98 protein-coding genes, 1 tRNA gene and 1 pseudogene (1 of these 100 only partly in view) are annotated in these 114,898 nt (G+C 63.0%); 43 read left to right on the forward strand and 57 right to left on the reverse strand.

Features of this window, described 5'->3' with window-relative positions; translation table 11 throughout:
• The first annotated feature begins 143 nt into the window (after window positions 1-143).
• The 4 genes from EOC83_RS00300 to EOC83_RS00315 are packed head-to-tail and all read left to right on the forward strand — an operon-like array spanning window position 144 to window position 3,502.
• Complete coding sequence (locus tag EOC83_RS00300; RefSeq protein ID WP_063168967.1) at window positions 144-1,307, forward strand: glycosyltransferase 87 family protein; 1,164 nt, start codon at window positions 144-146, stop codon at window positions 1,305-1,307.
• The gene (locus EOC83_RS00305; RefSeq protein ID WP_063168966.1) at window positions 1,300-2,289 is read left to right on the forward strand and encodes a glycosyltransferase family 2 protein; all 990 of its coding nucleotides are present in this window, start codon (window positions 1,300-1,302) and stop codon (window positions 2,287-2,289) included. Before EOC83_RS00300 ends, EOC83_RS00305 begins: the two co-directional genes overlap by 8 nt.
• Complete coding sequence (locus EOC83_RS00310; protein ID WP_063168965.1) at window positions 2,286-3,095, forward strand: ChbG/HpnK family deacetylase; 810 nt, start codon at window positions 2,286-2,288, stop codon at window positions 3,093-3,095. Before EOC83_RS00305 ends, EOC83_RS00310 begins: the two co-directional genes overlap by 4 nt.
• The gene (locus tag EOC83_RS00315) at window positions 3,092-3,502 is read left to right on the forward strand and encodes a GtrA family protein (protein WP_013529676.1); all 411 of its coding nucleotides are present in this window, start codon (window positions 3,092-3,094) and stop codon (window positions 3,500-3,502) included. The genes EOC83_RS00310 and EOC83_RS00315 overlap by 4 nt, the downstream gene beginning before the upstream one ends.
• Before the next feature lie 64 nt (window positions 3,503-3,566).
• On the opposite strand, the gene EOC83_RS00320 is transcribed toward EOC83_RS00315, so the two are convergent.
• The 3 genes from EOC83_RS00320 to EOC83_RS00330 all read right to left on the reverse strand — a co-directional run bounded on the left by EOC83_RS00320 (window position 3,567) and on the right by EOC83_RS00330 (window position 8,876).
• Window positions 3,567-6,698 carry an efflux RND transporter permease subunit gene (locus tag EOC83_RS00320; protein ID WP_063168964.1) on the reverse strand — a complete coding sequence of 1,044 codons (3,132 nt, stop codon included), beginning with the start codon at window positions 6,696-6,698 and terminating at the stop codon, window positions 3,567-3,569.
• Complete coding sequence (locus EOC83_RS00325; RefSeq protein ID WP_063170332.1) at window positions 6,695-7,855, reverse strand: efflux RND transporter periplasmic adaptor subunit; 1,161 nt, start codon at window positions 7,853-7,855, stop codon at window positions 6,695-6,697. Before EOC83_RS00325 ends, EOC83_RS00320 begins: the two co-directional genes overlap by 4 nt.
• Window positions 7,856-8,048: 193 nt before the next feature.
• Window positions 8,049-8,876: a MurR/RpiR family transcriptional regulator gene (locus tag EOC83_RS00330; protein WP_063168963.1), complete on the reverse strand. Its 828-nt coding sequence runs from the start codon at window positions 8,874-8,876 to the stop codon at window positions 8,049-8,051.
• Window positions 8,877-9,020: 144 nt separating this feature from the next.
• On the opposite strand from EOC83_RS00330, the gene EOC83_RS00335 reads away from it, so the two are divergent.
• From EOC83_RS00335 to EOC83_RS00390, 12 genes are all read left to right on the forward strand, one after another.
• Window positions 9,021-9,839, forward strand: a complete 819-nt coding sequence (locus tag EOC83_RS00335) for an N-formylglutamate amidohydrolase (RefSeq protein WP_024502760.1) — start codon at window positions 9,021-9,023, stop codon at window positions 9,837-9,839.
• A gap of 44 nt (window positions 9,840-9,883) precedes the next feature.
• The gene (locus EOC83_RS00340; protein WP_013529681.1) at window positions 9,884-11,440 is read left to right on the forward strand and encodes an amino acid permease; all 1,557 of its coding nucleotides are present in this window, start codon (window positions 9,884-9,886) and stop codon (window positions 11,438-11,440) included.
• A gap of 87 nt (window positions 11,441-11,527) precedes the next feature.
• A complete protein-coding gene (locus tag EOC83_RS00345) occupies window positions 11,528-12,898 on the forward strand; it encodes a glutamine synthetase family protein (RefSeq protein WP_013529682.1) in 1,371 nt (456 codons plus the stop codon).
• A 127-nt stretch (window positions 12,899-13,025) separates the two neighbouring features.
• Entirely contained in the window at window positions 13,026-14,414 is a 1,389-nt protein-coding gene (locus EOC83_RS00350; protein ID WP_063168962.1) for an aldehyde dehydrogenase family protein, read from the forward strand.
• A 17-nt stretch (window positions 14,415-14,431) separates the two neighbouring features.
• Window positions 14,432-15,604: an iron-containing alcohol dehydrogenase gene (locus tag EOC83_RS00355; protein ID WP_063168961.1), complete on the forward strand. Its 1,173-nt coding sequence runs from the start codon at window positions 14,432-14,434 to the stop codon at window positions 15,602-15,604.
• A gap of 242 nt (window positions 15,605-15,846) precedes the next feature.
• Entirely contained in the window at window positions 15,847-16,953 is a 1,107-nt protein-coding gene (locus EOC83_RS00360) for an ABC transporter substrate-binding protein (RefSeq protein ID WP_013529685.1), read from the forward strand.
• Window positions 16,954-17,140: 187 nt separating this feature from the next.
• A complete protein-coding gene (locus EOC83_RS00365; protein WP_224621361.1) occupies window positions 17,141-17,935 on the forward strand; it encodes an ABC transporter permease subunit in 795 nt (264 codons plus the stop codon).
• Entirely contained in the window at window positions 17,932-18,723 is a 792-nt protein-coding gene (locus tag EOC83_RS00370; RefSeq protein WP_063168960.1) for an ABC transporter permease, read from the forward strand. Before EOC83_RS00365 ends, EOC83_RS00370 begins: the two co-directional genes overlap by 4 nt.
• 16 nt (window positions 18,724-18,739) lie before the next feature.
• Window positions 18,740-19,804 (forward strand): ABC transporter ATP-binding protein, encoded by a 1,065-nt coding sequence (locus EOC83_RS00375; protein ID WP_013529688.1) that lies wholly within the window; start codon window positions 18,740-18,742, stop codon window positions 19,802-19,804.
• A 262-nt stretch (window positions 19,805-20,066) separates the two neighbouring features.
• Window positions 20,067-21,617: a sodium:proton antiporter gene (locus EOC83_RS00380; RefSeq protein WP_027161381.1), complete on the forward strand. Its 1,551-nt coding sequence runs from the start codon at window positions 20,067-20,069 to the stop codon at window positions 21,615-21,617.
• A 166-nt stretch (window positions 21,618-21,783) separates the two neighbouring features.
• Complete coding sequence (locus EOC83_RS00385; protein WP_063168959.1) at window positions 21,784-22,686, forward strand: endonuclease/exonuclease/phosphatase family protein; 903 nt, start codon at window positions 21,784-21,786, stop codon at window positions 22,684-22,686.
• A complete protein-coding gene (locus EOC83_RS00390) occupies window positions 22,683-23,528 on the forward strand; it encodes an EamA family transporter (protein ID WP_013529691.1) in 846 nt (281 codons plus the stop codon). The genes EOC83_RS00385 and EOC83_RS00390 overlap by 4 nt, the downstream gene beginning before the upstream one ends.
• Window positions 23,529-23,536: 8 nt before the next feature.
• On the opposite strand, the gene EOC83_RS00395 is transcribed toward EOC83_RS00390, so the two are convergent.
• From EOC83_RS00395 to EOC83_RS00465, 14 genes are all read right to left on the reverse strand, one after another.
• Window positions 23,537-24,754 (reverse strand): MFS transporter, encoded by a 1,218-nt coding sequence (locus tag EOC83_RS00395; protein ID WP_024502755.1) that lies wholly within the window; start codon window positions 24,752-24,754, stop codon window positions 23,537-23,539.
• A 163-nt stretch (window positions 24,755-24,917) separates the two neighbouring features.
• Window positions 24,918-25,226, reverse strand: a complete 309-nt coding sequence (locus EOC83_RS00400; RefSeq protein WP_063168958.1) for a Dabb family protein — start codon at window positions 25,224-25,226, stop codon at window positions 24,918-24,920.
• 17 nt (window positions 25,227-25,243) lie between these two features.
• Window positions 25,244-26,872 carry a GMC family oxidoreductase N-terminal domain-containing protein gene (locus EOC83_RS00405; RefSeq protein WP_063170331.1) on the reverse strand — a complete coding sequence of 543 codons (1,629 nt, stop codon included), beginning with the start codon at window positions 26,870-26,872 and terminating at the stop codon, window positions 25,244-25,246.
• Between the two features lie 12 nt (window positions 26,873-26,884).
• On the reverse strand, window positions 26,885-27,643 hold the full coding sequence (locus tag EOC83_RS00410) for a 3-ketoacyl-ACP reductase (RefSeq protein ID WP_013529695.1): 759 nt from the start codon (window positions 27,641-27,643) through the stop codon (window positions 26,885-26,887).
• Entirely contained in the window at window positions 27,640-29,142 is a 1,503-nt protein-coding gene (locus tag EOC83_RS00415; RefSeq protein WP_063168957.1) for a GMC family oxidoreductase, read from the reverse strand. The genes EOC83_RS00410 and EOC83_RS00415 overlap by 4 nt, the downstream gene beginning before the upstream one ends.
• Before the next feature lie 88 nt (window positions 29,143-29,230).
• Complete coding sequence (locus EOC83_RS00425; RefSeq protein ID WP_013529698.1) at window positions 29,231-30,346, reverse strand: ABC transporter ATP-binding protein; 1,116 nt, start codon at window positions 30,344-30,346, stop codon at window positions 29,231-29,233.
• A 4-nt stretch (window positions 30,347-30,350) separates the two neighbouring features.
• On the reverse strand, window positions 30,351-31,295 hold the full coding sequence (locus EOC83_RS00430; protein ID WP_027161386.1) for a carbohydrate ABC transporter permease: 945 nt from the start codon (window positions 31,293-31,295) through the stop codon (window positions 30,351-30,353).
• The gene (locus tag EOC83_RS00435) at window positions 31,292-32,248 is read right to left on the reverse strand and encodes a sugar ABC transporter permease (RefSeq protein ID WP_063168956.1); all 957 of its coding nucleotides are present in this window, start codon (window positions 32,246-32,248) and stop codon (window positions 31,292-31,294) included. Before EOC83_RS00435 ends, EOC83_RS00430 begins: the two co-directional genes overlap by 4 nt.
• A gap of 104 nt (window positions 32,249-32,352) precedes the next feature.
• Complete coding sequence (locus EOC83_RS00440; protein WP_013529701.1) at window positions 32,353-33,606, reverse strand: ABC transporter substrate-binding protein; 1,254 nt, start codon at window positions 33,604-33,606, stop codon at window positions 32,353-32,355.
• A gap of 57 nt (window positions 33,607-33,663) precedes the next feature.
• Entirely contained in the window at window positions 33,664-35,175 is a 1,512-nt protein-coding gene (locus tag EOC83_RS00445) for an aldehyde dehydrogenase family protein (RefSeq protein ID WP_063168955.1), read from the reverse strand.
• 9 nt (window positions 35,176-35,184) lie between these two features.
• Window positions 35,185-35,961, reverse strand: coding sequence for an enoyl-CoA hydratase/isomerase family protein (locus EOC83_RS00450; RefSeq protein ID WP_013529703.1), 777 nt, complete (start codon window positions 35,959-35,961; stop codon window positions 35,185-35,187).
• A complete protein-coding gene (locus EOC83_RS00455) occupies window positions 35,954-37,555 on the reverse strand; it encodes an acyl CoA:acetate/3-ketoacid CoA transferase (RefSeq protein ID WP_063168954.1) in 1,602 nt (533 codons plus the stop codon). Before EOC83_RS00455 ends, EOC83_RS00450 begins: the two co-directional genes overlap by 8 nt.
• Window positions 37,552-37,731: a hypothetical protein gene (locus EOC83_RS00460; RefSeq protein ID WP_013529705.1), complete on the reverse strand. Its 180-nt coding sequence runs from the start codon at window positions 37,729-37,731 to the stop codon at window positions 37,552-37,554. The genes EOC83_RS00455 and EOC83_RS00460 overlap by 4 nt, the downstream gene beginning before the upstream one ends.
• A complete protein-coding gene (locus EOC83_RS00465; protein WP_013529706.1) occupies window positions 37,728-38,786 on the reverse strand; it encodes a LacI family DNA-binding transcriptional regulator in 1,059 nt (352 codons plus the stop codon). Before EOC83_RS00465 ends, EOC83_RS00460 begins: the two co-directional genes overlap by 4 nt.
• Before the next feature lie 239 nt (window positions 38,787-39,025).
• On the opposite strand from EOC83_RS00465, the gene EOC83_RS00470 reads away from it, so the two are divergent.
• Window positions 39,026-40,180, forward strand: a complete 1,155-nt coding sequence (locus EOC83_RS00470; RefSeq protein WP_063168953.1) for a dihydrodipicolinate synthase family protein — start codon at window positions 39,026-39,028, stop codon at window positions 40,178-40,180.
• Window positions 40,181-40,235: 55 nt separating this feature from the next.
• Here EOC83_RS00470 and EOC83_RS00475 read toward each other — a convergent pair whose 3' ends face one another.
• Window positions 40,236-42,404 (reverse strand): alginate lyase family protein, encoded by a 2,169-nt coding sequence (locus EOC83_RS00475; protein ID WP_244514234.1) that lies wholly within the window; start codon window positions 42,402-42,404, stop codon window positions 40,236-40,238.
• A gap of 228 nt (window positions 42,405-42,632) precedes the next feature.
• Window positions 42,633-42,923 carry a hypothetical protein gene (locus EOC83_RS00480; RefSeq protein ID WP_127219021.1) on the reverse strand — a complete coding sequence of 97 codons (291 nt, stop codon included), beginning with the start codon at window positions 42,921-42,923 and terminating at the stop codon, window positions 42,633-42,635.
• Between the two features lie 175 nt (window positions 42,924-43,098).
• Here EOC83_RS00480 and EOC83_RS00485 point away from each other — a divergent pair, with 175 nt between their 5' ends.
• From EOC83_RS00485 to EOC83_RS33130, 3 genes and pseudogenes are all read left to right on the forward strand, one after another.
• On the forward strand, window positions 43,099-43,458 hold the full coding sequence (locus tag EOC83_RS00485; RefSeq protein WP_024502741.1) for a lysozyme inhibitor LprI family protein: 360 nt from the start codon (window positions 43,099-43,101) through the stop codon (window positions 43,456-43,458).
• A 14-nt stretch (window positions 43,459-43,472) separates the two neighbouring features.
• Window positions 43,473-43,868, forward strand: coding sequence for a hypothetical protein (locus tag EOC83_RS00490; protein ID WP_013529710.1), 396 nt, complete (start codon window positions 43,473-43,475; stop codon window positions 43,866-43,868).
• A 9-nt stretch (window positions 43,869-43,877) separates the two neighbouring features.
• Window positions 43,878-43,984, forward strand: a pseudogene (locus EOC83_RS33130) (transposase); the annotation flags it as partial.
• Here the strand turns inward: EOC83_RS33130 and EOC83_RS32715 are convergent.
• Together EOC83_RS32715 and EOC83_RS00495 are read right to left on the reverse strand one after the other, a co-directional pair.
• The gene (locus EOC83_RS32715; RefSeq protein ID WP_158515803.1) at window positions 43,951-44,118 is read right to left on the reverse strand and encodes a hypothetical protein; all 168 of its coding nucleotides are present in this window, start codon (window positions 44,116-44,118) and stop codon (window positions 43,951-43,953) included. The pseudogene EOC83_RS33130 and the gene EOC83_RS32715 sit on opposite strands and share 34 nt — an antisense overlap.
• Window positions 44,119-44,320: 202 nt before the next feature.
• Window positions 44,321-45,088 (reverse strand): Stf0 family sulfotransferase, encoded by a 768-nt coding sequence (locus tag EOC83_RS00495; RefSeq protein WP_027161395.1) that lies wholly within the window; start codon window positions 45,086-45,088, stop codon window positions 44,321-44,323.
• Between the two features lie 403 nt (window positions 45,089-45,491).
• Between EOC83_RS00495 and EOC83_RS00500 the strand changes: the two genes are divergently transcribed.
• Window positions 45,492-45,698, forward strand: coding sequence for a hypothetical protein (locus tag EOC83_RS00500; protein WP_013529712.1), 207 nt, complete (start codon window positions 45,492-45,494; stop codon window positions 45,696-45,698).
• A gap of 274 nt (window positions 45,699-45,972) precedes the next feature.
• Here EOC83_RS00500 and EOC83_RS00505 read toward each other — a convergent pair.
• A tRNA-Val gene (locus EOC83_RS00505) sits at window positions 45,973-46,047 on the reverse strand.
• Between the two features lie 116 nt (window positions 46,048-46,163).
• A complete protein-coding gene (locus EOC83_RS00510; protein ID WP_006199474.1) occupies window positions 46,164-46,526 on the reverse strand; it encodes a response regulator in 363 nt (120 codons plus the stop codon).
• A gap of 163 nt (window positions 46,527-46,689) precedes the next feature.
• On the opposite strand from EOC83_RS00510, the gene EOC83_RS00515 reads away from it, so the two are divergent.
• Window positions 46,690-47,631 (forward strand): N-formylglutamate amidohydrolase, encoded by a 942-nt coding sequence (locus EOC83_RS00515; protein ID WP_013529713.1) that lies wholly within the window; start codon window positions 46,690-46,692, stop codon window positions 47,629-47,631.
• A gap of 301 nt (window positions 47,632-47,932) precedes the next feature.
• Window positions 47,933-48,706, forward strand: a complete 774-nt coding sequence (hisN, locus tag EOC83_RS00520) for a histidinol-phosphatase (protein ID WP_024502739.1) — start codon at window positions 47,933-47,935, stop codon at window positions 48,704-48,706.
• Between the two features lie 17 nt (window positions 48,707-48,723).
• Here hisN and EOC83_RS00525 read toward each other — a convergent pair whose 3' ends face one another.
• Window positions 48,724-49,701, reverse strand: a complete 978-nt coding sequence (locus EOC83_RS00525; RefSeq protein ID WP_063170330.1) for an alpha/beta hydrolase — start codon at window positions 49,699-49,701, stop codon at window positions 48,724-48,726.
• 481 nt (window positions 49,702-50,182) lie between these two features.
• Here EOC83_RS00525 and EOC83_RS00530 point away from each other — a divergent pair, with 481 nt between their 5' ends.
• Entirely contained in the window at window positions 50,183-50,650 is a 468-nt protein-coding gene (locus EOC83_RS00530) for an Hsp20 family protein (protein ID WP_013529716.1), read from the forward strand.
• 71 nt (window positions 50,651-50,721) lie between these two features.
• Here the strand turns inward: EOC83_RS00530 and EOC83_RS00535 are convergent, their stop codons facing one another.
• Window positions 50,722-51,771 carry a low specificity L-threonine aldolase gene (locus EOC83_RS00535; protein WP_013529717.1) on the reverse strand — a complete coding sequence of 350 codons (1,050 nt, stop codon included), beginning with the start codon at window positions 51,769-51,771 and terminating at the stop codon, window positions 50,722-50,724.
• Between the two features lie 491 nt (window positions 51,772-52,262).
• Between EOC83_RS00535 and gltB the strand changes: the two genes are divergently transcribed.
• Both gltB and EOC83_RS00545 read left to right on the forward strand, forming a co-directional pair.
• On the forward strand, window positions 52,263-56,999 hold the full coding sequence (gene gltB / locus EOC83_RS00540) for a glutamate synthase large subunit (protein ID WP_063168950.1): 4,737 nt from the start codon (window positions 52,263-52,265) through the stop codon (window positions 56,997-56,999).
• A 141-nt stretch (window positions 57,000-57,140) separates the two neighbouring features.
• Window positions 57,141-58,595 carry a glutamate synthase subunit beta gene (locus tag EOC83_RS00545; RefSeq protein WP_013529719.1) on the forward strand — a complete coding sequence of 485 codons (1,455 nt, stop codon included), beginning with the start codon at window positions 57,141-57,143 and terminating at the stop codon, window positions 58,593-58,595.
• Between the two features lie 27 nt (window positions 58,596-58,622).
• On the opposite strand, the gene EOC83_RS00550 is transcribed toward EOC83_RS00545, so the two are convergent.
• Together EOC83_RS00550 and EOC83_RS00555 are read right to left on the reverse strand one after the other, a co-directional pair.
• Complete coding sequence (locus EOC83_RS00550) at window positions 58,623-59,837, reverse strand: DUF459 domain-containing protein (RefSeq protein ID WP_063168949.1); 1,215 nt, start codon at window positions 59,835-59,837, stop codon at window positions 58,623-58,625.
• Between the two features lie 127 nt (window positions 59,838-59,964).
• Window positions 59,965-61,185, reverse strand: a complete 1,221-nt coding sequence (locus EOC83_RS00555) for a lytic murein transglycosylase (protein WP_013529721.1) — start codon at window positions 61,183-61,185, stop codon at window positions 59,965-59,967.
• Window positions 61,186-61,394: 209 nt separating this feature from the next.
• Here EOC83_RS00555 and galU point away from each other — a divergent pair, with 209 nt between their 5' ends.
• On the forward strand, window positions 61,395-62,300 hold the full coding sequence (gene galU, locus EOC83_RS00560; RefSeq protein ID WP_013529722.1) for a UTP--glucose-1-phosphate uridylyltransferase GalU: 906 nt from the start codon (window positions 61,395-61,397) through the stop codon (window positions 62,298-62,300).
• Window positions 62,301-62,339: 39 nt separating this feature from the next.
• Here the strand turns inward: galU and EOC83_RS00565 are convergent, their stop codons facing one another.
• A complete protein-coding gene (locus EOC83_RS00565; RefSeq protein WP_063168948.1) occupies window positions 62,340-64,130 on the reverse strand; it encodes an outer membrane beta-barrel protein in 1,791 nt (596 codons plus the stop codon).
• Between the two features lie 237 nt (window positions 64,131-64,367).
• Here EOC83_RS00565 and EOC83_RS00570 point away from each other — a divergent pair, with 237 nt between their 5' ends.
• The gene (locus tag EOC83_RS00570; RefSeq protein WP_024502733.1) at window positions 64,368-65,369 is read left to right on the forward strand and encodes a KpsF/GutQ family sugar-phosphate isomerase; all 1,002 of its coding nucleotides are present in this window, start codon (window positions 64,368-64,370) and stop codon (window positions 65,367-65,369) included.
• A gap of 4 nt (window positions 65,370-65,373) precedes the next feature.
• Here the strand turns inward: EOC83_RS00570 and EOC83_RS00575 are convergent, their stop codons facing one another.
• The 12 genes from EOC83_RS00575 to EOC83_RS00630 all read right to left on the reverse strand — a co-directional run bounded on the left by EOC83_RS00575 (window position 65,374) and on the right by EOC83_RS00630 (window position 79,754).
• Window positions 65,374-65,838 carry an NfeD family protein gene (locus tag EOC83_RS00575; RefSeq protein ID WP_013529725.1) on the reverse strand — a complete coding sequence of 155 codons (465 nt, stop codon included), beginning with the start codon at window positions 65,836-65,838 and terminating at the stop codon, window positions 65,374-65,376.
• Window positions 65,839-65,849: 11 nt separating this feature from the next.
• Window positions 65,850-66,800 carry an SPFH domain-containing protein gene (locus EOC83_RS00580; protein ID WP_013529726.1) on the reverse strand — a complete coding sequence of 317 codons (951 nt, stop codon included), beginning with the start codon at window positions 66,798-66,800 and terminating at the stop codon, window positions 65,850-65,852.
• A 119-nt stretch (window positions 66,801-66,919) separates the two neighbouring features.
• Window positions 66,920-68,131: an FAD-binding oxidoreductase gene (locus tag EOC83_RS00585; protein ID WP_063168947.1), complete on the reverse strand. Its 1,212-nt coding sequence runs from the start codon at window positions 68,129-68,131 to the stop codon at window positions 66,920-66,922.
• 155 nt (window positions 68,132-68,286) lie between these two features.
• Window positions 68,287-69,351 carry a ferrochelatase gene (gene hemH, locus EOC83_RS00590; RefSeq protein ID WP_013529728.1) on the reverse strand — a complete coding sequence of 355 codons (1,065 nt, stop codon included), beginning with the start codon at window positions 69,349-69,351 and terminating at the stop codon, window positions 68,287-68,289.
• A gap of 234 nt (window positions 69,352-69,585) precedes the next feature.
• Entirely contained in the window at window positions 69,586-71,616 is a 2,031-nt protein-coding gene (locus tag EOC83_RS00595) for a bifunctional UDP-sugar hydrolase/5'-nucleotidase (protein WP_063168946.1), read from the reverse strand.
• A gap of 187 nt (window positions 71,617-71,803) precedes the next feature.
• Window positions 71,804-72,181 (reverse strand): hypothetical protein, encoded by a 378-nt coding sequence (locus EOC83_RS00600; RefSeq protein WP_013529730.1) that lies wholly within the window; start codon window positions 72,179-72,181, stop codon window positions 71,804-71,806.
• A 184-nt stretch (window positions 72,182-72,365) separates the two neighbouring features.
• Complete coding sequence (locus EOC83_RS00605; RefSeq protein ID WP_013529731.1) at window positions 72,366-73,811, reverse strand: homospermidine synthase; 1,446 nt, start codon at window positions 73,809-73,811, stop codon at window positions 72,366-72,368.
• 130 nt (window positions 73,812-73,941) lie between these two features.
• Window positions 73,942-74,877: a DUF3445 domain-containing protein gene (locus tag EOC83_RS00610; protein WP_063168945.1), complete on the reverse strand. Its 936-nt coding sequence runs from the start codon at window positions 74,875-74,877 to the stop codon at window positions 73,942-73,944.
• Between the two features lie 3 nt (window positions 74,878-74,880).
• Window positions 74,881-75,543, reverse strand: a complete 663-nt coding sequence (locus EOC83_RS00615; RefSeq protein ID WP_063168944.1) for an aminotransferase class IV family protein — start codon at window positions 75,541-75,543, stop codon at window positions 74,881-74,883.
• The gene (locus EOC83_RS00620; protein WP_063168943.1) at window positions 75,492-76,637 is read right to left on the reverse strand and encodes an aminodeoxychorismate synthase component I; all 1,146 of its coding nucleotides are present in this window, start codon (window positions 76,635-76,637) and stop codon (window positions 75,492-75,494) included. The genes EOC83_RS00615 and EOC83_RS00620 overlap by 52 nt, the downstream gene beginning before the upstream one ends.
• Before the next feature lie 182 nt (window positions 76,638-76,819).
• The gene (locus tag EOC83_RS00625; RefSeq protein WP_063168942.1) at window positions 76,820-77,560 is read right to left on the reverse strand and encodes a hypothetical protein; all 741 of its coding nucleotides are present in this window, start codon (window positions 77,558-77,560) and stop codon (window positions 76,820-76,822) included.
• A 361-nt stretch (window positions 77,561-77,921) separates the two neighbouring features.
• Window positions 77,922-79,754 carry a M3 family oligoendopeptidase gene (locus EOC83_RS00630; protein WP_063168941.1) on the reverse strand — a complete coding sequence of 611 codons (1,833 nt, stop codon included), beginning with the start codon at window positions 79,752-79,754 and terminating at the stop codon, window positions 77,922-77,924.
• 175 nt (window positions 79,755-79,929) lie between these two features.
• On the opposite strand from EOC83_RS00630, the gene EOC83_RS00635 reads away from it, so the two are divergent.
• The 3 genes from EOC83_RS00635 (at window position 79,930) to EOC83_RS00645 (ending at window position 84,069) form a co-directional block, all read left to right on the forward strand.
• Window positions 79,930-81,465, forward strand: coding sequence for a sigma-54 dependent transcriptional regulator (locus EOC83_RS00635; RefSeq protein ID WP_063168940.1), 1,536 nt, complete (start codon window positions 79,930-79,932; stop codon window positions 81,463-81,465).
• A 409-nt stretch (window positions 81,466-81,874) separates the two neighbouring features.
• The gene (locus EOC83_RS00640; RefSeq protein WP_024502725.1) at window positions 81,875-83,701 is read left to right on the forward strand and encodes a DUF882 domain-containing protein; all 1,827 of its coding nucleotides are present in this window, start codon (window positions 81,875-81,877) and stop codon (window positions 83,699-83,701) included.
• Between the two features lie 176 nt (window positions 83,702-83,877).
• On the forward strand, window positions 83,878-84,069 hold the full coding sequence (locus EOC83_RS00645) for a hypothetical protein (protein ID WP_013529739.1): 192 nt from the start codon (window positions 83,878-83,880) through the stop codon (window positions 84,067-84,069).
• An 87-nt stretch (window positions 84,070-84,156) separates the two neighbouring features.
• Here the strand turns inward: EOC83_RS00645 and EOC83_RS00650 are convergent, their stop codons facing one another.
• Window positions 84,157-84,795, reverse strand: a complete 639-nt coding sequence (locus tag EOC83_RS00650) for a 2-dehydro-3-deoxy-phosphogluconate aldolase (RefSeq protein WP_027161408.1) — start codon at window positions 84,793-84,795, stop codon at window positions 84,157-84,159.
• Between the two features lie 311 nt (window positions 84,796-85,106).
• Between EOC83_RS00650 and EOC83_RS00655 the strand changes: the two genes are divergently transcribed.
• The 3 genes from EOC83_RS00655 to EOC83_RS00665 all read left to right on the forward strand — a co-directional run bounded on the left by EOC83_RS00655 (window position 85,107) and on the right by EOC83_RS00665 (window position 87,893).
• Window positions 85,107-86,027 carry a rhodanese-related sulfurtransferase gene (locus EOC83_RS00655; protein WP_013529741.1) on the forward strand — a complete coding sequence of 307 codons (921 nt, stop codon included), beginning with the start codon at window positions 85,107-85,109 and terminating at the stop codon, window positions 86,025-86,027.
• Between the two features lie 115 nt (window positions 86,028-86,142).
• Window positions 86,143-86,880: a tellurite resistance TerB family protein gene (locus EOC83_RS00660; RefSeq protein WP_024502721.1), complete on the forward strand. Its 738-nt coding sequence runs from the start codon at window positions 86,143-86,145 to the stop codon at window positions 86,878-86,880.
• A 257-nt stretch (window positions 86,881-87,137) separates the two neighbouring features.
• Entirely contained in the window at window positions 87,138-87,893 is a 756-nt protein-coding gene (locus tag EOC83_RS00665) for an SDR family oxidoreductase (RefSeq protein ID WP_063168939.1), read from the forward strand.
• Window positions 87,894-87,994: 101 nt separating this feature from the next.
• Here the strand turns inward: EOC83_RS00665 and EOC83_RS00670 are convergent, their stop codons facing one another.
• On the reverse strand, window positions 87,995-88,369 hold the full coding sequence (locus EOC83_RS00670; RefSeq protein WP_013529744.1) for a YciI family protein: 375 nt from the start codon (window positions 88,367-88,369) through the stop codon (window positions 87,995-87,997).
• A 152-nt stretch (window positions 88,370-88,521) separates the two neighbouring features.
• Window positions 88,522-89,706, reverse strand: a complete 1,185-nt coding sequence (locus EOC83_RS00675) for a pyridoxal phosphate-dependent aminotransferase (protein WP_024502719.1) — start codon at window positions 89,704-89,706, stop codon at window positions 88,522-88,524.
• 83 nt (window positions 89,707-89,789) lie between these two features.
• Here EOC83_RS00675 and EOC83_RS00680 point away from each other — a divergent pair, with 83 nt between their 5' ends.
• The 4 genes from EOC83_RS00680 (at window position 89,790) to denD (ending at window position 92,751) form a co-directional block, all read left to right on the forward strand.
• Window positions 89,790-90,476 carry a GNAT family protein gene (locus EOC83_RS00680; protein ID WP_063170329.1) on the forward strand — a complete coding sequence of 229 codons (687 nt, stop codon included), beginning with the start codon at window positions 89,790-89,792 and terminating at the stop codon, window positions 90,474-90,476.
• 10 nt (window positions 90,477-90,486) lie between these two features.
• Window positions 90,487-91,455, forward strand: coding sequence for a cation diffusion facilitator family transporter (locus tag EOC83_RS00685; RefSeq protein WP_063168938.1), 969 nt, complete (start codon window positions 90,487-90,489; stop codon window positions 91,453-91,455).
• A gap of 89 nt (window positions 91,456-91,544) precedes the next feature.
• Complete coding sequence (locus tag EOC83_RS00690) at window positions 91,545-91,757, forward strand: hypothetical protein (protein WP_013529748.1); 213 nt, start codon at window positions 91,545-91,547, stop codon at window positions 91,755-91,757.
• A gap of 16 nt (window positions 91,758-91,773) precedes the next feature.
• A complete protein-coding gene (gene denD, locus EOC83_RS00695) occupies window positions 91,774-92,751 on the forward strand; it encodes a D-erythronate dehydrogenase (RefSeq protein ID WP_024502716.1) in 978 nt (325 codons plus the stop codon).
• A 25-nt stretch (window positions 92,752-92,776) separates the two neighbouring features.
• Here the strand turns inward: denD and EOC83_RS00700 are convergent, their stop codons facing one another.
• The 4 genes from EOC83_RS00700 to EOC83_RS00715 all read right to left on the reverse strand — a co-directional run bounded on the left by EOC83_RS00700 (window position 92,777) and on the right by EOC83_RS00715 (window position 96,847).
• On the reverse strand, window positions 92,777-93,994 hold the full coding sequence (locus EOC83_RS00700) for a nickel/cobalt transporter (protein ID WP_013529750.1): 1,218 nt from the start codon (window positions 93,992-93,994) through the stop codon (window positions 92,777-92,779).
• A complete protein-coding gene (locus tag EOC83_RS00705; protein ID WP_027161413.1) occupies window positions 93,991-94,659 on the reverse strand; it encodes a DUF1007 family protein in 669 nt (222 codons plus the stop codon). The genes EOC83_RS00700 and EOC83_RS00705 overlap by 4 nt, the downstream gene beginning before the upstream one ends.
• 89 nt (window positions 94,660-94,748) lie before the next feature.
• Window positions 94,749-95,648, reverse strand: coding sequence for a LysR family transcriptional regulator (locus EOC83_RS00710; protein WP_063168937.1), 900 nt, complete (start codon window positions 95,646-95,648; stop codon window positions 94,749-94,751).
• A 2-nt stretch (window positions 95,649-95,650) separates the two neighbouring features.
• Window positions 95,651-96,847 (reverse strand): amidase, encoded by a 1,197-nt coding sequence (locus EOC83_RS00715; protein ID WP_063168936.1) that lies wholly within the window; start codon window positions 96,845-96,847, stop codon window positions 95,651-95,653.
• Between the two features lie 540 nt (window positions 96,848-97,387).
• Between EOC83_RS00715 and odc2 the strand changes: the two genes are divergently transcribed.
• Window positions 97,388-98,521, forward strand: a complete 1,134-nt coding sequence (odc2, locus tag EOC83_RS00720) for an ornithine/lysine decarboxylase (protein WP_024502712.1) — start codon at window positions 97,388-97,390, stop codon at window positions 98,519-98,521.
• Between the two features lie 153 nt (window positions 98,522-98,674).
• Window positions 98,675-99,244, forward strand: coding sequence for an N-acetyltransferase (locus tag EOC83_RS00725; protein WP_063168935.1), 570 nt, complete (start codon window positions 98,675-98,677; stop codon window positions 99,242-99,244).
• A gap of 95 nt (window positions 99,245-99,339) precedes the next feature.
• Here the strand turns inward: EOC83_RS00725 and EOC83_RS00730 are convergent, their stop codons facing one another.
• The 9 genes from EOC83_RS00730 to EOC83_RS00770 all read right to left on the reverse strand — a co-directional run bounded on the left by EOC83_RS00730 (window position 99,340) and on the right by EOC83_RS00770 (window position 111,411).
• Window positions 99,340-99,648, reverse strand: a complete 309-nt coding sequence (locus tag EOC83_RS00730) for an SCP2 sterol-binding domain-containing protein (RefSeq protein ID WP_128337429.1) — start codon at window positions 99,646-99,648, stop codon at window positions 99,340-99,342.
• A 173-nt stretch (window positions 99,649-99,821) separates the two neighbouring features.
• Window positions 99,822-100,337 (reverse strand): hypothetical protein, encoded by a 516-nt coding sequence (locus EOC83_RS00735; protein WP_013529757.1) that lies wholly within the window; start codon window positions 100,335-100,337, stop codon window positions 99,822-99,824.
• A gap of 97 nt (window positions 100,338-100,434) precedes the next feature.
• The gene (locus EOC83_RS00740; protein WP_013529758.1) at window positions 100,435-100,860 is read right to left on the reverse strand and encodes a hypothetical protein; all 426 of its coding nucleotides are present in this window, start codon (window positions 100,858-100,860) and stop codon (window positions 100,435-100,437) included.
• Between the two features lie 13 nt (window positions 100,861-100,873).
• On the reverse strand, window positions 100,874-101,446 hold the full coding sequence (locus EOC83_RS00745; RefSeq protein WP_024502710.1) for a rod-binding protein: 573 nt from the start codon (window positions 101,444-101,446) through the stop codon (window positions 100,874-100,876).
• A 138-nt stretch (window positions 101,447-101,584) separates the two neighbouring features.
• Window positions 101,585-102,478, reverse strand: coding sequence for a carbohydrate ABC transporter permease (locus EOC83_RS00750; RefSeq protein ID WP_013529760.1), 894 nt, complete (start codon window positions 102,476-102,478; stop codon window positions 101,585-101,587).
• Between the two features lies 1 nt (window position 102,479).
• Window positions 102,480-103,430: a sugar ABC transporter permease gene (locus EOC83_RS00755; protein ID WP_063168934.1), complete on the reverse strand. Its 951-nt coding sequence runs from the start codon at window positions 103,428-103,430 to the stop codon at window positions 102,480-102,482.
• A 94-nt stretch (window positions 103,431-103,524) separates the two neighbouring features.
• On the reverse strand, window positions 103,525-104,850 hold the full coding sequence (locus EOC83_RS00760; protein WP_013529762.1) for an ABC transporter substrate-binding protein: 1,326 nt from the start codon (window positions 104,848-104,850) through the stop codon (window positions 103,525-103,527).
• A 37-nt stretch (window positions 104,851-104,887) separates the two neighbouring features.
• Window positions 104,888-105,973, reverse strand: a complete 1,086-nt coding sequence (gene ugpC / locus EOC83_RS00765) for a sn-glycerol-3-phosphate ABC transporter ATP-binding protein UgpC (RefSeq protein WP_063168933.1) — start codon at window positions 105,971-105,973, stop codon at window positions 104,888-104,890.
• 422 nt (window positions 105,974-106,395) lie between these two features.
• Entirely contained in the window at window positions 106,396-111,411 is a 5,016-nt protein-coding gene (locus EOC83_RS00770; protein ID WP_164748027.1) for an autotransporter domain-containing protein, read from the reverse strand.
• A gap of 57 nt (window positions 111,412-111,468) precedes the next feature.
• Between EOC83_RS00770 and EOC83_RS32720 the strand changes: the two genes are divergently transcribed.
• The 3 genes from EOC83_RS32720 to EOC83_RS00780 all read left to right on the forward strand — a co-directional run bounded on the left by EOC83_RS32720 (window position 111,469) and on the right by EOC83_RS00780 (window position 114,651).
• Window positions 111,469-112,350 (forward strand): hypothetical protein, encoded by an 882-nt coding sequence (locus EOC83_RS32720; RefSeq protein WP_164762419.1) that lies wholly within the window; start codon window positions 111,469-111,471, stop codon window positions 112,348-112,350.
• 76 nt (window positions 112,351-112,426) lie between these two features.
• Window positions 112,427-113,959, forward strand: a complete 1,533-nt coding sequence (locus EOC83_RS00775) for a HAMP domain-containing sensor histidine kinase (protein ID WP_224621544.1) — start codon at window positions 112,427-112,429, stop codon at window positions 113,957-113,959.
• Window positions 113,956-114,651 (forward strand): response regulator transcription factor, encoded by a 696-nt coding sequence (locus EOC83_RS00780; protein ID WP_013529766.1) that lies wholly within the window; start codon window positions 113,956-113,958, stop codon window positions 114,649-114,651. Before EOC83_RS00775 ends, EOC83_RS00780 begins: the two co-directional genes overlap by 4 nt.
• Window positions 114,652-114,836: 185 nt before the next feature.
• Here the strand turns inward: EOC83_RS00780 and EOC83_RS00785 are convergent, their stop codons facing one another.
• A protein-coding gene (locus EOC83_RS00785) for a hypothetical protein (protein WP_063168930.1) crosses the window boundary here: on the reverse strand, window positions 114,837-114,898 show its 3' portion. 322 nt of this gene lie beyond the right edge of the window; the window shows 62 of its 384 coding nt (coding positions 323-384); the start codon falls outside the window, past its right edge; its stop codon occupies window positions 114,837-114,839.

Genomic DNA, 114,898 nt, shown 5'->3' on the forward strand with positions numbered 1-114,898 from the left:
AACGCATATTCGAGGCGAAGGAGGTGCGGCCCTGACGTTCGTCAGCCCCCTATGCCACGCCACTTCGTCCGTGATATGCCGCCGCCATCGAATGCCGGGACAGGCTGGACTGATCCAGTTCCGGGATTGTGTGGAGCGCCTTGATGACGATTTCCAAGCCGGTTTTCGACCGTTTGGGGTTTGGCCTGTGGATCGGAGCGTTCCTGGTCGTTCTTGCCCTGGTCCTGTGGTCACCGCACACGCGGACGGTATGGCAGGCCTATATCGACGGCAGCGTGGCGCTTCAGGCCGGTCTGCCGCTCTACGACACCCAGTCCGAGATGGGGTATCTCTACGCGCCGGCCTTTGCCGCGCTCTACACTCCAATAGTCAAGCTTGGTCCGCATCTGGGCGGCTTGGTTTGGCATTCCATTGGCTTTGCGGTGCTGACCTACGCCGCGATGCGGCAGGTGCGCAAGCTCGGCGGCGGCGAACTGACATGGCTGCTTTCTTTCGGTCTTTTCCTCGCTTTGCCGATGGCGGTGGGGGCGATCCGCAACGGCCAGGCGACGATCCTTTTGACCGGCGCTTGCTGGCTTCTCACCCTGTCGGCGCTGGAAGGGCGGCGGGCGGAGACGTTCTTCTGGGCTTCGCTTGCCATCATCGCCAAGCCGACCGCGATCATAATGCTGTTGTTGGTAGGAGCCCTTCGGCTCCGGCTGATACCGGTGCTGGTGCTGGCGCTGCTGTTCGTGCTGGCACTGCCTTACGCTTTTGCTCCCGCCGGCTATCTCAACGATCAGCATCGTGTCTTCATCCAGATGCTGACCTCCATGGCCGTCGACAACACCAGCCATTTCGTGCCCACCGATTTCACGGCACCGTTCACCACGATAGGACTGCCGATACCGGAATTCGGCGCAACGATCGTGCGCATGGTCATGGCCCTGTTTACGCTTTCTGCCGTCATCTGGTTCGACCGCAGGCTCGAACAGGGAAAGGCGGCGCTGGCGATCTTCCTGACAGCCACTTTCTACATGTGCGTCTTCAACCCGCGCGTCGAGCCAAACACCTTTGCCATGATCGCGGTACCAGCCGGTCTTGCCATCGCCCTGTTGTGGCGTGAAGAACGGGGCGGCGTCCTTGCCTCGGTGCTGTCGACGACGCTGTTCGTGACCGGGTTGAGCGGCGTCGAGCGCCATGTGCACGATTTCCTCTTCCCCTGGTTCCGGCCGGTCGCCGTCACTTTTATCGCCGGTTCGCTGATCTGGTGGTTCTGGGCCAAGGCACGGGAAAAGGTGGTGAATGCGGGAGTCGCCAATGGTTGAGTTGCGGCCGAGCCTCGATATCGTCGCACCGTTCTTCAACGAGGCGGCATCGGCATCGGCCTTCGCGCGCCTGCTGGGCGAGCTCGAAGTGGCCGTGGCACAACGCTTCGGCATGACCGTACACAAGATCCTGGTCGATGACGGCAGTCGTGACGATGGCGCCGTGCGGTTTTCGCAAGCGCTGACGGGGTCGTGGGAGATCGTGCGCCTCAGCCGCAATTTCGGCAAGGAAGTCGCGGTGCTCGCCGGCCTCGACCAGTCGCGCGGCGACATGGTGCTGATCATGGACGCCGACCTCCAGCATTCCCTGGACATCAGCCTGAAGCTGATCGCCGAGCTGGTGGACCATCCGGACATCGACGTCGTCTATGCGCAGAACGACCGCCGCGAGGCGAGCTGGCGGCGCAGCCAGCTTGCACGGCTTTTCTACAGCCTGATCAACTCGAGCCAGCGTTTCGATATTCCCGAAAATGCCGGCGACTTTCGCGTCATGCGCGGCGCCGTGGCGCGCGCGCTGACCAGCCTGCGCGACAAGCGGCGCTTCAACAAGGGCCTGTTTGCCTGGGCCGGCTTTCGCCAGAAGGCGTTGCCCTATTCGCCGGAAGGCCGCGCCAGCGGCACGTCGAAATGGAGCCGGCTCAACCTGATCGCCTTCTCGCTCGAAGGTTTTACTTCCTTTTCCGTCATTCCCTTGCGTCTCATCAGCCTCAGCGGGCTGCTCGCGGCGTTGGCCGGTGCGCTCTATGGCGCCAAGGTGCTCTTCGAGGTGATCTTCTACGGCATTGCCGTTCCGGGCTACCCCAGCCTGCTGGTTGCCGTCGTCCTGCTCGGCGGCCTCAACCTGACCTTGCTTGGCCTGATCGGCGAATACGTCTGGGTCACGCTCAGCGAGAGCAAGGATCGCCCGGTCTATCTCGTGCGCGACGTCGTGCGCAGCGTGGCCCCCGCCGATCGGCCGGAGCCAGGCACTTCGAACAGATGACGCGGCGCATCCGCCTGATCGCCGACGATTACGGCCTGGCGCCCGGCGTTTCCGCCGCGATTCTCGACCTGCTCGATCGCGGCCGCCTGACCGGCACCAGCTGCATGACCGGCTTTCCGGAATGGGAAGCGGAGGCAGCGCGCATAAAACCGCTGTGCGGCCGGGCCGCGGTCGGGCTGCATCTCACCTTGACCGACCAGTTGACCATTACCGGCCGGTCGAACCTGGCGCCGGAAGGCCGGCTGCCACCGCTCCGCGCACTGGCCTTGCCTGTTCTGCGCGGCCGCATCGACGAGCGCCATGTTCATGCCGAGCTTGACGCCCAGTACAGCCGCTTCGTCGAGGCGCTTGGCCGCCGCCCCGATTTCGTCGACGGGCATCAGCATGTGCATTTCCTTCCCGTCGTGCGCACATGGCTGCGCGCGCGGTTTCCAGAAGGCGCCGACAGGCCGGCCCTACGCGGCGGCCCGGCGCTGGCCGCAGGGTCGAAGGTCGCCGCGATTGCCGCGCTCGCTGCCGGGTTCAACCGTTCGATGCAGCGCGCCGGCTTCATCGTTTTCCAGCCGCTCGCCGGCATCTATGACTGGCGGCAGCCCGAAAAGTTCACTGCGGTTCTGCAGGCCGCCGTCGAAGGGTTGCCGGAACAAGGGCTGTTCATGTGCCATCCCGGCCATGTCGACGAGACGCTGCGCGCGCGCGACACGATGCAAGGTGTGCGCGAGGTCGAATTCGCGGCCCTGGCATCGGACGCGTTCGGAGCCAGCCTGGCCCGCGCCAATGTCGCAATCATGGATGGCAGGGGATGAACGACGCCGAGCGGCCCCCGCGTTCGACCGGCAACAAGATCGTCCGCTTTGCCATTGTCGGACTGGCGAACACGGCCATCGACCTTGCCAGCTTCTTCCTGCTGCTCAAGCTCGGTGCTTCGCCGCTGCCGGCCAACGTTGCTGCCTGGTTCATCGCCGTCACCTTTTCCTTCGCGGCGAACGGCTTCTGGTCGTTCGAGCGCAATCGAGCCATCCGGCTGCGTGACGCATTCCTTCGCTTCGCCTCGCTTGGAGGGCTGATTTCGCTCGGCGTCTCCAGCCTCTCCATCGCGCTGTTTGCCGGCATCGCCGGAGTGTGGCCGGCAAAGATCGCCGGTGTCGTGGTGGCGGCGGTGCTGAATTTCCTCGCCGCGCGCTGGTCGATCGAAGGCCGGTTCTTGAGATAGGCGGAACTATTTTTCTTACGAAATTCCGGACGGAAAACCGCTACACACTTTTCCCTGGATTTCTTTACTCCGCCGGTTCCACATTGGTGTAGGCGGCTTCCTCCAACTCGCGCTTCAGTCGCGCTTCCTCATGGGTCTTCGGCGTCACGAAGCGGCCAAGCAGGAGATAGGCGACCGGCGTCAGGAACAGCGTCGAGACGGTGGCCAACCCCAGGCCGCCGACGATAACCCAGCCGAGCGCGACGCGCGCCTCGGCACCGGCGCCGCTCGCCAGCACCAGCGGCAAGCCGCCGAGCACGGTGCAGATCATCGTCATCATCACCGGCCGCACGCGGATGATCGAGGCCTGCTCGATCGCTTCGCGCACGCCAAGCCCGCGATCGCGCAGCTGGTTGGCGAATTCGACGATCAGGATGCCGTTCTTGGCCATGACGCCAACCAAAAGCACCAGGCCGATCTGGCTGTAGGCGTTGAGACTGGTGCCCGAGAGCAGAAGCGCGAAAATCGCGCAGGCCAGTCCGAGCGGCACCGTCGCCATGATGATGACGGCACTGACGAAACTTTCGAACTGGGCGGCCAGCACCAAAAGGATGATGACCAGCGCGAAGCCGAAAATGGTGATCATGGCGCTGTTGGTTTCGCCCAGCGTCGCCGCCTCGGCCAGAGGCAGGATGCGGCTGCCCGCAGGCAGCAGCGGCGTGGCGATCTCCTCGGCGCGGGTGAGCGCGTCGCCAAGCGCGAAGTCGCCACTGAGGTTGGAGGTGATGGCCACCGAGGGCTGCTGCTGTTCGCGCGACAGCGATGGCGGTACGGCACGTTCGGTCAGCGTGGCGATGGTCGACATCGGCACGAAACGTCCGTCTGCCGTCTTCAGGAAGATGTTTTCCAGATCGGTCGGATCGTTGATCGGATTGGTGGTCGAGACCAGCTTCACGCCGTAGCTGCGGTCGGCAATGTAGACGTCGACGACATCGTTGCCGTCGAGCATGGCCTGCAAGGTGTTGGCCAGTCCCGATATGTCGATGCCGAGGTCGGAGGCGCGCTCGCGGTCGATGGCCACGGCGAGCTGCGGTTGCGTCGGGTCGATCGACAGGCGCGGTGTCTGGAAGCGCGCGTCCTTCTGCATCTCGGCGATGATCTTCACGGCTGCGTCGCCGAGCGCCTTGCGGTCGTTGCCGACCAGCGCGAACTGCAGGCCGTTGCCGGCGCCACGGATGCCGAGGCTGTTGGGCTGTACCGGGAAGATGCGCACGCTCGGCACCTGCCTGGTCAACTGGCTGATCTCGGCCATGATCTCCTGCTGGCTGCGGCTGCGCTCGTTCCACGGCGCCAACGTCATCACCATGAAGCCGGAATTGTAGGAGCCGTTCTGGCCGGCATTCTCGAAGGTCGAGCGGATCTCGCCGGAATCGCGCATCGGCTGGATCAGTCTCTCGATCTTCTGCATCTGCTGCGTCGTATAGTCGAGGCTGACGCCTTGCGGGGCGCTGATGCGCAGAAGCACGGCGGCGCGGTCCTCGGTCGGCGTCAGCTCCTGGCGGATGGTGCCGAACAGCGTGAAGGCGGTGCCGGCAAACAGCACCGCGACCAGAAGCACGATCCATGGCGCGTCGAGGCAGGCGTGTAGGCCGCGCTTGTAGGCCGTATTGAGCGCGCCGCCGATGCGGGCGCCGATGCCATGGCCCCCTTCGTGGTGGAGCGATGCGCTGGTCAGCATGCGCGAGGCGAGCATCGGGCACAGCGTCAGCGCCACAACGCAGGACAATAGCACCGACATGGCAAGCACGAAGCCGAATTCGCGGAACAGGCCGCCGGTCTGGCCGGGCAGGAACGAAATCGGCACGAAGACGGCGACCAGCGTCAAGGTGGTGGCAATGACGGCGAAAAACACTTCCTGCGCGCCAAGCACGGCGGCGGCGCGGGGCCCCATGCCTTCATTGCGTCGTCGCACGATGTTTTCGAGCACGACGATGGCGTCGTCGACGACCAGTCCCGTCGCCAGCACCAGAGCGAGCAGGGTCAGGATGTTGACCGAGAAGCCGGCCAGATAGATGGCAGCGATGGTGCCGATCATGGCGACCGGCATCGACAGGCCGGGGATCAGCGTCGCGCGCCAGTCGAGGAGAAACACATAGATGACGATCAGCACCATGGTCACGGACAGGCCGAGTGCGATCTCGACCTCGTGCACCGCGCCCTTGACGAAGACGGCGTCGTCGCTGGTGATCTTGATCGACATGCCCTTGGGCAGGTTTTCCTGCAGCTTGGCGACGGCGGACTGGACGCCGGTCGAGATGTCCAGCGTGTTCGATTCCGCCTGGCGGATGATGCCGATGCCGATGCCGGTCTTGCCATCCGAGCGCAGCGTGGTCTGGCCGACGTCGGGACCGAGCGTGACGGTGGCGACGTCGCGGATGCGCGTCGTGCCGCCGACAATGATGTTTTCGAACTCTTCCGGCGTGGTCACGTCGGCAGTCGTGCGGACGATCAGGTCCTGGTTGGTCGTGGTGATCGAACCGGCAGGGGAATCGAAAGCGACCGAGGCAAGGGCGGCCCTGAGATCGGCAACCGTGAAGCCGAGGCTGGCCAGCTTGTTCTGGTCGACATCGATGCGAAAGATCTTGTCGCGGTCGCCATAGACCTGGACGTCGGCAACGCCGGGCACGGCGGCAAGCTCGTCCTCGATCTGGTCCTGGACCACCACGGTCATGTCCTGGATCGACATGTTGTCCGAGGTCACCGCCAGTCGCATCACCGCGTCGGAATTGGCGTCGGCCTTGACGATGCGCGGCGGATCGGCGGTGTCGGGCATCTGATTGGCGACGCGGCCGACAGCATCACGCACGTCCGAGGCGGCGACATTCAGATCGACGCCGTCGTTGAACTCGATGGTGACGCGGCTCGAGCCGAACGAGGAAGACGACGAGATCGACTTGACGCCTGAGACGCGGGCGACGGCGCCCTCGATCGTGTCGGTCAGTTCGCGGTCGACGGTCTCGGCCGCCGCGCCCTCGAAGGTGGTGGAAACAGTGACGACCGCGCGGTCGACATCAGGCAGTTCGCGGATCTCGACGCCGTAGAAAGCGGCCAGGCCGGCGACCGCAATCAGTGTGTTGAGCACGAAGGCCATGACCGGCCTGCGGATGAACAGGGCGGTGAAGCCGGTCTCGCTGGCGGTGTTGATGGTTCCGGTCATGAGCCTGCGGCGGCGTCCGCGGCGCGCTGCTCTTCGCCGGCAAGGCGAACCGCGCCGCCCTCGCTGACGCTCTGGGTGCCTTCTGTGACCACCATGTCGCCATTGTCGATCTCGGCGTCGATCAGCACGGTCTCGGTGTTGCGCTGGATGATGCGCACCGGGACCCGCCTGGCCTTGCCATCCTCGATCTGCCAGACATAGGCGCCGTCCGACCCCCACAGGATCGCCAGCGGGCTGACGGCCGGATAGGTTTGCCCCGGAAATTTCATGGTGATGCCGAACGACATGCCGGCGCGCAGCGAATCGGCCGGGTTGGCGATCTTGGCCTTGACCAGCAGCGTGCGACTCTTTTCATCGATGTGGTTGTCGATGGCCGAAACGGTGCCGCTATAGGCGTTGCTGGGATTGGCGATCGGCGTCGCCGTCAATTGCGCACCGACCTTGACGGCGGCGGCGAAGCGCTCGGGTACCAGGAAATCGACCAGGATCGAGGACCGGTCGTCGAGCGTGGCGATGGCCGACTGGTTGGTGACGTAATTGCCGGCCGAGATCGGCAGGATGCCGACGGTGCCGGCGATCGGCGCCAGGATCGACCGGCGCTGCAGTGCAAGTTCCGCGTCCTGAAGCGCCAGCTTGGCGCCCGCCAGCACCACCTCGGCATCAGCCACGGCTACCGGGGTCGCGGCATTGGAGGCACGCAGCGACTTAACGCGGTCGAGCTTGGACTGAGCGTCCTGCAAGGCGAGCTTGGCACGGTCCTGAGAGATCACTTCGGTCTCGGAATCGAGGGTGGCGAGGATCTGTCCCTTCTCGACATGGCTGCCGGATTCGACCAGCAGTTCGGCGAGGCGGCCGGAGCTGTAAGGATTGACGGTCACCGAGGCGTTGGCACGGCCGGTGCCGATCGCCTGCAGGCGGTCGTTGATAACAGCCGAAGTGGCCGCCAAGGCGACCACGTTCACCCGCTGGTTGCCGTTGCGGCCGTTTGCCTGCCTCGCGTTGGCGGCACCGGTTTCAGCCGGGGGCGTTGCCGCGTAAGCCCAGTCGATGCCCCAACGTGCCAGCACGTCCGGTGCGCCGGGATAAAAGCGCAGCCAGGCGGCTGCCGCCACCACCAGCACCACGAGTGCAAAAAGTATCTGTTTCCAGGCGGCCATCAGCACTCCGGTTGGTAAAACAATCCTTCCGTCTACCGGTTTCCCGAAATGAAGCAGACGCAGCGAGGCTATTGTAAGGCAAAGAAGCCGTCTCGATATCGCGTCTTTATGACAATTCTCCGGGGGCTGCGCACATTAAATATATGTAACGTTTGAGAAAATATGCGTAACGCTTCGGATCATCGCATATGCACTAACGCAGACTTTCCATCTCGCGAATGCGTTTGGCGCCTTCTGCTTCCAGTTGCCTGGTGACGGCGCCGATCAGCGTTTCGGCGACGACGAAAAGGGCCGCCGATGAATCCCATGCCGACGGCACTGCGGTTCGTCCGGCGATGACATGGCGAGCAAGGCGGGCGATCGGCGACAGCCACTGGTCGGTGAACAGTACGATCTGCACGCCACGCTGATGCGCCTTCTCGGCGAAGCGGAGGAGGCTGTCCTGGTAGCGCCTGATGTCGAAGATGACCAGCACGTCGCGCTTGCCCATGTCGATCAGCCGGTCACGCCACATGCTTTCCTGCCCGGCGAGGTGAAAGACATCCGGCTGGATGATGGCGAGGTGGGCGGCCATGTAGCGCGCCAGCGGATCGGTGAAGCGGCCGCCGATCAGGAAGGTCTTGCCGCGCCGGTCCGCCAGCCGGGCGGCGATGTCGGCAAGCTGCTTGTCGGACAGGTGCCTGAATGTCTCGCGCATATTGTCGAGCGTCGCTTCCAGCATCGGCGACACGGTCCCGCCGCCGGGCGAGGGCGGATTGAGCGTCCTTGTCGCCGGCGATTGCAGTTGCGCCGCCAGTTCGTCCTGCAGGCTCGACTGGAACTCCGGATAGTTCTGAAAGCCCAACCGGGCGACGAAACGCAGGATTGTCGGCGAGGAAACGCCGGCTGCGGCCGAGAATTCAGCGACCGTTTTCAAGCCGATCATCGGGTAGAAGGCAATCAGTGTCTGGGCCGCGCGCCGTTCGCTGGCCGGCATCGTGCCGACGCGGTCGGCGATCAGTTCGGCAATGTTGGAAATCATCTTTTCCCCACCCTTGGCTCGGTCGATGGTCTTTTCCGAAATCGCATTTGACAAAGCCGGACAAACTGTATGAAATCATCCACAGGGACGCAATGAGGCAAAATACGTAACATACGATACAGCGCTCCCCGGGGACGGCAGAGTATGGAGAAAGCACGGCCCGCCAGCCTTGCATCGTCTGATACCGTAAGGGTGACGAACCCCGGCGGATCAAGCCCTTTCGTGCTGACCTGCGATCACGCCTCGAACTTCCTGCCCGCCGAATTCGGCACGCTCGGCCTTGCTGTCGAGGACCTGTCGCGCCACATCGCCTGGGATCCCGGCGCGCTGCCGGTTGCCCGCCGCATGGCGCAGGCGCTCGACGCGACGCTCGTCGAAACCCGCATTTCGCGCCTTGTCATCGACTGCAACCGGCCGCTTGACGCGCCCGACCTGGTGCCGCCGGTCAGTGAGACAACGGCCATACCGGGCAATGCCGGCCTGTCGGAAAGTGAGCGTGCCGCGCGTGTCGCGCTTTCGTGGCGCCCTTTCCACGATACGATTGCGGATATCATCAGCCACAGGCTGTCACACGGTCAGGAAACGCGGCTGGTTTCGGTCCATTCCTTCACGCCGGTATACAAGGGCCGCAACCGGCCCTGGCATATCGGCATCATCCATGACGAGGATCGCCGGCTGGCGGCGCCGCTGATATCGGCGCTGAAGCGGCTTTCCGGTGTCACCGTCGGGGTCAACGAGCCGTATTCACCTGATGACCGCGTCTATTTCACGCTGGAACGGCATGCGCGCTCGCGCGGACTGCCCTGCGCGATGATCGAAATCCGCAATGACGAAATCGCCGGCGAGACCGGGCAGCGGAAATGGGCGGATCTGCTCACGGGCATTTTTTCGGATCTGGAGCCAGAGGAGGCCGGACACACCAGATCGCATTCAGTCGGAAAGTCAGTTCAATCGGCTAGCTAGGGCGGGATCTCATCCCGACCCGAAAACCAACAGGGGACACTAAAATGGCAGCACCGGGTTATACTGAAGTTGACAAGGCGGAGGACGTAAAGCACCTCCACAGCATGGGCTATGCCCAGGAATTGGAGCGGCGCCTCAGTCGCTTTTCGAACTTCGCCGTTTCCTTCTCCATCATCTGCATCCTGTCGGGCGGCATCAATTCGCTGGCCCAGGCCACCTCCGGCGCCGGCGGCATCGGCATCGGCATCGGCTGGCTGGTCGGCTGCTTCGTTTCGCTGACCTTTGCGGTCGCCATGTCGCAGATCAGCTCGGCCTATCCGACGGCCGGCGGCCTCTATCACTGGGGTTCGATCCTCGGCAACCGCGGCACCGGCTGGGTCACCGCATGGCTCAATCTGCTCGGCCTGATCACCGTGCTCGGCGCCATCAATGTCGGCACCTGGACGTTTTTCATCGGCGCTTTCGGCCCGACGCTCGGAATCGAAGGCACGCTGACAAACCAGATGATCTTTCTGATCATCATCACCGGCGCGCAGGCGCTGATCAACCATCTCGGCATCAAGCTGACGGCGAAGCTGACCGATTTCTCGGGCTATCTCATCTTCTTCGGCTCGATCCTGATCGCCATCGTCTGCCTGGCTTCCGCTGAGACCTGGGATTTCAGCCGTCTCTTCACCTTCAAGAACTATTCCGGGGACGCAGGCGCCGGCGTGTGGCCATCCGTCTCGAATGCCTGGGTGTTCGCGCTCGGACTGTTGCTGCCGATCTACACGATCACCGGTTATGACGCTTCCGCGCACACCTCGGAGGAAACCATCAAGGCGGCTTCTTCCGTGCCGCGCGCCATGGTCATGTCGGTGATCTGGTCGGCCGTTTTCGGCTATCTGTTCCTGGCCGCCTTCGTGCTGATGATCCCGAACATGGACGATGCCGCCAAGCAGGGCTGGAACGTGTTCTTCTGGGCCTTCGACCAGCGTGTAAGCCCCGGCATCAAGGAGTTCGTCTACCTCGTCGTGTTCGTCGCGCAGCTGCTGTGCGGCCTTGCCACGGTGACGTCTGCCTCGCGCATGATCTTCGCCTTCTCGCGTGACGGCGGCCTGCCGGGTTCGGCGGCACTCGCCAAGGTCAGCCCGACCTACCGCACGCCGGTGGCGGCGATCTGGACGGCTTCGATCCTGTCGGTGCTGTTCGTCTGGGGTTCGACGCTGGTTTCGGTCGCAGGCACTTCGGCCTACACCATCGTGGTTTCCTGCACCGTCATCTTCCTGTTCCTCTCCTTCACCGTGCCGATCGTGCTCGGCATGCTCGCCTGGGGCACGCCGAAGTGGGACAAGATGGGTCCCTGGAACATGGGGCGCGGCGTGTTCATGCTGTTCGCCTTCCTGTCGATCGTCTCAATGATCCTGATCTTCATCATCGGCATCCAGCCGCCGAACGATTGGGCGCTCTACATCACCGTCGGCTTCTTCATCCTGACGGCAGTCGTCTGGTTCGGCTTCGAGAAGCGCCGCTTCCAGGGGCCGCCGCTCGGCGACATCATTGCGGCGCGTCAGGCGGCCATCAAGGCGGCCGAACAGGCAGTCGGCGAAACCGGCCACTGACCTCCACCATCATGGCCATGGCCGGCATCGTGCCGGCCATGGTTTCGTTCAACTCATTCAAAGCCCAAGCGCTGGAGTGCCAAAGGAATGGCCGGAAATTTCTCGTTCGATCAGTTGAAGAAAGCGGTCTCCAGCGGTGAGATCGACACCGTGCTGGCCTGCATCGTCGACATGCAGGGACGGCTGGCGGGAAAACGCTTCCTGGCGCAGTACTTCGTCGATTCCGCGCATGACGAAACGCATGGATGCAATTATCTGCTGGCCGCCGACATCGATATGGAGCCGGTGCCGGGTTACAAGGCGGCGAGTTGGTCGAAGGGCTATGGCGATTTCGTCATGAAGCCGGATCTCGCCACGCTGCGGCGCATTCCCTGGCTGGAAAAGACCGCGCTCGTGATCTGCGACGTGCTCGACCACCACACGCATGACGACCTGCCGCATTCGCCGCGCGCCATCTTGAAGAAGCAGGTCAAGCGGCTGAGCGAGCGCGGCTATATCGGCTATTTCGCATCCGAGCTCGAATTCTATCTGTTCAACGAGACCTACGATTCGGCCCGCAAGAAGCACTGGCAAGGTCTCGACACCGCATCGCCCTATATCGGCGACTACCAGATCGGCATCACCACCAAGGAAGAAGGCGTCATGCGCCGGCTTCGCAACGAAATGGAAGCGGCCGGCATTCCGATCGAGAATTCCAAGGGCGAGTGGGGTCCGGGCCAGGAAGAGATCAATGTGCGCTATGCCGAGGCGCTCGACATGGCCGACCGCCACGTCATCCTGAAGAACGGCGCCAAGGAAATCGCCGAGTCCGAGGGCAAGGCGATTTCGTTCATGTCCAAGTATAATTACGGGCTCGCCGGCAATTCCAGCCACATCCACAATTCGCTGTGGAGCGCCGACGGCAAGACACCGCTGTTCTTCGACAAAAAGGCCGACTGGACGCTGTCGACACTCGGCCAGCAATGGGCCGCCGGCCAGCTCAAATACGCCAAGGAATTCACCTGGTTCCTGGCGCCCTATATCAACTCCTACAAGCGCTTCCAGGCCGGCACCTTCGCGCCGACCAAGATCATGTGGAGCGAAGACAACCGCACCGCAGGCTTCCGCCTGTGCGGCGAGGGCACCAAGGGCATCCGCATGGAATGCCGCATCGGTGGCGCCGACCTCAACCCGTATCTTGCTTTCGCAGCCCTGATCGCCGCCGGCCTTGCCGGCATCGACGAAAAGCTGGAATTGCAGAAGCCGTTCGTCGGCGATGCCTATCAGGCATCTCGCCTGCCGGAGATTCCGAAGACGCTGCGCGATGCCACCGACACGCTGGCGAAGTCGAAGATGCTCAAGCAGGCGCTCGGCGAGGATGTGCTCGAACACTATGTCCACACCGCAAAGTGGGAGCAGTTCGAATACGACCGCCGGATTACGGATTGGGAACTGCACAGAGGTTTCGAGCGGTATTAGGTATCGGCGGTTCGTCGGCGCCACCCCTTCACTCTTAGCCTTTCCCCGTGGGGAGAGGCTGTCGGCAGGCAGATGAGGGGCAGCGCCAGGCCACACGATTTTGTTGTAGAATACGAGGACTTACAAAATGACCGAGACGGTCAAACTCATTACCCCCGTCGATGGCTCGATCTATGCCGAGCGGCCGATTGCTACAGACCAGGCGATCAACGCCGCAGTGGAACGCGCCAAGGCGGCGCAAGAGAAGTGGGCTGAGACACCTATCGTCGAGCGCGGCAAGTACATGTTGGCTATGCTGGAAGCGCTGGTCGCGATGACCGACGAGATCGTGCCGGAAATCGCCTGGCAGATGGGGCGGCCCGTGCGCTATGGCGGCGAATTCGGCGGCGTCAGGGAACGCACCAACTACATGGTCGAGATCGCCGAGCAGGCGCTCAAATCGGTGCCGGCCTCCAACCCCAAGGACGGTTTCCGCCGCTATGTGAAGAAAGACCCGCTCGGCGTCGTCATGGTGATCGCGCCGTGGAATTATCCCTATCTGACCGCCGTCAACACCATCGTGCCGGCGCTGATGGCCGGCAACACCGTGATCCTGAAGCATGCGGCGCAGACGCTGCTGGTCGGCGAGCGCTTTCAGCAGGCTTTCGACAAGATCGGCCTGCCCAAGGGCGTGTTCCAGAATGTCGTGCTGAACCACGCCCAGACCGAAAGGCTGCTCGGCTCGGGCAAGATCGACCACGTCAATTTCACCGGTTCGGTCGGCGGCGGCCGCGCCATCGAAAAGGCGGCGGCGGGCACCTTCATGACGCTCGGCCTCGAGCTTGGCGGCAAGGATCCGGCCTATGTGCTGCCCGACGCCAAGATGGACCATGCGGTCGCCAATCTGGTCGACGGCGCCTTCTACAATTCCGGCCAGTGCTGCTGCGGCATCGAACGCGTTTATGTGCACGAGAAGGTCTATGACGAATTCGTCGAAGGCTTCATCGCCGAGACAAAGAACTATGTCGTCGGCAATCCGCTCGATCAGGCGACGACGATGGGACCGATGGCGCAGGCGCGCTTTGCTGACCTGATCCGTGAACAGAAGGCGGAAGCGCTGCGCAAGGGTGCCAAGGCGCACATCAACATGAAGGTGGCTAACGACAAGGCTGGTTCGCCTTATCTGGCACCTGAGGTGCTGACAGAAGTCGATCATCAGATGAGCGTCATGCGCGAGGAAAGCTTTGGCCCGATCGTCGGCATCATGAAGGTGCGCAACGACGAAGAGGCGATCGCGCTGATGAACGACAGTCCCTACGGGCTGACCGCTTCGATCTGGACGCGCGATACCGAGCATGCCGTGGCGATCGGCAACCGCGTCGAGACCGGCACGGTGTTCATGAACCGCTGCGACTACCTCGACCCGGCCTTGGTCTGGACCGGCGTCAAGGACACCGGCAAGGGTGCGGGCTTGTCGGCCATCGGCTACGACAATCTGACCCGGCCGAAATCATTCCATCTGCGCGAAGCCATCTGATTTATTGAAAGACAAAAATGTCCAAGCTGATCTCCAAATGGAACTACCCCACCACCGTCCGCTTCGGCGCCGGCCGCATCAAGGAATTGCCTGAGGTGCTGGCGGCCACCGGCATCAAGCGGCCGTTGTTCGTCACCGACCCTGGACTGGCGAAACTGCCGGTCGTCGCCTCGACGCTGAAGATACTCGACGACGCCAAGGTTCCTTACGGCGTCTTCTCCGAGGTCAGGCCTAACCCGGTCGAGTCCAATCTGACCGCCGGCATCGCCGTGTTCAAGAAGGGCAAACATGACGGCGTCATCGCCTTCGGCGGCGGTTCGGCGCTCGATCTCGGCAAGCTGATCGCCTTCCAGGTCGGGCAGGTCAGGCCGGTATGGGATTTCGAGGATGTCGACGACTGGTGGACGCGCGCCAATTCGGACGCCATCGCGCCGATCATCGCCGTGCCGACCACCGCCGGGACCGGATCGGAAGTTGGCCGCGCCGGCGTTATCACCAATGAGGCGACGCACACCAAGAAGGTCATCTTCCATCCGAAACTTTTGCCAGCAATCGTTATTGCCGATCCGGAGCTGTCGGTCGGCATGCCCGGCTTCATCACCGCCGGCACCGGCATGGATGCGCTCGCCCACTGTCTCGAGGCCTATTGCGCGCCGGGCTATCATCCGATGGCCGACGGCATCGCCGTCGAAGGTGTGAGGCTGGTCTTCGAGAACCTGCCGAAGGCCTATGCCAACGGCAGGGATCTCGTCGCGCGCGCCCACATGATGAGCGCCGCCGCCATGGGCGCCACTGCCTTCCAGAAGGGGCTCGGCGCCATCCATTCGCTGTCGCATCCGGTCGGTGCGCTCTATGACACCCATCACGGCATGACCAATGCGGTGTTCATGCCCTATGTGCTCGCCTTCAACCGTGACTCCATCGAGGAGCGTATCGGCCGGCTCGCCGCCTATTGCGGCATCAAGGGCGGCTTCGACGGGTTCGCCAAGGCGATTATCAAGCTGCGCAAGGAATTGAAGGTGCCGCATGCGCTGCCGGGCCTTATCAAGGGGCTCGACATGGACAAGAAGCGCAAGGCGCTGATCGCCGACATGGCGGTGGTCGATCCGACCGCCGGCGGTAACCCGGTCAAGCTGACCAAGAAGGCGGCGCTGACCTTGCTCGAAAACGCCATTGCCGGCACGGTCTGAGGCGTTTTCCGCGCCGCAAAGTGATCTGAAAAGGGGCTATGAAAACAAGGGGGAGGATGACGGGCAAGGCACAAACTAGTTAGCCGGAAAAAGAATCGCGGAGCGATTGCTACATCAGGTTAAAAAGAGTTTACTTTTTCGCACTGCGAGCAGCCGCTTTCACAAAGCTTTCATCTGGCTGTCACATGAAAACGATACCGCATCGCAGGCGTCCAACGGCGTCAGTTCAACGGAGAGAACACATGTTCAAGTTCACGGGGAAAGTGCTTTCCCTTTCGGCCGCGGCGCTTTTCGCGTCGACGGTGATTTCGTCCGCGGATTCGCTGGACGATCTCGTCAAGGCTGCCAAGGCGGAAGGCCAGCTCACCACCATCGCGCTGCCGCATGACTGGTGCGGCTATGGCGATGTCATCGCAGGTTTCAAGGCGAAGTATCCGGAAATCACCGTCAACGAACTCAACCCCGACGCCGGCTCCGGCGACGAGGTCGAGGCGATCAAGGCCAACAAGGACAACAAGGGCCCGCAGGCGCCCGACGTCATCGACGTCGGCCTGTCCTTCGGCCCGACCGCCAAGGCCGATGGCCTGATCCAGCCTTACAAGGTGTCGACCTGGGACTCGATCCCCGACAGCGCCAAGGATGCCGACGGCTTCTGGTACGGCGACTATTACGGCGTTCTGTCGTTCATGGTGAACAAGGACCTGATCAAGGAATCGCCCACCGACTGGGCCGACCTCTTGAAGCCGGAATTCGCCAACGCGGTCGCTCTTGCCGGCGATCCGCGCGTTTCAAACCAGGCCATCCAGGCTGTCTACGCCGCCGGCCTTTCCGGTGGCGCCGCAGCCGGTGAAGCTGCCGGCACTGCTGGCCTAGACTTCTTCAAGAAGCTCAACGCCGCCGGCAATTTCGTTCCGGTCGTGGGCAAGCCGGCAACGCTTGCCCAGGGTCAGACCCCGATCCTGATCAACTGGGACTACAACGCGCTCGCCGGCCGCGACACGCTGAAGGGCAACCCGCCCGTCGACGTCATCGTGCCGAAGACCGGCGTCGTCGCCGGCGTCTACGTGCAGGCGATCAGCGCCTACGCGCCGCATCCGAATGCAGCCAAGCTGTGGATGGAATACCTCTACTCCGACGAAGGCCAGATCGGCTGGCTGAAGGGCTATTGCCACCCGATCCGCTTCAACGATCTCGCCAAGAACGGCAAGATCCCGGCGGACGTGCTGGCCAAGCTGCCGCCGGCGGAATCCTATGCCTCGGCCGCGTTCCCGTCGCTCGACGAGCAGGCTAAGGCCAAGGAAGCTATCAGCAAGAACTGGGACGCCACTGTCGGCGCCAACGTCAAGTAAGACTTGAAATCCACCGGGCGGCCGCGAGGCCGCCCGGTCCTTCCTCGAAGACGGTAGCCGGCGCATGACCGATCTCTCGCTTTCAAATCAGGCATTCGCCACCAAGCCGGTGCCGCCGAAGGAGGCGACCGCCTTCCGCTTGCCGACGCAATGGATCGGCGTGGCGCCGTTCTTCATCTTTGCCCTAATGTTCTTGATCCTGCCCACGCTCTATCTCGTCGTGGGAGCCTTCCGGAACGGTGAAGGCGGGTTCACGCTCGACAATATTCTGCAGCTGGTCAGCGATCCGTCGATCAGCAATTCCTACTGGTCTTCGATCAAGATCAGTTTCTGGTCGGCCATCATCGGGGCGTTTGCCGGGCTCGCCATCGCGATCGCGATCGTGCGCGGCGGACTGCCAAGCTGGACGCGCTCCGCGACCCTGACGTTTTCGGGCGTCGCCTCGAATTTTGCCGGCTTGCCGCTCGCCTTCGCGTTCCTGGCTACGCTCGGCCGTGTCGGTATCGTCACGACGCTTCTGCGTGACGTGCTCAACATCAACATTTACGCGATGGGCTTCAATTTTCTCACCACAACGGGCCTGATCGCGGTCTATCTGTTCTTTCAGATTCCCCTGATGGTGGTCATCATCGTGCCAGCCATCGATGGCTTGAAGAAGGAGTGGGGCGAGGCTGCGGCCACGCTCGGTGCCACGCAGGCGCAGTACTGGCGCATGGTTGTCATCCCTGTGATATGGCCGAGTTTTCTCGGTACGGTCATCCTGTTGTTTGCGAACGCCTTCGGCGCCATCGCCACCGCTTATGCGTTTGCCGGTCCGACGCTTAATATCGTTCCGATCAAGCTCTACTCGCAGATGAACGGCGACGTGCTGCACAACCCGCAACTCGCTTATGCCATAGCCTTTGGCATGATCGTCATCACCGGGCTTGCGAATGTCTTCTACATCTGGTTTCGGACTCGGTCCGAAAGGTGGCTCAAATGAAGTCAGGTAAGTTCTGGGCCTGGGTCGTCTTTGTTGTCGGGGCTGCCTATTTCTTTATTCCGTTGATCGCGACGGTCGAGTTCTCGCTGCGCATGCGGCGCGGCGTCCACTCCTTCGACGCCTATCAAGTCGTGCTGGGAGACGCGCGCTTCCAGTCAACTTTCCTTTTTTCAGTCATCGCTGCCCTCTGCACCATTATCCTGGGGGTGCTGATCGTGGTGCCGGCGGCATACTGGATCCGGCTGCGTCTGCCTCAGCTCAGGCCAATCGTCGAATTCATCACCCTTTTGCCGCTGGTCATTCCGGCAATCGTCATCGTCTTCGGCTATATCAGGATGTACGGCTCGAACTCGCCGCTGCCATTCTTGGCAAGCAATTGGGGTGCGAACGCGTTGCTTGTCATTGGCTATACGACGCTGTCTCTGCCTTACATGTATCGGGCCGTTGACACCGGTCTGCGCACCATCGATGTGCGTACGCTGACCGAAGCCGCGCAAATTCTGGGTGCGGGCTGGGGCACCATCATCACCCGCGTCATCCTGCCCAATGTGCTGATCGCGGTGCTGTCCGGCGCATTCCTGACTTTCGCCATCGTCATTGGCGAGTTTACAATGGCCAGCCTGCTCAGCCGTCCGGCTTTCGGCCCGTATCTGCAGAACATCGGCGCCAACCGTGCATACGAGCCCGCAGCCCTTGCAGTGATCGCCTTCGCCATCACCTGGGGCTGCATGTCGCTGATCCAGATCCTGTCCCGCTTCGCGCCGAAATCGGCGAACCGCCCAAATTGATCGAGAGAACCACGCCATGGCCGACCCATTCCTCTCCATCCAGCACGTTCGAAAATCTTTCGGCGCCACCACGGTGGTGGAGGACTTCAATCTCGACGTAGAGCGCGGCGAATTCGTCTCCTTCCTCGGGCCATCCGGCTGCGGCAAGACGACGGTGTTGCGCATGGTTGCCGGTTTCGAGGAGCCGAGCGCGGGCACGATCGTCGTCAGCGGCAAGGACATTACGAGACTGAAGCCCAACCAGCGCAATGTCGGCATGGTGTTCCAGGCCTATGCGCTGTTCCCGAACCTGACCGTGGCGCAGAATATCGGCTTCGGCTTGAAGGTCGCCGGCATGCCGAGGGCGGACATCGATGCCCGCGTCGCCGAGATGCTCGGCATCATCAAGCTGCCGCAGATGGCGGATCGCTATCCCTACCAGCTCTCGGGCGGCCAGCAGCAGCGCATCGCGCTAGCCCGCGCCATCGCGCCGAAGCCAAAGCTGCTGCTGCTCGACGAGCCGCTGTCGGCGCTCGACGCCAAGGTGCGCGTGTCGCTGCGCGAGGAAATCCGGTCGATCCAGAAGAAGCTCGGCATCACCACCATCTTCGTCACGCACGACCAGGAAGAGGCGCTGTCGATCTCGGACCGCATCGCCGTCATGTATGGCGGCAAGGCCGAGCAGGTCGGCACGCCATTCGAGATCTACAACCGGCCGGCAACCAAGTTCGTCGCCAATTTCGTCGGCACGCTGAATGTGCTGGAAGGCACCGTCACCGATGCCGCCGCGGGCACGGTGCGGGTCAATTCCGAACAGGTCTCGCTCAAGGGCAAGCTCAACGGTTCCAAGTCGGGCGACACGCTGTCCCTGGCGCTGCGTCCGGAAGCTATTTCGCTGGGCCGCCAGCCTGGCCGTGACTCCAGCCTATCCGGAGAAATCTCCGAAGTGCATTTCCTCGGATCGGTCATCCGGGTTCGTGTCGGCATCGGCGGCAACACGGTCTCGCTCGACACGTTCAACAGCCCGGCAACGCCGCCCCCCGCAGTTGGTGAGAAGGCCGAGATCTCGTTTTCTTCGAGCGATATGCTCGTGCTGCACTAGGCTGCTGCGCTTGTTTGGAATGAATGGCTGTATCCCGGTTAGCGAAGGGGGAAGGATGCTTCCGCCCGCGTGGCATGGGCTGCAGTGCAGGGAAGTCCGCGTTTAAGCGAGCCCCATATCAGATGATTTCAATGTCGGTGTGGACGGCGATTTGTCAGGAAGCAATTCGAGGTATTTTCTGCCGGCTCGAGCTTGCCGGGCAATCAACAATTTCCAGCCGCTTTGCCGCTGCCAGAATCTCGCTTCCCGGCTATAAGAGGCCATGGTTCTTTTCGAACTGACACTCGTTCTGCTGTTGATCGCCGTTGCGCTGACGGCGCTGTCGCGGCGCGTGCAGGTTCCTTATCCCTCTTTGCTGGCGCTGGCAGGGGTGGCCATCGCCTTCGTGCCTGGCGTGCCGACCATCGAGATCGACCCGGAACTGGCGCTTGCCCTGTTCATCGCGCCGGTGCTGCTCGACGCCGCCTATGACACGTCGCTGCGCGATCTCAACCGCTACAAGGTGCCGCTTGTGCTGCTGGCGCTTGGTGCCGTCCTTTTCACGACAGCGACGGTGGCGCTGGCCGGCTGGGCGATGGCAGGTCTGCCGATTGCCGCGGCTATAGCGCTTGGCGCCATCGTGGCGCCGCCCGATGCGGTTGCGGCATCGGCCGTGCTTGGCCAGTTCAAGGTGCCGCATCGCATCACTGCCATTCTGCAAGGCGAGAGCCTGCTTAACGACGCCACCGCGCTGCTGATTTACCGAATGGCGATTTCTGCGGCAGCAGGCTCCATTCTGCTGAGCAGCGCCGTTCCGATGATCCTGCTGTCCACGCTCGGCAGTCTTGCGGCCGGCTATCTGCTTGGCCGGTTGTCTCTGATGACGCTGGGCCGGATCGAGGACCCGGCGAGCGGCACTGTGGTGCAATTTGCCGGCACGTTCGGGGTCTGGATCCTGGCCGACAGGATCGGACTGTCGGCCATCATCACCATAGTCGTCTATGCCATGACGATCGCCCGCACCGCGCCGCGCCGCATGCCGGCCAGAAACCGCATCAGCTCTTATTCCGTCTGGGAAACGGCGGTCTTCGTGCTCAATGTTCTGGCTTTCGTGCTGATGGGCCTGCAGGCGCGTACGATCGTCGGCCGGCTTGCCGGGCAGGGGCAGACCGATGCGTTCGTCCTGGCCGGGACAGTGCTCGCCATCGTCATCGTCTCACGCTTCGTCTGGGTTCTGGGGTGCGGCGCGATCATCAGGTGGTTTGACCGTTTCGGCGTGGCTGATCGTCAGCGTGACGCTCCGTCGTTTCGTGGCGGCGTGCTGATCGGCTGGTGCGGGATGCGCGGTTTGGTGACGCTTGCGGCGGCATTCGCCCTGCCGGCTGAATTCCCGGCCCGCGACCCGATCGTGCTCGCTGCCTTCACGGTCGTCCTCGGCACGCTGGTGCTGCAAGGCATGAGCCTGAAGCCGCTGCTGCGCCTTTTGAACCTCAACCCTGACGAAACGGTCGACCGCGAGGTTGCGCAGGCGCGTGTTGTGGTCATGCAGGCGGCGCTCGACATATTGAGCGGCAAGACATCGGACGCGGCGGCCGCGGTGCGCGAGCAATATGCCGCTCAACGCAAGATCGCCAAAAACCCCGACGATGCCCAGGCGGCGACCGAATATGACCGCTTGCGTCTTTATGCGATCAAGAGCCAGCGCGACGCGCTGGAGGAATTGCGCCGCAATGGGACGATTGGCGACGAAGCCTATCATCGCCTTGAGGAAGAGATCGACTGGACCGAACTGGCCGCGTCGCCACCCGGCCGGTTCCAGCCGCTGAATACTTGAGGCATCGCACGCCGTTTTCCGGCGCACGGAAGATACCGAAGTGCTTCGGGATCGGTGCATGATCCCGGTCAGGGGCAAGGCTGGTCCAAGCCAGGTCCATTCTCCTGCACATTGCAACCGCGGCATCGAACCGCTACTGCCAACACGAAATTGAGCCGGATAAGCAATGAAGCTGGTCAGCTACAACATCCAGTACGGGTTCGGCAGCGACGGGCGCTACGATCTTTCGCGCGCCGCGCGCATCGTTGCCGGCGCCGACGTCATTGCACTGCAGGAAGTCGAGCGTCACTGGCAACGCAGCAATTTCGACGATCAGCCGGAACTGCTTTCCAGCCTGCTGCCCGACTATCACTGGGTCTATGGCCCGGCCTTCGACATGGACGCCAGCGAGCGGCATGACGGCCGCCTGGTCAACCGGCGCCGCCAGTTCGGCACCATGGTGCTGTCGAAACTGCCGATCGTCTGGTCGCGGCTGCATGCGCTGCCGATGCGCCGCACGCTGCGGCCGCTCAACACCCGCAATGCAGCACTTGAATGCATGATCCGCACGCCGGCAGGGCCGGTGCGGGTGTTGTCGCTGCATCTCGCCCATATCGCGGCCGAGGAGCGGCTGGAGCAGATCGACTATCTCCTGGCCGAGCATCGCCGGGCACCGTCCGACGGCGGGCCGTGGAGCGGCGTCGACGACGAGCCCACGCGCAACTGGACCAGCGGCGAAGCGGAGCCGGAAAACCCGCTGGCGGCGATCTGGATGGGCGATTTCAACATGGAGCCGGGCAGCGCCGAATATCGCCGCATCGTCGGCAGCACGCCCTACCATCGGGGTGCCGCCTATCTCAGCGGTTTCGTCGATGCCGCCGCCGTTGCCGGGGAGCCAGTTCCGGACTTCCACACCCATGTGAAGACCATCGACGGCAGATTGGCAAAGCGCCGGCTCGACCATTGCTTCGTCGGCGGCATGTTCGCCGGGCGGGTGCGTTCGATCTGTGCCGATATCGACGAGGTTGCGTCGGATCATTTTCCGTTGCGGGTCGACATCGACCTGGAAACGCCCGGCATTGCCACATGACGCTTTTCGTCTTTTTCGCAGTGCTTGCCGCCGCCGCCATGCACGCGATCTGGAACGCGCTGGTCAAGGTCCATCTCGACCGCTTCCTGTCGATCACGCTGATGACGCTCGGCATGGGCGCGGCGGCACTCGTGGTGCTGCCCTTCGTCGAAGTGCCGAAGGCGGAGGTGTGGCCCTACATCATCGCCTCCGTCATTTTCCACATGGGCTACCGCACCTTCCTGATCGGCGCCTACAAGGCCGGCGATTTCGCCCAGACTTATCCGCTGGCGCGGGGCACCGCACCTCTGCTCTCGGCCTTTGGCGGCATGTTCGTCGTTGCCGAGATTCCCGGCCCGTTCGCCATGCTCGGCATCTTCCTGTTGTCGGCCGGCACGCTGGTGATGTCGTTTCGTGGCGGCGCACATCTGGAAAAACTCAATCTGCGCGCGGTTGGCTTCGCACTGGGCACTTCCATCTTCATTGCCAGTTACACGCTGTCCGACGGCAGCGGCGCACGGCTGGCGGCAACCGCGCAGAGCTATGCAGCCTGGCTGTTCATCTGCGATGCTTTTGGCGCCTTGGTGCTGTGCCTCATCTTCCGCGGGCCGAAGGCGCTGCCGGTGTTGGCGCGCGACTGGAAGGCAGGGCTGTTCACGGGCGTGCTCAGCGGCGCCGCCTACTGGATCGTCATGTGGGCGATGACCAAGGCGCCGATCGCCTCCGTGGCCTCGCTGCGCGAAACCTCGATCCTGTTTGCCATGATGATCTCGGTCTTCGCTCTCGGCGAAAAAATGACCGGCTGGCGCGGTGCCGCCGCGCTCAGCATCGTCGCCGGTGTCGTTGCGCTCAGGCTCGGCTGATTTCGACCCTAATTGAGTACGGTCATCAACTGGCCACGTCGTTCCGGACTGAAACGGATGACGACGATGATGCAGATGGCGACCACGCCTGCGAACAGCGCCAGGGCATAGCCATAGCTGCCTCCGGCGCTTTCCGCGATTCCTGCCTGATAGGGGCCGCCATAGGACGCGGCGAGATTGCCCGCCTGATAGATAAAGCCGGGCAAGGTCGCCCGCACCGCCCCGGGCGAAAGCTCGTTGAGGTGCACGGGGATGACGCCCCAGGCGCCCTGGACCGCGACCTGCATGACGAAGGCGCCGATGGCGAGCATGAACGGCGTGGTCGAGTAGGCCCATAGCGGGATCGACGGCAAGGCGATCAGGCAGGCCAGCGTGATGGCGTTGACGCGGCCGATCTTTTCGGACAGCGCGCCGAATGCCAGGCCGCCGACGATGGCGCCGATATTGGCGACGATGGTGATCCAGCTCACCGTATGCGGATCGAAGCCGTGCTGCTTCTTCAGGAAGGTCGGGTAGAGGTCCTGCGTGCCATGACTGAAGAAATTGAAGAACATCATCAGCACGACGGCATAGAGCGCGACACCCCAGTGTTTCTGCAGGGTTTCCCACATGCCCGGTCGAGCCGTCTTCTGCGCTTCGACGAAGGCCGGCGATTCCGGCACATGCGAGCGGATGAAGAGCACAATCAGCGCCGGCACGAAGCTGAGCAGGAACATGGCGCGCCAGCCGATCGTGTAGCCGCCGATCGTCTGCTGATAGAGCAGGCCATAGACCACCGCCGCCAGCAGATAGCCGGCCGGATAGCCGCATTGCAGGATGCCGGAGACCATGCCGCGTGCGCTCGGCGGAATGGATTCCATGGCCAGCGAACTGCCAAGCCCCCATTCGCCGCCCATGGCGATGCCGAACAGCGCGCGCAGGGCGAGGAAGATGCCGAGATTGGGTGAGAAGGCGGCCAGCGCGCCGATCACCGAATAGCTCACGATGTTGAGCATGAGGATCGGCTTGCGCCCGTACTTGTCGGCAAGCATGCCGAAGAAGAACGCGCCGATGAAGCGTGTGGCCAAGGTCAGGAACAGCGCCTTGGAGACCGCGGGCACGTCGGCGTGGAATTCGGTCGCGATATCGGTGAGCAGGAATGTCAGAAGGAAGAAATCGAAAGCATCGAGCGTCCAGCCCAGGAACGAGGCGAGGACGGTCTTCTTCTGCTGCGAATTAAGGGGCAAATCTTCCTCCTCCACCATCATCGATGTGAGGAATTATCAGCCAGTTCAGGGAAGACCGGTGGTCACTTTTTCGCGCGGCTCATTTGATCGAACGCCCCTGAGGTGCGATGAGGAGCGACCGGTGCCATCTGTCGATGAACTCGATCGTGGCTTGATGGTGAGTCTAGATTTCGAGATCAAACACCATCAGCCCGTCCGTGCCGCCTTCCAGGGCAGCGACCAGGCGTGCGCCGGCGCGCTGGTGCGCTTCATGCGCAAGATAGGCATCGCGCGCGGCAGCATCGCGGAAGTCGATGGTGAAGCCATGGGTGAAGCCGCGTGCGAACGGCTCGGGGCTGACATTGGCGCTGAATTTTACGGCGTCCATGCCGTCGATCAGCTGTCGCAGCGCCTCGAGATCGGCATGGACCGCCGTGCGCTCGGTAGCGGCGACATCATTGCGAAATCTAGCGAAAACACAGTGCCTGATCATGTCTTGCTCCTCAGCGGCTAAGCAGCCCGGTTTCCGGAAAACACCGCCGGCGGCAGCGGCTCGCGGCCGAGGACCAGATCGGCTCCTTTTTCACCGACCATCATTGTCGGCGCATTGGTGTTGGATGAAGGCACGCGCGGCATCACCGAGGCGTCGCAAACGCGCAGGCCCTCGATGCCGCGCAACCGCAGATCCGGTGTCACCACGGCCATGTCGTCATGGCCCATGCGGCAGGTGCCAACCGGGTGATGGTCGGTTTTGGAGGTGCGGCAGGCATAGTCGAACAGCTCGTCGTCGCTGGCGAGCGACGGCCCGGGCAGCACTTCGCGCAGCACGTAAGGGGCAAGCGCCTTCTGTCGCATGATCTGGCGCGCCAGTCGCAGCCCCTTGATCGACATGGCGCGGTCATAGGGATCGGACCAGTAGTTCGGATCGATCAGCGGGTGGTCGGACGGGTCGGCACTCTTCAGCCGCACCGTGCCGCGTGAGCGCGGCCGCAGGAAGGCCGAGTTCAGGGTGACACCTGGATTGTTCAGCTTCTCGACGCCGGCCTCGATGCCGGATCCCAAGCCGAGATGGAACTGAATGTCGGGCGAGGCGGCGGTCGGGTCGGCGTACCAGAAGCCGCCGGTCTCGAACAGGCTGGAGGCCACCGGGCCTTTCTTCAGCAGCAGATATTGCAGACCGGCCCAGGCCGTGCGGTGCAGCTTGGCGTAGTTGTCATAGGTGTGATCGCCGGTGCATTCGGCGATGACGAACAAATCGAGATGGTCCTGCATGTTGGAGCCGACGCCGGGCAGGTCATGCACCGGCGTGACGCCGACTGACTTCAGATGGTCTGCGGGGCCGATCCCCGACTGCATCAGGAGCTTCGGCGAGCCGATGGCGCCGGACGAGACGATCACCTCGCGCTCGGCGCGCAGGATTTTCTTGTCGCCGCCCGGCCTGTCGACCACCTCGACGCCGATAGCGCGACCGTTCTCGACGACGATGCGCGTCACCAGCACATCGGTTCGGAGGGTCAGGTTCTTGCGGCTGCGGATCGGCTTCAAATAAGCGACCGAGGCGGAGGAGCGTCGGGCATCCTTCTGGGTCAACTGGTAGTAGCCGACGCCTTCCTGGGCAGCGCCGTTGAAGTCCGGGTTGAAGGGGATGCCCATCTCCTGGCCGGCACGGAAATAGGCCTCGCAGATAGGCAGCGGCGAAATCGGGTTGGACACGCCGAGCGGGCCCTGGTCGCCATGAAAGTCGTTGGCGTAGCGCTGGTTGTTTTCGGCGCGCTTGAAATAGGGCAGCACGTCGCGATAGCCCCAGCCGGCGAGGCCTTCTTCCTTCTCCCAGGCGTCGTAGTCGCGGGCATTGCCGCGCGTGTAGATCTGCGCGTTGATGGACGAGCCGCCGCCGACGACCTTGGCCTGCGTGTACCAGAAGACGCGGTCCTTCATGTGCTTTTGCGGCACGGTCGACCAACCCCAGGAAGCAATGCCTTTGGTCATCTTGGCGAAGCCCGCCGGCATGTGGATGTAGGGGTGCCAGTCCTTGCCGCCGGCTTCCAGCAGCAGGACCGAATTGCTGGGATCTTCGCTCAGCCGGTTGGCCATAACGCAGCCGGCAGGACCGGCGCCCACGATGATATAGTCAGTCATTTCCTGATCCATTCATAGCCGTGGCACCGAGAGCGCGCCGTCGACATTGATGATCGAGCCGGTCGAAAAGCCGAGCTTGCCGCCGGCGAGCGTCGCCACCACCGCGCCGATGTCCGATGCTTCGCCCCAGCGTTTGGCCGGAACCAGGCCGCCGTCGATAAGGGCGTCATATTTGGCGGTCACGCCTGAGGTCATGTCGGTGCGGATGATGCCGGGCCGGACTTCGAAGACGCCGATGTTTTCAGGCGCAAGCCGCAACGCCAGGTTCTTCACCCACATCGAAAGCCCGGCCTTCGAGATGCAGTAGTCCGGCCGTTCCGGCGACGCCATTTCAGCACTGACCGAGGTGATGGTGATGATGGATCTCTGATCGCCTGGCGCAGCCAGCATCGCCTTGGCGACAGCCTGGCTGAGGAAGACGGTGCCGCGCAGGTTGATGCCCAGCGTGCGGTCGAAATTCTCCGGCTTGAGGTCCAAGAGGTCACCGCGCACCACGGCGCCGACGCCGGCATTGTTGACCAGGCAGTCGATGCGGCCGAAGGCGCGCATCGCGGCATCGACAAGTGCTGTATGGGTGTCGAGGTCCGCGATGTCGCACCTGACATAGGCGAATTTTGCGCCACGCTTGGCGATGTCGGGGGCAAGTCCGTCGGCGGCTGTTTCGGCAAGGTCGGCGACCAGAATATCGAAGCCGGCATCCGCCAGTGCCTGGGCGCAGGCGAGGCCGATGCCGCGCGCGCCGCCGGTGACGATAGCGGCGGGGCGGGTCATGCGGCGAGGTCCGTCTTGCGGATGTGGTCAGCAACGCGCAGCGCTTGGGCTGCAATCGACAGCGCTGGGTTGACCGCCGCCGAGTTCGGCAGGAAACCGGCGTCGACGACGAACAGGTTCCGGTGGTCGAAGGAGCGGCAGTAGGGGTCGAGCGCCGCCGTCGCCGGATCGTCGCCCATCTTGATCGTGCCGCATTGATGCGACGGCGTGCGCTTGTCGAAGGGGCGCGACAGCACGATGGGATAGCCGCAGGCGCGGAAGTTTTCGCGCATTACCTTGTTCAGCCCGTCGAGCGACTGCATGTTGGAGCGCCGCCACTGCATGACGATGTCCTTGCCGTCGACCATGATGCGGCTTTCCGGGTCGGGCAGGTCTTCGCACATCAGGTACCAGTCGACGGCGTGGCCGGCCATGAAGTCGAGCGCGAATCCCGGCGTGTACTTGACATTGGCCCGCAGCATGTTGCCGTCGATCTTGCCGAGCAGTTGGACGTTCCCCAGCGGCTTACCGCCCTTGCCGTCGGACAGATAGTAGTCGTTGAGCATCAGCGTCTTCTGGTAGACGGCATCGTTGCGGCGGCGCGGATCGATCGCCAGCATGGCGCTGGAATTGTGGTTCATGAAATTGCGCCCGACCTGATCGGAGCGGTTGGCAAGACCATTGCCATCGGCCGAAGGCGAGCGCAGCAGGATGACGGCGGAATTGACCGCGCCAGCGGAGAGGATGACCAGTTTCGGCGCCACCTTTTTCAGCTCACCATTCTGCCGATAGTGGATGGCAGCAATGGTTTTGCCGTCGGTCGATGCCTCCAGGTACTCGACATAACAGCCGGTCTCGAGCCGGATGTTGGTGTCCTTCAGGGCCGCCGTCAGCGGTCCTGTCTGCGCGTCGACCTTGCCCTGGCCGGTGTTGGGAAACGCGTCCCAGCCGGTCTTGCCCTCTTTCAGCCAGGTGTCGATGTCGACGCCGAGCGGCAGCGAGGCCGGATGCAGGCCGAGGTTTTTCAGCTCGGCGCGGGCGCGGGCGATCGGCGCCTCGTCGGGCACCGGCTTGTAGGCGTAGGGGATCGAATGGAACGGCTCGGTCGGATCCTCGCCCAGTGCACCGCGCACGCGAAACAGCTGTTCGGCTTTCGAATACCAGGGCTCGAATTCCTCATAGGAGAACGGCCATGCCGGCGAGACCCCGCCAAAGTGCTCCATGGCGGCGAAATCTTCCTTGCGGTAGCGGATCAGCACCGCGCCATAGAACTTCGAATTGCCGCCGACATAATAATAATTGCCGGGGTTGAAGGCGGCGCCGCCGGCCTCACGCCACATCTCCTTCGGCCTATAATGGCCGTCGACGAAGATCGAGCGCGTGTCGCGCGCGTGCGGCGTCGCCGGCAACGGCTCGCCGCGCTCGAGCATCAAGATCGAGGCGCCGCTGCCGGCAAGGCCGGAAGCGATCGTGGCGCCGCCGATGCCGGAGCCGATGATGACGATGTCCGGATTTCTCATGGCCTAAATCGCGTCCCGACGCGCTTTAGTTTTTTGTTTTGATGCATGTCGTTGCCCCAAAACCGGATCCACTTTTGGGCGACATACATTAGCGAATACGGGTCTCGGTCGCCGGATCGAAGAACACCGCCTTTGTCAGGTTGAAGGCGAGCGGCGTGTTGGTGCCCGGCTGAATGTTGGCGTCGGCGCGCAGCCGCGCCACCACGCCCTTGCCGCCGAGATTGGTGACGGCGAAGGTGTCCGAACCTGCCGGCTCGACGACCTCGATGTGACAGTCCGCGGTTGCGATGTGCGAGGCGTTGCGCTCGGCACCTTCCGGATCGGTCAGGGCTTCGGGACGGACACCGAAGATGATCGGCTTGCCCTGGAATGCCGACAGGCCCGCCGGCGCATTGGCCATCGGCAGGTTGATCGGCTCGCGCGCCTCGCGCTGCAGCACGACGGACAACGCATTGCCTGACGTACCGATCGTCGCCGGGATCAGGTTCATCGCCGGCGAGCCCATGAAGTCGGCGACGAAGAGATTGCTCGGGTTGTTGTAGATTTCGGCCGGCGTGCCGAACTGCTGCACCTCGCCATCCCGCATGACCGCGATCTTGGTCGCCAGCGTCATCGCCTCGATCTGGTCGTGGGTGACGTAGACGATGGTGGTGCCGGTGGTGGCATGCAGGCGCTTGATCTCGATGCGCATGTCGACGCGCAGCTTGGCGTCGAGGTTGGACAAAGGCTCGTCGAAAAGGAACAGTTTGGGGTCGCGCACCAGCGCCCGGCCCATGGCGACGCGCTGGCGCTGGCCGCCCGAAAGCTGGCTCGGCTTGCGCTGCAAGAGGTGGCCGATCTGCAGCACCTTGGCCACCTTGTCGATCGCCTTCTGGCGCTCCGCCGCCGGCACGCCGCGCATCTCCATGCCGAAGGAGATGTTTCCGGCCACCGTCATGTTCGGGTAGAGCGCATAGCTCTGGAACACCATGGCGATGTCGCGCTTGGAGGGGTGCAGATCGTTGATGGCGCGGCCGTCGACCCGGATTTCGCCCGAGGTGATCGTCTCCAGGCCGGCGATGGTGTTGAGCAAAGTGGACTTGCCGCAGCCGGAAGGGCCGACCAGCACCAGGAAACCGCCTTTCTCGAGCTCGACATCGATCCCTTTCAGGATCTCGACCTGGCCGAAGCGCTTTCTCAGACCATCAATTTCCAGAAAAGCCATCAGATCATCCTTTGACGGCGCCAGCCATGAGACCGCGCACGAAGTAGCGGCCGGCGAGCACATAGACGAGAAGGGTGGGCAGTGCCGCGATCATCGCGGCGGCCATGTTGACGTTGTATTCGACGACGCCGGTCGAGGTGTTGACGACGTTGTTGAGCGCCACCGTCATCGGCATCGCGTCGCCGGTGCCGGCGTAAGCCGAGGCGAACAGGAAGTCGTTCCAGATGTTGGTGAACTGGTAGATGACGGTGACGACGAAAATCGGCATCGAGTTCGGCAGCATGATGCGGCGGAATATCTGGAAGAAGGAGGCGCCGTCGACCTGTGCCGCCTTGACCAGTTCGGTCGGAAACGCCTCGTAGTAGTTGCGGAAGAACAGCGTGGTGAAGCCGATGCCGTAGACGACGTGGACGAAGACCAGGTTGACCGTCGGGTTGCCGAGACCGAAGCTCGTTCCGACCGAGTTCTGCAGTGTGACGCCGAAGCGGCCGAGGCTGCCGAGGATGGTCGCCATCGGCAACAGCACCGACTGGAACGGAATGAAGCAGGCAAACAGCATCAGCCCGAACACCAGCGTTGCGCCGCGGAAACGCCATTTCGTCAGCACGTAGCCGTTCAGCGCGCCCAGCATGGTCGAGATCAGAACGGCCGGAACCACCATCTTGATGGAGTTCCAGAAATAGCCCTTGATGCCGGCGCAGGTGAGGCCGACGCAGGTCTCGCCCCACGCCTTCAGCCACGGGTCGAAGGTCGGCGCCTTGGGCAGCGCCAGCATGTTGCCGTTCTGGATCTCGTCCATGGTCTTGAACGAGGTCACCAGCATGACGAACAGCGGCATCAGGTAAAACAGCGCAAACAGCGCCAGCAGCCCGTAGATGACGATGCGGTTGAGGGTCTTGACGTTGACGCCGCCGGAGGCCTGGCGGGCGGGAGTGGTGACGGCGCTCATCGCGGCTTCTCCCGCAGTTCCGAATAGAGATAGGGCACGATGATGGCGACGATGGTCATCAGCATGATCACCGCACTGGCCGAGCCGACGGCCATTTCGTTGCGCTTGAACGTGTACTCATACATGAAGTTGGACGGCAGCCACGCCGAGCCGCCGGGCCCGCCGCTGGTCAGTGCGACCACGAGATCGTAGGACTTGATGGCGAGGTGCGCGAGCACGATGAAGGCCGACAGGAAGATCGGCCGCAGCAGCGGGATGACGATGCGGCGATAGAGCTGGAAGTTGGTGGCGCCGTCGATCTGCGCCGCCTTCATGATCTCGCCGTCGATGCCGCGCAGGCCGGCCAGGAACATCGCCATGATGAAGCCGGAGGCCTGCCAGACGCCGGCAATGACCACCGTGTAGATGACGAAATCCTTATTCTTGATCCAGTCGAAATGGAAGCTCGTCCAACCCCATTGATGCAAGGTCTGCTCGAGACCGAGGCCGGGATCGAGGAACCATTTCCAGGCGACGCCGGTGACGATGAAGGACAGCGCCATCGGATAGAGATAGATCGGCCTCAACACGCCTTCGCCGCGGATCTTCTGGTCGAGCAGGATGGCCAGGAACAGGCCGAGCGCCAGGCAGATTGCGATGTAGAGGAAACCGAAAATACCCATATTGGTGATCGACGTGTACCAGCTCGACGGCGGGTCTGTGTCGAAGGTCCAGCCCCACAGCCGCTGATAGGCGCGCGAGCCGGTTAGGACATAGGACGGGAAGGTCTTGGAATTGGTGAAGGACAGATAGATCGTCCACAGGATGAAGCCGTAGACGAAGACGATGGTGATGGCGAAGCTCGGCGCCAGCACGATCTTCGGCAATGCGTCCTGCAGGCGCGAGCGCACCGAGGCGCGTGGCCGCGCATGCTCCGGCGTCAGCTTGATCTGGCTTGTCGCTACCGTGCTCATGGGGCTCCTCCCGTCGACTCGCGGCCAACCAGCTTCGCGGATCTATGTTCGCGGATCTGGGCCTTCCCCGCCGGAGCGGGGAAGGCGTTTTTGGCGCGTGGCGCTTACTTGGCGTCGTCGATCGCCTTGACCAGCTCGGTCACGGCTTCGTCCGAGGTCTTGATCTGACCATGGACGAACTTCGAAACGACGTCCTTGTAGGCATTGGCGACTGCCGGAGGCGCGCCATAACCCTGGGCCAGCGAGCCGAACAGCGTGCCGCCTTCATTGGCTGCCTTCAGGTCGGCGATGCCCTTCTTGCCGCAAGCGTCGAAGTCGGTGTCCGGAACGTCGGTACGGGCCGGAACCGAACCCTTGACGACGTTGAAGGCCGACTGGAAGCTCTTCGACAGGGTGGCGGTGGCCAGTGCGACCTGGGCGGCCTTGCGGTCGTCGGGAACATTGAACATGCCGAACATGTCGGAGTTGTAGATCACCGAGCCGTCGGTGCCCGGGAAGCGATAGCACAGGAAGTCGGTGCCCGGGGTCTTGTTGGCGGCGTGGAACTCGCCCTTCGCCCAGTCGCCCATGACCTGCACCAGGGCATCGCCCTTGATGACCATGGCGGTGGCAAGGTTCCAGTCGCGGCCCGAGAAGTTGGGGTCGACATAGGTGACGAGCTTGGCCAGATTGTCGAACGACTTCTTCATCGTGTCGGACTTCAGGGACTCGTCATCGAGGTCGTTGAAGGCCTTCTTGTAGAACTCGGGTCCGCCGGTCGACAGCACGACGGAGTCGAACATGGTGGCTTCCTGCCAGTTCTGGCCGCCGAGAGCGAGCGGGATCACGCCTGCCGCCTTGGCCTTGTCGAGCAGGGCAACGAAGTCGTCGAAGGTCTTCGGCTCGGTGCCGCCGATCTTGTCCAGGACGGCCTTGTTGATCCACAGCCAGTTGACCGAGTGAACGTTGACCGGCGCCGCGACCCACTTGCCGTCATAGACCGAAAACTTCTGCAGGGCTGCCGGAACGGACTTGTCCCAGCCTTCCTTCTTCGCCGTTTCGGTCAGGTCGCCCATGACGCCGGCGGCTGCATAGTCGAGCACGGTGTAGCCGAGCATCTGCGAGGCGGTCGGATAATTGCCGGCCGCGACCATCGCCTTCAGCGCGGTCATGGCGGCATCGCCGCCGCCGCCGGCCACCGGCACGTCCTTCCAGGCATAGCCTTCCTTGGCCAGATCACCCTTGAGGACGTTGAGAGCAGCCGCTTCGCCGCCCGAGGTCCACCAATGCAGCATCTGGACTTCCTTGACGTCCTCGGCGTGGGCCGCGAAAGCCAGGCCCGACGCGAGAGCCGTTCCGATAAGCAGTTTGCGCAACATGTACTTCCTCCCTTGTTGCATTACACGACCGGCGGATGCCGCCGGGTTCTTCTCAACTCAGCCGACCCACCACCCGGTGCGCTGGCCGCGATGAAACTGGATTGTCTTTTCCTCGGTATAATCCTCGACGGCGCGTTTGCCGAGTTCGCGTCCGAGACCGGACTGCTTGTAGCCTCCGAAAGGCAGCTCGGGATAACCTTCCATGAACGTGTTCACCCAAACGGTTCCCGAACGCACGCCGCGCGCGACCGACATGCAAGTGTCGATGCTGGCGCTCCACACGCCTGCCGACAAACCATAGGGCGTGTTGTTGGCGATGTGCAACGCCTTTTCAATCGATTCAAAAGTCAGCACCGAGAGCACCGGGCCGAACACTTCCTCGCGCGCTATGGCCATGTCCTCGGTGACGCCGCGGATGATGGTGGGATCGAGGTATTGACCGATATTGGAGGCCAATTGCTTGCCTCCGCTGTAGATGCTGCTGCCCTCGGTCGCGGCTGCCGCAACGTAACCGGCAACCTTGGCCAAATGGTCGGACGAGATCATCGCGCCGACCTTGGTTTGGTCATCGAGCGGATCGCCGACCGTGACCCTGGCGGCAAGCGCCTTGACGGCGCTGAGAAAATCGTCGGCGATCGCCTCGTGCACGATCAGCCGGCTGCCGGCATTGCAGCACTCGCCGGCATTGAAGAAGCCGCCGAACACCGCCGCATCGGCGGCCGCTTCGAGGTCGGCGTCCTGGAAGACGATCTGGCCGTTCTTGCCGCCGAGCTCCATCGAGACTTTCTTCAGCGACTGCGCGGCGGATGCCATCGTCATCTTGCCGACGCGGGTGGAGCCGGTGAACGAGACCATTTCGACCAGCGGGTGGCTGACCATCGGCGCACCGACATCGGCGCCAAGTCCGGCCAGGATATTGACGACGCCGGCGGGCAGGCCGGCCTGCATCAGGATGTCGCCGAGCACGAAGGTCGAGGCCGAGGTCATTTCGCTCGGCTTGACCACCGCCGTGCAGCCGGCGGCGAGCGCGAAGGGCAGTTTCTGGCTGACGATCAGGAACGGGAAATTCCACGGGGTGATGATCGAGACGACGCCGATCGGTTCGCGCAGGACGACACCCAGCATGGCGTCGCCGAGATTGGCGTAGGTTTCACCATGCAGGGTGCGGGCAAGCGAGGCGGCATAGCGCCAGATGTCGACGGCGCCGCCGATCTCGCCGCGTGCCTGGGCGATCGGTTTGCCCGATTCCAGTGCGTCGAGCCGGGCGATGTCTTCCAGCCGGCCCTCGATCAGATCAGCTGCCTTGAGCAGGATCCCGGCACGTTCGGCCGCCTTCATGCGCGGCCATGGACCCGTTTCGAAAGCCCTGTGGGCGGCAAGCACAGCGGCTTCCACTTCGGCCTCACCGGCCTGCGCATAGTGCGAGACGGTGAAGCCGTGGCCGGGGCTGTTTCGAGCAATCGTGCGGCCGTCGCGGGCATCGACATGCTTGCCGTTGATCAGCAGCTTGTAGCCTTTCGGGGCTTCGGCCGCCTCGGCCGGCATGGCGATCTTCAGGGGTGCGTTCATATGTTTGCTCTAGGATCTCGAAAAGGCCGGCTTCTGCTTGGCCTTGAAGGCATCGACGCCGGCCTTCAGATCGCCGGTCAGGGCGATGAAGCCGCTGGCCAGCGCTTCGGTGGCGGCGGCACTTTCCTCGCCTTCGGCGACCGCGATCATCAGCTTGGCGGCTTCCGTCGCCAGCGGGCCGCGCTCGGCGATCTTTTCCGCCCACGCCTTTGCTTCTTCGTGTGCGTTGCCAGTTGCGACCACCCGGTCGACGATGCCCAGGGCGAGTGCCTCGGGGGCGAGAAGGATCTCGCCGCCCAGCGCCATGCGGCGCACCGTCTGCGCGCCGAAGCGGCGCACGGCGCGCTGCGTACCGGACCAGCCGGGCACGACGCCAATCGAGGTTTCCGGGAAGCCTAATTTCACTTGTGTTTCCGCCACGCGCAAGTCGCAAGCCGCAGCCAGTTCCAGGCCGCCGCCAAGCGCATGGCCGGACAGGACGGCGATTGTCGGCTGCCGCAGCCGCGCCAAGCGGTCGAAGACGCGGTGGCCGTAGCGCACCCACTGCACCTGGAAATCGGCGGCACTCATCTGCGCCCAGGCTTCGACATCGCCACCGGCGCAAAAGCCCTTGCCTTCGCCGCGCAGCAGCACGACGCGGACGCCCTCGGCCATCTCGGCCGCGTCGAGCGCCGTCTCTAGCGCCCGCAGCATCGGAATGTCCAGTGCGTTGAATTTCTCCGGCCGGCGCAGCGTGATGGTACCGATGGCGCCATCCTGCTCGAAGGTGACGAGAGGCTCAGCCACGCGCGCCTCCGACCGAGGCGCCGCCATTCAGCGACAGGCCTATCGGTTGCTCCTGATAGAGGGCTGCCGGTGTCGTCTTGAGGTCCCTGGCAACGGCCAACGGAATTTCCGACTGGGCCAGCACATCACGCTGCAGATCGATGCCGGGTGCGAGTTCTGTGACGACCAACCCCTCCGGCGTCAGCTTCATCACGCAGCGTTCGGTGACATAGGTGATGTCCTGTCCCTGCGCCACCGCGCGCTTGCCCGAAAACGAGATGTGCTCGACTTCGTTGACCACCTTCTTGACCTTGCCCTCGTGGTCGATGCGGATGCCGCCATCGGCCAGAGACAGCTTGGCGCCGGCATTGAAGAAGCCGGAGAAGACGATCTTCTTCGCCCGTGCGGTGATGTCGACAAAGCCGCCGGCGCCGGCGGTGACATGCGGCCGCGCCGAAAGCTTCGAAACATTCACAGAGCCGTGTCGATCGATCTGCAGGAAGGACAACAGCGAGGCGTCGAAGCCGCCGGCCTGGAAATAGATGAACTGGTGCGGCGAGGGCATGAAGGCGTCGGCGTTCGATGAGCAGCCGAATTTGAAGTCGAGCAGCGGCACGCCGCCGACCGCGCCCTGTTCGATCACCCAGGTAATTTTGCCGTGCTGGCCTTCCTCGAGAAGGATGCGCGGCACATTGGCGGAAATGCCGAACCCGATATTGACGGCCATGCCGTCGCGCAACTCCATGGCGACGCGGCGCGCGATCACCTTCTGCACGTTCATCTCCGGCGTGCGGAAGCTCGACAGCGGCCGGAAGATTTCTCCCGAGATCGCCGGGTCATAGGGTGTCAGCGTCGTCTGCAACTGGTCGGGCGCAACGACGATATGGTCGACCAGGACGCCCGGCACGCGCACGTCATGCGGTTTCAGCGTGCCGTTCTCGACGACGCGCTTGACCTGCGCGATGACGATGCCGCCATTGTTGCGGGCGGCGAGCGCCTGTTCCAGTCCGCCGAGATAGGCGCCCTCATGCTCGTAGGTGAGGTTGCCGCGCTCGTCGGCCGACGTGGCGCGGATGATCGACACCTGCGGCACGATAGAGCGGAAATAGAGCCATTCCTCGCCGTCGAACTGCTGCACCGAAACGATCGGCTCGCTGGCGGCGGCGTTCATGGCGCAGCCCTGGTGGCGCGGGTCGGCGAAGGTGTCGAGACCGACTTTGGTCAGCACGCCCGGCCGCTTGGCCGCGGCTTCGCGGTGCATATCGAACAGGATGCCGGACGGCACGTTGTAGGCGGCGACCGAATTGTCGCCGATCATCTTCCAGATCTGCGGCGGTTCGGAAGAGGAGGGGCCGGACGGGTAGGAGCCGCACAAGGTACGCTTCAGCAGTCCCGGCTTGGCCAGATGGTCGATGCCTTTGATGCCATACATGTCGCCGGCTGCGATCGGGTGCAGCGTGGTGATGTTCTTCGGATGGCCTTCTGCGTCGAAGCGTTCGCCGATCGCGGCGAGCACCGCATCGGGGCAGCCGAGGCCGCTCGACGAGGACACCGACACGACCATGCCGTCCTTGACCAGGCCGGCTGCCTGCGCTGCGGAGACCACCTTGCTCAATTCACACTCCCGAGCTTAGGCTCGATTGCGACCGCCTTGCCTGATTTCGCGGTTTGCAATGCTGCTTCGACTGACGCCGATGACCAGATGCTGTCCTCGCCTTGCGCGCGGATGGCGTTGATCATGAACTGCCTGACGATCGTGCTGGCACCGATCAAGCTCCATTTGACGCTCATGCAGCGCCTCCCGAACCGGCCGCCCTGTTTCGAATGCGGCGATCCGGGCCGCAGCTTTCCCTGACCACCAGATTGACCGCGCCGATATGGTCTTCGGCCCGTGTTGTGCGTGACTGGATCATTTTCAACATGACATGGGCGGCGCGTTCGCCGAGGCCCGCCGAGTCCACCGCGACGCTGGTCAGAGCCGGCATGTAGTGCTCGGCCTCGGCCACATCGTCGAAGCCGACGATGGCGAAATCAACTCCCGGCTCAAGCCCGCGCTTGCGCAGCGCCAGCATGGCGCCAAAGGCGACGGCGTCGTTGAAGCAGAGTGCCGCGGTCGGCGGTTCAGCCATTGCGAGAGCGGTTTCGAGGCATGCGATACCACCTCTGCGGCTGGTCTCTCCCTCGACGACCAGAGTGTCGCGGTCGGAGATGCCCTGCGTCTCGCAGGCTTCGCGAAATCCGCCAAGCCGCTCGTGATAGACGACGAGATCGGACGAGCCGCCGAAGAAGACCAGCCGGCGATGTCCCTTGCCGATCAGATGAGCGGTGGCGAGATAGGCGCCGCGATGATTGTCGGGCGCGATGACCGGAATGCGGCTCTCGGGAAGCCGGCGCATGGCGAAGACCACCGGCAGACCTGCCGTCTCGATCCGCCTGAAGGCGCCCGGCGTCGTGCCGCGAGCCGGCGACACGATGAGGCCGGCGACGCCTTGCTCCATCAGCGACTTCAGCACTTCTTCCTGGCGCACCGGATTTTCCGCCGTGTTGGCGATGAACGGCACGATGCCGGCCGACTGGAAGACCCGCTCCATGCCAACCGCCAGCTCCGCGAAGAAAGGATTGGTGAGATCGTTGATGACCATGCCGATGACGTTGGAGTGCGCCTTGCGCAGATTGGCGGCGCCGCGGTTGTAGACGTAACCGACATCCTCGATCGCCTTGCGCACCTTGCTCGCTGTTTCGGGCCGGATCAGTCCGCTGCCCTGGAGCACGAGCGATACCGTCGATTTGGACACGCCCGCTTCGCGGGCGATGTCGAATATCGTCGCCTTGGCCCGGTTGGCCATCCAGATGCATCCTCCCGACTGCAGGCCCAAAACTATTGGAACGTTCTAATCTCTGCTCCGCTCGTGAGTCAATCGGGATTTTTCCCGCGCCTCGAACATCGATTGTGCGTACTCAAATGGCATGCTTCATAAGGCTTTCCTGTTGCAATGCAGCATTTCATCCTGCAGGGAGTTCGAATCTTAAAGGTCCTTGATTTATTGGAACGTTCCATTTAGTAGCGTTGTGAAGGGAGCGATGGATGGACATTTCCTTGCCTGGTGAGGGTGGCGGCAGCACCCGGTACACGCTGGTCGGCGAGCCCGTGCAGCCTGACATCGGCGCGCGATTTTCGCGTATCGCCTATGCCGCCGCGCACGTCGTTGCCGATCCGCTCGCCATGACCGATCCGTGGTCCAGACCGGTGATCGACTGGGAGAGGACGATGGCGTTCCGTCACCATCTGTGGCGGCTGGGCTTCCGCATCGCCGAAGCGATGGACACGTCGCAGCGCGGCATGGGCTTCGACTGGGCAAACGCGCAGGAATTGATCCGCCGCTCGATCGCCGAGGCGCGCACGGTCGATGGCGCCGATCTCGCCTCGGGCGCCGGCACCGACCATCTGGCGCCCGCCGCCGCCAAAACAATCGATGACGTCATCAAGGCCTATGAAGAGCAGTTCGCTTTAATCGAAGGGCTCGGCGGCAAGGCGATCATGATGGCCAGCCGGGCGTTGGCGGCAGTTGCCAAAGGGCCGGACGACTATGTCAGGGTCTACGACCGCATCCTGTCACAGTCCTCCGGCAAGGTCATCCTGCACTGGCTGGGCGACATGTTCGATCCGGCGCTCAGGGGCTATTGGGGCAGCGAGAATTTCGAGGTCGCTCTCGATACAGTCGTTGCCATCATCGAATGCCACGTTGGCAAGGTGGAGGGGATAAAAATCTCACTGCTCGATGCCGGCAAGGAGGTCGCGCTGAGGAACCGTCTGCCGGACGGCGTCGTCATGTTCACCGGCGACGATTTCAATTATCCCGAACTGATCGCCGGCGACGAGAAAAGGCACTCGCACGCATTGCTGGGTATTTTCGACGCGATTGCGCCGGTTGCCAACGCGGCGCTGGCGAAACTGGCGGAAGGCGACCGCGCCGGCTTTGACGCGTTGATGGCGCCGACCGTGCCGCTGTCGCGAAAGATCTTCGAGGCGCCGACCGAGTATTACAAAGCCGGCATCGTCCTCATGGCCTGGCTGAACGGCCATCAGGATCATTTTGCGATGGTCGGCGGTATGCAGTCGGCGCGCGGCATCCGTCACTATGCCGACGTGTTCCGCCTTGCCGACCAGGCCGGATTGCTGGCCGATCCGGAACTGGCGGTGACCAGGATGAAGAGCCTTTGCACCGTCGCGGGTGTTTGAAGCGCGGAAAGTGGTTCTCATCATCGACGTAACAGGCCAGGAATGCCGGGCGTCGCTAATGTCTCCGCCACAGCCAAAAAGGCGCGATTGCCTCGTCTGGATGAAAAATGGGCTTGGTCGCCCTTCCCAGATCGGCAGGTGGCATTCCTGCGGGATCATGGTGCGTCAGGTCGAGAAGCAGCGGCCCAAGCCGATCCGGATCGACAGTTTCGGCCGACATGGTGTGTGGCTTGTTCTCGTGCGCAACAAGCCAGTGCAGCGCCTGGACCAGTCCCAGCCCCTCGGCTGTCTTGTGTTGCCAGAGATTGTCACCGACCGAAGACAGGACACGGGCCAGCGACGTCCAGCCTTGCAAGGTAAACATGGCGTAGTGCCTGGGGCGCGTGCGGGACAGTTCCCTGGGCAAGGAGCCATCGGCTGCGATCTGGGTTGCTAGTCTCTCCCGAGCATAGAGGCTGATCTTGGCCAGGGTGGCGCTGTCGCCAAGAAACGTGGCGATCGATGCCCGCTGCAAATCGTAATATGTTCCTTGGTTGCTGCTGCTGCAGAAGGCCGTCGCGGCTGCCGGCGCGGTGTCCAGCCATTCGCAGTAGGAACCGAGCCAGGCTCTGAACGCCTCGCGATCCTCGTCGCCCAGTACTCCTGTTCGCTCGAGCAGGCGTACGGCATCCAGGAAGAAATAGAAATCCTTCAGCTCGATGATGCCGTGGCCGGACCCTTCATTGTTGTCGTGGCCCGACCGCACCTGCGCATAGCGCAAATGCGGGTTCATTCTTGTCCTGGGATCGATAAACCATGCGCGAAAGAGCCTGGCGGCGTGGACGGCATAATGATGCCCATCAAGCACGGTTGCGGCGAGCGCAAGCACGGTTGTGTCGTCGAAGACGCGCTGCAAGCGTGTGCGATCGTAGGTTTCGCTTCCTGCTGCATACAATGCCGTGCCGGGCACGCGTTCGCCATCGCGCCGGATATAGGGCAGGCCGTCGGGTCTGTCGGGGTCGGGCCACCAGTAAGGCGCAGGGTGAAAATAGTCCTGGGGATCCCCGCTGGGGGCTAGGCCAGTCTTGTCGAGCACGCTGAACGGACCGCGGGCGAGTGCCTGTCCGGCCGCGGTTTCGAGATGGTGCAGGATGGGCCCGTCCTTCACCGCGTTGGCCAGGGCGTCTTCGTCATAAAAGGCCAGGCGGGAGGTATCAAGCCGAGCGGCGACTGCCTTGGCGTCACATTGATCGACCATATCGACGATCGCCTGATCGCGGCTGACCAGACGCGCGACGAAGCCGGCCTTGCCGATCTCCAGATGCGAACGCCCTGAATCCAGGCGCGCCACCCAGCCCGCTTTCTGGAGCAGCCCGGCATCCGCCGCCCGGACCGGGCGTGGAAAATCCCAGGCGTCGTCGCGGTAGCGGTCCCAGGGGCCAGGAACTGCCAACCGCCACAGCATCTCGATTTTTGGCCGCCTTCCGTAACCATAGTTTTCGTCGAACAGTTGCGTGGTATCGGCTCGAAATATGATCTGCGGCTCCTCCTCGGCCGGCGGCTGAAAGCTCTGGTCCAGCAGAAGCGCATTGTCGACAATGCGCGCCATGGGCACCACAGCGTAGGGAAGGTGCGGGTTTTTCTCGATCGCGGACCGTATCCGCTGGAACGCAGAGGCTGTCAGGTAGCAGTTCCCGTCCCAGGGCATCAGCCATTTTGCCCTGTCGCGGGCAATCGCGAGCGCGGCGTTGCGAGCCCCATTGTTGTTCATCACATAGAGGTTCTTGCTGCGGCGGATGTGCGTTTCGTAACGCGCGGACTGTCCGCTCGCCCGGCCCTTCTCTGAGAATCGGAGGTCGCCGGCAACAAGCTGGTCGACGTCCCAGGATATCTTCCGGTACTGATCGAGTTCGAAGGGGATTGTATGAAAATTCTGGCGGCGGCTTTCGAGCAGGCCGATGATCCGGGCTTCCTCGTCGGTGTCGACTATTCGATTGACGATCCAGAATTTTTCGCAGGCGTCGAAGACCGGTTCGTTGTCCAGAATGAACAGCACGTTGTCGAATGACTGGCCCTTGCGGTGTCGCGGTTCCAGATCATTGCCGATGATCCGGACGAGCATGAAGCTGTCGGCAATCTGCGAGATCGGCGACGCCGTGTAAGTCTCGCGGGCGGCCTCGATCCGCTTGCCGAGTCCGCGCCGGTATTCAGCATTCTGCTTTGCGGAAATGAGCGCGTTGCCCAATGTCGACCACGGCGACCGCAATTGCGTGCGCACACGGTTCAGTTCGCGATATATCTTCGGCCAGGACGATAGTTTTGTCCTACCGGACTGTGAACTCATGACGGCACGCAGGGAGACCGGATCCCGATCACCGCCTCGGGGATGCGCGCGGTTTCGCCAATCATTCCGACTTTGATTCTGGACCATTTTTGAGCGTGAGGCGACGAAGCCCTGAATTGTGCGGCACGATCAATCATGGAAAACGTCTCTCGCATGTAACGTTGCGAATGTCCTGTTACGTTCTGCTGCATAAGTGACGGCAGGTTGCCAGGCAACGCCGACAGGACAATGCGATAAATCAAATCCGAAAACCACATAGCATGGCAAATGCCCCGGCATCGGCGATTCGCCTTCACGCAAAGGCAAGCTCGCAAAAGATGCGCCGGTGATCGCAATTTTCTTGGAACCAATCCTCCCGGCGCGCGACCAAGCGATGTGTCCAAACATGGTCAGCTTGTGGCGGCCGCATTCGACCGCCATTGCATCGAATACATGAGTTATCTGCCACTCCCCGCATATCACCTCACGGCCCTAGCCTCGTCCGTCCTGCATTGTTGAACCCGACAACCCTTTGCTTACTATATGGTTTTCCAGGCCTTGCCGGCTGCTCCTATGCGTGCTTACTTGTGGTTGTTTTCATGAGGGGGATACAATCATGCGTTTTCTACTTGCTGCGGTCGCCATGCTGTCGTTCGCCGCCACCGCGGCTCTGGCTGATCCAGCTTCGGATTTCAAAAGAGCCGATCAGGCATTGAACCAGACCTTCAAGCAAATCCAGAAGCGGCTTACGGATGATTCCGACGGCAAGGCACGGTTCGTGAAAGCGCAGAGAGCGTGGATTGCGTTCCGCAACGCCGAATGCACGTTTCAATCCAGCGGTGACGATGGTGGCTCCGCGGCGCCGATGGTTGCCGCTGCTTGTCAGGCTGACCTGACCAAGGCCCGCACCAGGCAGTTGAAGGCCTACCTGAACTGCCAGGAGGGTGACCTCTCTTGCCCGGTGCCATCAGAATAATCTGGAGTGACAAAATGCCGAATTTCAAGATGAGATATGTGCTGATCGCGCTTGTGCCGTTGGCGGTTGCCGGTTGCGTCAGCGCTGAGGATCAGCGCGCAATGGATCAGCAACAGTGCGCGTCTTACGGCTACAGGCCAGGAACCAACAGGTTTGCCGACTGCATGATGCAACAGACCTCACAACGTTCAGAAGATGAGCAGCGCTCATTGGATCGCATGGCCGCGCAAGAACAGAGAGACAAGGATCGCAAGGAAGCGCGTCGAAAGGACGACAGCTACATCGATCCAAGGCCGAGTTACGACAAGGATGGCAATCCGAATTTCGACACTCAAGGCAATTACCAAGGGTGTCACGGCGCGGGATGTTTGGTCGACAATCCAGACAATAACGATGACGATGACCAGTAGGCTGGCTCCGCGAGGCTCTCCTTCCTGCCCCCTATAGTCCGGACCTCAACCCAATCGAGAAACCCTTCGCCAACTTCAAGCACTACATGCGGCGTTGCGCCAGGCGCAGGCTAGAAGTCAACCCAAATGCGAACCGCTCTACCTCGGCGAACAGCCGGGAAATGCCGATCCTGCACACGCGATCCGCGATTCCATCAGCTTGAAGGATGGTTCCGGAACTTTTTGCCGCAATGGCAGGTTCGAGCGACATGACGAAACTATCTGACCCTGGCCCGCCGTTCCCAGCAAGCTGCACGGCGGCCAGGACATCCCGGAAGAAGATCATTACTGCGGGCAGACGGTTGACCGGCGCGATTTACTCCAGGTGTTCTGGAGGAAGAGCCGGGGCATCGAGCGCTGGAACCGAGCCAGCTGCAACGATCATCGAATTTCCCCGAAGAAAGTACCTGCCTCTAGAAGCGCTTTCGGATCAGGGGCCGTTTCAGGGCAAAGCGGGCGATATTGTCGAGCGTTCTTGGCACCGCCATCTCCCCGATGCCCTCAATGGCGCCCTTGGCCGCTGCGTCCTCACGAAAGCGCACTATCCATTCTTCCGTGAGGCTGTCCCGTTGAACAGTGAATCTCGAATTGGCGGTGTCTTCCGGGACCTGGACGCCCATATAATCCGCCACAGCTTCCAGATAGGGCCGTGGGTCTTGCTGCAAATCTTCGTAGACGAATTGACGACAATCCAGCCCCGCAAGTTGTAGGTAGGACCTCCAGAACGCATAGCTTCGATCAATCTGGAAATACGCTTGGCTGATGTCGGCGAAGCTATAAGGAACAGAGCGCGGATTGACTTTCCCTTCGTGCCGGCTCGTCCACACTCCAGACATCCTAGCTCGGTAGAACGAAATAGCTTGCTGAATTCGGTCGCGACGTTCCAACAAAATGAATTCCAAGCCGTGTTTTCTTCGAATCTCGAATAGAAAATCCTTTCCGAATTTCTCCTTACACCAGGCCAGATGGCGCGGAAACAACTTGATCGCAAACCGCCCGTTGTCGGTCGACGCTTTCTCGATGACCGCTTTTTCAAGATCATCATAGGTGCGGGGATCGAAACGTAGATAGGCCGGATCAAGCCATTCCTCCGACCGTCCCATCAGGCCAGTTGCGTTCGTCAGGCTTCCCAGCCAGTTCGAACCGCTTCTTCCCTCTGTAAGAATCGCAACGCCCCGCATAAACTCCTCACTTCACCTTGTCCCGGAACGCATGCCGCAAGGCCCGCTTATCTTCAACCCAAATCAGTGCTGCGTTCCCGCCCCAGGTCCAGGAACACCGTGCTCAGCTTATTGCCGCCGTGATCTTCGTTGCCATCTTGTCGGCATCACCAGGGCTTTGGCTGGATTCTAGACCAGATGACCACGCAATTCATCTAGGACGCCGCATCGGCCGCCATCGTCATCGTGGGCGTGTTCGCCGTCGCCGACACGTCGCCACGCGATTGCTGCGCCTGCCCAGGAGTGTCCTCTGTCGAATAACCGTGAGGGTTGTTTTCGCCGCCATCACTATTTTTGTGAACCAATTCACCCGAGGCGCGACCAAGTGATGTGTCCAAACATGGTTCATCAAGGAGAACGTCTTATGTTTACTGTCTCGAGAAACGTCTTTTTGGCCGCCATCGCCGTTTCGGTGCTGGCCGGCTGCAAGACAACCGCTCCCAGGGAATGCGACAAGCTGAAGCCTGGCGTCACCTATAACGGCAAATGCTGCGGCATCGGCGAGCCTTGCCGCGAAGGCAAGGGCGGCGGCGACAGGCCGGGAAATACGCCTGATCCAGCGCCGCAATGATCTGATTGCGTGTCGCCCGTTCCGGTCAGCGCTGGGACGGGCGGGTTGCGCTCGAAAGCTCGCCAACGTCCAGCCTCCCCTTGAGGCACCGAAATCGTCCACCTCTGTGTAACGCGCGCCCTGGACGGCCCTGTGCCACGCTGTGCCCTGCTTATCCCAAGTGAGGCGTTCTTCCGCCAGCACCTCGACGCTGCTCATCCCGCGCGTCATGCCCACGCGCTTTGTCTGGCGAGCCGGCCAGCATGTCGATCCAAGTCTGATTTGTCTGGTTGGATGGTGGGCGTGACAGGGATTGAACCTGTGACCCCTGCAATGTCAATGCAGTGCTCTCCCGCTGAGCTACACGCCCATCCGAAGCCGCGCATACACCATTTTTGATCCAGCGCGTCAATAGCAGGAAAAAGGAAAGAAGGCGTCGTCTCGCCGCAGTGGCGAAGAGGTGCGGCGCCTCGCCTAGAAAACGGCTCAGGCCGCCTGCAGCATCTTCTCCACCTCGTTGACGAGGTCGCGCAGATGGAATGGCTTCGACAGCACCTTGGCGTCTTTCGGCGCCTTGGAATCCGGGTTCAACGCAACGGCGGCGAAACCGGTGATGAACATGACTTTCAGATCGGGATCGATCTCGGTGGCGCGGCGCGCCAGCTCGATGCCGTCCATCTCCGGCATGACGATGTCGGTCAGCAGCAGCGAGAACGGCTCTTCGCGCAGCCGCTCATAGGCGCTGGCGCCATTGTCGAAATCGCTGACCTGGTAACCGGCGCGCTCCAGCGCCTTGACGAGGAACCGACGCATATCGTCGTCGTCTTCCGCCAGAAGAATGCGTGCCATGATATCCTGTCCGAATCACCCGCCCGAGATTGCCGTTGGGCAAGCCCGTTAACCATCCTGTATATGAGGAGGTGAGGGTAAACATCAAGTGAACGCGGACGGCGATGATCCATATTTGCCGGGGGTGTGCCGCCGCTGAAATGCTGGACACGCGGCCTGCAAGGTGGCACTTTCACATCATGATGCACTGGTGTTTTCGGGTTCGTTCAAATTGAAGACGGCAGCCGAGGATTTTTCGGTCTTTCCACCCTTCGAAATCCGGTCGGGCGCCGAGCAGCGCGTCCCCTTCCTCTTCAATTCGCCGCATAGCGGCCGCTACTATCCCGAACGGTTCCTGGCCATGGCAAGGCTGGACCGCAACGCCATCCGCCGGTCGGAAGACTGTTACGTCGATGAGCTGTTCGGCGGTGCCGTGGCGCTCGGCGCGCCGCTGCTGGCGGCGAATTTTCCGAGGGCCTATCTCGACGTCAATCGCGAGCCGTGGGAGCTCGATCCTCGCATGTTCGCCGAGCCAGTGCCGTCCTTCTGCAACATCCGCTCGGCGCGGGTGGCGGGTGGGCTTGGCACGGTGCCGAAGCTGGTCGGCGAGGGGCTCGACATCTATTCCGGCCGCCTGCCGCTGTCGGAAGCCGTTGCCCGGATCGAAACCGTCTACAAGCCCTATCACGAGACGCTGAAGCGGCTTTTGACCCGGACCCATGCGCGGTTCGGTTTTGCCGTGCTGATCGACTGTCATTCGATGCCGGCGAGCATCCGTGTCGGCGACAGCGGGCTGCGGCCCGACTTCATCATCGGCGACCGTTTCGGCATCTCGGCAACCGCCGCCCTGACCGAGACCGCGATCGGCCTGCTCAGCGCCATGGGCTATTCGGTTGCCCACAACAAACCCTATGCCGGCGGCTTCATCACCGAGCATTACGGCCGCCCGGCGCGCCATCTGCATGCGCTGCAGATCGAGGTCAATCGCGGGCTCTACATGAACGAACGGACATTCGAGAAGGCCGCCGGCTTCGATGCGCTGGCCGACGATCTGACGCGGTTCTCAGCCGACCTGATGTCGATGCCCGACCATCATTTCATCGACCTGCCGCTGGCCGCGGAGTGAAATCGCGGCGTAAAAAAAGACCGCATCGTTTGCACGATACGGTCGAAGTCTAGGGAGGAAACGCCCAAGGAGGGCATGGACAGGAAACCCTGTCCGAGGTCAAGGGTATTGTGCGTTGCACAAATGTCAAGCGACCTTCAGGCTTTTTTAATTCACTCTGATGTGGAAATTGCGTTTCGACGACGCTTATGTGACATCCGGGCAACAGATGCCGTCGCGGAGAAGTAGTCGAACACACTTGTTTTGGTACGAAATTGGCGGCAGAGCACGGCTCGGACATGCTGCAGTGCGGGAGAATCAGTTGGACATCAGTGTCGATTTCATGCGCCGCATCGCGCAGGTGGCGGCGGCGGAGACCTTGCCGCGCTTTCGTGCCCAAGGCGCGGTCGCCAACAAGGAACAGGGCAGTTTCGATCCGGTCACCGAGGCCGATCGCGAGGCCGAGCGCGCTATCCGGGCGTTGATCTCTGCCGAGTATCCCGACCATGGCATTCTTGGCGAGGAGCATGGCAGCGAGAACATTTCGAGCCGGCATGTCTGGGTGATCGACCCGATCGACGGCACGCGCGCCTTTATTTCCGGCCTGCCGGTGTGGGGCACGCTGGTCGGGCTGACGGTCGACGGTGACGCCGTTGCCGGCATGATGGCGCAACCCTTCACCGGCGAGCTGTTCTACGCCAACGCCTCAGGTTCGCACTATGAGGGGCCGGGCGGGCCGCGAAAACTGACGACCCGCAAGACGACGAAGTTGGACCAGGCGACGCTGTTCACCACCACGCCGGCGCTATTCAAAGGCGAAGCGCGCAACCGTTACGATGCATTCGAAAGACAGATCCAACTCGCCCGCTATGGCGCCGATTGCTATGCCTTCGCCATGATCGCTTCGGGAAGCGTCGATATCGTCGCCGATCCCGGTTTGAAGCCATACGACATCGTGGCGCTGATCCCGATCATCGAGAAGGCAGGCGGTGTGGTCACCACATTCGATGGCGGGCCTGCGGAAAAGGGCGGCGATGTCCTGGCGGCTGCAACGCCGGAACTCCACGCAGCTGCCATGGCTGCCTTGCGCGGCTGACCAGCGACCGGCGGCCGTCAGGCCGTGGGGTCGTCGCTGCCGGGAATGAAGGCGTCGAAGGCGGCGAGCAATTGCTCGCGGTAGATGTCGGCTTCCTGCAGGATTTCGTGGCGGGAGCCGTCGATCATCAGCAATGAACCGAGCCGCAGACGCCTGGCGTAGGCTTCGACAGCCCTGGTCGAGACGACCTGGTCGGCGCCGGCGGCGATGATCAGCAGCGGGACCTGGATCCGGGCCATGAAGTCGGGGTCGTTGACGGCTTCCGAAGCTTTCGCGGCTGCCCGCAGCCAACGGATCGTCGGCCCGCCAAGCGCCAGTTGCGGGTATTCTTCATAGATCCGTGTGTTGCGCCGATAGCGTTCCGGGTCCGATGTCAGCTTGTTGGTCTCGAAAGGGGCCGTTGCCCTCGGCCGCGGACCCCAGGCGGCATAGAGCCGGCCGAGGCCGAGAGCGCAGAACAGGGAACAGACGCGGCGAACCGTCGAGATCGAGACCGGAAGGTCGGGCAGCGTCAGGAAAGGCGCGATCAGCACCATGCGCCGGACGCGGTTCACCATCGACGGCGCGGCCAGCAGGGTGATCAATGCGCCTGCCGAATGGGCCAGGATGTAGTAGGGTCCGCGGCAATCGGGCAGCACGATCTCCTCGAAGAACTGTTCGAGGTCGGCGGTGTAGTCGCGGAAGCTGCTGACGTAGCCGCGCTGGCGATCGCGGATCAGCCGGTCTGAATCGCCCTGGCCGCGCCAGTCGAGCGTGGCGACGCCAAAGCCACGATCGGCAAGGTTGCGGATGGTTTCGAAATATTTCTCGATGCACTCGTTGCGGCCGGTGAGCAGGACCACGGTGCCCTTCATCGGGCGAGCGACCGCGCCGAACAGGCCGTAGCGGATATTCTTGCGGTCACGCGTGGTGAAGAAGCCGCCGGCGGCGTTTTCCGGCCGCGGATTGCCCTCGATTTCGTGAAAAAGGGAGTTTTCGGTGAAAAGATCCGTCATTCGGCGCTTCGTGCTCGGCGTCTCGCATGCCCGCCTGCGCTGGCCGGCTCCGCTATGGTGATAGACGCCCATGCGCCAAAAGCCAAGGAATTCCCGGTGACTGACTGGGCTGCAACAGGGAAGGCCGGAAGCCGCTTGAAAGCGTGCTTCCGGCCTCTGTCGATCCGGGAGGAAGGGACGTTACACCCGGTCGGCCTCGTTGCGGTGCCTGTTGTGCAATCGGCGCCGCCAGTCCTTGATCCTGGAATGGACTTTAGCGCCGGCTGCCTGAACGCGCGCCGAAGTGCCGGTTCATCTGCCGTTCATCAAGGGTCCGGCCGCCGTGGCTTTTGCCGCCAGGTGAAATCTTGAAATGCTTTCCAGCGCTCCCCAAATGTCTCGTGCGGTCGCCAATGTAGGGGCCGCTGGCCCACCCGAAACGCCGCTCAAGGGTTTCGCACCGGCCATACGCAAACCATGTTGCTCAACAGGAGAACACCTCATGCGTCACGTTGATTTTTCCCCGCTTTATCGCTCGACCGTCGGCTTCGATCGTCTGTTCACGATGCTCGATTCGCTTGCGCAGCCGGATGGCGCGCAGACCTACCCGCCCTACAACATCGAGCGCACCGGTGAGGATTCCTACCGGATCTCGATGGCGGTTGCCGGCTTCTCTGACGAGGAAATCTCGATCGAAGCCCATCGCAACGTGCTGACCGTGAAGGGTGAGCGCAAGGACGAGGGCACCGGCGAAGGCTCTGAACTGCTCTATCGCGGCATTGCCTCGAGAGCCTTCGAACGCCGCTTCCAGCTTGCCGACCACGTCGAAGTTGTCGGTGCTTCGCTGAAGAACGGCCTGCTGTTCGTCGACCTCAAGCGCAACATCCCCGAGGAGCTGAAGCCGCGCAAGATCGCGATTACGGCATCTTCGGCCAAGGCCAAGCAGATCGAGGCCAAGACCGCTGCCTAAAGTACAAGTCTCCTCCCGAGACGGAAGCGGCGCCGAAAGGCGCCGCTTTTTTGTTATCGGGGATTTCGGTATCAGGCGATCAGCTGGCCAAAACGGTCGACCTCATCGGCCGTCGTCGCGAAGCTGGTGACGAAGCGATACAGCAACTCGTCCTCGCTGATGTGGCCGTCAAAGCCGTGCGGCTTGTGCCAATCATAGAACGCCGCACCCGCTGCCTGCAGCTTTTCAGCTTCGGCTTTCTTGATCACTGCGAAAACCTCGTTTGCCTGCGGCAGCCATGCCAGTTTTGCCGTGGCCGAATCCTCGATCGCGGCGGCAAGGCGTGCGGCCATGGCGTTGGCGTGGCGGGCGGTGTCCAGCCACAATCCGTCTTTGAAATAGGCCTCGAACTGCGCCGCGACGAAGCGCGATTTCGAAAACAGCTGGGCGGCGCGCTTGCGCAGGAACGCCAATTCCCTGGCACGATCAAGATCGAACAGCACGATCGCTTCGGCGCACCAGCAGCCATTCTTGGTGCCGCCGAAGGACAGGATGTCGACGCCGCGTTTCCAGGTCATTTCGGCTGGCGACGTGTCGAGCGCGACCAGCGCATTGGCAAAGCGGGCGCCGTCCATGTGCAAGGGCACCGAATATCGTTTGGCGATCGCCGCGATCGTCTCGATCTCATCCAGGCCGTAGATGGTGCCGACCTCGGTCGACTGGGTGATCGAAACGGCCATCGGCCGTCCCCAATGGACGATTTCCGGTGCGAAACGGCCGATGGTCCTTTCCAGATTGTGCGGATCGATCTTGCCCAGCGCGCCATCGATCTCATGCAGGCGTGAGCCGCCGGAAAAATACACCGGCGCGCCGCATTCGTCCTCGATGACATGCGATTCGCGATGAGCAAAGGAAATGCCGCCCGGCTTGTTGTAAGCGGTCAGCGCCAGCGAGTTGGCGGCCGTGCCGGTGGCGACGAAGAACACCGCGACCTCGCGTTCGAAAATCTCGCTGAAGCGCTGGTAGACTGCCTGGTCGAGCGCTCCGTCGCCATAGGCGGTGGAAAAGCCGCCGGCATTGGCCGACAGGCCGGCGGCAATGTTGGGGTGGGCGCCTGCCCAATTGTCGGAAGCGAAGAACATGCATCTGCCTATGTCTTGGGAGAACGGGGGGTTGGGGAAATCAGACTGAAGTTGACCGGTTTCGCGTGCTGATCGCAAGGGCCAGGCGCCGGAAAAACAGTAAAGCCAGCCAACGGGCAAAGCCCAGGCCGACGACTGAAGCTTACGTTTTTCCTCAGCTTCACGACATTTTCTGTCGCGAATGCCCCAAGTTTTTTGCAAATCGGTCTTGTGTGCGTCCGGGATTTCTGCCATAAAAATTTAGGACAGTAGTGCTGTCTTATTTTGTCGCACAAAACGAGCTGGATTGGCGTATCATTTGGGCCTCTCCGGCTGTTGCCGCGAGCGACAGGTGGACAGCCAGACTCTGGCCTGTACGATTACCAGATGCGATCCATGCGGAAAGCCGCCTGGTTCGACAGGATTTCGCAAGACGTGCCACAAGGATCAGGGTGAGCCAAGCGCTTGCCGAGGCAAACCAGCGCCTGAATGGCTGGGAAGGAGGACAGGAGATGACGGACATGACGCACTCTGCGACGAACGGCCAGGCCGCGCAGACGAAAGCGGCAACCGTCAAAACCACCTTGCGATCCAATATTGGCCGAAGCGCCAACGGATTTTCCGCCCAGGGCCTCTACGATCCACGCAACGAGCATGACGCCTGCGGCGTCGGTTTCATCGTCAACATGAAGGGCGTGAAGTCGCATCAGATCGTCGAGGACGGGCTTGCTGTGCTCGAAAACCTGACGCATCGCGGCGCCGTCGGCGCCGATCCGCTGGTCGGCGATGGCGCCGGCGTGCTGGTGCAGCTTCCCGACCAGTTCTTCCGTGACGAGATGGCAGCCCAGGGCATCGAGCTGCCGCCGGCGGGCCAGTACGGCGTCGGACACTGGTTCATGCCGCAGGACGCGGCCCTTCGCGCCCATATCGAGGACATCATTGCCGAATCGGCGCAATCCGAGGGACTTCCGCTCATCGGTTTCCGTGACGTGCCCGTCGACAATTCGTCGCTGTCGAAGGCGCCCGACATCGTGGCATCCGAGCCGTTCCATCGGCAGATCTTCATCGGCCGCACGCCAGACATTACCGATGACGAGGAATACGAGGCCAGGCTCTATCTGCTGCGCAAGGTCATCTCGGGCCGCATCTATGCCGAGAACGACAACAAGGACATCGGCGCCTATTGCGTGTCGCTGTCGGCGCGCACCATCGTCTACAAGGGCATGTTCCTGGCTTATCAGGTCGGGGCCTACTACAAGGACCTCAAGGACCCGCGCTTCGAAACCGCGCTGATCCTCGTCCACCAGCGCTTCTCGACCAACACGTTCCCGTCATGGAAGCTGGCGCATCCCTACCGCATGGTCGCCCACAATGGCGAGATCAACACCGTGCGCGGCAACAACAACTGGATGGCTGCGCGCCAGGCGTCGGTCGATTCCGAACTGTTCGGCAACAACATCTCGAAGCTGTGGCCGATTTCCTATGACGGCCAATCCGACACCGCCTGCTTCGACAATGCGCTCGAGTTCCTGTTCCAGGGCGGGTACAGGCTCAGCCATGCCATGATGATGCTGATTCCGGAAGCCTGGGCCGGCAACAAGCTCATGGATGCCGATCGCAAGGCCTTCTACGAATACCATGCGGCATTGATGGAGCCGTGGGACGGACCGGCGGCGGTGGTCTTCACCGATGGCCGCCAGATCGGCGCCACGCTCGACCGCAATGGCTTGCGCCCGGCACGCTACATCGTCACCGACGATGACCGCGTCATCATGGCCTCGGAAGCCGGCGTGCTGCCGGTGCCGGAGGAGAAGATCGTCAAGAAGTGGCGGCTGCAGCCCGGCCGCATGCTGCTGATCGACCTGGAGAAGGGGCGCATCGTCTCCGACGAGGAGCTCAAGTCGGAGATCGCGACCAAGCATCCCTACAAGACCTGGCTCGCCAACACGCAGCTGATCCTCGAAGATCTGAAGCCGGTCGAACCGCGCGCGTTGCGCAAGGATGTCAGCCTGCTCGATCGTCAGCAGGCATTCGGCTACAGCCAGGAGGACACCAAGCTGTTGATGTCGCCTATGGCGACGACAGGCCAGGAAGCGGTGGGCTCGATGGGCACCGACACGCCGATCTCGGCGATGTCGGACAAGTCGAAGCTGCTCTACACCTATTTCAAGCAGAACTTCGCCCAGGTCACCAACCCGCCGATCGACCCGATCCGCGAGGAGCTGGTGATGAGCCTGGTGTCCTTCATCGGGCCGCGGCCCAACATCTTCGACCTTGTCGGCAATTCGCGCCGCAAGCGGCTCGAAGTGCGCCAGCCGATCCTGACCAATGGCGATCTCGAGAAGATCCGCTCCATCGGCCACACCGAGGACCGTTTCGACACCAAGACGATCGACATCACCTATGGCTCCGCCGAAGGCGCCGCGGGCATGCAGGGCGCCATCGATCGGTTGTGCGAGCGGGCGGAGGCGGCGGTTGCCGGCGGCTACAACATCATCATCCTGTCCGACCGCCAGGTCGGGCCCGACCGCATCGCCATCCCGGCGCTGCTGGCGACGGCGGCGGTCCATCATCACCTGATCCGCAAGGGGCTGCGCACCTCGGTCGGCCTCGTCGTCGAATCCGGCGAGCCGCGCGAAGTGCATCATTTCTGCTGCCTCGCCGGCTATGGCGCCGAGGCGATCAATCCCTACCTCGCCTTCGACACGCTGCTCGACATGCACAAGCGCGGCGAACTGCCGAAGGAAGTGGACGCCTACGAAGTCGTCTCGCGCTACATCAAGTCGATCGGCAAGGGCATCCTCAAGGTGATGTCCAAGATGGGCATCTCGACCTACCAGTCCTATTGCGGCGCGCAGATTTTCGACGCCATCGGCCTGAAGACCGATTTCGTGCAGCAATACTTCACCGGCACCGCGACGCTGATCGAAGGCGTCGGCCTGGACGAGATCGCGGCCGAGACGCTCAGCCGCCACAATGACGGTTTCGGCAACGACCCCGTGCTGCGCAACAGCCTCGAGGTCGGCGGCGAATACATGTTCCGCATGCGCGGCGAGGCGCATATCTGGTCGCCAGATGCTGTCGCCACCTTGCAGCACGCCGTGCGCCAGGGATCGTGGGAAACCTTCAAGGACTATTCCGCCCAGATCGACAGCGAGACGGCCCGCGCCCAGACCATTCGCGGCCTGTTCAAGCTCAAGCTGGCCGGGGAAACCGGCCGCAAGAAGGTGGCGCTCGACGACGTCATGCCGGCGGCCGACATCGTCAAGCGGTTCTCGACCGGAGCGATGTCGTTCGGCTCGATCTCGCGCGAAGCGCACACGACGCTGGCGCGCGCGATGAACCAGATCGGCGGCAAGTCGAACACCGGCGAGGGCGGCGAAGAGGCCGACCGCTATCTGCCGCTGCCGGGCGGCGGCAAGAACCCGGAACGCTCGGCGATCAAGCAGATCGCCTCGGGACGTTTCGGCGTCACGGCCGAATACCTCGTCAACTCCGACATGATGCAGATCAAGGTGGCGCAGGGTGCCAAGCCCGGCGAGGGCGGTCAGCTGCCCGGCCACAAGGTCGACGCCACCATCGCCAAGGTCCGGCATTCGACGCCGGGCGTCGGCCTGATCTCGCCGCCGCCGCATCACGACATCTATTCGATCGAGGATCTGGCACAGCTGATCTACGACCTGAAGAACGTCAATCCGGCAGCCGACGTGTCGGTCAAGCTGGTGTCGGAAGTCGGCGTCGGCACGGTTGCGGCGGGCGTCGCCAAGGCGCGCGCCGACCACATCACAATTTCGGGCTATGATGGCGGCACCGGTGCCTCGCCGCTGACGTCGCTCAAGCATGCCGGCAGCCCGTGGGAAATGGGCCTTGCCGAGACACACCAGACGCTGGTGCTGAACGGCTTGCGGTCGCGCGTTGCGCTGCAGGTCGATGGTGGCTTGCGCACAGGGCGCGACGTCATCATCGGCGCGCTGCTCGGCGCCGACGAGTTCGGCTTCTCGACCGCACCGCTGATCGCGGCCGGCTGCATCATGATGCGCAAATGCCATCTCAACACCTGTCCGGTCGGCGTCGCGACGCAGGATCCGGTGCTGCGCAAGCGCTTCAAGGGCACGCCCGAGCATGTCATCAACTTCTTCTTCTACGTCGCGGAAGAGGTGAGGGAGCTGCTCGCCGAGATGGGCTACACCCATATCGACCAGATCATCGGCGACACCGATCTTCTGGAAAAGCGCGACCTGATCGTGCACTGGAAGGCGCGCGGGCTCGATTTCTCGAAGATGTTCTTCAAGCCGGATGCGCCGCATGAAGCGGTGCACTGGACCGAGCGGCAGAAGCACCCGATCGACGACGTGCTCGACCGCAAGCTGATCGAACTGGCCAAGCCGGCGCTCGAGAGCAAGCTGCCGGTCAAGATCGAGGTCGATATCCGCAATGTCGACCGCTCCGCGGGCGCCATGCTGTCGGGCGAAGTGGCCAAGCGCTTCAAGCACAAGGGCCTGCGCGAGGATACGATATCGGTGAAGCTGACCGGCACTGCCGGCCAGTCCTTTGGCGCCTTCCTGGCGCGCGGCATCTCGTTCGAGCTTGTCGGCGCCGGCAACGACTATGTCGGCAAGGGCCTGTCGGGCGGCCGCATCGTCATTCGGCCGCCGGAAGAGGCCAAGATCGTCGCGGCTGAATCCATCATCGTCGGCAACACGGTGCTCTATGGCGCAACCGAGGGCGAAGCCTATTTCGCCGGCGTCGCCGGCGAGCGTTTCGCCGTGCGCAATTCGGGCGTCGCCGCCGTCGTCGAAGGCGTCGGCGATCATGGCTGCGAGTACATGACTGGCGGCATCGTCGTCGTCATCGGCAAGACCGGCCGCAACTTCGCCGCCGGCATGTCTGGCGGCGTCGCCTACGTGCTCGACGAGGCGGGCGATTTCGCCGAGCGCTGCAACATGGCGATGGTCGAGCTGGAGCCGGTTCCGGAAGAAGACGATCTGATGGAAAGGCTGCTGCACCATGGCGGCGACCTCGACCACAAGGGCCGCGTCGACGTCTCCGGCGACATGACCAGCCATGACGAGGAGCGGCTCTACCAGCTGATCTCGAACCATGTGCACTACACCGGGTCGGTACGTGGTCGCGAGATTCTCGACGACTGGGCGACGTTCCGGCCGAAGTTCCGCAAGATCATGCCGGTCGAATACCGCCGCGCCCTGATCGAGATGGAACGCATGCGCATGGGCGTTGCGGCGGAATAGGCTTTGCAATGGCCGGGGAGCCCAGGCTTCCCGGCCCATCTTCATCGACAGTTTGACCTCCGGCGCAAGGTTGCCATGGCTGCCTCAAGGGGTTAACGGGTGCGGCGAAAACCGCACCATCTGGACAGCAGGAACTGGACTATGGGCAAGGTAACAGGCTTTCTCGAAATCGACCGGCAGGTGCACAAGTACCAGCCGGCCTCCGACCGCATCCGGCATTTCCGCGAGTTCACGCTGCCGATGTCTGACAAGGAGGTCGAGAAACAGGCCGCGCGCTGCATGGATTGCGGCATTCCGTTCTGCCACGGGCCGACCGGCTGCCCGATCCACAACCAGATTCCAGACTGGAACGACCTCGTCTACAATGGCGACTGGGACAACGCGATCCGCAACCTGCATTCGACCAACAATTTCCCGGAGTTCACCGGCCGCATCTGCCCGGCGCCCTGCGAGGAAGCCTGCACGCTGAACCTCGAGGACATTCCCGTCGCCATCAAGACGGTCGAGCAGGCGATCGCCGACAAGGCCTATGAAACCGGCCATATCAGGCCCTATCCGCCGGAGAAGAAGACCGGCAAGCGGGTCGCCGTCATCGGCTCCGGCCCGGCCGGCATGGCGGCTGCCCAGCAGCTTGGCCGCGCCGGTCACGACGTCCATGTCTACGAGCGCGAAAGCCGGCCCGGCGGGCTGATGCGCTACGGTATTCCCGACTTCAAGATCGAGAAGCACTATATCGACCGGCGCATCGAGCAGATGCAGGGCGAGGGCGTGACCTTCCATTGCGGCGTCAATGTCGGGGTCGACAAGCCGGTCGCCGAACTGCTCGCCGAACATGATGCCGTGCTCTATTGCGGCGGTTCCGAAACGCCGCGCGCGGCCGGTATTCCCGGCGACGATCTCGGCGGCGTGCATGACGCGATGCCCTATCTGGTGCAGCAGAACAGGCGGGTCGGCGGCGAACCGATCCAGTCGGTGGCGTGGCCCTCGCATCCCATCATCGCCGGCGGCCAGCATGTCGTCGTCGTCGGCGGCGGCGATACCGCGTCCGACTGCGTCGGCACGGCCTTCCGCCAGGGCGCGGTGCGCGTCACACAGCTCGACATCCGCCCACAGCCGCCGGAGAAGGAAGACAAGCTTTCGGTCTGGCCCTACTGGGCGACGAAGATGCGCACCTCGTCCTCGCAGGCCGAAGGCGCCGAGCGCGAATTCCAGGTGGCGACGCTCGAATTCATCGGCGAGGAAGGCCAGCTGACCGGCGTCAAGTGCTGCGAGGTCGACGACAAGCGCAAGCCGATCGCCGGTACCGAATTCGTCATTCGTGCCGATCTCGCTTTCATCGCCATCGGCTTTGCCGGGCCGGCCGCGGCCGGTGTGGCGAGGGAATTGGAGGGTGAGATGAAGATCGCCACCGACAGCCGCCGCTCGCGCAATGTCGAGGCCAATGACCGCGACTACAAGACCAGCGTCGACAGGCTCTATGCGGCCGGCGACGTGCGTCGTGGCCAGTCGCTGGTCGTCTGGGCGATCCGCGAGGGCCGCCAGGCTGCGCGCGCGATCGACGAGGCGTTGATGGGGTCGAGCGTTCTCCCGCGCTGAGCCCGGCCTCAGAGCCGCGCTGCGAGACTAACGATTGATCGCGGTCGTGGTGTCGGTCGCGGCTGCGGCCTTCGGCGGCCAGGAGAAGTCGTCAGCGCGGCCGGGCGATGCAATCGGTGCCTTGCCCTCGACCACAAGCTTTTCACCGGGCAGGTCCGGATTGGCCTTAGCCGGCGGTGCCGCGCCAAGCAGCTCCGAGCCGCCGTCGAGTGCCGGATCGCTGAGCAGCATCGGCGCGGTGCGGTCGATGACGATGGGGGGCGCGGCCGGCGCCGGCGTCTCGACAGGGGCGCCCGCCGGAGCGGACGGTGTAATCATGCTTCCCGGCGCGGTCAGGCCGAGGATCTTCAGCAGCGGTTTTTCGGTGTAGAAGGCGAGCTTGCGCTTGCCCGCCTTCGAGATATTGATGCCGTCATCGGCGCGCAGCCGCACCGGCTGGCCGTTGATGTCGGGGCCGCTGGTGACGAAGGCGCCGTTCTCGTCGACAAAGCCGTCCCAGATATCGACGAATTCGCCGCCATGGCTTTCTGCGGCCTGATGGTAGATGTCGTTGAAGGCAAGCATATCCGAGGTCATCTTCGGCACCCGGAACGCCGGCATGCCGACCCAAAGGAAGGGGACCTTGGCCGCGGCGATGGCTTTGCCCAGCGCGTCGGTCCTGCGTTCATATTCCTTGGTCCAGTTCTCGGAACGTGGCTGTTCGCGCACGTCGCCCACCTTCATCGACTGGCGGTCGTTGGAGCCCAGCATGACGATCACGGCGGCGGGTTTTTCGGTCTCGATCAGCGATTTGATCTGTTCGGGCCAGTTGTAGAAATCATCGCGCACGAAGCCGGACGAGCCATTGCTGCGAACGACGATCCTGACGCCGGCATTCTCTGCGAAAGCGCTGTCGAGGCCTTCGGCGAGGCCGGCCGCCATGAAGTCGCCGACCACCAGGACGGTGCGCGCGTCCGGCGCCTTGTCGACCACCGGGATTTCCGGTTCCGCGGGCGGGCGCGGGGCGCGGGGTTTTTTCGCCTTGGGCCTGGGCCTCGGCTTCTGGATATCCAAGGGCGGCTCAATGCGCTCGCTGCGGCGCGGAAACAAAAGGTCGCGCAACGACCAGCCGCGGTTTTGCTGCTCCTGCGCCATGGCCGGCGCATGAAAGGCGCCAGCCACGCCGACGGCAAGCATGACCACGGCCAGGACGAGCACCGGCATGCGACGAACAAGCCCTGCGATGCGCGCAGCCGAAGCCAATCGTTTCCTCCGTCCCTTGGCGCAGTCCTGCCGAAAAACCGCATCGGTTTCTCGGCAAATGCCGCCCAACCAGATTGCTACAGTGTCCTTTGCGCGCCTGGAAGGCCGCGCGGCACCGCAGGCGGCTCTATTTCTGCCGGAGCCACTTCAGCACTTCCATGCTCGGATAGCCGTCCTGGGTCAAGCCGGCCTTGGCCTGGAAGGCCATGATGGCAGTCTTCGAGCCGTCGCCGATCTTGCCGTCGAACTTGCCGTCGTAAAGGCCATGCTGGGAAAGCCGCTTCTGCAGCTCCTGTCTTTCCTCGAAAGTAAGCTTGGTGAAAGGCCGCTTCCAGTCCTGCACCAGACCGCTCGAGCCGGCGATTTCGTCGGCAAGAAGGCCGACGGCCAGCGCATATTTGTCGGCGTTGTTGTAGGCCTTGATGACCGTGAAATTCTTGATCATCAGGAAGGCCGGCCCGCTGCGGCCGTCCGGCACCTTCAGCGTCGCCTTGTCGGAGCCGTTCTTGAACGGCTTGCCGTTGGCCCTGGCGACGCCGAGCGCCTGCCACTGCGACAGCGTCTTGGAACCGCCGGGAAGTTTTCCGGCTGGCAAGGCGACCTCATAGCCCCAGGTCTTGCCGGCCTGCCAGCCATTCTTCTTCAACAAATTGGCTGATGTCGCCAGCGCATCGGGGATCGAATTCCAGATGTCTCGCTTGCCATTGCCGTCCATGTCCACGGCATAGTGCAGATAGCTGGTCGGGATGAACTGGGTGTGGCCCATGGCGCCGGCCCAGGATCCGCTCAGATGGCTTTCGTCGATGTCGCCGGTCTGCAGGATCTTCAGCGCGGCGATCAGCTGTGTGCGGGCGAATTTCGCCCGCTTCGGATCGGCGTAGGCCAAGGTCGCCAGCGAGCGCACGACGTTGCGCATGATGTCGTCGCGCTTGAGGATCTCGCCATAATTCGATTCCATCGACCAGATGGCCAGCAGGATGTAACGGTCGACGCCGAACCTGGCCTCGATCCGATCCAGCCACGGCTTCCATTTCCTGGCCATCTGCTGGCCGACGGCGACGGACTGATCATGGACGCGGTTGTCGAAATAGTCCCAGGCAGGGGCCGTGAATTCAGGCTGCGTGCGCGCCTTTTCCAGCACCACGGGATCGATATCCCTGATGTTCCTGAAGGCCTGGTCGTATAGGGCGCCGGAAACGCCGCTCTGCACGGCGGTGGCGCGGAAGCCGGCGACCCATTGCCGGAAACCGGCATCGGCGAAAGCGGGGCCAGGCATCAGCAGAGCGAGCGATAGGCTGGCTGCCGCCATGACGCTGGTAAAAATTTTTGCGGCATTGCGAACGGACATCTTTTCCTCCTTCTCTGTCTCAGGAAAGACCATTCATCGCCGAACCAGGTTAGGAATTAGTTTACCATAGGTGCCACCGGGAACGAAAAGACGCTTCGAAGCTTTACCGGTGGACGCTCCCCTCAGTTTCCCAGTAATCCCCAATTCCGGCGTGAAAATGTCTTGAAACGGGGATTGCGGAGCTGGCCCTCAAACGGATAATTGAAAGCATGAAGAGAGTTCGCAAGGCAGTCTTCCCGGTCGCCGGCCTCGGCACACGGTTTCTTCCGGCCACCAAGGCTGTCCCCAAGGAAATGCTGACCGTCGTCGACCGGCCGGTGATCCAGTATGTGGTGGATGAGGCGCGCGAGGCCGGCATCGAGCATTTCATCTTCGTCACCGGTCGCAACAAGGCCGTCATCGAGGACCATTTCGACATCCAGTTCGAACTCTATGACACGCTGGCCCAGCGCGGCAAGGACGACCAGCTCGCCCGCCTGCAGCGGCTGCAGCCGGCGCCGGGGCAGACCAGTTTCACACGCCAGCAGGTGCCGATGGGACTTGGCCACGCCGTCTGGTGCGCCCGCGAGCTCGTCGGCGACGAGCCCTTCGCGCTTTTGTTGCCCGACATGATCATGCAGTCGGAGAAGAGCTGCACGAAGGCAATGGTCGAGCTCTACGAGGAGACCGGCAACAACATCATCGCGGTGCAGGAATGCGATCCCGCCGAAACCCACAAATACGGCATCGTCGGCCGCGGCGAGGACACGCATCACGGCTTCCGTATCACCGAGATGGTGGAAAAGCCGAAGGCCGGCACCGCGCCGTCCAACCTCTACATCAACGGCCGCTACATCCTGCAGCCGGAGATCTTCAAGATCCTAGAAGGTCAGGAAAAAGGCGCCGGCAACGAGATCCAGCTCACCGACGCCATGCTGAAGCTGGAAAAGCAGCAGCCTTTCTACGGCTACCACTATCGAGGCCGCACGTTCGACTGCGGATCGCCGGAGGGTTTTGTCGAGGCCAATGTCGCCTTCGCGCTGTGGCGCAGCGACATGAACGAGAACATGGCGGGCGTCATCCGCACGCTTCTCGACGAGCTGAAGCCGTCAGAGCGCCGTGGTGCTGCGTTTTAAACATCCTAGCGAGCGGCCGGATGTCGTTGGTGCGGCCGTTCAGCGCTGCACCTTGACGCCGAGGAAGATGCTGTTGGCGGTGTAGTCCCGGCCCGGCAGGTTGCTGGTCAGTTTCTCGCTCCTCACTCTTGTGGTCAGGCCGGCGTAGCGGTTCAGCCACCAGGTCAGGCCGGCCTCGGCGCTCAACACCCTGTCATGGCCGTCGATGCCGATGTAATCACGCCAGTCGAGACCCAGAGCCGCGTTGGCGGTGAGGTTGGCGCGAATCTGGCGTTCGCCTGTCAGGCGACCGGAATAGAGGATGTCGCCGCTCTCGCCCGATGTGGTCGTGGGCTCGACGGTGGTCCGCCCGGTCAGGCCGATTATGGTGCCGCGCTCGGGTGACCATTTGAGGTCGGCGTTGACGGTGGCACCCGAGATCGCATCGAGGTTTTTGTCGTCGATCGCTTCCCTGAGCCAGCCGGCCGAGAATTCGCCCGACAGCTTCTCACCCATGTCGAGTGCAAGGCCGGCGCGGGCGCCGAGTCGCGTCGACGAGCGCTCGAAGCCTTCATTGTCGATGCGTTGATCATAGGTCCGGCGGCCGACCTCGATTTCGGTGAAGGGGGTCAGGGCAGGGGAGATCTCGTAGCCGGTGCGCAACGTCGCCGTGTAGAGCGTCGAGTCCTGATCCTTCTGCGACAGCGAGGTGCCGTCCGATAGCTTGGCGTCGCCGTAGAAGTCGTGCGAGACCGCGCCGGTCAAGGTGTACTGCATCTTGCCGAGATGCTTTTCGACGGCCAGGCTGCCATCGATGGTCTGCCGCAGCGGCTGCTTGCTGACGCCGGCAATGGCGTCCGGCGATGATGCCGATTCCGGCACGGCCTCGTAGCCGAGCTTGGCGATGGCGCGCAAACCATTGTCGAGGTCGACATTGAGCTGGCCTTCGATGCGGCCTTGCTCGTCGTGAACCGGGTAACCCGAGACGGTCTCGCGAAAAAGGCCATAGCCGTCGATCGTAGCGGAGTTCTCGCGCCAGTCGGAGGCGGCGGAAAAGCGCAGCGCCGTCTCGGACAGCAGCGCCGACTTGCCTGCACTGCTCGAATCGCCGTTCGAGGTGGCGGTCAGGCCCTGTTCGATCGTCGGCCGGATGACGAAGGAGCCCCATTTGACGCCGGTGGCGGCAAACGGATCATCCTCCAGCTTCTTCTTCTGGCCTTCGATGGCGTCCGTACGCTCCGCTCCTGGGTCGAGCTTCTGCCTGTCGGCGCTGTCGATGGTGAGTGCGCGGCGGTTGGCCGTGTCCGCATCGGTCTCTGCGGCATCGGTGGCGTCCGGCGTGGAGGCGGTCGTGGAAGCGGTGATGTCGGAGGTGTCGGCCGTCGATTTCTTCTTCTTTTTCGACTTGTCGGCAGCCTTGTCCTTGGCTTGGTCAGCCGCATTCTGCCTGGCGGCCGATGAGCGGCGGCGCGGCTTGGGCGGCGCCGCAGTGTCGACGGACGTGTCGTCAGTGGCTGCCGGCGGGTCAAAGAGGCTGCCGGTCGCGGTGGCGTCGCCAGTGTCAGCGTCGTCAGGCACGGCACCGGCGCTGGCCGGCAGATAGGTGCGGGCCGGCGCGTTGTCCTGCGCGGCGTTGGCCGGCTGTTGACCCTGCGCTGCCAAGGCCAGCTGTCTCGCCTTGCGCTGCTGGTCGGACAGGATCGCCGATTCCGAAACTTCGCCGCGCAGTTCGGTTTCCTGGGCATGGAGCGCCGTTGGGCGCAGCAAGGCAAACATGCTGGTTGCCAGCAGCAAGGCGCAGACCGCCTTGCCCCCACGTCCCGTCGAATTTTCTGGCTGGACCCCGGACATCGCCACCACTGCTTGCGCGGCGCACGCGCGCCATACTTACCGAACCGTAAATGGGGATGGTTAACGGAGGGTTGAGGCAGCGGCCCGTCAGCTGCCTGAAGCGCTGATTTCCAAAGGGATTCATACCGCGTGCGTTTTCTCGCCTGCCGTCGTCTGAACCACCGCACACGTTCGGGCGATATGCCTGGGGCCATTTCCGTTGGACAGCGCGCCGGCAAAGCGCTAATCGCATCAGCCATGCATGCGGGATCCCTGGATAAGAAGCCTTTGGACAGGCAAGCCTCGATCGCTTCGGCGCTGAGGACGGTGGCGACAGAACAGGCCGGTGTCGCAGCCCTCGCCGAGGCGCTGGAGAATGGGCTGGCCGCGCCTTTCGCCCAGGCGGTCGAGATGATCTCGGGGATTGAAGGCCGGCTCATCGTCACCGGCGTCGGCAAAAGCGGCCATATCGGTTCGAAGATCGCCGCGACGCTGGCCTCGACCGGCACGCCGGCTTTCTTTGTCCATCCCGCCGAAGCCAACCACGGCGATCTCGGCATGATCGCCAGGGACGACGCCATCATCGCCATGTCGTGGTCGGGCGAAAGCAAGGAACTGATGGGCATCGTCGCCTATTCCAGGCGCTTTTCCATTCCGCTGATCGCCATCACCGCCGGAGAGACATCGGCGCTGGCGCGGGCGGCGGACGTGGTGCTGCTTTTGCCGCGCGCTCCGGAGGCCTGTCCGCATGGCCTGGCGCCAACGACATCGACGCTGCTGCAACTGGTGATGGGCGACGCGCTGGCGATCGCGCTGCTCGAAGCACGCGGCTTCACGCCGGACCATTTCCGCACCTTTCACCCGGGCGGCCAGCTCGGCGCCAATTTGACGCAGATCCGCGAGATCATGCATGTCGGCGACAGGCTGCCGCTGGTGGTTGCGGGCACCGGCATGCAGGACGCGATCCTGGAACTGTCGCGCAAAGGGTTTGGCTGCGTCGCGATCACCGATGTCGACGGTGCGCTGGTCGGCATCATCACCGATGGCGACATCCGCCGTCACATCGGCAGCAATCTGCTGGCGATGACGGTGGATCAGGTGATGACAAGAGGTCCGAAGACCGCGACGCCGGACACGCTGGTGGCAACGGCGCTGCAGACGATCAACAATTCAGCCATCACCAGCCTGATGGTGGTGGAGGGCCGGAAACCAGTCGGCCTCATCCACCTGCATGATCTGCTGCGTATCGGCGCCGCCTGAACGTTCAGACCGCCTCGACGGTCAGTTCCAGATCCGTATCGGCCGCACCCGTCACGCGCACTTGCGTGCCGGCCGGCAGGTCAGGGCCGGAGACACGCCACAGTGTGTCGCCCAGCTTGATGCGGCCGCGCCCGTCACGGATCGGTTCGGCAAGTGTCGCCATCCTGCCGACCATCTGCGCGCCGCGCCGGTTGAGCAGCGGCTGATCGGTCGGGTCGTTGCGGCTGCCGACCAGCTTCTTGCCGACATAGGCCGAGACCAGCGACAGCGCCAGGAAGGCGAGGACCTGGACCTGCCATGTCCAGAAGCCGGTGTCCCAGATCAGCAGCGACACAGCGCCGATGATCAGCGCGGCGATGCCGATCCACAGCATGAAGATACCCGGCGCGATGATTTCCATCACCAGCAGGACGAAACCGAGAACCATCCAGTTCCACGGGCCGAGTTCGGAAACGATGCGGTCGATCATTGGTTTCGACCTCAGTTGTCGGTTGGGCGAACGACCGGCGGGCGCGCGGCCTGCCTCTGCGAGCCGGTCGTGCCCTCGCTGCGGAAGACTTCCTTGGCGATCTCGCCAATGCCGCCGAGCGAACCGATCAGCGACGATGCCTCGAAGGGCATCAGCACGATCTTGCTGTTGGTCGCAGTGCCGATCTTGCCCAACGCTTCGGTGTATTTCTGGGCAACGAAGTAGTTCAGCGCCTGCACATCGCCTTTGGAGATCGCTTCCGACACAACCTGGGTGGCGCGGGCCTCCGCCTCGGCCGAACGTTCGCGCGCCTCGGCATCGCGGAAGGCGGCTTCCTTGCGGCCTTCGGCCTCGAGGATCTGCGACTGCTTGAGGCCTTCGGCGGCAAGGATCTGGGCGCGCTTGTTGCGTTCCGCGGTCATCTGCCGGCCCATCGATTCGATAAGGTTGGCCGGCGGGTTGATGTCCTTGATTTCGACGCGGGTGATCTTGATGCCCCACGGGTGGGCCGCTTCGTCGACGACGCGCAGCAGGCGCTCGTTGATGGCGTCGCGGTTCGACAGGAGTTCATCGAGATCCATCGAACCCATGACGGTACGGATGTTGGTCATCGTCAAATTGAGGATGGCGTTCTGCAGGCCGGAAACCTGGTAGGCGGCCTGAGCGGCGTTGAGGATCTGGAAAAAGGCGATGCCGTCGACACCGACAATGGCGTTGTCGCGGGTGATGATTTCCTGGCTTGGAACGTCGAGCACCTGCTCCATCATGTTCATCTTGGCGCCGATGCGGTCGATGAACGGGTAAATGAAATTGAGACCCGGGCTCAGTGTCTTGGTGTAACGGCCAAAGCGCTCCACCGTATAGTTGTAGCCTTGCGGGATTGTCCTGATGCCTTTGATCAGCAGCACCAATACCAGAAGGGCAAGTGCACCAACCGCAATATCGAAACCACTGAAATCCATTTGGCTCTCCCTCAGACGAAGGCCGCACAAGCCATTCTCGCGCGGCCGACTTCACCAAAGACTTAAGTGTGTTTCAGATGCGTTACAATCAGGTGATGACGGATTGTTTGCGGGTGCGATCAGCGGTTGAAGGCAAACAATCTTGCATCCGTGTCCTCCAGCCCGTTGATCGAAGCCGGGACAATCTCGGAAGCGATCTGCGAGAAGGTGATGCCGTTGCCGCCGTAGCCCATCACTGCATAGATGCGCGGGTGGCGGGGAATGGCGCCGATATAGGGCAGGCCGGTGGTTGTGGTGCCGAACGAACCGGTCCAGGCAAAATCGGGCCTGGTGTCGAGATGCGGAAATACCAGGCCGAGCTCCTCGGCGATGCGTGTGCTCTTGTCGGCGATCAGCTCGTCGCGCCGCGCTTCGTCGACAAAATCCTCGTCCTCGCCGCCGCAAATGACCCGGCCGTCGATCGTCGTGCGCATATACAGATACGGCTCCGACGCTTCCCAGATGAACGCTGCGTCCGGCCAGAGCTTTCGCGGTTGCGGGCATGTTGCGATCGCCCATGTCGAGATGATCCGGTGGGCCGCGGCCGGCACGATCTCCACAAGTTCGTAGCCGGTGGCCAGAACAACATGTCGCGCGGTTATGGTCGGGCCATCCCTGGTCGCGACGACAACAGCTTCGGCGCTATCCTCGATCACTGTCGCGTCGACGGGGGCGTAGAAGCGAGCCTTGCGCTGAAGGGATTTCAGCAGCAGCCCAGCCGTCAGCTTACGCGGGTCGAGCGCGATGTTGCCGTGGCTGAGAATGGCGCCTTCGCGGTCGATGCCGAATGTCTCCGCCAGCGGCGCCGGCGTCAGATAGGTCGCGGCGATGCCGGCTAGCCGCCGTGCCTTGGCCTCGTCGCGCAGTTCCGACGGACCAAGTATCGTGCCAGACAGATAGAGCGACGGCGCCCGGCTCAGGCCACAGTTGATGCCGAGTTCGGCGATGCGTCCGGCGAGATTGGAGACGGCGAGCCGCGAGCGCCGCCAGGCCTGCTGCGCCGAGGCTCTGCCGACCATCTTCGAGAGCGTGGAGAGAGGCTGGTCTATTTCGAATGCCACCAGTGCGGTGGTTGCGGCCGTCGAGCCCTTCAGCGGACCGCGCCGGTCGATACAGATCACCCGATGGCCATCGGCCGTCAGCGCCTCGGCCATCATGGCGCCGCTGATGCCCATGCCGACGACCAGCACATCTGCCTTGACGTCCCGGACCAGGCCGTCCGTCGGCACCGCAGGCGCGCGATAGGCTGACCAGACGGGCTGGCCAGTTCTGAGGTCGAGTTTGCGGGACATCGCATTCTCCGGCGGCGCGCCTTAACGCCCCGGAGCTTGTGTTGTTCCGGAGTTAGAGCGGCGAGCTGCTCTAACTCCCGTTGACGAAATTCCCAAGGGAAAGCGCTATTCGCTTTTCCCGGGAAAACCGTTTCACACTTTTCCTGGAATTTCTCCTAGACCCAGCCAGACAGTTCGCGCCGCACCATCGCCTCGATCACCGCCATCCCCTCCGCGCTGTCGTTGAGGCAAGGGATATGGGCGAAATTCTTGCCGCCGGCATGGTGGAAGGTTTCGGCCGCCTCGCGGCCGATCTCATCCAGCGTCTCGATGCAGTCGACGGAAAAGCCGGGATTGACGACGGCGATCGACTTGACGCCGTCCTGTGCGAGTTTCTCCACCGTCTTGTCGGTATAGGGTTGCAGCCATTCCTGCGCGCCGAAGCGCGACTGGAAGGTGATGATCAGTTTCCTGTCATCCCAGCCGAGCCGTTCGCGCAACAGCCGCGTCGTCTTCTGGCAGTGGCAATGATAGGGATCGCCCTTCTCGAAATAGGGTTTTGGAATGCCGTGATAGGAGGTGATGACCACCTCCGGCTCGAAATCCAGCGTCGCCAGATGCCGTTCGATCGAACGCGCCAGCGCCTCGATATAGACCGGCTCGTCATAGTAGGGCGGCACGCTGCGGACGGCCGGCGCGCGGCGCATCTTCATCAGCGCGCGAAACAGCTGGTCGTTGGCTGTTGCCGTGGTCGTCGCCGAATATTGCGGATAGAGCGGAAACGAAAGAATGCGGTCGCAGCCCTGGTCGGCCAGACGCTGGGCAATGCTGGCGGTCGAAGGATTGCCATAGCGCATCGCCCAGTCGACGACGACATCAGGCAGGTCGCGCAGCGCTTCGGCCAGCTTTTCGGCCTGGGCACGGGTGTAGGTGCGCAGCGGCGACTCGTTCTTTTCCCGGTTCCAGATCCGGGCGTAATTGGCGCCCGACTTCTTGGGGCGCGTGGTGAGCACAAGTCCATAGAGGATCGGATACCAGATCGCCCTGTTGAGCTCGATGACGCGCGGATCGGACAGGAATTCACGCAGATACCGCCACATCGGCTTGAAATCGGTGCCATCGGGCGTGCCCAGATTGACCAGCATGACGCCGATCTTGCCCGCCTTGACCGGCGGATGCCCAGCGGGCAACGGGCCGAGCGCTTTTGCGACCTTGGGATCGGCAGGGGTGGGAAGCGTCATAAGGGTTCTCCGGGAGACGCGAACCTAACCATCTTGCGCGCGCATTCAATGCAGCGTCTGGCCGCACCTTAAAGCGGATTGTCCGAATGGATTCAGACGACCCGCTTTAACTCTTTGTTTTATGCATGTCGTTTTCCCAAAACCGAGGTCACTTTTGGGCGACATGCATTAGCCCGAAAACAGGACGCCCGTCCGGTTTTCGGACGGGCGGTGTCATTCAGGCATATAAGCGAGCTATTTCGGCGGGATGGTCAGGGTTGCGCCGACAGGAAGCCGGCGGGGTTCGTAGCCCTTGTTGGCGCCCGAAATGACCTTCCACCTGGCGCCGTCGCCATAGGCTTTCTTGGCCAGATCCCAATAGGTGTCGCCGGCAACGATGACATGGCTGGCTTCCGCTGGCGCGGCCTCAGCAGGCTTTGCCGGCTCGGCCGGTGCCGGCGCGGCTGGTGGCGCTGGCGGGGGAGGTGCTCCTTCCGTCGATATGGCCGGTGGTGTGTTGGCGATATCGCCCGAGTTGGCCGGCAATTCAGGCATTGCCGGTGCCGCTTCGGCAGGCTTGGCGGCTTCAGCCGGTGCGGGCGCCGGGGTGGCCGGTGCCGCTTCGGCTGGCTTGGCCGGATCGGTTGCCGGGGCCGCAGGCGCCGCGGCGACGGTCGCGGCTATTTCGGTGATGCGGCCGTCGAGCTTCGGCGTGTAGGGCCGGTGGGCGCCGAGATAGTCGGCAACCACCTGTTCCAGGCCGGGGCCGTAGTCGTAGGCATTCCTGGCCTTGTCGGCAAAGACCTTGTAGCCGTCGCCGCCCTGGCGAACATAGTTGTTGGTGGCGACCAGATAGTCCTTCTCCGGCTTGATCGGCGTCCAGGCACCGCCTTCCATGACCTCCACCGATTTGACCCGGCCGGCATTGGGCGCAACGGATTTGTCGAAGGAATATTTCAGGCCGGCGACCTGGGGGAAGCGCCCGGCGCCGTCCTCGACCTGACTGAGACCGCCCTCGAGGCCGGCCACCAGATCCTTGCCCGAAATCTGGAAGGTCGCCAGCGTGTTCTGGAAGGGCAGCACGGTCAGCACCTCGCCCATGGTGACGGTGCCCTTGTCGATCGAGGCGCGCAGGCCGCCGCCATTGGAGATGACGATCTCGACGCCCTGTCCCTTGACGCGGTCGAGGATGGCGTCGGAGACGAGATTGCCCATCGCGCATTCGCGGGTGCGGCAGCTCTCGCGACTGCCGTCGATGACGTCGGTGGTTTCGGCCACTTCCTTGTTCTTCAACGCCTCGATCGGCGCCCCAAGCTCCTTGATGCGGGCGAGCACGGCCGGGTCGGGGGTGATCGACTTGTCGAGATAGATCGGGTCGCCGCTGGCCGATTTGACGACGCCATTGTCGTCGAACACCACCTTGAACTCGCCGAGATATTTCGAATAGGAGGCCGCCTGCACCACCGGCACCTTGTAGCCGTCCGGATTGTCGACCATCGTCGGGTAGGGGCCTTCCGCCTTCGGATCGGTGTTCGACAGCAGGGAATGGCTATGGCCGCCGACGACGACATCGATGCCCGGGATCTTGGCGATGACGTCACGTTCGCGCCTGTAGCCGATATGGGTCACGGCGATGATCTTGTTGACGCCTTCGCCCTTGAGCTTCTCGACTTCGGCAGTGATCGACTTGACGTCGTCCTCGATGGCGACGTTGGGACCCGGCGAAGCGAGGTCCGGCGTGTCGTTGGTGATCGCGCCGATGATGCCGATGTTCTGGCCGCCGACCTCGACGACAACAGATGGCTTGACGCGGTCGCCGAGCTTGGATTGCGCGTTGGCCTTCACATTGGCGCCGAGCACGGGGAACTTGATCATGTCGAGGAACGGCGCCAAGGCGGCCTCGCCGTCGTCGAATTCATGGTTGCCGAGGGCCATGGCATCGAACTTCATGTCGTTGAGGAATTCGCCTTCGACCTTGCCCTTATAGGTCGTGTAGAACAGCGAGCCCTGGAAATTGTCGCCGGCGCTGAGCAGCAGCACGTTCTGGCCTTCCAGCTTCTTGCGTTCCTGGGCAATCGCGGTGATTAGCCGGCCCGCGCCGCCGATGCACTCGCCCTTGGTCTCCTCGTCCGCCGAGCAGGTCGATTCATATTTGTTGTTGCCTTCGATGCGGCTGTGCCAGTCGTTGATATGCAGGATGTTCAGCGTGTAGTCGGCAAAGGACGCGCCGGCCGACAGGCCGAGGGCTGAGGCTGACAGGGCTGCAATGGCGGCAAGCTTCTTCATCTTCGTCTCCCGGAAAGCTGATCAGAGGCCATTAGCGCTCTTGCTTGACTGGAACATAACAGCCGGCGCTTTGGCCATGTTCCCATCGCGTTCCGGATGACGCAAGCGGAATCCGGGACCCTTTGCCGGCACAAAAAAGGACGGCGGCCAACCAGCCGCCGTCCTTGGAAAACGAATGGTCGTGGGTTCAGACGCGCCTTGTCAGCACGAAATTCTGACCGCTGGAGCTCGTGCAGTTGAGCTGGCTTGTCGACACCATCAGGCAGTTGAAGCTGACCGCGGTCTGGCGGATCAGCGAGGTGCCGTTGATCTGCACCGATGTGGCGCCGGTCATCGTGTAGCTGCCGTCGGCAAGCTTCTGGCCGGTGTCGGTGGCTACCGTCGTGAAGGTGCCGCCGGTGAAGGTCGACAGGCCGGTGCCCTTGGCGTCGATCCACGAGCCCTCGACGCCTTTCGGCGCCGCTGCCATCGGCGGTTGATCGGGGCCGCTGGTCGCACAGGCGGCGAGCATCGCCGCAATGGCACCCGCCACGCTCATCGAAAGAATTTTGCGCGCAATGATCATGTGAAAATCCTCTCCTCTCGCTTCGGCCCAAAAATCGGAAATCGATTTTCGACAAGCACGAGGCGTGCATCCAAGTTTCCAGAGCGACGTGCGTCCAGATGAATACGTATCGCTATGGTCCGCATCCCTTCAATCGCCCGATTTCCGGGCGATTGCAAGGCAGTGAGGCAGGTGGGCGGTGCTGCTATCGCACAAGGATGTTGCGGAACTGCCACGGGTCGTTCCGGTCGAGGTCTTCCGGGAACAGGCCGGGACGGTTATCGAGCGGCGTCCAGTCGGTGTAGTAGCCCTTGACCGGTCCGAGATACTGGGACTGCACTTCCAGGCACCGCCTGTAGTCCATCTCGTCGGCTTCGACGATGCCGGCCTCGGGATTCTCCAGCGCCCAGACCATGCCCGAGAGCACCGCCGAGGTGACCTGCATGCCGGTGGCATTCTGGTAGGGGGCCAGCTTGCGCGCCTCGGCGAGCGACAGCTGCGAGCCGTACCAGTAGGCATTCTTGTCGTGGCCGTAGAGCAGCACGCCGAGTTCGTCGACGCCGTCGATCAACTCGTTCTCGTCGAGCACATGATGCACCGGCTGAGGCTTGCCGGCGGCGCCGAACATCTCGTCAAGCGACAGCATCGCGTCGTTGCAGGGATGATAGGCATAGTGGCAGGTCGGGCGGTAATGCACCTTGCCCTTCTTCGAACGCACGGTGAAGAAATCGGCGATAGAGATCGCCTCGTTATGCGTCACCAGCAGGCCGTATTGCGCGCCGGGCGTCGGGCACCACGAGCGCACGCGCGTGTTGGCGCCCGGCTGCTCCAGGTAGATGGCTGCCTTCGAGCCGTGCTTGTGCTTCTTGGCGTTCTTCGGCATCCATGTCTCGTGTGTGCCCCAGCCAAGTTCCGCGGGCTGCAGGCCCTCGGAGATGAAGCCTTCGACCGACCATGTGTTCCAGAACACATCCATCGGTTTCGGCTTCTTGGTGCGCTGGGTGTCGCGTTCGGCGATGTGGATGCCCTTGACGCCGGCCTTCTTCATCAGCTTGGCCCAGCCCTCGCGATCGTCCTGCGCGGGCTCCGAGAACTCCAGGCCAAGATCGGTGGCGAGATTGACCAACGCCTGCTTGACGAACCACGAGACCATGCCTGGATTGGCGCCGCAGGTGGAGACCGCCGTGGCGCCGCCGGGCTTGTCGTGCTTTTCCTTGAGCAGCGACTCGCGCAGCGCGTAATTGGTGCGGCTGGCGTTATCGGCCTTGGCGTCGAAATAGAAGCCGAGCCACGGCTCGACGACGGTGTCGATGTAGAGCACGCCGAGCTTGCGGCAGAGCCGCATCAGGTCCACCGAGCCGGTATCAACCGACAGGTTGATGCAAAAGCCCTGGCCGCCGCCATTGGTCAGAAGCGGGGTCAGGAGCTTCTTGTAGTTCTTCTCGGTCACCGCTTCCTGGACGAAGGTGATGCCGCGCTCGTCGAGCAGCTTGCGGTCGGTGTCGCGCGGATCGATAACCGTCATGCGCGACTTGTCGAACTTGAAATGGCGTTCGATCAGCGGCAGCGTTCCCCGGCCGATCGAGCCGAAGCCGATCATCACGACAGGGCCGCTGATCTCACCGTAAACGGGCCAGTTTTCATTCGCCATTTTATCGAGCACTCCTTCAAAGCCCAGGAAACTGGGAAAACGCACACACAAAACCGGGCATCTTTGCCCGGCGGCCATGCGCTACATCACAGATCATTGTCACAAACCAGCGAAAAGCGCCAACCAGCGATCAGTCGTCATTGGCCATGTGGTTAAGGACCGTCATCAGCCGATCACGGTCCGATGTCAGGCCCTTGTAGTCGAGCTGGGCGAGATCGAGTGCTTCGAGCTGGGCGGCGAAAGACACCGCGAGCTTCGCCCGATCAGGGTGCCTGGCCAGCACGGCGAGCGGATCGAGATGGATGCGGATGGTGAACAGGATATCGCGTGAAACAGGCAGTTTGCGTAGGGTTTGCCGCTCGACGCGAATGAAGGCATGGGCGTCGATGTCGCCATCGGGAAAGCGCGACGGCCGGTTGGTGGCGCGGTCGATGCGCTGCAGGTCGGAGAGCGGATGGTAGAGCGCGTTGTCGGCCTGGATCGACCAGTTGTAGCGCTCGACGGCCTGCCCCTGGAGGCCATCGAACATCCGGTTGATGAGTTCCGCCGGACGCGTGCCCGGGCCGAAACCCGGCACCGGCGCGTGGATGTCCTGCAGCGGCTTGCCGAACTTTTCCAGGAGCGACCAGGAGGAGGGAAAGCAGAGCGAGCCGGCGACCAGCCGCCAGCCGCTGTCACTGCTGCGCATCAGGATCAGGTCTTCCTGGACGAGCAGTGAGGCTTTGGCCAGCGGCGCATCGGCGAGGGAAGCAGGCAGACGGCTCGCCGCGCCCGCCACCTCGACGCCTGATCCGCCGAGCCGATGGGTTTCGGGGAACCTCTCCGGGAGATGCGCGGCGAGCAAGTCGAGCACTTCCTGCTGGGCGTCGCGCGTGCCGTCCTCCTCGACGAAAACGCGCTCTGGGATTTCGGCATAGAGCCGGTGCTTTTCGGCGAGATACGGCAGCAGATGGCCGTCGACCTCGATCCAGGCCGCCGGGTCGAGCGGCTTCAGCCCGATGCTGAACAGTTTCGACGAGCCGTCATAGGGCGTGTGGGTGGGCAGCGTATGTTTTGGGGACGTCATGTCTCAGGTCAGTCTTGCCGGGATCAGTCCGCGCAGCGAATTGCCGACGAACAGGGACTTGGCGGATTTCAGATCGTCCAAGCTGTAGATCGCTTCGCGGGCGCGGCCTTCATCCAGAAGCTGCGCGCGCAATACGCCAGGCAGCAGGCCGCAATCGAGCCGGGGCGTCGCCAGCACGCCGTCGCCGACATCGGCAAAGACATTGGTGATCGTGCCTTCACAGATCTCGCCACGCTCGTTGGCCATAAGCACCTCGTCGGCCTGCGTGATGAGGTGTTCGGCACGGGCACGCGTGTAAAGCTGTCGCCGGCTGGTCTTGTGGCGCAGCAGCGTGTCGTTCGAATCGAGCCTCGTCCGCGCCAGCCGCAGCATCCAGACTTTGTCGGCGGCGAGCGGTTCATAAGGCTGCGCAGAGGCCGTCACCTCGCCATCGTGCGACAGGACGAGACGCGTGCGCGTGGCAACGCCGGAACCGCCGACCGCGCTGCTCAGCGCCTCGCCGACCGTGCCTGGATCACAGCGGAAGCCGAGTTCCGCCGCCGAGCCATAGAGGCGCGCAAGATGACGATCGAAGCGCAGGAAGCCCGAGCCGGGTTCCCAGCGCATGGTCTCGATCAACTGAAAGTCGGCGGTGTTCCCGTCGCGAAGCGCGCTTTCAGCAGACACTCCTGATACTCCTCCTGCGCCGTCGAATCGAAGACGACGCCGCCTCCGACATTGTAGACGGCCTCGCCGCCCGAAAAGAGCGAGATGGTGCGGATCGCCACGGAAAAGCGCATCGGGCCGCCGGGTGCGATCCAGCCTATGGCGCCGCAATAGGCATCGCGGGGCGTGCCTTCCAGGTCGCGCAGGATCTCCATGGCACGGATCTTAGGCGCGCCGGTGATCGAACCGCAAGGAAACAGCGCCGCAAAGATCTGGCGGATAGAGAGACCCGGCAGCAGTTTGGCCCTGACGTCGCTCACCATCTGATGCACGGTCGGGTAAGTCTCGATGCGGAACAGCGCCGGCACGTCCAGCGTGCCCACCTCGCTGATCAGCGAGATATCGTTGCGCAGGAGATCGACGATCATCCGGTTTTCGGCCTGGTTTTTCTCGTCATTGCGCAGGAAGATCTTCTGCCGTTCGTCCTCGGCTTTGGTGGCGCCGCGCGGCGCCGTTCCCTTCATCGGATGCGTCTCGATCATGCCCTCGGCGTCGATCTCGAAGAACAGTTCAGGCGAGCGCGACAGCACGATGGGTTCACCGAGCGCGATCAGCGCGCCATATTTCACCGGCTGACGTTCAGTCAACGCATCGAACGCGGCCAGAGGCTCGCCTGACCATTGCGCATGCACGGGAAAGGTCAGATTGCCCTGGTAGCAATCACCTTGCCGGATGTGCTGGTGCAGCCGCGAGAAGCGTTTTTCATAATCCTCGGGCGACCACGTCGCACGGGCGTCGAAGATCGGGCCATTGGTCGCCGCCATATTGCGCGGCGGCACCGCCTGTTCGACCGGGGCATCGAAAACCCCAAGGCACACGAGTGGGGCGCGGCGTCCATTCGGCAGCAGGGGAACGAGCTTGGGTTCGAGCAGGTAGCCCGCCTCATACGAGAAATAGCCGGCAAGCCATTTGCCTGCATCATGCGCGGCTTGTGCTGCTTCCAGAGCCGGCCCGAAATCGCCTGCATCGTGCGCCACGATGATATCGGCCGGCCGGTCGAAAACGAGCTGGCGCGCGCTTTTGTCATTGCGAAAAATTGCGGCGGGCAGGGACATGGGCACCGAATGCTGCGGTCAATGAAGCCATCAACCGCTCTATATGGGGTGCCGCCCGCGCGCAATCGAGGGAACGGCACGCTGCCTCTTAAAGCCGACCTTTGGGCCAACTCAGGAACCAAGAGCAAACGGCGACGCCGATATGGCGCCGCCGCTTGCAATCTTCAGGTCGTGCCTGGCGATCAGCTGTTGCTGGAGGTTCCGGCTGTTGGAAACTGCTTGGCGAATTCCTTCTCGTTGCCGGCGGCGAGCAGCTTGGCCTGCTCGATCCAGCGTTCGCGCGCGATGCGGCCATCGAAATTCATGACGTCCTCGATCCGTTTGATATCGGCCGCTGTCCAGGACGCGATCTGGGCGAAGCTGGTGACGCCTTGTGCCTTGAGCAGTTTCTCATTGACCGGACCGATACCGATCAGCCGACGCAGATTGTCGGGCTTTCCGGATGCTGGCTTGGCTGTTGCAGGCTTGGCTGTTGCAGGCTTGACTGTTGCAGGCTTGCTCATTGCGGATTTGGCTGGAGCCGAGGTTTTGGTGGCGACGGGTTTCGCCGCCGGCTTGGCAGAGACCGCTTTCGCAGCGGCCGGTTTGGCCGTCGCGGGCTTTGTGGTGGCGGATTTGGCCGTCGCGGGGGTCGACATCAGGGCCGCCGGCGCCTGGCTTGCCGGTTTTGCCGCGCTGCTTCCGGCGGCAGGTGCGGCCGACGCTTCGCGCAGCCGGCGCTCAAGGTCGGCGCGGGTCTTGCCGCATGCATCGAGTTCGCCGGTCAGGCGGTCGCTGTCGGTGCGCAGCCTGTCGCGTTCGCTGCGTGTACGGTCGAGATCGCCGCGCAAGCTGTCGAGTTCACCGCGCAGGCGCCCCCAAAGGAACCAGCCGACCAATACGCCTATCAGGAACGCCAGGACCACGTAGAAAAAAGTGCCCATTGTCTCTCTCCAGTCAGATCCGTCTGCCGTGGGTCATGATCTTCGGCGAAGGACTACTCTTGGTGGTTCCGCGGTAAGCAGAACAGCCGGCTTCGGTTCGAGCTGTCGGCGATCGGCTTTGCTTGCCCATGGCCAACGGCCGTTGTCGCGTTCGCCTGAGCGCCACGGCCGGCTGAGATTTCTCCTCGCCGATCCGCATGCGCTCCGGCTGAGCTTGGAGCGAAGGCTATCATAGAGCTTGTGGAAAGCTATCGGAAAACTTCGGTGGAGAGTACTTCAAGAACAGATATTTAGGGCGATAGTAGAGCTGTCCCAACATGCATTCCGGCTAAACTGTTAGAGCGACGCCTGGGGGCGCATTTCAAGTGTCGAGCGCTTCCAGCTCGTCGATCAGGCCACCGATGACGCCAAGTCCGATCTGCCAGAAGGCGGGATCGGTGGCGTCGAGCCCGAAGGGCGCCAGAAGCTCGGAATGATGTTTGGTGCCGCCGGCGCGCAGCATTTCGAAATACTTGTCCTGAAAGCCGCGCTCGGCGTTCTGGTAGACCGCGTAAAGCGAGTTCACCAGGCAGTCGCCGAAAGCATAGGCATAGACATAAAAGGGCGAATGGATGAAGTGCGGGATGTAGGTCCAGAACACCTCGTAGCCTTCGCGCAGCTTGATGGCGGGACCCAGACTTTCGGCCTGCACTTCGAGCCAGAACTGACCGAGCCTGTCGGAGGTCAGTTCGCCGTTCTTGCGTTCGGCATGCACCTTGCGCTCGAATTCATAGAAGGCGATCTGGCGCACGACCGTGTTGATCATGTCCTCGACCTTCTGGGCGAGCATGGCCTTGCGCTCGCGCCGGTCGGTGGTCTGGTCGAGCAGCGAGCGGAAGGTCAGCATCTCGCCGAAGACCGATGCCGTCTCGGCCAGCGTCAGCGGCGTCGAGGCCATCAGCGCACCCTGGCCGCCGGCCAGCACCTGATGCACGCCATGGCCAAGCTCGTGCGCCAGCGTCATCACATCGCGCGGCTTGCCCATGTAGTTGAGCAGGACATAGGGATGCGCCGACGGTACGGTCGGATGCGCGAAGGCGCCAGGCGACTTGCCGGGCCGCACCGGCGCGTCGATCCAGTTGCGGTCGAAGAAGGTTCGCGCGATCTCGGCCATGTCGGGCGAAAAGCGCTGATAGGCGGACAGCACGGTGTTCCTGGCCTCGTCCCAGCCGATGATCGCCTGGGGCGTATCCGGCAACGGCGCGTTGCGGTCCCAATGGTTCATCACCTCCATGCCCAGCCAGCGTGCCTTCATCGCGTAGTAGCGGTGCGAGAGGCGCGGATAGGCATCGCGAACGGCGGAGGCCAAGGCGTCCACCACACTGCGCTCGACGCGGTTGGCCAGATGGCGTGAATCGGCGATGTCCTCGAAGCCACGCCAGCGGTCGGATATCTCCTTGTCCTTGGCCAGCGTGTTGGTGATCAGCGTGAAGGTGCGCAAGTTCTTGCGGAAGGTCGTGGCCAGCGCCTCGGACGCCCGGCGGCGCACCTCGCCGTCGGCGTCCTGCAGACGGTTCAGCGCCGGCTCCAACGTCAGTTCCTCGCCGTCGATGTGGAAGCGAAGGTCGGTCATCGTCTCGTCGAACAGGCGGTTCCAGGCGCCGCGTCCGGTGATCGACTTTTCGTGGAAGAGCTGCTCGACGCGGTCCTCGAGCTGGTAAGGCTTGTCCTTGCGCAGATCGAGCACCCATGGCCGATAGTGGCCGAAGGCGGGATCGCCGGCGAGCGCGCCTTCGATCGACGCATCGTCGATCAGGTTGAGTTCGAGCGCGAAGAACAGAAGGTGCGCGCTGGCGTCGGTCATCTTCTCCTGGATGTCGCCATAGAGCTTGGCGCGCTGGGGATCGGCGGTGTTTCCGGCATAAACCAGTCCCGCATAGGAGACGATGCGGCCGATCAGTTCCTCCAGCGCCTCGTAGGCGACAAGCGCCTCGCCCAGCCTGCCGGCGCCGCCGCGCTCGGCTTCGGCGGCCAGCGTACCCTTCCAGCGGCTCTCGAAACTGGTCGCATCGGTGGCGGCCTTGGCGATGTCGCGCTTCAGCTCCGGCGCGTCCATGCCGGCATAGAGGTCGGCAAGGTTCCATTCCGGCAGGTCGCCCAGCTCGGCCGCGCCTTGACCCGACGCCGGCGCCGCCAGCCGCCGTGCGGAAACCATGTGCCCAGAATCCCTATGCATTGCCGACACCTTCCGTGGCCAAGGTTCAAGGAGAAACGAGAAGCCGGTCAAATCCTAAGGAATTCATTCACCGGGTTTTTTGAAACCTTATTTAGAACCCTGTGCCAAGATGGTCCACAGGGCAGAATTCCTCGGGCGGGCAGTCACACCAGTCATGACAGGTTCCATACTCATAGTCGATGACGATCCGGTGCAACGCCGGCTGCTCGAAGCGGCGGTGACGCGGTTCGGCTACAGCGCAATCGTGGTCGACGGCGGCGCGGCCGCTCTCGACATCCTCGATGGACCCGGCGCCCGCGAGGTGTCGGTGGTCATCCTCGATCTGGTCATGCCCGGTCTCGACGGTATCGGCGTGCTGAAGGCGATGCGCGAGCGCGACATCAACGTGCCGGCGATCGTGCAAACCGCGCAGGGCGGAATCGAGACCGTGGTTTCGGCGATGCGTCATGGCGCCTTCGATTTCGTCGTCAAGCCGGCGTCTCCCGACAGGCTGCAGGCATCGATCGGCAATGCGCTCAAGGTCGAGGCCGTCGAGGGCGAGGTCAAGCGCACATCGCGCCGGCGCGGCGGCCTCCTGACCTTCAAGGACATGATCACGCACAGCCCGGCCATGGACAGGGTGATCCGTCTTGGCCAGAAAGCGGCGGCATCCAACATTCCGATCCTGATCGAGGGCGAGTCCGGCGTCGGCAAGGAACTGGTGGCGCGCGCCATCCAGGGCAGTGGCGACCGCCGCACGAAGCCCTTCGTCACCGTCAATTGCGGCGCCATTCCAGACAATCTGGTCGAATCGATCCTGTTCGGTCACGAGAAGGGCTCGTTCACCGGGGCCACCGACAAGCACACCGGCAAGTTCGTCGAAGCGCATTCGGGCACGCTGTTTCTCGACGAGATCGGCGACCTGCCGCTCGACGTGCAGGTCAAGCTGTTGCGTGCGGTCCAGGACGGCGAGGTCGACCCGGTCGGTGGGCGCTCGACCGTCAGGGTCGACATCAGGCTGATTTCGGCGACGCACCGCAACCTCCTGCAGCAGGTCAAGGACGGCAAGTTCCGCGAGGATCTGTTCTACCGGCTGAACGTCTATCCGATCTTCGTGCCGCCGCTGCGCGACCGCCGCGACGACATCCCATATCTGGTCACCCATTTCATGGAGAAGGTCGCGCCGGCCGACCCGCACCGTCGCCTGCAAGGTATTTCGGCGGCAGCGCTCGCGGTGCTGCAGGCCTATGACTGGCCCGGAAACATCCGGCAGCTCGAAAACGCCGTCTTTCGCGCCTCGGTGCTTTGCGAAGGCTATATGTTAACCGCGGAGGACTTCCCGCAGATCCGGGCGCAAGTGGAAGGCACCGTCAACCTCGATATGGATGGCGACGCGCCGTCGCCGTCCTTGCCTTTGCAGGCGCGCGATGACGAAGCCTTGCCCGGCGAGGGCGGCCCGGCAATCGCGTTCGATCCGCCGGCAAGGCTGCAGCCTCGCTTCGGCACGTTGCGGGCGCTCGACGAGCGCGGCAATGTGCGGGCACTTGCCGATGTCGAACTCGAGATGATCAAGCTTGCCATCGATCACTACAACGGACAGATGAGCGAAGTCGCCCGCCGACTCGGCATCGGCCGCTCGACGCTCTATCGCAAGCTCAAGGAACACGGCATCGATCCGGAGACAGGCCGCGTCGATCGACTAGCCTCCTAAGGGCGATGCCGGGCTGAGCTTTGGCCCGGCTTCCGGCTTTGCCACAAGGCCGGCGCCAGCTTGCAATGCCACAACGGGCCTTGTATCGCCGTTTCGGCGGCATTGTGGCTGTCTCGTGGACAGCTCTGTTCACGCATTAAGGCTAACGGTAACAGATCGTGTTTGGGGCGAAGGCGAAAATCCGATCTAAACCAGCGGTTTACCAAGAAACCTTGTGAACAATTTTTGACGGGATATCGCCACGGTGTTACCGCATTTCGGCTTCAATAAGCGATGATTAACCATTAGGATCGATATTCGGGTGTGCTAATGCCACATCCGTTTGGACAAATCCGGGGACAAACGGCAGCCTGCAAGGCCTTTTGATTTGAACAGAATCGAACGACACACAAACAGGCGGCACCATCATTTGAGCGTCTGGCCGAAGTGGCTGGCAGTGTTGGTTGTCGCTTTTGGTTTTGTTGCCGCGGCTGCGAGCGGAGCCAGCGCCGAAACACGGTCGCTGAAGCTTTATCATCTCCACACCCATGAGAAGGCCGAGATCGTCTACAAGCGCAACGGCCGCTACGTTCCCGAGGGTCTCCGCAAGATCAACATCATTTTGCGCGACTGGCGTCGCAACGAGCCAACCAAGATGGATCCGCGCCTGCTGGATCTCGTCTGGGAGGCGTATCGGGAAGCAGGTGCCACGGACTATATCCAGGTCGTCTGCGGCTATCGCTCGCCGTCGACGAACTCGATGCTGCGCAGCCGCAGCAGGGGCGTGGCCGAGAAGAGCCAGCACATGCTCGGCAAGGCGATGGATTTCTATATTCCCGGCGTGCCGCTGAAGAAGCTGCGCAACATCGGCCTCAAGATGCAGGGCGGCGGCGTCGGCTACTATCCGTCATCGGGTTCGCCGTTCGTCCACATGGATGTCGGCAATGTGCGCCATTGGCCCGGTATCAGCCGGCAGGAACTGGTCTCCCTGTTCCCCAATGGCAAGACGCTGCATGTGCCGAGCGACGGCAGGCCGCTGCCCGGCTTTGAGCAGGCGCTCGCCTCCTACAAGGCGCGCAAGGGATCGGGCTCGCCGGCCATCGAGATGGCCAGTGCCGGCGGCAGCAGCAAGAAATCGGGTGGATTCCTGTCGGCTTTCTTCGGTGGCGGCGGCGACGACGAGGCCGACGACAGCGCCGATGTCGAGACCGCTTCGGCCGCCCCCCCGCCCAAGGCGAGAAACCTGAAGCCGGCAGCGGCGGCCAAGACCAGCAACCTCCCGGGCATCGCCATCGTGGCGCCGGAGAATGCGCGGCGCGCCGAGATTCCGCAGGTGACCGAACAGCAGGCTCCGGAGCCTGAACAGGACACGCCGGAGACGATCATCGCGGCATTGCCGGCCCGAAGCATTCCGCTGCCGGATTTCGCACCGCGGCCGAAAGCCGATGTCGGCGCGCAGCAGCCTGAGAATGTTCCCTTCGCGATGGCGGAGGCGACAGCCACCACCGAGCAGGCCGTGGCGACCGCGCATGCGCCGGCGAGCGTTCCTTTCGGCATGGCCGATGCAACGGCTTCGGCTGATGCGACCCAGGTCGCGGTCAACAACATACCGTTGCCGACATGGCGTCCCGACAATTCGCTGCCGGCCGCTCTGGCTGCGCCGCCCAGCAAGGATGTGCTGATGGCGCTGGCCGAGACGGCCGACCAAGGCAAGACCGCGACCGATGCGTTCTCGGTGCTGCCGACGGCGCGGCCCGAGATGGCCAGGCCGGACGCGGTCAAGGCCGTGCTCGACGAGGCCAATGCCCAGGTCGGTGCGGCCGATTACCAGCTTGCTTCCTTGTCCGGGTCCGAGCCGCGTTCGGCGTTCAACGATCCGGGCACCAACACCGCATCGCCGCGCGATGCTGTCGTGGCCCGCCCAGTCGGTTCCGATCCGGCCGCCGCGATCGGCGCCGGCGTCAAGACGACCCGCAAGGAATCGAGAGCCACCGCCCGCGACCTGAAGCCAGGCCCCAAGGCCATGGTGGTTGCAGCCGCACCGCAGGCCGCCCGTTGGGCCTTGACCAGCGGCGAGCAGGTCGCCACCGTTTCAAGCGCGACGACGGCGCCGGGTTACGCCTACAGCATCGTGCACACGCCGCCGAGCGAGGTCTACACCGCTGGCTTCCAGCCGAGCAGCCAGGTGGCCGATGCCAATCGCTTCACCGGCAACGCCGTCAAGTTCATGTCGGTAGCCCGCTTCCAGACCAAATGACGGCAAATCAACCGACAAAGCCGCGCCGGGCAACCAGCGCGGCTTTTTGCTGCGTGGCCGGATCCGGTCGCGCGGCCCGCCGGCTTCCGATCACACCGGCCTGACATTGCCGTGATCGTGGAACGCCTCGGGCCGTCAACGGTTTCTCCCTCGTTCGTTCAAACCCGGGGATACCCATGAAGAAGATTCTACTGGCATCGGTCATCGCGTTGGCAACCGCTTCGGCGGCCATCGCCCCTACGCAGGCCGAAACCATTGTCGTCAAGACCCACGATCACATGCACATGAAGAAGCACTGCCGGACCAAGGTTGTCACGACCTGGAAGCATCATCATAGGGTGGTCAGGGAAGTCAGGGTCTGCAACTGATCCGGCCAAGGCAGGCCTGGAAAAAACATCCGGCGGAAGCCCGGTCGACGCAAGTCGGCCGGGTTTTTCCATGCCGCCATGAAAGCCTTATTTTGTGAGCTTGCTCGCCGCGCGCGCCAAGCCTTCGATCTCGTCCCATTTGCCGGCCTTGACGAGGTCGTCGGGCGCCACCCAGGAACCGCCGACGCAGACCACGTTGGGCAGGCTTAGATAGTCAGCCGCGTTCTTGGCCGAGATGCCGCCGGTCGGGCAGAATTTCACATCGGCGAGCGGCGAGGCGAAGGCCTTCAGCGAAGCGATGCCGCCCGACTGCTCGGCCGGGAAGAATTTCAGGAAGCGCAAGCCGGCTTCGCGCGCGGCCATGATCTCGCCGGGGGTGATCGCACCGGGCAGCAGCGGAACATCGCTGGCGGCGGCTGCCGACAGAAGCTCGCGGGTGATGCCGGGGCTGACGATGAAGCGCGAGCCCGCGGCGGCCGCCTCTTCGAACTGCCTGGCATCAAGAATGGTGCCGGCGCCGACGATGGCTTCCTCGACTTCACCAGCGACCCGCCGGATCGCTTCCAGCGCGTCGGCGGTCCTCAGCGTGATCTCGATCGCAGGCAGGCCGCCGCGCGCCAGAGCGCGGGCCAGCGGCACGGCATTGGCGACATCGGAGATCTTCAGCACCGGGATGACGGGCTGGCCGTTGAGGAGCGACAGAAGTTTTTCGGTCTTGCTGGGCATGTGTCTCTCCGTGGCGTGGGACAATTCAACCGATTAGCAGAAGGCCGTTTTCCTGTCCACGAAACCGGCCGTGTCGCGATGTCACGCGTCGCCCATACTCGCCAAGCCCAAGTTGACAAGGGTGGCTGCCGGCTCGATGGTGCCGACAGCTTTGGTCCCGGTGGCTTTTCAGGATAGGAATTTTTTCTTGACTCCCTGATCTCAGCTATGGTACAAATTCACCCATGGTGCAGATTTGCGCCAGTGACCCGCCGAACAGGATGCCTGCTTTGCCTTGAATCGGCTTGCTCGAGCGTCTAGTGGCTTCGGCGATGACATCACTTCCACTCCTTCGCGTCGCCGCGCTCTACCGGTTTGCCCGGCTCGACGCTTTCGAAGAACTGCGCGCGCCGCTCGCCGCATTCTGCTGCGGGCGCGGCATAAAGGGCACGCTGCTGCTGGCGCATGAAGGCATCAACGGCACCGTCGCCGGCAGCGAGACGGCAATTGCCGAACTGATCGCGTATCTCGAAGCCATCGAAGGGCTTGCCGGACTCGAGGTCAAGTACAGCGCGGCCGCGGACATGCCGTTCCATCGCATGAAGGTGCGGCTGAAGCGCGAGATCGTCACCATGGGTGTCGATGACATCGATCCTTCGAAAAGTGCCGGCACCTACGTCGCGCCGGCCGACTGGAACGCTCTGATTTCGCAGCCCGGCACTGTCATCATCGACACGCGCAACGCCTATGAGGTGTCGATCGGCACGTTCAAGGGTGCGATCGACCCGGCCACCGCAAGCTTTCGCGAGTTCCCGGCCTGGGTGGAAACGCACCGGGCGGAGCTCGAAGGCCGCAAGGTTGCGATGTTCTGCACCGGCGGCATACGCTGCGAAAAGGCAACCGCCTATGTCAAATCGCTCGGCTTCGAGGATGTCTTCCATCTCAAGGGCGGTATCCTCAAATACCTCGAGGAGGTTCCGGCCGAACAGAGCCTCTGGCAAGGCGAGTGCTTCGTCTTCGACGAGCGGGTTTCGGTGTCGCACGGCCTTGCCGAGGGCGACGCGGAACTGTGCCGCGCCTGCCGCCACCCGCTGACGCCGGGCGAGCTGACGTCGCCCAAATTCGCTGCCGGTATTTCGTGCCCGCATTGCTTCGATGCGCGTTCGGACGAGGACCGCCAGCGTTATGCCGAGCGCCAGCGCCAGGTCGAGCTTGCGCAGGCGCGGGGCAGGGGGCCGCATATCGGCTCCTGATCCAGCATCGTGCTGCTGCAAAGCGGCTGCCTGTCATTGCAATGTCAAGTTTCGGGACCTACGTCTTCGACGTTCGAAACCCGCCCGTTGGCCGGGCAAATCCTGGAGGCACTGAATGTTCGATCCCAAGAAGCTTCTCGACGATCTGCTCGGCTCGCAAATCCCCGGCACCAGCGGCACCGTTCGCGACAAGGCGGGGCAGGCCGTGCAGATGGCCAAGGACAATCCGCTGGCCGCCGGTGCGCTGGCCGCGGTGCTGCTCGGAACCGGTACTGGCCGCAACGTGACGGGCGCCGCGGTGAAGCTTGGCGGACTGGCCGCGATCGGCGGCCTCGCCTACAAGGCCTACCAGAATTACAAGGCCGGCAACGCGCCCGCGGAAGCACCGGCGGCCGGTGAACCGGAATTGCTGCCGCCGCCCAAGGATACCCCCTTCCACCCGTCGCAGGCGCCGCAAGGCGAGGACGAATTCACGCTGACCCTGGTGCGGGCGATGATTTCGGCGGCGAAGGCCGATGGCCATATCGACGATGAAGAGCGCCAGAAGATCGCCGGCAAGCTCAGCCTGGCCGGCATAGGCTCCGACGCCGAAAAGTTCCTGATGGCGGAGCTGGCAAGCCCGCTCGACCTCGACACGCTGGTGGCCGGCGCCAAGACCGATGCGCAGAAGCTCGAACTCTACACGGCGTCGCGCCTGACCATCGATCCCGACACACGCGCCGAGCGCGGTTATCTCGACCTGCTTGCCGGCCGGCTCGGCCTGCCGGACGCGCTGGTCGACCATGTCGAGGCGACGGTTTCGGCGGCCAAGGTGCCGGCCAAGGCCGGGACGTCACCCAATCCGCGCTGGTAGGCCAAAACGGCACAGGGGGCACTTTCCGGGTTAACCGCTCATTAACCCAGCAAGCGCATCATTCAACACAGTCGGATCGGCTTTTCCTCCTCCCAAGCCCGGTTCAGATCAGGGGCGGTCGCCAATGGCCGCCCTTTTTGTCGGTCCGGCCGGATGGACACGCTTGCCATCGCCGCCGTCATTTGCGATGCCTTCCTTTTCGAGCCAACCCCCCAAAATCAGTCGAGCAAGCGCAGCGCTGCCGGAGGACAATAGCCATGACCGAGCAAAGAACCGCCATCGTCACCGGGGCCGGCACGGGCATCGGCAAGAGCGTCGCCACGGCGCTGCTCAGGGCCGGCTGGAACACGGTATTCTGCGGACGCCGCAAATCCGTGCTGGATGCAGCCGTGGCTGAGGCCGGGTCCACCGACGCCAAGGCCCTGGCGGTTGCCTGCGATATCAGCAAGGCAGGCGAGGTCGACGATCTGTTCGAGACCGTGGCGGCGGCCTTCGGCCGTGTCGACCTGCTCTTCAACAATGCCGGCATGGGCTACAAATCGACGCCGATCGACGAGATACCGGTCGAAGTGTGGAACGATATCGTCGGCGTCAACCTCACCGGTTCGTTCCTGTGCGCCCGTGCCGCCTTTGGCGCCATGCGCAAGCAGAAGCCGATGGGTGGCCGCATCATCAACAACGGTTCGGTGTCGGCCTATGCGCCGCGCCCGGGCTCGGTGCCCTACACGGCGACCAAGCATGCCATCACCGGACTGACCAAGACGCTGGCGCTCGACGGTCGGCCCTATGACATCGCCTGCGGCCAGATCGACATCGGCAATGCGCTGACCGACATGGCGCAGCCGATGACGGTCGGTGTGCCGCAGGCCAATGGCTCGATCGCAGCCGAAGCGGTGATGGATGTTCAGCGCGTCGCCGACGCCGTCGTCCACATGGCCAGCCTGCCGCTCGACGCCAACGTGCTGTTCATGACCGTGATGGCGACCAAGATGCCGTTTGTCGGGCGTGGGTGAGCAGCCCGGTTCGCGTAAGCGAATTCATCGTGCCAGTGGCACGATGAAAGGCCGGCGAACGCTGGGACGCTGCGAAGCAGCGGGGACCCAGCCGGATGGTTTTATTTCCCGGCCAGCGGCACGCCGGGCTTGAACAGCAGAATGGGCCTGATCTCGTAAACGGCGGTGGGATTGACGCGGCGAAGGTCGCGGGCGATCGCGATGGCCTCGTCTCGCGTGGCGCAGTCGACGACATAGAGCCCGAGCAACTGTTCCTTGGTTTCGGCGAAAGGACCGTCGATGATCACACCGTCGCCCGGGCCGCGCAGGGTGATGGCATCCTGTGTTGCGCCCAGACGCGCGGACGGCCCCAGCGTGCCTTCCTCATGAAGCCGGGTGTTGATCTTCAGCAGGTCGGCCATAAGTGCTGCATCTTCCTGCGGCGTCAGCGCCTTGATCGCATCTTCCACGTGATAGGCAAGGATTGCGTAGAACATTTTATGTCACCTGCTTCGATCCTGATCCAGGGAGCGTAGCGGTTCCCGACACGCCCGCCCAGCCTTGGCCGTGCGTGTCCGGACAGATCATGACACCATCATTGTCGCCAGCCGCAACCACCCGGAAAGAGGCCACCGGCCTGCTTTGAAGCCTACTTCGCCAGGAACGCTCCGATCCGCTCCAGCGCGCGCAAGATGTTCTCCTCGGAATTGGCGTAGGAGAGCCTGATATAGCCTTCGCCGAGAATGCCGAAATCGGGACCGCCGATCAGCGCCACGCCGGCCTCGTCGAGCAGTGCCGAGGCGAGCTTCTTGGCCTTCCAGCCGGTCTTCGAGACGTTGGGGAAGGCGTAGAACGCGCCCTTGGGCGTGATGCAGGATATGTTGGGCAGGGCGTTCAGTCCCTCGACGACGATCTTCCGGCGGCGGTCGAAGGCGCGCATCATCTCGTCGACGTCGTCCTGCGGGCCGTCGATGGCGGCGATGCCGGCAAACTGGCTCGGCGCGTTGACGCAGGACCAGCAATTGACCGCCAGCTTGCGCACCTTGTCGTAGAGATGGGCGCCCTTGTCGCCATTCGGCCAGATCGACCAGCCCATGCGCCAGCCGGTCATCGCCCAGGTCTTCGACCAGCCGTTGAGCACGATCAGCCGGTCGCGGATTTCGGGAAAGCCGAGCAGCGAGCAATGCGTCTCGCCATCATAGGTCATGACGTCGTAGATTTCGTCGGAGAGGATGGCGACCTGCGGATGCGCCTCCAGCCCCTTGACCAGTTTCTCGATCTCGGCGCGAGGCGTGACGCCGCCGGTCGGATTGGCGGGCGAGTTGAGGATCAGCAGCCTGGTCTTCGAGGTGATCAGCGCCAGCGTCTCCTCGGCCGAGAAGGCAAAGCCGTTTTCTTCGCGCATCGGCACGGGAATGGGTGCCGCACCCGTGAACTCGATCATCGAGCGGTAGATGGGAAAGCCGGGGTCCGGGTAGAGGATCTCGGCGCCGGGCTCGCCGAACATCAGGATCGCGGCGAACATGGTCGGCTTGCCGCCGGGCAGGATCATCACCGTTTCGGGCGATATCTCGACACCGGTGGTGGTCAGCGTGCGGCGCACCACCGCCTCGCGCGTCGCCAGCAGGCCATTGGCCGGCGTGTAGCCGTGATGGCCGTCGCGCAGCGCCTTGATCGCCGCCTCGACGATGTGCTGCGGCGTCTTGAAGTCGGGCTGGCCGATGCCGAGATTGACGATGTCGCGGCCTTGTTGGGCAAGTGCTGTGGCCCTCGCAAGCACGGCGAAGGCGTTTTCCTCGCCAAGGCGGTCGAAGGCCGAAATCGTGTGGAGCATTTTTCCCGTCCGTGTGGTTCTTGCTGTTGGGTCGCGTTTTTGTGAGCCTCAGCCCGCAAAAGTCAAACGGATTGGAGCATTCGGTGTCGGAAAATCTCAGGGATTGGCAACCGCGTCCGCGGCCTGAACGCAAGACCATCGACGGTCGATACGTCCGGCTTGAACCGCTGAGCGCTGCAAAACACGGCGACGGCCTCTATGAAGCGTCCTCCGTGTCCGATATCGACGACCGCTTCGCCTGGTTGCCCGATTATCCGCCGGAGACCCGCGCCGCCTTCCAGCCATGGCTGGACAAAGTCGAGGCCAGCGAGGATCCGCTGTTCTTCACCGTCATCGACAAGGCCAGCGGCAAGGTCGCCGGACGCCAGACGCTGATGCGCATCGATCCGGCCTACGGCGTCATCGAGATCGGCAACATCTATTGGGGACCGCTCATCTCGCGCAAGCCGGGAGCAACCGAAGCGCAGTTCCTGTTCATGAAATACATCTTCGACGGGCTCGGCTATCGCCGCTACGAATGGAAGTGCAACAACCGCAACGAGCCATCGAAGCGGGCGGCCGAGCGGTTCGGCTTCAAGTTCGAAGGCATTTTCCGCCAGCATCTCATCGTCAAGGGTGAAAACCGCGACACTGCGTGGTATTCGATCATCGACAAGGAATGGCCGGCGCTGCGCAGTGCCTATGAGGCGTGGCTCGATCCGGCCAATTTCGATGGCGACGGCCGGCAGAAGCGACGGCTCGAGGATTTTCGCGCGGAATTCGGCGCTTAGGAGTTCACTATTGGCACATACCCACGATCACACCGGGCACGGTCACGGCCCTGGTCATGTGCATGGCTCGACCGACAAGAAACGCGTTCTGATCGCAGCCTGCCTGACCGGCGGCTTCATGGTCGCCGAGGCGCTTGGCGGCATCCTCACGGGCTCGCTGGCGCTGCTGGCCGATGCCGGCCACATGCTCGCCGATTCGATCGCGCTCGGCCTTGCCTGGTATGCGTTTCATCTTGGCGGCCGGCCGGCGACCGTTCGCCTCACCTATGGCTTCGGCCGGGTCAAGACGCTGGTGGCCTATACCAACGGCATCGCCATCTTCGTCATCGCGCTGTGGATCGTCTATGAAGCCTGGGGACGCCTGCAGGCGCCGGCGCCGGTGCTTGGCGGGCCGATGCTGGTGGTGGCGATCCTCGGCCTGCTGGTGAACCTCGGCTCGTTCTTCGTGCTGCATGGCGGCGACCGCGAGAGCCTGAACATGCGCGGCGCCATCCTGCATGTGCTTGGCGACCTGCTCGGCTCGGCGGCGGCCATCGCGGCGGCGCTGGTCATCCTGGCGACCGGCTGGACGCCGATCGACCCGATCCTGTCGGTCCTGGTTTCACTGCTGATCCTCTACACGGCGTGGTCGCTGATGCGGGAGGCCGCCCATGTCCTGCTCGAGGGCGTGCCGCCAAGCCTCGACCGAGATCTGATCGCCAGGGATATCCAGACGACGATCCACGGTGTACGCGAAGTGCACCACATGCATGTCTGGTCGCTCGACGGGACCAGCAATATGGCGACGCTGCATGCCTGTCTAGACGAGGGCGTCGATGCGCATCAGGCGGTGAGTGCCGTCAAGAAGCGGCTTGCCAGCGAGCACGGCATCAGCCATGCCACCGTGGAACCGGAATTCGGGCAATGCGCCGACGATGGCGACGAGCACGACCACGGGCACGAGCATGAAGCGGCTGCATATCACGACCACCATCACTAGGACCGGATCGATCGATGTCGATCGTCCTGCCTCAGGAGTTGCAAAACCTTGAAAACCAGCTTGACGAACGCCCATCCTCCGGACGCGGCATGATGGACCGCGACACCAGGAACGCGGTCATCGCTGCCGCGTGGATCATGCTGCTGTTCGGTATAGGCGCCTACTATCTGCCGACCGTGATGCTGGCACTCGGCAGCCTTTCCACTGTGCTGGCCGGCGCCTTTGGCATCGTCTTCGTGCTGGCGTTCTTCTCGGTGTTCTGGCTGCGCGCCCGCAACCAGCGCAAAAACCAGGGTAAATAGGCAAGGGATCTTCGACATGCGCATTCTGATCACTGGCGCCGCGGGTATGGTCGGCCGCAAGCTCATCGCCCGGCTGGCCAAGGACGGGACGCTGCGCGGGGGCAAGATCACCGCGCTCGATCTCCACGATATCGTGCCGCCACAGGCGCCGAGCCTGGATGGCGTCAGCGTCACGCTGCACACCGGCGATCTCGCCGAAGCGGGTGCCACCGAGCGCCTGGTCGCATCGCGCCCCGACGTCGTCTTTCATCTCGCCGGCATCGTATCCGGCGAGGCGGAGGCGAATTTCGAACTCGGCTACCGCGTCAATCTCGATGGCACGCGCGCCCTGTTCGATGCCATCCGGGTGGCGGGCTTTGCGCCGCGCGTCGTCTTCACCTCGTCGATCGCGGTGTTCGGCGCGCCGTTCCCGGACGTCATTCCCGATGACTTCCATCCGACGCCGCTGACCTCTTATGGTACCCAGAAGCAGATGAGCGAAGCGCTGCTGGCCGACTATTCCAGGCGCGGGTTCTTCGACGGTATCGGCATCCGGCTGCCGACCATCTGCGTGCGGCCGGGCAAGCCGAACAAGGCGGCGTCGGGCTTCTTCTCGGGCATCATCCGCGAGCCGTTGAGCGGCCATGAGGCGATCCTGCCGGTGCCGCGCTCGGTCGTGCACACGCATGCCAGCCCCCGCTCGGCGGTCAACTTCCTGATCCATGCGGCGGGGATCGACGGCAGCGCTGTCGGGCCACGCCGCAATCTGACCATGCCCGGCGTCGCCGTCACCGTCGGCGAGCAGATCGAGGCGCTGGAACGCATCGCCGGGCCGAAGGCGGTAAGCCTGATCCGCGAGGTTCCGGATGACACGATCTGGGCGATCGTCAAGGGCTGGCCGACGCGCTTCGAGGCAAAGCGGTCGCGGGAGCTCGGCTTCAGCGCCGAAAAGAGTTTTGACGAGATCATCCGCGCTCACATCGAGGATGAGCTCGGCGGCAAGATCGCGGGTTAAACTCCGACCCTCGTGGCGTCGGGCATCATCCGCCGCTCGCCAGGCTTGCCGACAGCAGCAGCAGTCCGAACAGGAACACGAAGGCGGCGCCGCCGATCTCGACGATCGAGTGGATGCGGTTGCCCATGCGGCCGTCGCCGGCGAAATAGACCGCCCAGTTCTTGGCGGTCACCGCCAGCGTCGCCAGTGCCGAAACGGTGATGGCGGTGCCCAGCGACATTGCCAGCACCGACAGCAGGCCGCCGAGCCAGAGGCCGTTGAGCAGGGCGAAGCTGAGCACGATCAGCGCGCCGGAGCAGGGGCGGATGCCGACCGCCGCCACCGCTGTCCAGGCCGTGCGCCAGTCGAAGCGGTCGCCTGACAGCAGCGCCGGATCGGGTGCGTGCGAATGGCCGCAGGTGTCGCAGACTTCGCCGGCCGCGTGATCGTGATGAGCATGATCGTGTTCGGCATGATCGTGATGATCGTGATGATCGTGCGAAGGGCCGTGCACATGGTCATGCGCGTGCAGCGCGTGCGAATGGGCATGCGCCGAATGGCTGTGAGCTGCATGGGAATGGCCGGCATGCGAATGCGCGCCGTGCGAATGACCCCCATGAGAATGACCCCCATGAGAATGACCGGCGTGAGAATGGCCGGCATGAGCCGCCGACAGGCTGTAGGCCGGGCCCTTGCCGAACAGACGCAGGACGGCGGGGCCGAGTTTGCGCCACAGCAGCCAGGCGCCGAACAGGGTGACGAAGACAAAGCTCATGATCTCCATGAACCAGGCTGCGTCCGTCATCGAGACGGAGGTGCCGCGCAGGACGAAATAGGCGACCCCCATCACCGCGACCGCGGTCAGGCCCTGCAGCAGCGCCGAGACGAAGGACAAGAGGATGCCGCGCCGCAACGCCACTTCATTGGCCACCATGTAGGACGAGATCACCGCCTTGCCGTGACCGGGGCCGGCGGCATGGAAAATACCGTAGGCGAAGGACAGGCCGACGAGTATCCAGATCTTGCTGCCGTCCTGGCGCATCGCCTTCATCGCCGTTGCCAGCGCGCGGTAGAATTCCTGCTGCCTGAGATTGATCCACATCAGGATATGGGCGAACGGGCCGGTGGTGGGCGCCATGCCGTCATTGACGCCGATGCCGAGCGAACTCTGGGCATGAGCCGCGTCGGCGAAATGCATCATGGCGACTGTGAGGGCCAACAGGCCGAATGCCAAACGCAGGGACGGTTTCGTCACCGGCTTCATCCTTCTGGCTGACAGGTCAGTTCGAGCTTGGTGGCGAAGATCTTGCTCATATCGGTGCCGGTCGGGTCATTGAAAAAGGCATCGGTGAGGGTCTTCTGGTTTTCCTTGATGGCCTCGTCGGGGTCGGGACGGACCACCTTGCTGGTGCAGTTCGAGGGCAGGCCTTCGACCGTGATGTTGGAGTCCTCGGTGAAGTCGATCGCCGTGTAGAATGTCGGATCGTAGACGCCGATATCGATTTTGCCGTTGAGCTTGATCGGCACCTTCGGTTCGGACTCGAACAGGATGATCAGCTGGTCGTTGTCGAAATTGGCCATCAGATGCGGCGGCGGCGTCATCGCCACGTCCTTGCCGTCGACGGTGACGAGCTGGAAGTAGTTGAACTCCGCCAGCGAGGCATGAACGGTGTCGGCGACTTCCTTCAGCTCCTTGTCGTCGAGCTTCAGGTCGGAGTTCTTGTCGAATTCCATCATCACCGTCGAGGAAAACAGGTCGTCGAAGCGCCAGAGATGACGCAGAGCCTTCACGCTTTGGTGATCGGGGGAGAGGATCACATCGAGGCGAGCCTCGGCGAAGACGTGTGGATGCACGTAAGCGGGTCCAGTGGCGGCAAAGCTAGCCGCCAAGGCCGAAGCCAGCATGATTGCGTGCCGTTTCAGGTGCATTCTCGGTCGCGATTCCCTAGGCCTCGGAAGAGTTGCCGAGAGTTACCAGAAAGGGGGCGAAATTGGGACCGCTGCTCGGCTGAAGTGGGTCAGGCAACTTCACGCGTCCTGAACCACTGCACCAGGAAGTCGACGAAAACGCGGACCTTGGCCGGCAGATAGCGGCGGTGCGGGTAGACGGCGAAGATGCCGCCGCCCGACAGGATACGGTCATCCATCACCGACACCAGCCGGCCGCTCGCGAGATCGGGCGCGGCAATGAAATCCGGCAGGACGGTGAATCCCAGCCCGGACACGGCCGCGGCTCTCGCCGTCATCGGGCTGTTGACCTCGATCGGACCTGACACCGAAACGCTGACCGGATCGCCATTGTCGCCCTTGAACGGCCAGTTGTTCAGTCCGCGGCCATTGGTGTCGACGATGCAAGGCATGCGGCTGAGATCCTGCGGCCGTGTCGGCGTGCCATGCTTGGCGATCAGTTCGGGGGAGGCGCAGAGCTTTATCGAAAATGGCGCCAGACGCCTGGCGATCAGCGACGAGTTCTCCAGCCGCGAGATACGCACCGCAAGGTCGAAGCCTTCCTCGACCAGATCGACGAAGCGGTCGTCGAGCTGGATGTCGAGCACGATGTCGGGATGCTGCTTGGCGAAGTCGATCAGCGACTGGCCGATCGGCGCGTCGGCGAAGGTGCGCGGCGCCGACAGCTTGATCCGGCCGCGCACGTCGCCGGAGGATTCGCGCACCGCGTCGGCCAGGCTGTCGACCTCGCGCACGATCTCCGAGGCGCGCCGGTAATAGGTGTGGCCGGCCTCGGTCATCGAGAACTGGCGCGTGGTGCGGTTGAGCAGCAAAGCGCCGAGTTCGTCCTCCAGCTCGCGCACATATTTCGACAGCAAGGCCTTGGAGCGGCCGATCTTGCGCGCCGCCGCGGAAAAGCCCTCGGCCTCGACCACGTCGATGAAGGCGCGCATGCGCGTCAGTGTGTCCATGGTCAGGCCTTTCGTGCCGCGTCGAGAAGTTTCCGGCCGAGCCGTATCAGGGCAATGTCGCTGCCGGAAGGGCCAAGCAGCGACAGGCCGAACGGGGCGCCGGCGACCGAGCCGACGGGCAGTGTGATCTGTGGAAAACCGGACAGGCCGGCCAGGCACAGAAGCTGGAGCGCCCGTTCGCGATAGGCCTGGAACTGCTCCGGCGTGCTGTCCACGTAAGGCGCCGGACCAGGCACCGTCGGCAGGACAAGGAAGCCGTCCTTGCCGAGCAGGGCGCTCAGTTCGCCGCGAAAGGTCAGACGCCGCACCTTCTCGGCCTGCGCCGTCTTGTCGTCGACGGCGCGGCCGAAGCCGAAACGCTCCTCGACGCCGGTGCCGAGGCCGCGCTCGCCGCTGGTGATCCATTCGCCATGCACCGCCCAGGCCTCCCTGGCCTGCAGCCGGCGAAAGCACCAGTAAAGTTCATCGGGAGATGAGGAGAAGCGGATTGCCGGCGTCGCCGGCGCGCCGAAAACCGCGCCCGCCAGCCCCTTCATTCCGGCATATTCGGCCAGCGCCGGGCGGGCGACCAGCCCGTCCAGCCAATCCAGCGCCAGCGGCCGGTCCAACACGTGCTGGTGCGGATCGCGGCCGAGCAGCAGCTTGCCGACGGTCTCGTAGGTCTCGATGTCGTCGGCGAACCAGCCGAACGTGTCAAGGCTCGGCGCCAGCTTCATCGTGCCGTCGAGCGAAATGCGGCCATGCGTGGTGCGCAGCCCGATCAGTCCGCAAAAGCTCGCCGGCGCGCGGATCGAGCCGCCGGTGTCGGAACCAGTGGCGATATCGGCCAGCCTGCCCGCCACCGCCGCCGCCGACCCCGATGAGGAGCCGCCGGTGACGCGGTCGGGTGCCGCCGGGTTCACCGGAAACGAGAAATGCGCATTCTGACCGAACAGCGCGAAGGCGAGCTCGTCGGTCTGCGTCTTGCCGACGAAGCGTGCGCCGGCATCGAGGATCATCTGCACGGCGGGTGCGGTGCGCGAGGCTGCGTGGCTTTCGGCGAATTTTTGCAAATTGCCGCAACCGGTGCGGTAGCCGGCGACGTCGTATATGTCCTTGACGGCCAGCCGCAGGCCGGCCAACGGGCCGAGCTGGGCATGTGCCACGGGCATCTGGCGAAGATCGAGAAAGGCGTTGAGAGGGCCGTGCGTGCCTGTCATCGTTCGATATCCGGATACGGTTGCCGCAACATTGTTCGACGCCAGAAATTTTACAACCTGCGATACGATTTTTATTGATTGTGAAAGTCTTCGCCCTTATATCGCGCTTGCCCAAAGTCGCACGTGCCTGTGGGTGTCCGCCGATCCTCGAATGGTGAGGGAAATCGGTAAGGTAACTGGAGCCAACCCCTCCAGTCGGTCTAGCGGCCAACCGCCAGCCCGAGGACACCTTGAAGCAACGACGGTGCGGGCCTTTCTGGTGTTCTGCCGGTTGTCCAAAAACCGGGGTTACTGAAGAGGCACACCTTCATTGCCGGCAGTGCGGACGGGTCTCCCATCCAAGCCAAGGCAGACAAAGCGAACCGAGGCCGGGCAAGGCCAAGGTTCACCGCCGCGAGACGGCGCTTCATGGTTCCGGGGTCTCCACCGGCTGGTTCCATGGATTTCCGTCCCGCCTTTGTCCACCGCGAGTTCGCGAGGCCGACAGCCCGCGTCCCGCAGCCTTATTGCGCGCCGAAAGGCGCTGATGGAGAGACCCCGATGGCCACCCAGCGCATCCTTGACTTCCTCGCCACCCGACGTCCGACCGGCCCCTGCCTCGTCGTCGACCTCGATGTCGTGCGCGACAATTTCCGCGCCTTCGAGAAGGCGCTGCCCGATTCCAGGATCTACTATGCGGTGAAAGCAAACCCGGCGCCGGAAATCCTGCGCCTGCTTGCTGCGATGGGCTCGTCCTTCGACACCGCTTCCGTTGCCGAAGTCGAGATGGCGATGGACGCTGGTGCACCGGCGGACCGCATCTCCTTCGGCAACACCATCAAGAAGGAGCGTGACATCGCACGCGCCTACCAGCTCGGCATCCGCCTGTTCGCCGTCGATTGCGTCGAAGAGGTCGAGAAGATCGCCCGCGTCGCGCCCGGTGCGCGCGTGTTCTGCCGCGTGCTGACCGATGGCGAGGGCGCCGAGTGGCCGCTGTCGCGCAAGTTCGGCTGCGTGCCGGCGATGGCCGTCGACGTGCTGCGCCATGCCAAGGGGCTCGGCCTCGACGCCTATGGCGTGTCGTTCCATGTCGGCTCGCAGCAGACCGACCTGACCGCCTGGGACCGCGCGCTGGCCGACGCCAAGGTGGTGTTCGCGACGCTCGCCGAGGAAGGCATCGTCTTGAAGATGGTCAATATGGGCGGTGGTTTCCCGACGCGCTATCTGCGTGACGTGCCGGCCGCCCAGGCCTATGGCCAGGCGATCTTCTCGGCGCTGCGCAAGCATTTCGGCAATGCCATTCCGGAGACCATCATCGAGCCGGGCCGTGGCATGGTCGGCAATGCCGGCGTCATCAAGTCGGAAGTCGTGCTGATCTCGAAGAAGGCCGCCAACGACAATGTGCGCTGGGTGTTCCTCGACATCGGCAAGTTCGGCGGCCTGGCCGAGACGATGGACGAGGCGATCCGCTACCCGATCGTCACCGCGCATGACGGCACGGAGACCGCACCTTGCGTGCTCGCCGGCCCGACCTGCGATTCGGCCGACGTGATGTACGAGAAGACGCCCTATCTGCTGCCTTTGTCGCTGACCATCGGCGACGAGGTGCTGATCGAAGGCACCGGCGCCTACACGACCACCTACTCGGCGGTCGCCTTCAACGGCTTCGAGCCTCTCCGATCCTACGTGATCTGACGGCGCTTGCTCAGCGCATTTTCGAACGGCGAACCGGACACAACTTCGCCTGAAAATGCGCTGAGAGAGCCGATCAGATCATCCCAGGTGGGCGACTTTCGTCCACCCGGGCTCGCCTGTGGAACAGATCTCCGCTCGCCAGGGATTACGGAAATGGAAATGCCAGTTGAAATTGGGGGCCACGCACCGGCCTTTGTGATGGTTGCCGAAACCGCCGCCGATGTTGCGGCGCGCGAGGCGTTGCTCGATCGGGCGATGGGGCCGAAGCGCAGGAAAAAGTCGTCGGAGAAGCTGCGGCGTGGCCGGCGGCCCTCGGAAGGCCTGGTCTTCGTCGCCCGCGATGGCTCGGGCGGCGTCGCCGGCACCGTGCGGCTGTGGGACGTCAGGCTGGGCGAGGGCGGTGCGGCTGCGCTGCTGCTTGGCCCGCTTGCCGTCGATCCGTCGCTCAAGAACGCCGGCATCGGCTCGGCCCTGATGCGCCATGCCATCGCCGAGGCGGCACGTCTTGGCCATGCCGCGATCCTTCTGGTCGGCGATGCGCCCTATTACGCGCGCTTCGGCTTCTCGGCCGAGAAGACCGGTTCGCTTGCCATGCCGGGACCCTATGAGCGGCACCGCCTGCTGGCGCTGGAACTGGTGGAAGGCGCGCTTGACGGCGTGCACGGCACGCTGAGGGCGGCCGGCCGCAAGCTGAAGGCGCAGGAATTGATATCGGCGGCCTGAGATACGAAGCCGCCAGCATTTCATGCAAAAACGCCGCCCGAAAAGGCGGCGTTTTTTCGCGATTGGTGGGCGCCACCTTGGGCGCCTGCATGCCTTCAGCCGATCAGCTGGCTGAGCGCCATGGCAACGGTCATGTCGCCTTCGACCTTTATCTTGCCGGTCATGAACGCCATTGTCGGGTTCAGGTCGCCAGCGATCAGCGAATCGAGATCGTCGAGCGAGAGCTTGATGGTGCAGTCGGTGGGTGCATCGGTGTTCGAGACGGTTGCGCCGTCGATGACGATGACGCCGTCGCTGCCGGTGTCGAATTTCACGGAACGATCGAACCCGCTGCTGGCCACGCGCGACTTGATCTTCTCGGCAATCTCCTGAACGCTCACGCTGTTCTCCTTGTCTGGTTGCATCTGTCTCGCAACGGCGCTTCGATCCAGCCGAAGCCCGTGCCGCGGTTTCGCGATCACGGTCGCTGCCGCATATAGCTTTGCGTTGACGTTTACGTCAACGCGAATTCAGGCGGTTGGTTCCTGCCGTTGCGGCAGGCGAGCCTGGAGGAGGCCGGAAATGCGAGCCCGGCAACTCAGTGTTCCTTGAACGCCTTGGTCATTTCGCTCGCCGTCTCGCTTTTCTTGCGGCGCAGCCAGTTGTCGCGGATTTCGTCCTTCGACAGGAAATTGACCTGGTCGATCAGAACCTCATGCACCAAAGGCGCCCCGACACGCGTGTTGACGGTATCGCGGATGGCGGCGCGGAAGGCATCGAGATCGATCGTCGCCTTGTTGGTGAAGTCGATCTGCGGATTGGAATAGAGGTAGGAATAGACCTGGTCGGTGATCAGCGCTTCGGCCGGAATGGACAGTTTCTTGATCTGCTCGGGTTCGACCGTGTAGACAAGCTTGGTCAGGAAATAGCCGCCGATCTCGGAATCGCGGATCAGCGGCACCGAAATGATGTCGGTCTTGACGTAGTCGAGGCCGCCCAGCATCGGCTTCGGCGTTTCGCCGACACCGCGCTCGCCGGCCGCCTGGAAAGAATAGAACACGGCGCCCAGCGTTGCGGCGCAGATCCAGACGGCGATGGCGATGACCTTGATCATCGGGCCTTGTCAGTCCCTTGGTCAGTCCCTTGCAATGGCAACGCGGCACGGCGCCGTTGCCGAGGCAGGATCTCCGATGTGTCGCCTGTGTTCGCCATCACGCCTTTATCCAGCCGAACTCGCCGGCGGAATAGGTGCCGTCGGTCTCGGCGCGCTGGATGGCGTGCCGCAGCAGGCTGGCGACTTCGTTGACCGCGCTGAGATGCGCCAGGATCGCCGCTTCGTTCTTCGCCAGCTTCTGGCGCAGCCGGGTCAGGCCCTCGCGGTGCTGCTCGAGGAATTCGGCTTCGCTGCCGCCCTTCATGGCGCGGGTCAACTCGTAGAGGTAGCGGCTCTTGCGGGCGTTCGATGCCTTGAGATCATAGTTGGTGGCGTTGCGGATGCCTGCCGTCTCTTCCTCGACCACTTCCTCGATGCGGCCGATGATGGCGGCGAGGTTGCCGGGCCGCGCGAACGGGATCGGCGCTTCCGACGTGGTCGTGCGTGCTGGCAGGTTGGGGGTGGATTCCGAAAAGTCGGCCATGGCGTTTCCCAGTTTAGATCTTGATATTTGTTTTTATGGTCGTCTCGTCACCGGTCATCGATCCCGCAGCCTTGCGCTGCAATTGATGGACCAGCGAGGTCGACAGGCTGTTTTGCTGGTCGACCTCGGTCTTTTCCGGCCCGCCCGAAACCGGACCGACGGGCACGACGCGCTTGCCTTCGAGATAGTGGTCGGCGAGCATCGATTTGGCGATGCCGATGCCGCCGCGTTCGGCCATTACGTCCGCCACCCGCTCGGCAAGCTGCGATTTCCACATGTCGCCGGCCAGGCCCTTGCCGTAGACGCCCTCGGTGTCCTTGGGCAGCATGTTCTGGATGAAGGTCTGCAGCACCATCGCCTCGAACTTCTTGAATTTCTTGGCCGGGTCGGTTGCGGCGGCGGCCTTGTCGGCGGTGGCGCGCGACAGGATCGAGCCGGCATCGACGGAAGCGGCGGTGTCGAGTGAAAACGTGCCCGCAGCGCCGCCGGCCCGCTTTGCCAGCGCGGCGCGAGCGGTCTCGATATCCGCCGGGTCGACGGCTCGGGCCACATCCATAACGATGTCGCTGGGTGGAGAAATCGCCAAGAAAGTCCGCCTTTTACCGGTTTTCCCTGACCAGACCATGCCTCAACAAGCTTGTGGCAGGCTTGCGGGAAGGAGAGGGAGCGGAGTGCGGGGATCGGATCGAAGCTGCCGGCCGAGGGTGGGATTTCCGCCTCAGCCTCACTCCTTGACCGCCCCCGTCATCGAGGAGACGTAGTGCTCGACAAAGAATGAATAGAGCACCACCACCGGCAGGGAGCCGATCAGCGCGCCTGCCATCAGGGCTCCCCATTCATAGACGTCCGAACGTACGAGTTCGGTAAGCACGCCGACCGGCACGGTTTTGTTTTCGGACGACTGGATAAAGGTCAAGGCGTAGATGAATTCGTTCCATGACAGGGTGAAGGCGAAGATGCCGGCGGAGATCAGGCCGGGCACCGACAGCGGCAGAACTATCTTGGTCAGGATTTGCCAGCGGCTCGCTCCGTCGATCAGCGCGCATTCTTCCAGTTCGAAGGGTATCGAGCGGAAGTAGCCCATCAAGAGCCACGTGCAGAATGGAATGAGGAACGTCGGATAGGTGAGGATCAGTGCGAACGGCGTATCGTAAAGGCCGAGGTTGAACACCATCACCGACAGTGGAATGAACAGAATCGAGGGCGGCACGAGATAGGCCAGGAAGATCGCCAAGCCGACCTGCCGCGCCCCGGAAAACCTCAAGCGTTCGATCGCATAGGCTGCGAACACCGCCGCCAGCAGCGACAGGAAAGTTGCGGCGGTCGAGATGATGATCGTGTTGAGAAGCCAACCCGGATAGGACGTCTCGAAGAGCAGATACCGAATATGCTCGAGCGTCGGATGGACGACCCAGAACGGGTTGAAATTGGCATAATCCGTCATCTCGAGATTGGGTTTCACCGCCGTGATCGTCATCCAGTAGAACGGGAACAGCAGCACGATGACGAAGATCAGGAGCGGCAGATAAACGGTCACCACGCGCCGGGGCAGGCTCTGAAGATAGCCCATGCCGCCTTCATCCGTGTTCGGACGGTTGCTCGTTTCGATCGCGGCCATGTCAGTCTCCACCGCCCTGCTGCCATTTACGACGTTGCAGCCCGAAATAGCTGAAAAGGATCGCCGCAAGCAGGAACGGGATCATCGCCACCGCGATCGCGGCTCCCTCGCCAAGCTGGCCGCCGGAAATGCCGCGCTGGAACGAGAGCGTCGCCATCAGATGGGTGGCATTCACCGGCCCGCCGCGAGTCAGCACATAGATCAGCTGGAAATCGGTGAAGGTGAACAGGACCGAAAAGGTCATGGTGATGGCGATGATCGGCGTCAGCAACGGCAGCGTCACATAGCGGAACAACTGCCAACGGCTGGCGCCGTCGAGCGTCGCGGCCTCGTAAAGCGATTGGGGAATCGTCTGCAGGCCGGCCAGCAGCGTGATGGCCACGAAAGGAATGCCGCGCCAGACATTGGCGACGATCACCGAGGCGCGTGCGTTCTCCGGATCGCCAAGGAAATTGATGCGGTGGTCGATCAGTCCCATCTGCTGCAGCGCCCAGGAGAGGATGGAGAACTGCGAATCGTAGATCCACCAGAAGGCGATGGCCGAGAGCACCGTCGGCACCACCCACGGCAGCAGGACAATCGCGCGGAAGAACGATTTGAAGGGAAGGTTCTGGTTGAGGAGGAGCGCCAGCCAGAGGCCGAGCGCGAATTTCAGGATCGAAGCGCTGATCGTGTAGAGCAAGGTGTTGAAGACGGAGAGCCAGAAGACGGCGTCGCTCCACAGATATTCATAGTTTTCGATGCCGATGAAGATGCCGGGGCGGCCGATGCGGGCGTCGGTGAAGCCGAGCCAGACGCCGAGCCCCAGCGGATAGGTCAGGAAGACAAGCAGCAGTGCAGCCGCCGGAAGCATGAAGCCGAAGCCAAGTGCGTTCCGGCTTTCGCTCCAGCGCGATAGAATCCGTGAGAAGATCGAAGATCGCGGCTGGATAGCAGCTGACGGCACAGCCATGGGTCGGCTCCTGCTGAGGTCTCATTGATCGGCCGGATCGGCCACGATGCAATCCGAAGCCAGCCGGGCAGCCGCGCTGCCCGGCTGAGCCGGCTCAAACGCGATAATAGCGATTTGCCCGCTTCTCGGCCTCTTCCATTGCCTCTTGCGGCGTCGCCTGGCCGGTCACCGCTTTGGCGAACATATCGACCAGCACGTAGTCGGCCATGGTTGCCGCCGAAGCATAGCCGAGCGGCCCGGCATAGCCGTTAGGCCGCAGAGTAGCCGAAGCCTTGGCGTAAGCGGCGTTGTTGGGATCGGCAGTCCATACCGGGTTGTTGTCGAATGCCTTCAGGGTCTGGCAGCAATATCCGGCCGAGGAGGTGATCCAGTCCTTCATTTGCGGTTCCTCGAACATGAACTGCAAATACGCCTTGGCCGCGTTGGGGTAGGGCGTGTAATTGAAGATGACAGCCGTGGTCACCTGGAACAATTCGACGGATTTGCCGACAGGGCCGATGGGCAGGTTGGTGGTGCGTATGTCCTTGGCGATTTCAGCCAGCTTCGGATCATTGTCCTTATTGATTTTGGCGGTGTTGTAGGCCGAGATGCCGTTGGCGATGACAGCCAGTTCGCCGGCCAGGAAGGCGCGGTTGTTGTTGACGTCGAGCCAGCTTTCGGTGCCTGGAATGAAGGTCTTGTAGAGTTCCTGCGCGTATTCGATGGCCTTGAGGGTCTCGGGGCTGTTGATCGTTACCTTGCCGCTCTCGTCGACCATCTGGCCGCCATGGCTCCACAGCAGCCAATGAGCATAGTTGTTGCCGTCGCCGACGCCATGGCCATGCGTGAAGCCGGCCGGATGGCCCTTCGCCTGCAAGGCCTTGCAAAGTTCCAGGAAGCCTTTCGTGTCCTTGGGAAACTCCGAAAAGCCGGCCTCTTTCACCCAGCTTTCCCGATAGACGATGGCATTTCCGATCGTGGCCAGTGGCAGGCCGATGAATTTGCCTTCCCGGGTCGCATATTGCTTTGGTCCATCATGCCAGCCGCCGTATTTCGAGCCGAGATACTCGCCGAGTTCGCTCACGTCGTGCAGCTTGTCGGGATATTGGTGCGGGTCATCGAACCAGACGAACATCAGGTCGGGGCCGGAGCCGACATTTGCCGCGACCGCCGCCTTGGGGCGAATGTCCTCCCAACTTTCCTTGTCGACGCGGACCGCGACACCGGTCGCTTCGGTGAAGCGCTTGGTGTTGGCCAGCCATTGGTCCTCGTCGCCCTGGACGAAGGGCGACCAGCGCAGCAGTCTAAGCTTGGCGCCATCCTCGGGTTTGTATTTCGGTCCGTCCTGGGCAAGGGCCGGAGAGCTGATGAACCGACTTCCCAAGGCACCCGCCGCCGCGCCGGCGGTGGTGCGGATCACGTCACGTCTGGTGAACTTCATGCTCGTTTCCTCCTGCTTGTTGTCCTTGCCTGTGGTCCTACTGATCGGTACGTGTTTGGAACCTCTGTCCGGTTTCTCCGTGAAAGAGATGGATGAGGCCGGGCTCGGCCGTAAGCCGGATGGTTTCGCCCGGCGTGAAGGAATGTCGTTCCCGGAAATTCGCGACGATCTCTTCGCCGCCGGCTGTCCGGCCGATGAGCTGCACTTCGGACCCGGTTGGTTCAACCACCGCGACGGTGACCGGAATGCCCCGGTCGTCGGACAGCCGCAAATGCTCGGGCCTTATTCCCAGCACCACAGGCTCGCCATTGGGGATGGAAAGTGCCGAGGCCAACGGGACTGAAATCCCCCCGGCGCCGCGGAACGAGGGTGAGCCGTCAATAGCGATCTCGCCCCTCAGCAAATTCATGGCCGGCGAGCCGATGAAGCTGGCGACAAAAAGATTGTTCGGCCGGTCATAGAGTTCCAGCGGCGGCCCTATCTGCTCGACGATGCCGTCATGCATGACCACGATCTTGTCAGCCATGGTCATGGCCTCGATCTGGTCGTGCGTGACGTAGACTGTCGTCGTCTTGAGGCGCTGGTGCAGTTCCTTGATCTCGGCGCGCATCTGCACCCTGAGTTTGGCGTCGAGATTGGACAGCGGTTCGTCGAAGAGAAAGACCGCCGGATCACGCACGATCGCGCGGCCCATGGCGACGCGCTGGCGCTGGCCGCCGGAAAGCTGCCGAGGATAGCGCGCCAGCAACGGCACCAGCCCAAGGATTTCGGCCGCGCGGCGCACGCCTGCATCGCTCTCCGGCTTGGAAACTCCTTTGAGCATCAGCGAGAACGCCATGTTCTCGGCAACGGTCATGTGTGGGTAGAGCGCATAGTTCTGGAAGACCATGGCGACGTCGCGCTCCTTGGGCGCAACGTTGTTGACGACACGTTCGCCAATCGCGATCTGGCCGCGTGAAATCTTTTCCAGGCCGGCGATCATTCTGAGAAGGGTTGATTTTCCGCAGCCCGATGGTCCGACCAGAGTGACGAACTCGCCGTCCTCGATGTTCACGCTGACCCCGTGCAGGATCTCGACAGCGCCGAATGATTTGTAGACTTCGCCAATTGCGACAGACGCCATCGATCCTCCCAACAAATTCCTGCGACGTCGTCGAAGGAACAACGCTTCCGCTAGCGACAGCCCTGGCTCCTCCCAGGCTCACGCTAGGCCGAAACGGTAGCGCTACCAAACCGGGCTGTAAAGCGTTTAGGGGAAAGCCGAACCTTGGGAGGGTCCGCTTCGCGCCACACAATCCTCCCAGCTGCTCCTGCGTCCGCTTCTGCGCGATCAAGTCCGGCACCTGCGGTCGCAGCGTTCGCGTTCATCACAGTTGCGCACGTCCTTGTAGGCTCGCTCCGACCGGCGGCGATAAGGCTGGCTTCCTGCCTGGCGCTCGCGAGGTTCGCTTCCTGGCGTACGACCGCCTGGGCGATGCGACAAGCGGATTGAATAGCCCCTTTTCCGTCAGGGGCAGTCATTCCGGAACGATCCTTCCCGCTTGATTAGAATTCCACGTTGAGTTTTGCATTAAAGCCGTTCTGCTGGACGCCGGAGCCGAACTGACCCTGGTAGGCGACGCTGAGGGTTGCGGCATCGGTCAGGTTGAGATCGAACCCCGCTTCGATGGCGGCACTGTCCTTGGCGATCGGCACGCCAGCGATCGTGAAGGCATCACCGGCAGAGAAGGCATGTGTGCTGGTCGGTATGACGTCGCCATAGGCATGGCGCCAGCCCAGCATGCCGCGCGCTGTGGCATTGATGGCGCCGAGCGTGAAGCCGGCGGAGGCTCTGAGACCAAGCGTGGTGAAGGTGGCGTCGGTGGTCTGGCTTGCACTGGTCAATGCCGCCGCACCGCCCTTTTCCGTGAAGCCGTCCGTATGCAGGTTGACATAAGCGAGGTTGGCAAAAGGCTCGAAGGCCGCGACTGGCGTATCGATGCGATAGCCGAGTTCCCCGAACGCCTGGAAGGTGCCAGCGTTGTAGTCGCCGCTCAGGCTGTCGGCAAAGCCGGGCATGGCCACCGAGCGCGATGTCTTCATGTCATGCCACGTATAGGCAAGCCCGGAGCGGAAGGCGAGAGCGCCCCGCTGCGTGCCACCATAAAGGCCGAGATGATAATTGTCGCTCGAGCCTGACGAGGATCGGCCGTCGGCATCGAAGCTCGTGTGGCTGTAGCCAGTCATGATGCCAAGCCGCACATCCTCCGCGACAAGGCCGTCGACGCCGGTAAGAAAGCCGCCGGTGGAGGTATCGAGGCCTGCGGCATTGCCGTCGCCGTCGAAGGAACCCCATGACCCGAAAGCCGTGCCCCAGGCGGCAAAGCGATCGGTGGTGGCAGGCGCCAGCATCGGACCGCCTTCGCCATAGGCCAGCACCGGCGTTGCCGGGATACCTACCCCCTCGAAGGCCGCACGCAGGCGGTCATTGATGGCATCGCGGACAAAATGGCTGTCCTCGATCAGCGCCGATTTGGCGGACGCATGGATCTCGCCAGATAACACATCGAAGGCTTCGCGTGCGGTTTCATCGTCCGGCAGGCCGGCGATTGCATCGTAGATCGGGTTGCCCGGCCCGGCGCTTTCGGCGCCATTGGCGGTGGCACACTGGTTGCGGGTGCCGGCCACGTCGCAGAACGACACGTCATTGCGGGCAACGTCGAGATAGATATTACTGGCGTCATAGGCGAGTGCCAGATCGACAAACGGGGCGTTCTGGTCGAACGCATCATAGGTGCCGGTCACGCCCTGATCCGCGCTCAGGATCGTGTAGCGGGTTCCGGCACTGTAGCCGCCCGGCGCTTTGAGCGCGAAGACGGTGCCACCCTGGATGGTGGCTTTGCCCGTCACGTCGATCAGGTCGGAATTGCCGGCCGGATTGATCTCGACTTCGTAGGTCGAGCCTATCTCCTGCGTGTAATCGCCTGACACATTCAGCGTGCCGATCGAATTGCCCGGCGTAATCGTGCCGCCAGAAGCGATCGTGGTCGTACCCACCGTTCCCGAACCGCCGAGCGTGCCGCCGGCTGCAACCGCAATGGCGCCAGCAATGCTTGCCCCGGAATGGCTGCCGTCGCCGACAACGAGCTTGCCGCCGCCGATGGTGGTCAGACCGGTATAGGTGCTGACGCCGTTCAGCGTCAGCGTGCCGGCGCCGGTCTTGACGAGGCTCCCTCCGATGCCAGTGCTGCCATCCTGGATGACGCCGCCGATGGTGTCGTTCTTATCCAATCCGCCAAGCGTCAGCACCTTCGAGCCGAGAAAGACGAGACCATCGCCCGAAAGCGAGCCAATCGCGATACCGTCCGACGTCATTTCGGAGATGTCGACCTTTCCCCCCGTATCGTTGATGATCGTGGCGCCATCCGCGGTGTTGGCGCCATGGAAGCCAACGAAGCCGCCCTTGTTGGTGATGGCGGCGCTGCCGGCAGACGCGGTGTCGTAGAAGTCGAGCGTTCCTTGGATTGTAACGCCAATCGTGGCATTGGCGGCGCTCGAATTGCCGTTGAAGGACGTCCTGCTACCATTGCCGGTGATCGAAGCCGCACCGGCCGATGTTTCGTCGTTGAAGTTGATGCGGCTTTGGGTAGTGACGATCGTCGCCGTTCCCGCCGACGCACTGCCATCGAAGCGCATCGTTGCGTTTGTTTCCATGACGATGTCGAGGCTCTCGGCGCTTGCATCATTGATGAAGCGGAGGTCACCGGCCTTGACATTCACCGGTCCGCTGCCCAGCGCGCCTGTCGTCGCCGCGGTGATGAATCCTGCCGAAACCGTCGTCCCACCGGCGTAGCTGTTGGCGCTCGAAAGCACCAGCCCGCCGGCCCCGGTCTTGGTGAGCGCGCCGGTCCCGGAGATGACGCCGTTCGCCGTCAGGTCGGCATCGGTCTGGAACGTCCCACCGCCGGCATCCAGGGTGACGTTGCGCGCCGTCGCGAACGCCGCCGTGTTCCGCAGCGTGCCGCCGTTGAATGTCAGGGCACCGCTTGCAGCGCCGAGATTGGCATCGGAAGAAACGGAAATAATCCCGCCTAGAAGCCGCGTGCCGCCCTGATAGCTGTTGCTGCCTTCCAGGACGAGCGTGCCGCCTTGCGTCTTGCTGACCCCGCCCGCGCCGGTAATCGTCGTCGCGATGGTGGCTGCCGTGCCGGCCAGCACGCGGATCTCGGCATTGCCATCGGCGCTGTCGGAACCATCTATCGCGAGCGTGCCGGAACCTTCCAGGCGGTAGCCGCTGTCGACGAATTGCAGGCCCTTGAAGCTTTGCGCTCCTTCGACGGCGATCGTGCCGCCGTCGAAGCCGCCCGGTTCGTTCTTGAACACCGCATGGTTTCCTGCCCAGGAGACGAGAGTATCGCCGCCCTGGTTCAGCCATTTTTCGTTCGTGGTGTTCCAGGTCCCGTCGCCGCCTTGCCAGTGCTGCAGCGTGTCGTCGCCGGCCGCTCCGATGAAGAGGTCGACATTGCCGCCGCCCGCCTGGATCTCATAGGCGGCCGGATCGGAAAGCGGCGGCTTCGTGCCGATCTCCAGGCCGTTGTCGGTAAGGCTGCCGCCATAGGTCATCAGCCGGTAATAGCCGAGGCCCGCCGTGCCATCGGCCACGTCGCCGCTCTGCGCAAGATTGAGCGTACCGTCGAGCGTCAGATTGCCACTCACCCCGATGCGGTCGCTTATCCCCGGAGAGCCGGTTGAACCGCCTGGATTGCCGAATTCGTAATCGAGAATCGACCCTGAAGAGAGGCCCAGATTTCCGGCAACCGTCAGCGTACCCACCGAATTGCCTGGCGCGATATGCCCGCCATCGGCAACCGTCGTCGTGCCCACCGTGCCCGAGCCACCGAGCGTGGCGCCGTCCTCGACATTGATCGTGCCACCGAGGAAGCCGGCACTGGCATGGTTCCCGACAAGAAGCGTGCCGCCTGCAACAGTGGTGGCACCGGTGAAGCTGGAACTGTCCGCGGCCAAAACGGTCGTGCCGCTTTCATGGAGGATGGTCCCCAAGCCGGTCAGGGAAGGGGTGAAAATCAGATCGGACCCATCGGGATTTCCCAGATGATTGAACACAACCGTGCCTGTGCCAGCGCCAAAAGCTATCGATGCCGCATCAACCGTGCCGGCGGCCTTCGCCACTTCCCCACTTGCCGCACCGATGTTGAGCGTTCCGAATGATCCTGGCTGGGCCGCCAACCCAACGATAGCAGGACCCCCGGCAAGCGAAACCTGTCCGCCCTCCGACAGAGTCAGCGTGCCCTTGCCCAAGACGCCAACGGCAATGATGGAGTCGCCTGTCCAAACCGACCCGGGGCCCGTAATATTCACAATTCCGGTGGCTTGAGCATCCCAACCAACAATGGCGTTGTTGCCGCTGGAAACCTGCCCGCCATTTTCAATGCTGAGCGATCCATTGCCAAAGAGACCAACTGCGATGGCATCAACGAGTGTCCAACCCGAATCATTTCCGGAAATCACCGCGGAGCCAGTGCTGCCCGCGCCATACGCCACAACTCCCGAATCGTTGAAAACCTGACCGCCATTCTCGACGATCAAGCTCCCTTTCCCTTTGGAATCCCCATTGGAATCCCCGACCCTAAGGACGTCGGCAGTCCAGGTGGCCGACCCTGAAACTCTTGCGGTTGCCCCCTCGTCCGGATCAGTTCCGTCAGTAGCAATGATCCCGGTAAAAGAGGTGAGCTGAGTGTCGATGTCGAGCGTGCCCCCCATGACGCCCAGGTTGCCCGCGAGGTCGGAAGCGTCGCCTGACAGCGTCAGCGTACCGGCGCCGGCCTTGCCGAAATGGCCGGGGCCGGTAATGGTCCCGGCATAGGTACCGTCGCTCGCCTGGTCGAAGACGACGGCGCCGGTGTTCACGCCTGAGAAGGTGAGATTGCCGCCGAAGCTGTTGGTGTCGCCGACCAAGGTGCCTTGATCGATGGTCCAGTCCTGCGCACCCGTGCCGGTCAGGGTAACGGTATTCGTCCCGGCCTTGTTAAAGCTCGTGAAGCCGACGAACTCGTCACTCGCGCCTACCGTGGCCGTATTCACGAGCTTCGAGACATTGAAGGCCGGTGTGGAAGGCAGCGTGTCATAGTCCCCGAGCATCAATGAGCCGGTCGCGCCACTCTCCACCACGACATTGCCGGTGATAATCGAGCCGTTTCGCAGGGAAAGCGTGTTGACGCCGCCGGTGAAGGTGATGGCGTTAGCCCGGCCAAAGAAAGAATCTCCCCCAGTAATCTCCCCAACGTTAAGCACCGCCAAATTGGCCCCAACGATGCCGGTACCACCGTTTCCATTGCTGGGCGTCAGGGGAATATAGCCGGGGGCGCCGCCACTGCCGGTTCCGCCAGCAGGGCCGTTAGAGCCGCCGGCATGGCCACCGTTGCCCTCGCCGCCAATGATCACTCCGCTGTTAAAAACCGTCCCACCATTTCTGAGGTCGATCGCTGCACCGGCGGATGCAGAAACCCCGGCGCGGCCACCGGTAATGCGACCGTCGTTGACGATGCTGCCAGAATCTCCCATCACAATGGCTGTTCCGCCGGTGGCTAAAGCCCCGCCCGTGCCACCGAGGACATCGCCATGGTTGGTCAAGTCGCCGCCGGCGTTCAAAACAATGCCCGCACCACCACCACCGCCGAAATTGGCGCCAGGATTGCCACCGTTTCCGCCAGCAACGGTGGCCGAGCTTTCAACAGTGATGGCGCCGTTGTTCAGAAGCACCATGCCGGCGCCCCCGCCCCCGCCGCCGCCGCCGCCGGCAAACGGGCCATTGCCATTGCCATCGCCGCCATCGCCGCCATGAACATCAGCCGTCACGGAAATTGCCGGGTTCACCTCTTCATTACGCACGCCATCGCCACCAGCGCCGCCGCCGCCATAGCCTCCGTCCAAAAAGCCGCCGCCATAGCCTCCATTGCCACCATTGAGGGGCGCGGAAATGTCGCCAGCAATGATATTGCTGTAACCACCGCCGCCGCCGCCACCACCACCGCCACCGGAGCCGCCATTGTCACCATTTCCACCGTCTGGAATGGCCTGCGTGCCGGCCGCCCCACCGGTCCCTGCATCCGGACCGTTGCCCGCGACGCCGGCGTCACCTGCATCGCCACCATCGCCGCCGTTGCTGTCTACGTCACCATCACCGCCCCTGCCTCCGGTCGCACCATAAAGAGCCTGTGCATGCGCCGGCGCCGTCAGGATGACTGGCAGCAGCAACGACCCCGCGAGCGCCGTGGAGCACAAAAGTACAAGCGGGATATGAGCGAGCGACGATCGCGAATTGTCATGGAATTCCCCCCGTGTGCCGCAAGCAACGATTCCGCGGCCGGCCCGATCGCCGGGCGTCCCGCGAAAATCATCGCTTGCCGCTGCGTCGGGTCGCGTGCGTCCGCCACGCACATCGCCCCGACTGCTTCCTCACAATCCGCCCGGCGAAACCACCAAGACGATCGCGGCCGATGATAAAACGTCCTCTCCCGACAATTCCACCGATCAATTCTATTGAATTCTGACCAATTCTTGCACGGGCGGATCGCGCTTGCCTCCCCGCACAACTCCTGCGAGATTCAACATTTGGCGCATCGGGGGGTGCGGCAGGGGAACCCCGTGCGAATACTCGACCATGCTTGATCTGAAGACCGTTCTGGTTGTTACGTTTGCAACCGCAAGCCTGCAGGCCGTCACCTGGTTGTTTGTGTGGCTGGCGTGGCGCCGCCTCTATGAGTTGAAGTTTCTTGCGGCCGGCTTCGTCGCTATCGCGGCGGGGGTGCTGCTGATTCTCCTGCGTGGGGAGCAGCCGGCGGCCTGGGCCATCGTGCTCCACAACACGATCATCAAGCTAGGCCTGGTGTTGCTGGCCGAGGGTCTGGCGCGCTTTCTGGGACAGCCACGCTATACCTGGATCAGCATTTCACTGCTGATTTTCCAAATTGTCGCATGGAGTGCCGCCCTCGCGATTGATCCAGGCGACATTGCTATACGCATTCACGCATCGACCTTCTTTACGGTCGTGATGATGTCGGTGATGTGTCTTGGGCTGATGCGGGACCGGACGCAACCAACCCTCCTGCGCTGGATCACGATCGGTGTGCTTGCCGAGTATATCGCGGCTAGCGTTCTCCAGAGCATCATCGAATACCGGCTGCCGGTCGATTTTCAAGGCGCCTCAGTTCTGGCCGACCGCAACGCCTGGTATCTGCTGCAGGGCGCGCTGTTCCTGATCGCCTTTTTCGGCTGCCTGCTGTTCATGGTCAGTTCGCGGCTGTCCTCTGCGCTGCTGGAGAAAAATATCGCCCTGTCGCGGGAGGTACGGGAACGACGACGGCTGGAAAGCCGGTTGAACGCGAGCCTGGCGGCCGAACGTGTGCTTCGCGACGAGCAGGCGGACTTCATGCGCGTCGTCAGCCACGAGTTTCGCACCCCGCTCGCCATCATCCGCAACGCGGCCGACATGATCGGCCTTGTCGGCCACAAGTCGCCCGAAGCGACACGAGAACGGATTGCCGGCATTGGCGAGGCGCTCGATCGCCTGTTTTCCCTGATCGACCGCTTCATGGCCAATGATCGCGACAGCGGGTTTCAGCCGGAGATGATACGCGTCGGTTTGCTTATTGCCGATGTGCGGCTGCATTTCGGGATGACCGGGCGCGGCGAGCGCCTGATCTTTACGGCGGATGACGACGCCGTTTCGCTTGTCGCCGATCCCGAGATGCTGGCGACGGTCCTGATCAACCTCATCGACAATGCGCTCAAATATTCGTCGGAGGACCAGCCAGTGGATATCGATGTGCGCAGCGAAGGTCGAAGTGCGGTCATTCGGGTGCGTGACCGTGGCATCGGCATTCCACAGGCTGAGCTTCACAAGATCGGCAGGCGCTTTTTCCGGGCCTCCAATACGATGGCGGTAACCGGAACCGGTCTCGGCCTCTATTCTTCGCGCAAATTGCTGGCCTATCACGGCGGCAAGCTGCAGTTGCTCGCCAACGACGACCAGGGCATTACGTCCATCGTCAGCCTGCCTCTGGCAGGCGAGGCAACGGATCGACTTTCGCCCGAGGAACTGACCGCATGACGCATATTCTGATCGTCGAGGACGAGCCCCGGCTGCGCAAGGATCTGGCGGATTTCCTGGAACTGACGGGCTTCACGGCCGAAGGCGTCGCCACGGCAGGGGAATTGCGCCAGACGCTGGCCAACGGCAGCTCGCCCGCTGTCATCATCCTCGATGTCGGGCTGCCCGATGGGAACGGGTTCGATCTGGCAACCGAAATCCGCAAATCACATGCCTGCGGCATCATCATGCTGACGGCGCTCGGTGACAGCGACGACCGTATCCGTGGCTTTGAGAGCGGCGCCGACATCTACCTGGTCAAGCACAGCACGCTGCGCGAGATCGACGCCGCAATTCGCAGCCTGCTGCGACGGACGGGAGCCCCGCCCGACTCTGCCAACGGCAGCAGCGATCGGTGGGTGCTGGACGGCACGAACTGGATGCTGATCGCGCCCAATCACCGTTCGCTTAAACTGACGGCGGCCGAGTTCGCCTTCATGAACGTGCTCTGCAACCGTAGCGGCGAAATCTGCCAGCGCGAGGATCTGGTGGAGCTTGTCGCCCGTCCCAGGTCGAACTTCGACAACAGGCATCTCGACGCAGTCGTCAGCCGGCTACGCCGCAAACTGGAGGAGCACATCAGCTTGCCCGCGCCGATCAAGGTCGTCTATGGCGTTGGCTACATCTTCACCGCGGCCGCCGCCGTGCAATGAACGTCTGCTCAACGGCTGCTTCCAGACCGAAGCATCGACTGGTCATGGCGCGGCAGGACCTCGATGTGCAGCCTGCAATGTCCGCTCTCAGGAAGCCACCATGCCCGCCCCTAAGACCGAGATTGCCGCCATTCGCAACCTGGTCAATGACGCTCACCGTTGGCCCATAGCGGAACACCCTCAGCTTACTCCTCGCCCTGCTTCTGCGCGATGATGTCGAGCCGCTCGCGGTCGGAGCGTTCGCGCT

Source organism: Mesorhizobium sp. Primo-A (assembly GCF_003997175.1).
Lineage (GTDB): Bacteria > Pseudomonadota > Alphaproteobacteria > Rhizobiales > Rhizobiaceae > Mesorhizobium > Mesorhizobium ciceri.

What these genes read in the sequence shown, in the direction of transcription:
- EOC83_RS00355 (WP_063168961.1), top strand. Translation starts at nt 14,432, where the DNA reads ATGTCCAAGCTGATCTCCAAATGGAACTACCCCACCACCGTCCGCTTC.
- EOC83_RS00370 (WP_063168960.1), top strand. Translation starts at nt 17,932, where the DNA reads ATGAAGTCAGGTAAGTTCTGGGCCTGGGTCGTCTTTGTTGTCGGGGCT.
- EOC83_RS00625 (WP_063168942.1), bottom strand. Translation starts at nt 77,560, where the DNA reads ATGGGCACTTTTTTCTACGTGGTCCTGGCGTTCCTGATAGGCGTATTG.
- EOC83_RS00315 (WP_013529676.1), top strand. Translation starts at nt 3,092, where the DNA reads ATGAACGACGCCGAGCGGCCCCCGCGTTCGACCGGCAACAAGATCGTC.
- EOC83_RS00710 (WP_063168937.1), bottom strand. Translation starts at nt 95,648, where the DNA reads ATGGACACACTGACGCGCATGCGCGCCTTCATCGACGTGGTCGAGGCC.
- EOC83_RS00600 (WP_013529730.1), bottom strand. Translation starts at nt 72,181, where the DNA reads ATGATCATTGCGCGCAAAATTCTTTCGATGAGCGTGGCGGGTGCCATT.
- EOC83_RS00510 (WP_006199474.1), bottom strand. Translation starts at nt 46,526, where the DNA reads ATGGCACGCATTCTTCTGGCGGAAGACGACGACGATATGCGTCGGTTC.
- EOC83_RS00305 (WP_063168966.1), top strand. Translation starts at nt 1,300, where the DNA reads ATGGTTGAGTTGCGGCCGAGCCTCGATATCGTCGCACCGTTCTTCAAC.
- EOC83_RS00675 (WP_024502719.1), bottom strand. Translation starts at nt 89,706, where the DNA reads ATGCTCCACACGATTTCGGCCTTCGACCGCCTTGGCGAGGAAAACGCC.
- EOC83_RS00310 (WP_063168965.1), top strand. Translation starts at nt 2,286, where the DNA reads ATGACGCGGCGCATCCGCCTGATCGCCGACGATTACGGCCTGGCGCCC.
- EOC83_RS00545 (WP_013529719.1), top strand. Translation starts at nt 57,141, where the DNA reads ATGGGCAAGGTAACAGGCTTTCTCGAAATCGACCGGCAGGTGCACAAG.
- EOC83_RS00430 (WP_027161386.1), bottom strand. Translation starts at nt 31,295, where the DNA reads ATGAGCGCCGTCACCACTCCCGCCCGCCAGGCCTCCGGCGGCGTCAAC.
- EOC83_RS00535 (WP_013529717.1), bottom strand. Translation starts at nt 51,771, where the DNA reads ATGTTCTTCGCTTCCGACAATTGGGCAGGCGCCCACCCCAACATTGCC.
- EOC83_RS00375 (WP_013529688.1), top strand. Translation starts at nt 18,740, where the DNA reads ATGGCCGACCCATTCCTCTCCATCCAGCACGTTCGAAAATCTTTCGGC.
- EOC83_RS00705 (WP_027161413.1), bottom strand. Translation starts at nt 94,659, where the DNA reads ATGCACCTGAAACGGCACGCAATCATGCTGGCTTCGGCCTTGGCGGCT.
- EOC83_RS00605 (WP_013529731.1), bottom strand. Translation starts at nt 73,811, where the DNA reads ATGGCGAATGAAAACTGGCCCGTTTACGGTGAGATCAGCGGCCCTGTC.
- EOC83_RS00470 (WP_063168953.1), top strand. Translation starts at nt 39,026, where the DNA reads ATGGACATTTCCTTGCCTGGTGAGGGTGGCGGCAGCACCCGGTACACG.
- EOC83_RS00555 (WP_013529721.1), bottom strand. Translation starts at nt 61,185, where the DNA reads ATGTCCGTTCGCAATGCCGCAAAAATTTTTACCAGCGTCATGGCGGCA.
- EOC83_RS00760 (WP_013529762.1), bottom strand. Translation starts at nt 104,850, where the DNA reads ATGAAGTTCACCAGACGTGACGTGATCCGCACCACCGCCGGCGCGGCG.
- EOC83_RS00525 (WP_063170330.1), bottom strand. Translation starts at nt 49,701, where the DNA reads ATGACGGATCTTTTCACCGAAAACTCCCTTTTTCACGAAATCGAGGGC.
- EOC83_RS00570 (WP_024502733.1), top strand. Translation starts at nt 64,368, where the DNA reads ATGCATGCGGGATCCCTGGATAAGAAGCCTTTGGACAGGCAAGCCTCG.
- EOC83_RS00440 (WP_013529701.1), bottom strand. Translation starts at nt 33,606, where the DNA reads ATGTTGCGCAAACTGCTTATCGGAACGGCTCTCGCGTCGGGCCTGGCT.
- EOC83_RS00340 (WP_013529681.1), top strand. Translation starts at nt 9,884, where the DNA reads ATGGCAGCACCGGGTTATACTGAAGTTGACAAGGCGGAGGACGTAAAG.
- EOC83_RS00645 (WP_013529739.1), top strand. Translation starts at nt 83,878, where the DNA reads ATGAAGAAGATTCTACTGGCATCGGTCATCGCGTTGGCAACCGCTTCG.
- EOC83_RS00770 (WP_164748027.1), bottom strand. Translation starts at nt 111,411, where the DNA reads ATGGGAGATTCTGGCAGCATCGTCAACGACGGTCGCATTACCGGTGGC.
- EOC83_RS00360 (WP_013529685.1), top strand. Translation starts at nt 15,847, where the DNA reads ATGTTCAAGTTCACGGGGAAAGTGCTTTCCCTTTCGGCCGCGGCGCTT.
- EOC83_RS00750 (WP_013529760.1), bottom strand. Translation starts at nt 102,478, where the DNA reads ATGGCCGCGATCGAAACGAGCAACCGTCCGAACACGGATGAAGGCGGC.
- EOC83_RS00465 (WP_013529706.1), bottom strand. Translation starts at nt 38,786, where the DNA reads ATGGCCAACCGGGCCAAGGCGACGATATTCGACATCGCCCGCGAAGCG.
- EOC83_RS32720 (WP_164762419.1), top strand. Translation starts at nt 111,469, where the DNA reads ATGGTTGGTCAAGTCGCCGCCGGCGTTCAAAACAATGCCCGCACCACC.
- EOC83_RS00530 (WP_013529716.1), top strand. Translation starts at nt 50,183, where the DNA reads ATGCGTCACGTTGATTTTTCCCCGCTTTATCGCTCGACCGTCGGCTTC.
- EOC83_RS00730 (WP_128337429.1), bottom strand. Translation starts at nt 99,648, where the DNA reads ATGCAACCAGACAAGGAGAACAGCGTGAGCGTTCAGGAGATTGCCGAG.
- EOC83_RS00595 (WP_063168946.1), bottom strand. Translation starts at nt 71,616, where the DNA reads ATGAAGAAGCTTGCCGCCATTGCAGCCCTGTCAGCCTCAGCCCTCGGC.
- EOC83_RS00460 (WP_013529705.1), bottom strand. Translation starts at nt 37,731, where the DNA reads ATGAGCGTCAAATGGAGCTTGATCGGTGCCAGCACGATCGTCAGGCAG.
- EOC83_RS00655 (WP_013529741.1), top strand. Translation starts at nt 85,107, where the DNA reads ATGACATCACTTCCACTCCTTCGCGTCGCCGCGCTCTACCGGTTTGCC.
- denD (WP_024502716.1), top strand. Translation starts at nt 91,774, where the DNA reads ATGCGCATTCTGATCACTGGCGCCGCGGGTATGGTCGGCCGCAAGCTC.
- EOC83_RS00445 (WP_063168955.1), bottom strand. Translation starts at nt 35,175, where the DNA reads ATGAACGCACCCCTGAAGATCGCCATGCCGGCCGAGGCGGCCGAAGCC.
- EOC83_RS00630 (WP_063168941.1), bottom strand. Translation starts at nt 79,754, where the DNA reads ATGGTTTCCGCACGGCGGCTGGCGGCGCCGGCGTCGGGTCAAGGCGCG.
- EOC83_RS00740 (WP_013529758.1), bottom strand. Translation starts at nt 100,860, where the DNA reads ATGGCCGACTTTTCGGAATCCACCCCCAACCTGCCAGCACGCACGACC.
- odc2 (WP_024502712.1), top strand. Translation starts at nt 97,388, where the DNA reads ATGGCCACCCAGCGCATCCTTGACTTCCTCGCCACCCGACGTCCGACC.
- EOC83_RS00700 (WP_013529750.1), bottom strand. Translation starts at nt 93,994, where the DNA reads ATGAAGCCGGTGACGAAACCGTCCCTGCGTTTGGCATTCGGCCTGTTG.
- EOC83_RS00415 (WP_063168957.1), bottom strand. Translation starts at nt 29,142, where the DNA reads ATGAGAAATCCGGACATCGTCATCATCGGCTCCGGCATCGGCGGCGCC.
- EOC83_RS00365 (WP_224621361.1), top strand. Translation starts at nt 17,141, where the DNA reads ATGTTCTTGATCCTGCCCACGCTCTATCTCGTCGTGGGAGCCTTCCGG.
- EOC83_RS00650 (WP_027161408.1), bottom strand. Translation starts at nt 84,795, where the DNA reads ATGCCCAGCAAGACCGAAAAACTTCTGTCGCTCCTCAACGGCCAGCCC.
- EOC83_RS00580 (WP_013529726.1), bottom strand. Translation starts at nt 66,800, where the DNA reads ATGGATTTCAGTGGTTTCGATATTGCGGTTGGTGCACTTGCCCTTCTG.
- EOC83_RS00390 (WP_013529691.1), top strand. Translation starts at nt 22,683, where the DNA reads ATGACGCTTTTCGTCTTTTTCGCAGTGCTTGCCGCCGCCGCCATGCAC.
- EOC83_RS00565 (WP_063168948.1), bottom strand. Translation starts at nt 64,130, where the DNA reads ATGTCCGGGGTCCAGCCAGAAAATTCGACGGGACGTGGGGGCAAGGCG.
- EOC83_RS00330 (WP_063168963.1), bottom strand. Translation starts at nt 8,876, where the DNA reads ATGATTTCCAACATTGCCGAACTGATCGCCGACCGCGTCGGCACGATG.
- EOC83_RS00410 (WP_013529695.1), bottom strand. Translation starts at nt 27,643, where the DNA reads ATGACCCGCCCCGCCGCTATCGTCACCGGCGGCGCGCGCGGCATCGGC.
- EOC83_RS00400 (WP_063168958.1), bottom strand. Translation starts at nt 25,226, where the DNA reads ATGATCAGGCACTGTGTTTTCGCTAGATTTCGCAATGATGTCGCCGCT.
- EOC83_RS00610 (WP_063168945.1), bottom strand. Translation starts at nt 74,877, where the DNA reads ATGACGTCCCCAAAACATACGCTGCCCACCCACACGCCCTATGACGGC.
- gltB (WP_063168950.1), top strand. Translation starts at nt 52,263, where the DNA reads ATGACGGACATGACGCACTCTGCGACGAACGGCCAGGCCGCGCAGACG.
- EOC83_RS00500 (WP_013529712.1), top strand. Translation starts at nt 45,492, where the DNA reads ATGTTTACTGTCTCGAGAAACGTCTTTTTGGCCGCCATCGCCGTTTCG.
- EOC83_RS32715 (WP_158515803.1), bottom strand. Translation starts at nt 44,118, where the DNA reads ATGTCGCTCGAACCTGCCATTGCGGCAAAAAGTTCCGGAACCATCCTT.
- EOC83_RS00575 (WP_013529725.1), bottom strand. Translation starts at nt 65,838, where the DNA reads ATGATCGACCGCATCGTTTCCGAACTCGGCCCGTGGAACTGGATGGTT.
- EOC83_RS00660 (WP_024502721.1), top strand. Translation starts at nt 86,143, where the DNA reads ATGTTCGATCCCAAGAAGCTTCTCGACGATCTGCTCGGCTCGCAAATC.
- EOC83_RS00320 (WP_063168964.1), bottom strand. Translation starts at nt 6,698, where the DNA reads ATGACCGGAACCATCAACACCGCCAGCGAGACCGGCTTCACCGCCCTG.
- EOC83_RS00725 (WP_063168935.1), top strand. Translation starts at nt 98,675, where the DNA reads ATGGAAATGCCAGTTGAAATTGGGGGCCACGCACCGGCCTTTGTGATG.
- EOC83_RS00435 (WP_063168956.1), bottom strand. Translation starts at nt 32,248, where the DNA reads ATGAGCACGGTAGCGACAAGCCAGATCAAGCTGACGCCGGAGCATGCG.
- EOC83_RS00300 (WP_063168967.1), top strand. Translation starts at nt 144, where the DNA reads ATGACGATTTCCAAGCCGGTTTTCGACCGTTTGGGGTTTGGCCTGTGG.
- galU (WP_013529722.1), top strand. Translation starts at nt 61,395, where the DNA reads ATGAAGAGAGTTCGCAAGGCAGTCTTCCCGGTCGCCGGCCTCGGCACA.
- EOC83_RS00405 (WP_063170331.1), bottom strand. Translation starts at nt 26,872, where the DNA reads ATGACTGACTATATCATCGTGGGCGCCGGTCCTGCCGGCTGCGTTATG.
- EOC83_RS00485 (WP_024502741.1), top strand. Translation starts at nt 43,099, where the DNA reads ATGCGTTTTCTACTTGCTGCGGTCGCCATGCTGTCGTTCGCCGCCACC.
- ugpC (WP_063168933.1), bottom strand. Translation starts at nt 105,973, where the DNA reads ATGGCGTCTGTCGCAATTGGCGAAGTCTACAAATCATTCGGCGCTGTC.
- EOC83_RS00690 (WP_013529748.1), top strand. Translation starts at nt 91,545, where the DNA reads ATGATGGACCGCGACACCAGGAACGCGGTCATCGCTGCCGCGTGGATC.
- hemH (WP_013529728.1), bottom strand. Translation starts at nt 69,351, where the DNA reads ATGACGCTTCCCACCCCTGCCGATCCCAAGGTCGCAAAAGCGCTCGGC.
- EOC83_RS00385 (WP_063168959.1), top strand. Translation starts at nt 21,784, where the DNA reads ATGAAGCTGGTCAGCTACAACATCCAGTACGGGTTCGGCAGCGACGGG.
- EOC83_RS00755 (WP_063168934.1), bottom strand. Translation starts at nt 103,430, where the DNA reads ATGGCTGTGCCGTCAGCTGCTATCCAGCCGCGATCTTCGATCTTCTCA.
- EOC83_RS00620 (WP_063168943.1), bottom strand. Translation starts at nt 76,637, where the DNA reads ATGTCCCTGCCCGCCGCAATTTTTCGCAATGACAAAAGCGCGCGCCAG.
- EOC83_RS00780 (WP_013529766.1), top strand. Translation starts at nt 113,956, where the DNA reads ATGACGCATATTCTGATCGTCGAGGACGAGCCCCGGCTGCGCAAGGAT.
- EOC83_RS00585 (WP_063168947.1), bottom strand. Translation starts at nt 68,131, where the DNA reads ATGTCCCGCAAACTCGACCTCAGAACTGGCCAGCCCGTCTGGTCAGCC.
- EOC83_RS00715 (WP_063168936.1), bottom strand. Translation starts at nt 96,847, where the DNA reads ATGACAGGCACGCACGGCCCTCTCAACGCCTTTCTCGATCTTCGCCAG.
- EOC83_RS00335 (WP_024502760.1), top strand. Translation starts at nt 9,021, where the DNA reads ATGGAGAAAGCACGGCCCGCCAGCCTTGCATCGTCTGATACCGTAAGG.
- EOC83_RS00495 (WP_027161395.1), bottom strand. Translation starts at nt 45,088, where the DNA reads ATGCGGGGCGTTGCGATTCTTACAGAGGGAAGAAGCGGTTCGAACTGG.
- EOC83_RS00480 (WP_127219021.1), bottom strand. Translation starts at nt 42,923, where the DNA reads ATGGCGGTCGAATGCGGCCGCCACAAGCTGACCATGTTTGGACACATC.
- EOC83_RS00735 (WP_013529757.1), bottom strand. Translation starts at nt 100,337, where the DNA reads ATGATCAAGGTCATCGCCATCGCCGTCTGGATCTGCGCCGCAACGCTG.
- EOC83_RS00670 (WP_013529744.1), bottom strand. Translation starts at nt 88,369, where the DNA reads ATGTTCTACGCAATCCTTGCCTATCACGTGGAAGATGCGATCAAGGCG.
- EOC83_RS00345 (WP_013529682.1), top strand. Translation starts at nt 11,528, where the DNA reads ATGGCCGGAAATTTCTCGTTCGATCAGTTGAAGAAAGCGGTCTCCAGC.
- EOC83_RS00665 (WP_063168939.1), top strand. Translation starts at nt 87,138, where the DNA reads ATGACCGAGCAAAGAACCGCCATCGTCACCGGGGCCGGCACGGGCATC.
- EOC83_RS00325 (WP_063170332.1), bottom strand. Translation starts at nt 7,855, where the DNA reads ATGGCCGCCTGGAAACAGATACTTTTTGCACTCGTGGTGCTGGTGGTG.
- EOC83_RS00635 (WP_063168940.1), top strand. Translation starts at nt 79,930, where the DNA reads ATGACAGGTTCCATACTCATAGTCGATGACGATCCGGTGCAACGCCGG.
- EOC83_RS00425 (WP_013529698.1), bottom strand. Translation starts at nt 30,346, where the DNA reads ATGGCTTTTCTGGAAATTGATGGTCTGAGAAAGCGCTTCGGCCAGGTC.
- EOC83_RS00490 (WP_013529710.1), top strand. Translation starts at nt 43,473, where the DNA reads ATGCCGAATTTCAAGATGAGATATGTGCTGATCGCGCTTGTGCCGTTG.
- EOC83_RS00350 (WP_063168962.1), top strand. Translation starts at nt 13,026, where the DNA reads ATGACCGAGACGGTCAAACTCATTACCCCCGTCGATGGCTCGATCTAT.
- EOC83_RS00380 (WP_027161381.1), top strand. Translation starts at nt 20,067, where the DNA reads ATGGTTCTTTTCGAACTGACACTCGTTCTGCTGTTGATCGCCGTTGCG.